Annotated in this window: 107 protein-coding genes, 1 tRNA gene and 1 other RNA gene (2 of these 109 cut by a window edge); 56 read left to right on the top strand and 53 right to left on the bottom strand. The window is 63.0% G+C overall.

The features are described 5' to 3' along the window. Window positions 1-252, top strand: partial view of an MmcQ/YjbR family DNA-binding protein gene (locus tag IV500_RS02025; RefSeq protein WP_196395150.1) — the 3' portion only. The gene continues 162 nt to the left of window position 1, outside the view; 252 of the gene's 414 nt are visible here — the last part of the coding sequence; the start codon falls outside the window, past its left edge; its stop codon occupies window positions 250-252. Further along, the gene (locus IV500_RS02020; protein WP_196395149.1) at window positions 249-893 is read left to right on the top strand and encodes a DUF1990 domain-containing protein; all 645 of its coding nucleotides are present in this window, start codon (window positions 249-251) and stop codon (window positions 891-893) included. Before IV500_RS02025 ends, IV500_RS02020 begins: the two co-directional genes overlap by 4 nt. Window positions 894-984: 91 nt before the next feature. Here the strand turns inward: IV500_RS02020 and purL are convergent, their stop codons facing one another. The 3 genes from purL to purS are packed head-to-tail and all read right to left on the bottom strand — an operon-like array spanning window position 985 to window position 4,360. After that, complete coding sequence (gene purL, locus IV500_RS02015; RefSeq protein WP_196395148.1) at window positions 985-3,306, bottom strand: phosphoribosylformylglycinamidine synthase subunit PurL; 2,322 nt, start codon at window positions 3,304-3,306, stop codon at window positions 985-987. Next, complete coding sequence (gene purQ / locus IV500_RS02010; RefSeq protein ID WP_196395147.1) at window positions 3,303-4,106, bottom strand: phosphoribosylformylglycinamidine synthase subunit PurQ; 804 nt, start codon at window positions 4,104-4,106, stop codon at window positions 3,303-3,305. Before purQ ends, purL begins: the two co-directional genes overlap by 4 nt. A 2-nt stretch (window positions 4,107-4,108) precedes the next feature. After that, window positions 4,109-4,360, bottom strand: coding sequence for a phosphoribosylformylglycinamidine synthase subunit PurS (purS, locus tag IV500_RS02005; RefSeq protein ID WP_196395146.1), 252 nt, complete (start codon window positions 4,358-4,360; stop codon window positions 4,109-4,111). A gap of 211 nt (window positions 4,361-4,571) precedes the next feature. Here purS and IV500_RS02000 point away from each other — a divergent pair, with 211 nt between their 5' ends. Further along, complete coding sequence (locus IV500_RS02000) at window positions 4,572-4,868, top strand: DUF503 domain-containing protein (RefSeq protein WP_196395145.1); 297 nt, start codon at window positions 4,572-4,574, stop codon at window positions 4,866-4,868. A 49-nt stretch (window positions 4,869-4,917) separates the two neighbouring features. Here IV500_RS02000 and IV500_RS01995 read toward each other — a convergent pair whose 3' ends face one another. Then, a complete protein-coding gene (locus tag IV500_RS01995; protein ID WP_230854336.1) occupies window positions 4,918-5,838 on the bottom strand; it encodes a 3-methyladenine DNA glycosylase in 921 nt (306 codons plus the stop codon). Next, window positions 5,835-6,323, bottom strand: coding sequence for a MarR family winged helix-turn-helix transcriptional regulator (locus IV500_RS01990; RefSeq protein WP_196395144.1), 489 nt, complete (start codon window positions 6,321-6,323; stop codon window positions 5,835-5,837). Before IV500_RS01990 ends, IV500_RS01995 begins: the two co-directional genes overlap by 4 nt. Before the next feature lie 85 nt (window positions 6,324-6,408). Here IV500_RS01990 and IV500_RS01985 point away from each other — a divergent pair, with 85 nt between their 5' ends. Both IV500_RS01985 and IV500_RS01980 read left to right on the top strand, forming a co-directional pair. After that, window positions 6,409-6,633: a hypothetical protein gene (locus IV500_RS01985; protein WP_196395143.1), complete on the top strand. Its 225-nt coding sequence runs from the start codon at window positions 6,409-6,411 to the stop codon at window positions 6,631-6,633. Window positions 6,634-6,775: 142 nt separating this feature from the next. Beyond that, the gene (locus tag IV500_RS01980; RefSeq protein ID WP_196395142.1) at window positions 6,776-6,973 is read left to right on the top strand and encodes a hypothetical protein; all 198 of its coding nucleotides are present in this window, start codon (window positions 6,776-6,778) and stop codon (window positions 6,971-6,973) included. A gap of 17 nt (window positions 6,974-6,990) precedes the next feature. Here IV500_RS01980 and IV500_RS01975 read toward each other — a convergent pair whose 3' ends face one another. The 5 genes from IV500_RS01975 to IV500_RS01955 all read right to left on the bottom strand — a co-directional run bounded on the left by IV500_RS01975 (window position 6,991) and on the right by IV500_RS01955 (window position 13,658). Further along, on the bottom strand, window positions 6,991-8,277 hold the full coding sequence (locus IV500_RS01975) for an aspartate kinase (protein WP_196395141.1): 1,287 nt from the start codon (window positions 8,275-8,277) through the stop codon (window positions 6,991-6,993). A 207-nt stretch (window positions 8,278-8,484) separates the two neighbouring features. Next, window positions 8,485-9,084, bottom strand: a complete 600-nt coding sequence (recR, locus tag IV500_RS01970; RefSeq protein WP_196395140.1) for a recombination mediator RecR — start codon at window positions 9,082-9,084, stop codon at window positions 8,485-8,487. A gap of 106 nt (window positions 9,085-9,190) precedes the next feature. Further along, window positions 9,191-11,881 carry a DNA polymerase III subunit gamma and tau gene (locus IV500_RS01965; protein WP_312875788.1) on the bottom strand — a complete coding sequence of 897 codons (2,691 nt, stop codon included), beginning with the start codon at window positions 11,879-11,881 and terminating at the stop codon, window positions 9,191-9,193. Between the two features lie 67 nt (window positions 11,882-11,948). Beyond that, window positions 11,949-12,045, bottom strand: an RNA gene (ffs, locus tag IV500_RS01960) — signal recognition particle sRNA small type. Between the two features lie 56 nt (window positions 12,046-12,101). Continuing rightward, window positions 12,102-13,658, bottom strand: a complete 1,557-nt coding sequence (locus IV500_RS01955; protein WP_196395138.1) for an HNH endonuclease signature motif containing protein — start codon at window positions 13,656-13,658, stop codon at window positions 12,102-12,104. A gap of 94 nt (window positions 13,659-13,752) precedes the next feature. Here IV500_RS01955 and IV500_RS01950 point away from each other — a divergent pair. Continuing rightward, window positions 13,753-13,840, top strand: a tRNA-Ser gene (locus IV500_RS01950). A 94-nt stretch (window positions 13,841-13,934) separates the two neighbouring features. On the opposite strand, the gene IV500_RS01945 is transcribed toward IV500_RS01950, so the two are convergent. The 3 genes from IV500_RS01945 to IV500_RS01935 form a co-directional block, all read right to left on the bottom strand. Beyond that, window positions 13,935-14,846: an oxygenase MpaB family protein gene (locus IV500_RS01945; protein WP_196395137.1), complete on the bottom strand. Its 912-nt coding sequence runs from the start codon at window positions 14,844-14,846 to the stop codon at window positions 13,935-13,937. Window positions 14,847-15,033: 187 nt separating this feature from the next. Then, window positions 15,034-15,897 (bottom strand): hypothetical protein, encoded by an 864-nt coding sequence (locus IV500_RS01940; protein ID WP_196395136.1) that lies wholly within the window; start codon window positions 15,895-15,897, stop codon window positions 15,034-15,036. 66 nt (window positions 15,898-15,963) lie between these two features. Beyond that, window positions 15,964-16,806, bottom strand: a complete 843-nt coding sequence (locus IV500_RS01935; RefSeq protein ID WP_196395214.1) for a Cof-type HAD-IIB family hydrolase — start codon at window positions 16,804-16,806, stop codon at window positions 15,964-15,966. Between the two features lie 154 nt (window positions 16,807-16,960). On the opposite strand from IV500_RS01935, the gene IV500_RS01930 reads away from it, so the two are divergent. Together IV500_RS01930 and IV500_RS01925 are read left to right on the top strand one after the other, a co-directional pair. Next, window positions 16,961-17,260: a type II toxin-antitoxin system VapB family antitoxin gene (locus tag IV500_RS01930; RefSeq protein ID WP_196395135.1), complete on the top strand. Its 300-nt coding sequence runs from the start codon at window positions 16,961-16,963 to the stop codon at window positions 17,258-17,260. Next, window positions 17,253-18,131, top strand: a complete 879-nt coding sequence (locus IV500_RS01925) for a LytR C-terminal domain-containing protein (RefSeq protein ID WP_230854335.1) — start codon at window positions 17,253-17,255, stop codon at window positions 18,129-18,131. The genes IV500_RS01930 and IV500_RS01925 overlap by 8 nt, the downstream gene beginning before the upstream one ends. Here IV500_RS01925 and IV500_RS01920 read toward each other — a convergent pair. The 5 genes from IV500_RS01920 to IV500_RS01900 all read right to left on the bottom strand — a co-directional run bounded on the left by IV500_RS01920 (window position 18,103) and on the right by IV500_RS01900 (window position 23,089). Beyond that, on the bottom strand, window positions 18,103-18,777 hold the full coding sequence (locus IV500_RS01920) for a TetR/AcrR family transcriptional regulator (protein ID WP_196395134.1): 675 nt from the start codon (window positions 18,775-18,777) through the stop codon (window positions 18,103-18,105). The two genes, IV500_RS01925 and IV500_RS01920, sit on opposite strands and share 29 nt — an antisense overlap. A 206-nt stretch (window positions 18,778-18,983) precedes the next feature. Further along, window positions 18,984-19,985, bottom strand: a complete 1,002-nt coding sequence (locus IV500_RS01915; protein ID WP_196395133.1) for a sugar phosphate isomerase/epimerase family protein — start codon at window positions 19,983-19,985, stop codon at window positions 18,984-18,986. 42 nt (window positions 19,986-20,027) lie between these two features. Then, complete coding sequence (locus IV500_RS01910; protein WP_312875787.1) at window positions 20,028-21,200, bottom strand: Gfo/Idh/MocA family protein; 1,173 nt, start codon at window positions 21,198-21,200, stop codon at window positions 20,028-20,030. Further along, window positions 21,197-22,354: a Gfo/Idh/MocA family protein gene (locus IV500_RS01905; protein WP_196395132.1), complete on the bottom strand. Its 1,158-nt coding sequence runs from the start codon at window positions 22,352-22,354 to the stop codon at window positions 21,197-21,199. The genes IV500_RS01910 and IV500_RS01905 overlap by 4 nt, the downstream gene beginning before the upstream one ends. Next, on the bottom strand, window positions 22,355-23,089 hold the full coding sequence (locus IV500_RS01900) for a sugar phosphate isomerase/epimerase family protein (protein WP_196395131.1): 735 nt from the start codon (window positions 23,087-23,089) through the stop codon (window positions 22,355-22,357). Between the two features lie 185 nt (window positions 23,090-23,274). On the opposite strand from IV500_RS01900, the gene IV500_RS01895 reads away from it, so the two are divergent. From IV500_RS01895 to IV500_RS01875, 5 genes are all read left to right on the top strand, one after another. Then, window positions 23,275-24,486, top strand: a complete 1,212-nt coding sequence (locus IV500_RS01895) for an ROK family transcriptional regulator (protein WP_196395130.1) — start codon at window positions 23,275-23,277, stop codon at window positions 24,484-24,486. Between the two features lie 167 nt (window positions 24,487-24,653). After that, window positions 24,654-25,967: an ABC transporter substrate-binding protein gene (locus tag IV500_RS01890; RefSeq protein WP_196395129.1), complete on the top strand. Its 1,314-nt coding sequence runs from the start codon at window positions 24,654-24,656 to the stop codon at window positions 25,965-25,967. A gap of 108 nt (window positions 25,968-26,075) precedes the next feature. Beyond that, window positions 26,076-27,050, top strand: coding sequence for a carbohydrate ABC transporter permease (locus IV500_RS01885; protein ID WP_196395128.1), 975 nt, complete (start codon window positions 26,076-26,078; stop codon window positions 27,048-27,050). After that, on the top strand, window positions 27,043-27,882 hold the full coding sequence (locus IV500_RS01880) for a carbohydrate ABC transporter permease (protein ID WP_196395127.1): 840 nt from the start codon (window positions 27,043-27,045) through the stop codon (window positions 27,880-27,882). The genes IV500_RS01885 and IV500_RS01880 overlap by 8 nt, the downstream gene beginning before the upstream one ends. A 4-nt stretch (window positions 27,883-27,886) precedes the next feature. After that, window positions 27,887-29,803 carry a glycoside hydrolase 5 family protein gene (locus IV500_RS01875; RefSeq protein ID WP_196395126.1) on the top strand — a complete coding sequence of 639 codons (1,917 nt, stop codon included), beginning with the start codon at window positions 27,887-27,889 and terminating at the stop codon, window positions 29,801-29,803. Between the two features lie 79 nt (window positions 29,804-29,882). Here the strand turns inward: IV500_RS01875 and IV500_RS01870 are convergent, their stop codons facing one another. Continuing rightward, window positions 29,883-30,608, bottom strand: a complete 726-nt coding sequence (locus tag IV500_RS01870) for a DsbA family oxidoreductase (RefSeq protein WP_196395125.1) — start codon at window positions 30,606-30,608, stop codon at window positions 29,883-29,885. 209 nt (window positions 30,609-30,817) lie between these two features. On the opposite strand from IV500_RS01870, the gene IV500_RS01865 reads away from it, so the two are divergent. Further along, the gene (locus IV500_RS01865; RefSeq protein WP_196395124.1) at window positions 30,818-31,609 is read left to right on the top strand and encodes a queuosine precursor transporter; all 792 of its coding nucleotides are present in this window, start codon (window positions 30,818-30,820) and stop codon (window positions 31,607-31,609) included. Here IV500_RS01865 and IV500_RS01860 read toward each other — a convergent pair. Beyond that, window positions 31,606-32,448: a hydroxymethylpyrimidine/phosphomethylpyrimidine kinase gene (locus IV500_RS01860; protein ID WP_196395123.1), complete on the bottom strand. Its 843-nt coding sequence runs from the start codon at window positions 32,446-32,448 to the stop codon at window positions 31,606-31,608. The genes IV500_RS01865 and IV500_RS01860 overlap by 4 nt on opposite strands. Window positions 32,449-32,498: 50 nt before the next feature. Continuing rightward, the gene (gene tgt, locus IV500_RS01855) at window positions 32,499-33,782 is read right to left on the bottom strand and encodes a tRNA guanosine(34) transglycosylase Tgt (RefSeq protein ID WP_196395122.1); all 1,284 of its coding nucleotides are present in this window, start codon (window positions 33,780-33,782) and stop codon (window positions 32,499-32,501) included. 120 nt (window positions 33,783-33,902) lie between these two features. Here tgt and IV500_RS01850 point away from each other — a divergent pair, with 120 nt between their 5' ends. After that, a complete protein-coding gene (locus IV500_RS01850; protein ID WP_196395121.1) occupies window positions 33,903-34,277 on the top strand; it encodes a DUF3311 domain-containing protein in 375 nt (124 codons plus the stop codon). Continuing rightward, complete coding sequence (gene mctP, locus IV500_RS01845; protein ID WP_196395120.1) at window positions 34,274-35,923, top strand: monocarboxylate uptake permease MctP; 1,650 nt, start codon at window positions 34,274-34,276, stop codon at window positions 35,921-35,923. Before IV500_RS01850 ends, mctP begins: the two co-directional genes overlap by 4 nt. A gap of 156 nt (window positions 35,924-36,079) precedes the next feature. On the opposite strand, the gene IV500_RS01840 is transcribed toward mctP, so the two are convergent. From IV500_RS01840 to IV500_RS22060, 4 genes are all read right to left on the bottom strand, one after another. Further along, entirely contained in the window at window positions 36,080-36,796 is a 717-nt protein-coding gene (locus IV500_RS01840) for an SRPBCC family protein (RefSeq protein WP_196395119.1), read from the bottom strand. A 263-nt stretch (window positions 36,797-37,059) separates the two neighbouring features. Next, window positions 37,060-37,737 carry a Crp/Fnr family transcriptional regulator gene (locus IV500_RS01835; RefSeq protein ID WP_196395118.1) on the bottom strand — a complete coding sequence of 226 codons (678 nt, stop codon included), beginning with the start codon at window positions 37,735-37,737 and terminating at the stop codon, window positions 37,060-37,062. 134 nt (window positions 37,738-37,871) lie between these two features. Further along, entirely contained in the window at window positions 37,872-38,945 is a 1,074-nt protein-coding gene (locus IV500_RS01830) for a lipid II:glycine glycyltransferase FemX (protein WP_196395117.1), read from the bottom strand. 44 nt (window positions 38,946-38,989) lie between these two features. Beyond that, entirely contained in the window at window positions 38,990-40,033 is a 1,044-nt protein-coding gene (locus tag IV500_RS22060; RefSeq protein ID WP_196395116.1) for a lipid II:glycine glycyltransferase FemX, read from the bottom strand. A 282-nt stretch (window positions 40,034-40,315) separates the two neighbouring features. Between IV500_RS22060 and IV500_RS01820 the strand changes: the two genes are divergently transcribed. After that, window positions 40,316-41,500, top strand: a complete 1,185-nt coding sequence (locus IV500_RS01820; RefSeq protein ID WP_196395115.1) for a MarP family serine protease — start codon at window positions 40,316-40,318, stop codon at window positions 41,498-41,500. A gap of 85 nt (window positions 41,501-41,585) precedes the next feature. Here the strand turns inward: IV500_RS01820 and aroQ are convergent, their stop codons facing one another. The 7 genes from aroQ to acs form a co-directional block, all read right to left on the bottom strand. Next, the gene (gene aroQ, locus IV500_RS01815; RefSeq protein ID WP_196395114.1) at window positions 41,586-42,050 is read right to left on the bottom strand and encodes a type II 3-dehydroquinate dehydratase; all 465 of its coding nucleotides are present in this window, start codon (window positions 42,048-42,050) and stop codon (window positions 41,586-41,588) included. 80 nt (window positions 42,051-42,130) lie between these two features. Next, window positions 42,131-44,383, bottom strand: a complete 2,253-nt coding sequence (locus IV500_RS01810) for an alpha-galactosidase (protein WP_196395211.1) — start codon at window positions 44,381-44,383, stop codon at window positions 42,131-42,133. A gap of 48 nt (window positions 44,384-44,431) precedes the next feature. Beyond that, window positions 44,432-45,220: a DeoR/GlpR family DNA-binding transcription regulator gene (locus IV500_RS01805; protein ID WP_196395113.1), complete on the bottom strand. Its 789-nt coding sequence runs from the start codon at window positions 45,218-45,220 to the stop codon at window positions 44,432-44,434. A gap of 90 nt (window positions 45,221-45,310) precedes the next feature. After that, window positions 45,311-46,225, bottom strand: a complete 915-nt coding sequence (locus IV500_RS01800) for a carbohydrate ABC transporter permease (RefSeq protein ID WP_196395112.1) — start codon at window positions 46,223-46,225, stop codon at window positions 45,311-45,313. Further along, the gene (locus tag IV500_RS01795) at window positions 46,225-47,184 is read right to left on the bottom strand and encodes a carbohydrate ABC transporter permease (RefSeq protein ID WP_230854334.1); all 960 of its coding nucleotides are present in this window, start codon (window positions 47,182-47,184) and stop codon (window positions 46,225-46,227) included. The genes IV500_RS01800 and IV500_RS01795 overlap by 1 nt, the downstream gene beginning before the upstream one ends. Before the next feature lie 97 nt (window positions 47,185-47,281). Next, entirely contained in the window at window positions 47,282-48,604 is a 1,323-nt protein-coding gene (locus tag IV500_RS01790) for an ABC transporter substrate-binding protein (RefSeq protein WP_196395111.1), read from the bottom strand. A gap of 230 nt (window positions 48,605-48,834) precedes the next feature. Continuing rightward, window positions 48,835-50,865, bottom strand: a complete 2,031-nt coding sequence (gene acs / locus IV500_RS01785; RefSeq protein WP_196395110.1) for an acetate--CoA ligase — start codon at window positions 50,863-50,865, stop codon at window positions 48,835-48,837. 274 nt (window positions 50,866-51,139) lie between these two features. Here acs and IV500_RS21855 point away from each other — a divergent pair, with 274 nt between their 5' ends. From IV500_RS21855 to IV500_RS01770, 3 genes are read left to right on the top strand one after another with little or no spacing between them, the layout of a single operon-like run. Then, window positions 51,140-52,585, top strand: a complete 1,446-nt coding sequence (locus IV500_RS21855) for a hypothetical protein (RefSeq protein WP_196395109.1) — start codon at window positions 51,140-51,142, stop codon at window positions 52,583-52,585. A 15-nt stretch (window positions 52,586-52,600) separates the two neighbouring features. Then, a complete protein-coding gene (gene nth / locus IV500_RS01775) occupies window positions 52,601-53,542 on the top strand; it encodes an endonuclease III (RefSeq protein ID WP_196395108.1) in 942 nt (313 codons plus the stop codon). A 59-nt stretch (window positions 53,543-53,601) separates the two neighbouring features. After that, window positions 53,602-54,255, top strand: coding sequence for an NUDIX hydrolase (locus IV500_RS01770; protein ID WP_376770178.1), 654 nt, complete (start codon window positions 53,602-53,604; stop codon window positions 54,253-54,255). 17 nt (window positions 54,256-54,272) lie between these two features. Here IV500_RS01770 and IV500_RS01765 read toward each other — a convergent pair whose 3' ends face one another. Further along, window positions 54,273-56,030 (bottom strand): bifunctional 3'-5' exonuclease/DNA polymerase, encoded by a 1,758-nt coding sequence (locus IV500_RS01765; protein WP_196395107.1) that lies wholly within the window; start codon window positions 56,028-56,030, stop codon window positions 54,273-54,275. Window positions 56,031-56,358: 328 nt separating this feature from the next. Here IV500_RS01765 and ssd point away from each other — a divergent pair, with 328 nt between their 5' ends. The 7 genes from ssd to IV500_RS01730 all read left to right on the top strand — a co-directional run bounded on the left by ssd (window position 56,359) and on the right by IV500_RS01730 (window position 61,541). Then, complete coding sequence (gene ssd / locus IV500_RS01760) at window positions 56,359-57,558, top strand: septum site-determining protein Ssd (protein WP_196395106.1); 1,200 nt, start codon at window positions 56,359-56,361, stop codon at window positions 57,556-57,558. Beyond that, entirely contained in the window at window positions 57,555-58,838 is a 1,284-nt protein-coding gene (locus IV500_RS01755) for a TadA family conjugal transfer-associated ATPase (protein ID WP_196395105.1), read from the top strand. Before ssd ends, IV500_RS01755 begins: the two co-directional genes overlap by 4 nt. Window positions 58,839-59,080: 242 nt before the next feature. Then, window positions 59,081-59,707 carry a type II secretion system F family protein gene (locus IV500_RS01750; protein ID WP_196395104.1) on the top strand — a complete coding sequence of 209 codons (627 nt, stop codon included), beginning with the start codon at window positions 59,081-59,083 and terminating at the stop codon, window positions 59,705-59,707. Window positions 59,708-59,715: 8 nt separating this feature from the next. After that, window positions 59,716-60,273, top strand: a complete 558-nt coding sequence (locus tag IV500_RS01745; protein ID WP_196395103.1) for a type II secretion system F family protein — start codon at window positions 59,716-59,718, stop codon at window positions 60,271-60,273. 190 nt (window positions 60,274-60,463) lie between these two features. Beyond that, window positions 60,464-60,703, top strand: coding sequence for a DUF4244 domain-containing protein (locus IV500_RS22235; RefSeq protein WP_376770177.1), 240 nt, complete (start codon window positions 60,464-60,466; stop codon window positions 60,701-60,703). Between the two features lie 74 nt (window positions 60,704-60,777). Next, window positions 60,778-61,107: a TadE family type IV pilus minor pilin gene (locus tag IV500_RS01735; protein WP_196395101.1), complete on the top strand. Its 330-nt coding sequence runs from the start codon at window positions 60,778-60,780 to the stop codon at window positions 61,105-61,107. After that, entirely contained in the window at window positions 61,104-61,541 is a 438-nt protein-coding gene (locus IV500_RS01730) for an Rv3654c family TadE-like protein (RefSeq protein WP_196395100.1), read from the top strand. The genes IV500_RS01735 and IV500_RS01730 overlap by 4 nt, the downstream gene beginning before the upstream one ends. A gap of 146 nt (window positions 61,542-61,687) precedes the next feature. On the opposite strand, the gene IV500_RS01725 is transcribed toward IV500_RS01730, so the two are convergent. Next, window positions 61,688-64,015 carry a DNA 3'-5' helicase SftH gene (locus tag IV500_RS01725; protein WP_196395099.1) on the bottom strand — a complete coding sequence of 776 codons (2,328 nt, stop codon included), beginning with the start codon at window positions 64,013-64,015 and terminating at the stop codon, window positions 61,688-61,690. A 132-nt stretch (window positions 64,016-64,147) separates the two neighbouring features. On the opposite strand from IV500_RS01725, the gene IV500_RS01720 reads away from it, so the two are divergent. From IV500_RS01720 to IV500_RS01690, 7 genes are all read left to right on the top strand, one after another. Continuing rightward, window positions 64,148-64,618, top strand: a complete 471-nt coding sequence (locus tag IV500_RS01720) for a hypothetical protein (RefSeq protein ID WP_196395098.1) — start codon at window positions 64,148-64,150, stop codon at window positions 64,616-64,618. Between the two features lie 4 nt (window positions 64,619-64,622). Beyond that, window positions 64,623-65,507 (top strand): oxygen-dependent tRNA uridine(34) hydroxylase TrhO, encoded by an 885-nt coding sequence (gene trhO / locus IV500_RS01715; protein WP_196395097.1) that lies wholly within the window; start codon window positions 64,623-64,625, stop codon window positions 65,505-65,507. Window positions 65,508-65,536: 29 nt separating this feature from the next. Then, a complete protein-coding gene (locus tag IV500_RS01710; protein WP_312875785.1) occupies window positions 65,537-67,261 on the top strand; it encodes a DUF7059 domain-containing protein in 1,725 nt (574 codons plus the stop codon). Window positions 67,262-67,408: 147 nt separating this feature from the next. Then, on the top strand, window positions 67,409-70,159 hold the full coding sequence (gene topA, locus IV500_RS01705) for a type I DNA topoisomerase (RefSeq protein ID WP_196395096.1): 2,751 nt from the start codon (window positions 67,409-67,411) through the stop codon (window positions 70,157-70,159). Window positions 70,160-70,260: 101 nt separating this feature from the next. Beyond that, entirely contained in the window at window positions 70,261-71,253 is a 993-nt protein-coding gene (locus IV500_RS01700) for a Ppx/GppA family phosphatase (RefSeq protein WP_196395095.1), read from the top strand. 355 nt (window positions 71,254-71,608) lie between these two features. Next, the gene (gene proC, locus IV500_RS01695) at window positions 71,609-72,445 is read left to right on the top strand and encodes a pyrroline-5-carboxylate reductase (protein ID WP_196395094.1); all 837 of its coding nucleotides are present in this window, start codon (window positions 71,609-71,611) and stop codon (window positions 72,443-72,445) included. 126 nt (window positions 72,446-72,571) lie between these two features. After that, window positions 72,572-73,621, top strand: a complete 1,050-nt coding sequence (locus tag IV500_RS01690; protein ID WP_196395093.1) for a glucose 1-dehydrogenase — start codon at window positions 72,572-72,574, stop codon at window positions 73,619-73,621. Window positions 73,622-73,644: 23 nt separating this feature from the next. On the opposite strand, the gene IV500_RS01685 is transcribed toward IV500_RS01690, so the two are convergent. After that, window positions 73,645-74,277 (bottom strand): potassium channel family protein, encoded by a 633-nt coding sequence (locus tag IV500_RS01685; RefSeq protein ID WP_196395207.1) that lies wholly within the window; start codon window positions 74,275-74,277, stop codon window positions 73,645-73,647. 61 nt (window positions 74,278-74,338) lie between these two features. Next, window positions 74,339-75,745, bottom strand: coding sequence for a TrkH family potassium uptake protein (locus IV500_RS01680; RefSeq protein ID WP_196395092.1), 1,407 nt, complete (start codon window positions 75,743-75,745; stop codon window positions 74,339-74,341). Window positions 75,746-75,910: 165 nt separating this feature from the next. On the opposite strand from IV500_RS01680, the gene IV500_RS01675 reads away from it, so the two are divergent. From IV500_RS01675 to IV500_RS01650, 6 genes are all read left to right on the top strand, one after another. Then, complete coding sequence (locus tag IV500_RS01675) at window positions 75,911-77,122, top strand: acetoin utilization protein AcuC (protein WP_230854332.1); 1,212 nt, start codon at window positions 75,911-75,913, stop codon at window positions 77,120-77,122. A gap of 66 nt (window positions 77,123-77,188) precedes the next feature. Beyond that, complete coding sequence (locus IV500_RS01670; RefSeq protein ID WP_196395091.1) at window positions 77,189-77,704, top strand: ArsR/SmtB family transcription factor; 516 nt, start codon at window positions 77,189-77,191, stop codon at window positions 77,702-77,704. Window positions 77,705-77,888: 184 nt separating this feature from the next. Continuing rightward, on the top strand, window positions 77,889-79,229 hold the full coding sequence (gene gdhA, locus IV500_RS01665; protein WP_196395090.1) for an NADP-specific glutamate dehydrogenase: 1,341 nt from the start codon (window positions 77,889-77,891) through the stop codon (window positions 79,227-79,229). Between the two features lie 234 nt (window positions 79,230-79,463). Then, on the top strand, window positions 79,464-80,645 hold the full coding sequence (locus IV500_RS01660) for a 3-deoxy-7-phosphoheptulonate synthase (RefSeq protein WP_196395089.1): 1,182 nt from the start codon (window positions 79,464-79,466) through the stop codon (window positions 80,643-80,645). A 100-nt stretch (window positions 80,646-80,745) separates the two neighbouring features. Next, complete coding sequence (locus IV500_RS01655; RefSeq protein WP_196395088.1) at window positions 80,746-80,982, top strand: helix-turn-helix domain-containing protein; 237 nt, start codon at window positions 80,746-80,748, stop codon at window positions 80,980-80,982. A gap of 118 nt (window positions 80,983-81,100) precedes the next feature. Then, window positions 81,101-81,199 (top strand): 30S ribosomal protein bS22, encoded by a 99-nt coding sequence (locus IV500_RS01650; protein WP_003792170.1) that lies wholly within the window; start codon window positions 81,101-81,103, stop codon window positions 81,197-81,199. Between the two features lie 57 nt (window positions 81,200-81,256). Here IV500_RS01650 and IV500_RS01645 read toward each other — a convergent pair whose 3' ends face one another. Beyond that, entirely contained in the window at window positions 81,257-82,066 is an 810-nt protein-coding gene (locus tag IV500_RS01645; protein ID WP_196395087.1) for an HAD family hydrolase, read from the bottom strand. A gap of 88 nt (window positions 82,067-82,154) precedes the next feature. Here IV500_RS01645 and IV500_RS01640 point away from each other — a divergent pair, with 88 nt between their 5' ends. Next, on the top strand, window positions 82,155-82,460 hold the full coding sequence (locus tag IV500_RS01640; protein ID WP_196395086.1) for a glutaredoxin family protein: 306 nt from the start codon (window positions 82,155-82,157) through the stop codon (window positions 82,458-82,460). A 108-nt stretch (window positions 82,461-82,568) separates the two neighbouring features. Beyond that, on the top strand, window positions 82,569-83,276 hold the full coding sequence (locus tag IV500_RS01635; protein ID WP_281063959.1) for a redox-sensing transcriptional repressor Rex: 708 nt from the start codon (window positions 82,569-82,571) through the stop codon (window positions 83,274-83,276). Here IV500_RS01635 and IV500_RS01630 read toward each other — a convergent pair. The 3 genes from IV500_RS01630 to IV500_RS01620 all read right to left on the bottom strand — a co-directional run bounded on the left by IV500_RS01630 (window position 83,266) and on the right by IV500_RS01620 (window position 85,483). Further along, a complete protein-coding gene (locus IV500_RS01630) occupies window positions 83,266-83,946 on the bottom strand; it encodes a hypothetical protein (protein ID WP_196395085.1) in 681 nt (226 codons plus the stop codon). The two genes, IV500_RS01635 and IV500_RS01630, sit on opposite strands and share 11 nt — an antisense overlap. A 52-nt stretch (window positions 83,947-83,998) precedes the next feature. After that, entirely contained in the window at window positions 83,999-84,781 is a 783-nt protein-coding gene (locus IV500_RS01625) for a hypothetical protein (RefSeq protein ID WP_196395084.1), read from the bottom strand. A gap of 144 nt (window positions 84,782-84,925) precedes the next feature. Next, window positions 84,926-85,483 (bottom strand): YceI family protein, encoded by a 558-nt coding sequence (locus tag IV500_RS01620; RefSeq protein ID WP_196395083.1) that lies wholly within the window; start codon window positions 85,481-85,483, stop codon window positions 84,926-84,928. Between the two features lie 213 nt (window positions 85,484-85,696). Between IV500_RS01620 and IV500_RS01615 the strand changes: the two genes are divergently transcribed. From IV500_RS01615 to ccsB, 5 genes are all read left to right on the top strand, one after another. Further along, window positions 85,697-86,359 carry a histidine phosphatase family protein gene (locus IV500_RS01615; RefSeq protein ID WP_196395082.1) on the top strand — a complete coding sequence of 221 codons (663 nt, stop codon included), beginning with the start codon at window positions 85,697-85,699 and terminating at the stop codon, window positions 86,357-86,359. Window positions 86,360-86,439: 80 nt separating this feature from the next. Further along, entirely contained in the window at window positions 86,440-87,030 is a 591-nt protein-coding gene (locus IV500_RS01610; RefSeq protein WP_196395204.1) for a TlpA family protein disulfide reductase, read from the top strand. Continuing rightward, window positions 87,027-87,782: a cytochrome c biogenesis CcdA family protein gene (locus IV500_RS01605; protein WP_196395081.1), complete on the top strand. Its 756-nt coding sequence runs from the start codon at window positions 87,027-87,029 to the stop codon at window positions 87,780-87,782. Before IV500_RS01610 ends, IV500_RS01605 begins: the two co-directional genes overlap by 4 nt. Continuing rightward, window positions 87,782-89,620 carry a cytochrome c biogenesis protein ResB gene (gene resB, locus IV500_RS01600; RefSeq protein WP_196395080.1) on the top strand — a complete coding sequence of 613 codons (1,839 nt, stop codon included), beginning with the start codon at window positions 87,782-87,784 and terminating at the stop codon, window positions 89,618-89,620. Before IV500_RS01605 ends, resB begins: the two co-directional genes overlap by 1 nt. Next, a complete protein-coding gene (gene ccsB, locus IV500_RS01595; RefSeq protein ID WP_196395079.1) occupies window positions 89,620-90,735 on the top strand; it encodes a c-type cytochrome biogenesis protein CcsB in 1,116 nt (371 codons plus the stop codon). Before resB ends, ccsB begins: the two co-directional genes overlap by 1 nt. A 95-nt stretch (window positions 90,736-90,830) precedes the next feature. Here the strand turns inward: ccsB and IV500_RS01590 are convergent, their stop codons facing one another. Continuing rightward, window positions 90,831-91,175, bottom strand: a complete 345-nt coding sequence (locus tag IV500_RS01590) for a hypothetical protein (protein WP_196395078.1) — start codon at window positions 91,173-91,175, stop codon at window positions 90,831-90,833. A gap of 129 nt (window positions 91,176-91,304) precedes the next feature. Further along, window positions 91,305-91,712 carry a PLD nuclease N-terminal domain-containing protein gene (locus IV500_RS01585; RefSeq protein WP_230854331.1) on the bottom strand — a complete coding sequence of 136 codons (408 nt, stop codon included), beginning with the start codon at window positions 91,710-91,712 and terminating at the stop codon, window positions 91,305-91,307. A 72-nt stretch (window positions 91,713-91,784) separates the two neighbouring features. On the opposite strand from IV500_RS01585, the gene IV500_RS01580 reads away from it, so the two are divergent. Next, complete coding sequence (locus IV500_RS01580) at window positions 91,785-92,153, top strand: DUF4229 domain-containing protein (RefSeq protein WP_196395077.1); 369 nt, start codon at window positions 91,785-91,787, stop codon at window positions 92,151-92,153. Between the two features lie 93 nt (window positions 92,154-92,246). Here the strand turns inward: IV500_RS01580 and IV500_RS01575 are convergent, their stop codons facing one another. The 3 genes from IV500_RS01575 to IV500_RS01565 are packed head-to-tail and all read right to left on the bottom strand — an operon-like array spanning window position 92,247 to window position 95,334. Beyond that, window positions 92,247-93,128, bottom strand: a complete 882-nt coding sequence (locus IV500_RS01575; protein WP_196395076.1) for a 1,4-dihydroxy-2-naphthoate polyprenyltransferase — start codon at window positions 93,126-93,128, stop codon at window positions 92,247-92,249. Between the two features lie 11 nt (window positions 93,129-93,139). Next, the gene (locus IV500_RS01570; RefSeq protein WP_196395075.1) at window positions 93,140-94,354 is read right to left on the bottom strand and encodes an AMP-binding protein; all 1,215 of its coding nucleotides are present in this window, start codon (window positions 94,352-94,354) and stop codon (window positions 93,140-93,142) included. Between the two features lie 11 nt (window positions 94,355-94,365). After that, a complete protein-coding gene (locus IV500_RS01565; protein WP_196395074.1) occupies window positions 94,366-95,334 on the bottom strand; it encodes a 1,4-dihydroxy-2-naphthoyl-CoA synthase in 969 nt (322 codons plus the stop codon). Window positions 95,335-95,578: 244 nt separating this feature from the next. Here IV500_RS01565 and abc-f point away from each other — a divergent pair, with 244 nt between their 5' ends. From abc-f to IV500_RS01540, 5 genes are all read left to right on the top strand, one after another. Then, window positions 95,579-97,243 (top strand): ribosomal protection-like ABC-F family protein, encoded by a 1,665-nt coding sequence (gene abc-f / locus IV500_RS01560; RefSeq protein ID WP_196395073.1) that lies wholly within the window; start codon window positions 95,579-95,581, stop codon window positions 97,241-97,243. 138 nt (window positions 97,244-97,381) lie between these two features. After that, window positions 97,382-98,584 (top strand): acetyl-CoA C-acyltransferase, encoded by a 1,203-nt coding sequence (locus IV500_RS01555; RefSeq protein WP_196395072.1) that lies wholly within the window; start codon window positions 97,382-97,384, stop codon window positions 98,582-98,584. Window positions 98,585-98,751: 167 nt separating this feature from the next. Further along, window positions 98,752-99,522, top strand: coding sequence for an enoyl-CoA hydratase/isomerase family protein (locus IV500_RS01550; RefSeq protein WP_196395202.1), 771 nt, complete (start codon window positions 98,752-98,754; stop codon window positions 99,520-99,522). After that, window positions 99,519-100,397 (top strand): 3-hydroxyacyl-CoA dehydrogenase family protein, encoded by an 879-nt coding sequence (locus IV500_RS01545; RefSeq protein WP_196395071.1) that lies wholly within the window; start codon window positions 99,519-99,521, stop codon window positions 100,395-100,397. Before IV500_RS01550 ends, IV500_RS01545 begins: the two co-directional genes overlap by 4 nt. 86 nt (window positions 100,398-100,483) lie before the next feature. After that, complete coding sequence (locus IV500_RS01540; RefSeq protein ID WP_196395070.1) at window positions 100,484-101,083, top strand: GNAT family N-acetyltransferase; 600 nt, start codon at window positions 100,484-100,486, stop codon at window positions 101,081-101,083. Window positions 101,084-101,091: 8 nt separating this feature from the next. Here IV500_RS01540 and IV500_RS01535 read toward each other — a convergent pair whose 3' ends face one another. The 3 genes from IV500_RS01535 to pip form a co-directional block, all read right to left on the bottom strand. After that, window positions 101,092-101,586 carry a DUF2269 family protein gene (locus IV500_RS01535; RefSeq protein ID WP_196395069.1) on the bottom strand — a complete coding sequence of 165 codons (495 nt, stop codon included), beginning with the start codon at window positions 101,584-101,586 and terminating at the stop codon, window positions 101,092-101,094. Between the two features lie 158 nt (window positions 101,587-101,744). After that, complete coding sequence (locus IV500_RS01530; protein ID WP_230854358.1) at window positions 101,745-102,101, bottom strand: hotdog fold thioesterase; 357 nt, start codon at window positions 102,099-102,101, stop codon at window positions 101,745-101,747. Window positions 102,102-102,210: 109 nt separating this feature from the next. Next, window positions 102,211-103,224, bottom strand: a complete 1,014-nt coding sequence (gene pip / locus IV500_RS01525) for a prolyl aminopeptidase (RefSeq protein ID WP_196395067.1) — start codon at window positions 103,222-103,224, stop codon at window positions 102,211-102,213. 213 nt (window positions 103,225-103,437) lie between these two features. Here pip and paaZ point away from each other — a divergent pair, with 213 nt between their 5' ends. The 3 genes from paaZ (at window position 103,438) to fabF (ending at window position 108,966) form a co-directional block, all read left to right on the top strand. Beyond that, window positions 103,438-105,549 carry a phenylacetic acid degradation bifunctional protein PaaZ gene (gene paaZ / locus IV500_RS01520; protein WP_196395066.1) on the top strand — a complete coding sequence of 704 codons (2,112 nt, stop codon included), beginning with the start codon at window positions 103,438-103,440 and terminating at the stop codon, window positions 105,547-105,549. A 220-nt stretch (window positions 105,550-105,769) separates the two neighbouring features. Further along, on the top strand, window positions 105,770-107,692 hold the full coding sequence (locus IV500_RS01515) for a class I adenylate-forming enzyme family protein (RefSeq protein WP_230854330.1): 1,923 nt from the start codon (window positions 105,770-105,772) through the stop codon (window positions 107,690-107,692). After that, window positions 107,689-108,966, top strand: a complete 1,278-nt coding sequence (gene fabF / locus IV500_RS01510; RefSeq protein ID WP_196395064.1) for a beta-ketoacyl-ACP synthase II — start codon at window positions 107,689-107,691, stop codon at window positions 108,964-108,966. The genes IV500_RS01515 and fabF overlap by 4 nt, the downstream gene beginning before the upstream one ends. A gap of 42 nt (window positions 108,967-109,008) precedes the next feature. On the opposite strand, the gene IV500_RS01505 is transcribed toward fabF, so the two are convergent. The 5 genes from IV500_RS01505 to IV500_RS01485 all read right to left on the bottom strand — a co-directional run. After that, on the bottom strand, window positions 109,009-109,605 hold the full coding sequence (locus tag IV500_RS01505) for a TetR/AcrR family transcriptional regulator (protein WP_196395201.1): 597 nt from the start codon (window positions 109,603-109,605) through the stop codon (window positions 109,009-109,011). Between the two features lie 56 nt (window positions 109,606-109,661). Next, window positions 109,662-111,014, bottom strand: a complete 1,353-nt coding sequence (paaK, locus tag IV500_RS01500) for a phenylacetate--CoA ligase PaaK (RefSeq protein WP_196395063.1) — start codon at window positions 111,012-111,014, stop codon at window positions 109,662-109,664. Beyond that, on the bottom strand, window positions 111,011-111,541 hold the full coding sequence (gene paaI / locus IV500_RS01495) for a hydroxyphenylacetyl-CoA thioesterase PaaI (RefSeq protein WP_196395062.1): 531 nt from the start codon (window positions 111,539-111,541) through the stop codon (window positions 111,011-111,013). Before paaI ends, paaK begins: the two co-directional genes overlap by 4 nt. Window positions 111,542-111,602: 61 nt before the next feature. After that, on the bottom strand, window positions 111,603-113,804 hold the full coding sequence (locus IV500_RS01490; RefSeq protein WP_196395061.1) for a S9 family peptidase: 2,202 nt from the start codon (window positions 113,802-113,804) through the stop codon (window positions 111,603-111,605). Between the two features lie 90 nt (window positions 113,805-113,894). Next, window positions 113,895-114,027 carry the final stretch of a DUF2254 domain-containing protein gene (locus tag IV500_RS01485; RefSeq protein WP_196395060.1) on the bottom strand. The gene runs 1,355 nt beyond the window's last position, so only the last 133 of its 1,488 coding nucleotides appear in the window; its start codon lies beyond the right edge, outside the window; the stop codon is at window positions 113,895-113,897.

Here is a 114,027-nt window from a genome sequence, read left to right as displayed (position 1 = left end):
CCTTTGTCCATCAGCGTCAAATGCGAACCGGAACTGGCTCTTTCGCTGCGTTGCGTGCATCCGGAAATTACCGGCGCCTACCATCTGAACAAGACCCATTGGAACGGAGTTTGCTGTGACGGTGAGCTGGAGGAGGCGATGATCAAGGACATGATTGAGGATTCCCACGATCTGGTAGTGGCAACCCTGGCCCGGGCGCAGCGCGAGGCCCTTCGCCTGCTGCGGATTATCGACACAGGCGCAACCCAATGAAGCGCCCGGGGCAGGGGGAGCTGACCTACCCGGAGCGTGGGGTGACGCAAATATTTGCGCGCGGGCTGTCCGGGCAGGAACACCGCAGAGGTACGGAACCCGCCGCCCGGGATTCCGTCCCGCCAGCGGGCTACCGCTGGGTGCACAAGAGCATCATCGTCGGGCGCGGGCGCCCTGCGTACGAGCGCCTTGCGGAAGGCATACTCAGCTGGGAAATCCAGCGCGGCGCCGGGCTGGCAGTTCGCGGCCCGGGACGCGCCGTGCCGGGTGTGCGGGTGGTCAGTGGATTTGGGATCGGTGATCTGCGCCTGGCGGTACCGTGCCAGGTGGTCTGGGCACAGGAAACTGACGCCGACGCCGGGACCCAGGAGCAACGAGGGCCGGACCACGGGGACATGGCCGGGTTTGGTTACGGAACCCTGCCCGGACATCCGGCCAGCGGCGAAGAGGCTTTTACCGCCCGCCTTGGCGGGGACGGCACGGTCTGGTTTGATGTGCTCGCGTTCAGCAAACCGGCGGGCCTGATCTTCCGTCTCGCGGCCCCGGTCACCACGCTGTCCCAACGACTGATCACGCGGCGCTATCTGCACGCTGCACGCCGAATCGCCGCGGGCGGACCGCTCTCATCGACGGGGGAGTAGTTGTCCTTTTCGCGAAGATTCTCAAAACGACTGTGCCGCAGCGCTCCGTTTTACGTGTGCATCGGAGCGCTGCGGCACAGTGGATGGGGTTCTAGCCGAAGTAGCGCGGCAGCGTTCCTTCGTGGGCAACGCGCAGTTCAGCCAAAGACAGCTCAAACTGCCCCTGCACATGCAAGGACCCGGATTCTGCATCCACGATGCCAATCCGGACCGCCGGGAAGGCGCGCGCGGTGCACATGTCGGTGAAGCGTATTTCCTCCGACCTCGGAACGGCGACGACGGCGCGCGCCTGCGATTCGGAGAACAGCAGGGTGAAAGCATCCACACCGTCGCGCTCGCAGACTGCCGCAACGCTGACGCGTGCACCGACGTTGAAGCGCAGGCAGGACTCCACCAGTACTGCCGCCAAGCCGCCTTCGGAGAGGTCGTGGGCAGAATCCACCATGCCGTCCCTGGAGCCGTTGATCAGGATCCCGCCCAGCTGACGCTCCAGCGACAGATCCGCCTTAGGCGGCTGACCGCCCAGATGACCGCGCAGATTCGCCCACTCGGAACCATCCAGCTCGTCGGCCGTGGTGCCCAGCAGGTAGATTGCCTGCCCGTCCTCAACCCAGCCCGACGGCGTGCGGCGGGCAACGTCGTCGAACACGCCCAAAACACCGACCACGGGAGTCGGATGGATCGCCACGCCCCCGGTCTGGTTGTACAGCGAAACATTGCCGCCGGTGACCGGGACGCCCAGCTCGCGGCACCCGTCCGAGAGACCGCGGACGGACTCGGCGAACTGCCACATCACCTCGGGATCTTCCGGCGAGCCGAAGTTCAGGCAATCGGTGACCGCGAGCGGACGGGCGCCGGAGGTAGCGACGTTGCGGTAGGACTCCGCCAGCGCCAGCCGCGCGCCCTCATAGGGGTTCAGGTACGAGTAGCGGCCGTTGGCGTCAGTGGAAATGGACACCCCCAGCCCGGTTGACTCGTCAACACGTACCACTCCCGCATCGTCGGGCATCGCCAGCGCCGTGTTGCCCTGCACATAACGGTCGTACTGGTCGGTGACCCAGTCCTTGGAGCACATATTCGGGGACGCCATCAGTTCGAGGACGGCGGCAGCCAGGGCGGCGCCGTCGGCGGGCCGGCCGGCTGCGGCAGGAGAGGAGGTAAACGTATCCGCCTGCACGCCGTCCAGCCATTGCGGACGATGGAACGGCCGGTCGTAGACGGGTCCTTCGTGGGCAACCGTACGCGGGTCCACGTCCACGATCTTCTCGCCGTCCCACTCAATGATCAGCCGCCCGGTGTCCGTGACCTCGCCCAGCCAGGAATATTCCACGGCCCATTTATCCATGATCGACTCAAAGGCTGCGACGTTATCCGGCGTGACCACGGCCATCATGCGTTCCTGCGACTCGGACATCAGGATTTCACCCGGTGTCAGGCTTGGGTCCCGGAGCAGCACTTTGGTCAGTTCGACGTGCATGCCGCCGTCGCCGTTGGACGCCAGCTCGGAGGTGGCACAGGAGATGCCGGCAGCGCCCAGATCCTGGATGCCCTCCACCACGGAGGCCTTGAACAGTTCCAGGCAGCACTCAATAAGAACCTTCTCCGCAAACGGATCGCCCACCTGCACCGCGGGGCGCTTGGACGGTTTGGCCGAATCGAAGGATTCGCTGGCCAGCACCGACGCGCCGCCAATGCCGTCGCCGCCGGTGCGGGCGCCGAAGAGCACTACCTTGTTGCCGACCCCGGAAGCATTGGCCAGCCGGATGTCCTCATGCCGCATCACACCCACGGCCAGCGCATTCACCAGCGGGTTGCCCTGGTACACGGCGTCAAAGACCACTTCGCCACCGATGTTCGGCAGGCCCAGACAGTTCCCGTAGCCACCGATCCCCGAGACGATACCGTGCACCAGGCGCGCCGTATCCGGGTGGTCAATGGCGCCGAAACGCAACGGATCCATCACGGCAACCGGGCGTGCGCCCATCGATATAATGTCACGGACAATGCCGCCGACACCGGTCGCTGCGCCCTGATAGGGCTCCACGAAGGAGGGGTGGTTGTGGGATTCCACCTTGAACGTCACCGCCCAGCCGTCACCGATATCCACCACGCCGGCGTTCTCACCGATGCCCACCAGCAGATGTTCCTTCATCTCGTCCGTGACCTTGTCGCCAAACTGGCGGAGATGGTTTTTGGAGGACTTATAGGAACAATGCTCGCTCCACATCACCGAGTACATGGCCAGTTCCGCGGCGGTAGGACGGCGGCCCAGGATCTTCACGACCTCGTTGTATTCGTTTTCCTTCAGGCCCAGCTCCGCCCACGGAAGTGACGTCTGCGGTGTGTGGGCAGCATGTTCTACTGTGTCGATATTGAACTTCCGGGTCTCCACGGTTTGGCGTTCCCCGCTCATTTTGTGCCTCCAACAAGGTGGTTAAGAACCGAGGTGAAAAATCCCAGGCCATCCGTGCCCGTGCTGCGGCCGCTGGCGGACTCCGGGCCGTAGCCGGCTTCGACGGCGTGCTCCGGGTGCGGCATCAGACCGACGACGTTGCCGGCAGCATTACTGATACCGGCAATGTCACGGCGTGACCCATTCGGATTCGCCCCGACATAGCGGAACACCACGCGACCCTCCGCTTCGAGCGCATCCAGCGTCTTCTCATCGGCAATGTACTGGCCGTCCTGGTTCTTCAGCGGGACCGTAATTTCCTGGCCGGCGGCATACTCGGACGTCCACCATGTGCTGTTGTTTTCCACCCGCAGTTTCTGGTCGCGGCAAATGAACTTCAGGTGATCGTTCTTGAGCATGGAACCGGGCAGCAGGTGCGACTCGGTGAGGATCTGGAAGCCATTGCAGATACCCAGTACCGGCAGCAGGTTGGCCGCAGAATCCGAGCCGGCCGCCCGGACAATTTGCTCCATGAGCGGGGCGAAACGGGAAATAGCACCGGCCCGCAAGTAGTCGCCGTAGGAAAACCCGCCGGGGATGATTACGGCATCCACGCCGCGCAATGCCTCCGGACCGCTCTCGGCGTGCCAGAGTTCGACGGCGGTCCCGCCGGCAATGCGCACCGCGCGGGCTGCGTCGCGGTCATCGAGCGAGCCTGGAAAAGTGACAACGCCGATCCGGGCGCCCGCGAGAGGGGATTCGGCGGCCTGGGCCACGGCCGTGTCAATCAAGGCAGAACCAATGAGAGGAGTTTCGGTCATGGTCAGTCCGCCACAACTTCGACATTGACCACGTCTTCGATCACGGGATTGGAGAGCATCTTCTCCGCCGCCTCGCGGGCCTGCTGCAGAATTTCCGGCGTCACATCGCCGTCGACGGTCAGTTCAAAGCGCTTGCCCTGCCGGACGGAAGCAAAACCGCTAAACCCGAGCCGCGGCAGCGCGGCGGCGATGGCCTTCCCCTGCGGGTCGAGAATCTCGGGCTTGGGCATGACATCGACAACGATCCTGGGCATCCGTCGAACTCCTGAGGTTAAAAAGAGGGGCCGCGGAAGGTGCCGTCTCACGCTGGGGCGGCCGGGTTCCCCGGCCACTAAAGACAGCGCTCCGCGAGCTTGCCTGTCCATTCTACCGGGACGTGGATGGACGCTGCGAACCCAAGCGCCGCCGTCGCACGATCGCCCAATCTTCCTTGCCATAAAGCGCCTGCAGCGGCAGGATGCACTCATGTGGATCGGCTGGATTGAGTTCGACATTCTGCTCGGCGAGACGTATTCGCTCAAGCAAAAACGCTCCGTGCTGCGACCATTGGTGAGCGAGCTGCGCCGCCGTTTTGAGCTCTCTGCGGCCGAAACGGGAAGCCAGGACCTATTGCGCCGGGCACAGATCGGCATTGCCATGGTCACCGCGGACCGGGGCCATCTGGTGGAGGTCCTCGACGCCGCTGAACGCCTGGTCGCGGCACATCCTGAAGTGGAACTGCTCAGCGCGCGGCGGCGGTACGCCAGCGGCCGGGATGAGTGAAGCGTTTCCCGATCGCCTGTGGCCGCGGCCTAAAAGCAGGGGTGCGCGCTTAACCCAGCGGCGCGAGCGCGTCCAGCAGCTTCGTCCGCAGCTGCGCGGAACGGGTGCTGAAATACCGCTGCTGGGCCACATACGCCGATTTTCCCGCCGCTGTTTCAATGCGGATCGGCGGGTAGCCCCAGTCGGCAAGGTCATAGGGTGAGGCCTTCATGTCCATGGCGCGGATCTGCCACGATAATTCGAAGCAGTCCATAACGAGCTCGCTTGGCAGCGCCGGACTAAGCTTGTAAGCCCACTTGTAGAGATCCATATTGGCGTGCAGGCACCCAGGTTGTTCCAGATCCCGCTGGTTCTCCCGCGTCGGCTCCAGCTCATTGAGGGGAGCTGCCTGCGGAGTGTAAAAACGGTACGCATCAAAATGCGTGCAGCGGATCCTGCTCTTCTCCACTACCTCGTCCGTCCCCGCAGGACCCAGCCGCAATGACAGATAGTCGTGTCGCACCTGGTTGCTTTCCTGCTGATAGACCATGGCCCACTCGTGCAGTCCAAAGCAGCCGAACTGGGCCGGGCGGGCGGCAGTGCGCCCCAGAATCATCCGGGTGAAGTCAATTGCCTCCCGACGCCCGCTGCAAAAGGACTCGGCGTCAAAGACCACACCCGGACAACCGCCCGGGAGCCCGGCCGCGTGGCGTTCGACGACGTCGGCGATCCGATAGTGCTTCCACGTCAGCCTGTCCTGGGCCTGCTGACCGGTCAGGACAACCCCGGCCCCAGGATGCCAACGGCGAAGCTGCCCGGGTTTGTGGGAGTAGTAGGTGAAGAGAAAATCTTCCACCGGATGCTTCAAGCCGGCCGAGCGGCGCTGAAGATAGGGGTCCGCATATTGGGCGACCCGCTGCTCGTGGGCCTGCTGCCGTTGCATCCACTGCCCAGGCTGAAGCGCGCGCAGGGCAAGCTGGGGAACCGTCATAACTCCATTGTCTCAGCCGCCGGCCCCCGCTTACCCGGAGCCGCCGCGGACACAGTTGCCAGGATCAATGAAGTCATAGAGCTGTGCAGGGCTTGGACATCGGCCTGGTTCAGCCCGAGCTTGGCGGCCATCGTCCGCGGTATGGAAAGGGCCCGTTGGCGCAGGGCGGCGCCGGCGGGAGTCAGCCGGACGGCGAGAGCACGTTCGTCGTTTTCTGCCCGGCTGCGACTGACGAAACCTGCCGATTCCAGCCGCTTCAACAGTGGTGACAATGTACCCGGTTCCAGCAGTAGGGTCGCGCTGATGTCCTTGACCGTCCGGGGGCTTTTCTCCCATAACGCAAGCATCACCAGATACTGCGGGTGGGTGAGGCCCAACGGCGCCAGCACGGGTTTATAGCTGCTGACCACGCTCCGCGACGCAACACTGAGAGCGAAACAAAGCTGCCTCTCCAATCGAAGCTCGTCACCGGTCTCGTCCATCATCTCTCTCCTGTAACCACTAGTTAGTGCACTAACTATCACGATACTATTAGCTTCTGGACATCCACTGCACGAACGAGGGGACTAGATGCAGGAGAAAAGCTTCGTAGAAAGATTCATGCGGACCACCGGTAAGCTCCGGGTCATTTTTGGCCCCGCTTCCAGCAGTTCGCTGACCCATGAAATGACTGAGGAGAATAAGCAGCTGCTGGAGCGCCAGCAGCTCCAGGCCCAGCAGTGGACGACGGTTCGACGCCCCGACGGCAGCACCTATCTGGTGCCCAAGGATGCGCACGATCAGTCATTGCGCTGAGCAAGCGGGCCACCTGATCCGCCCCCTCCGGTCCTGATCCCGATTCCGGGCCATTTAGCGCCAACCGGCGTAAGCTGGGCACAGTGGGGCATCACCTGAACGGATGAGAGAAGGGGTGTTGGCAATGGCAGACAAGCAACCCATGACAGCCAGATTCATGCGGTTCACCGACCATTTGACGCGAGTCTTCGGGCCTGCGGATCGAGCGGACTCTGATACGCCGGTAGTTCATCGGCACGATGATTTTGAGAAGGCCTCCGAAGAGGACCTGGCCCACTTCGAAGTTGAAACAGACTCCGAGGGTCACCACTACGCAGTGCGTAAAATCCCGCCGGAATAATCCGTCAGCGGGTACGTTCAGCGGCCCGTGCCACCATAGACCGTCACTTCGTCCTGACCGTCGAGATCAAATGCCTGATGGACGGCGCGCACGGCCGTGTCCAGCAGGTCCGCGCGGGTCACCACGGAGATGCGGATCTCCGAGGTCGAAATCAGATCGATATTCACGCCTGCATCAGAGAGGGCTTTGAAGAACCTGTAGGAGACACCGGGATTGGACCGCATGCCCGCGCCGATCAACGAGAGCTTGCCAATCTCATCGTCGTAGATCAGTGAATCAAAGCCGACGGAATCCTGTGCGGCACGCAACGCATCGAGCGCCTCGGCACCTTCCACCATGGGCAGAGTGAAGGAAATATCCGTCCGGCCGGTACCACGGGTCGAGATATTCTGCACAATCATGTCGATGTTGGAATGTGCGCCGGCAATAATGCCGAAGATTTCTGCGGCCTTGCCGGGGATATCGGGCACCCCAACGACGGTGACTTTGCCCTCGGACCGGTCGTGTGCGACGCCGGAGATAATTGGCTGCTCCAAAGCAACTCCCTCTGAGATCTTGATTTTGTCGTCGGGGCTGGGCAGGACCCAAGTTCCCTCATGGTCGCTGAATGAGGATCGCACGTGGATCGGGAGTCCAAACCGCCGCGCATATTCGACACAACGCAGATGTAGAATTTTCGCTCCGGAGGCCGCCATTTCCAGCATTTCCTCACTGGAGATTCGATCGATCTTTCGGGCGCTGCTGACGACGCGTGGATCCGCGGTGTAAACGCCGTCCACATCTGTATAAATTTCACAGACGTCCGCGTCCAGCGCCGCTGCCAGCGCGACGGCCGTGGTGTCCGAACCCCCGCGTCCCATGGTGGTGATTTCGTGCGTCTGCCGGCTCATACCTTGGAAACCCGCCACAATGGCTACGTTTCCCTTGTCCAAAGCGGTCCGAACGCGATGCGGGTCCACGTCGATAATCCGTGCCTTGCCGTGAATCCCATCCGTGATCATGCCGGCCTGGCTGCCGGTAAAGGACTGGGCCACACCGCCTTGATCGTGGATGGCCATGGCCAGCAGCGCCATCGAAATCCGTTCCCCTGCCGTCATCAGCATGTCCAGCTCGCGTGCGGGAGGACGCCCGGCCACTTCGGAGGCCAAATCCAACAGCTCATCGGTGGTGTCACCCATCGCTGAAACGACCACGACGACCTCATTGCCGGCACGCTGGGTTTTAACTACCCGGCGTGCCACACGCTTGATGCCCGCGGCGTCGGCCACAGAAGATCCGCCGTACTTCTGAACTATGAGGCTCATATCTGCCTATTCATCGGCTAACCACTGACAATCTTCTGAAGGACTCTTCTACACGCTGAGTTTCCGCGACACCGCGACTCGCTGGAAACAGGCGGGCATCTACCAGCGCGGGTTTCCATAGATCCGCACGGTATGCGGCTGGCCCCAGTTTATCGCCCATCGCCCTCGCAGCTGAAGTTATGGCAGTAGTAAGTCGCTGGGAAACTCTCATCCGATGGCGCTGCGCCGGCCCTCGAAAGCGCGGCCGAGGGTGATCTCGTCTGCATATTCCAGGTCCCCGCCGACCGGCAGACCCGAGGCCAATCGTGTCACGCGAATGCCGATTGTCTTGAGCATCCTGGCCAGGTACGTTGCCGTCGCCTCACCCTCCAGATTTGGGTCCGTGGCAAGGATAACTTCCTCGATCTGGCTGTCGTTGAGCCGAGTGAGCAGCTCACGGATCCGCAGTTGCTCCGGCCCCACGCCCGCGATCGGATTGATAGCTCCACCCAGGACATGGTACCGGCCTCTAAACGAACGGGTCCGTTCCACCGCCACCACATCCTTGGACTCTTCAACTACACAGACCACTGTCGGGTCGCGCCGGGAGTCGCGGCAGATATTGCATGTGTCCTGTTCAGTCACATTTCCGCAGATGGAACAGAACTTCACCCGCTCCTTCACCGTCACCAGAGCCGTTACCAGGCGCTTGATATCGTCCTGGTCCGCTTCGAGAATGTGAAACGCGAGCCGTTGCGCGGACTTCGGGCCGATCCCGGGCAGACGCCCCAACTCATCGATGAGCTCCTGAACTGCTCCTTCGTACACCCATACCTCGTTCTGTTGTTGCTGGTTGCTGGTTGCTGGTTGCTATTGCTGCCGCTGTCATGGAGTTGTCTCAACTCTCTGCCGACGGCTGCGGAAGGAGTAACCGTCAGGAACCACCCAGACTGCGCTCTTCGATGAGTCTGCCGCCAAGGATCCGTTCGACGGCAGCGCGCCCCACCAGCTGCGAAGTCTCGATGGTCTCATCATCTGCGCTAGGAATATCCTCAACGTAGGGCAAGTCTACTTTGCGCTGTGGTGCGACGACCCGTCCCGCCTGCGCCTCCGGGCTGTTCTTGAGGCGTTCATAGAGGCTCATTTTGGGTTTGACAGCTACAGCGTCTGTGCCCGCCGGGACGCTGGAGACCGGCAGTACGGCGGAAACGGACGGATCTGCCACCCAAACATTGGCAGATCCGGCCGGAGCCCTTCTCGCGGATCTATCTGCGGGTGTGGATGCCGACACTTGTGCTGGTGTGGATGCCGAGACCGGTGTGGATGCCGAGACCGGTGCGGGCACCGACGCCGACACCGTTGCGGGCGTCGCCCAGTCTGGGGCGTCGGCTATTGCCCCCCAGCCGGGGTCCTTCGGCTGGGGGGGCCGCTTACCGGCAGCAGTTGGCTGGCTGGCCGCAGCTGGTCGGCTCGACGCCGCTGCCCGTGATGAAGCCTCAGGACGGGCTGCTTCAGGGGCGCCCCATTCGGGTGCCGGCTCTTCGTCGTGCTGAGGAGGCTCTTCCTGCTCATACCCCCACGACGAGATGACTGAGTTCGACTTGGCGGCATCTCCAGGTGCCTCCTCCGGCCGACGGCTCGAAGCGTCGGAACGTCTTGCTGCGGCACCCGCAGCATCCTCAGTCCCGGCGTTACCCGCAGTTCCCGCAGCCCCTGCGGCTTCCGCGGCGCTCCCAATCTTCCCGGCAGCCGGAGGCAGGCCTGCCGGAACTTCCAGGCTAGTAGGTGCTTTTGGGTCTGGTTCAGCGCTCGAACCCGCAGAAGATGAATCTGCTGCGACCGCATTGATCCGGCAATTCATCCCCAAGGTCTTATGAATGGCAGCGCGAAGGTTATCCGCATGATCACCGCGGCTGAAGGCTCCGGCCAGGCCGGCTGTGCTGAAGGATAACTGTAGGACCTCACCGTCAAAACTTTGGGGGGTCGCGTTAGGCGCGACCAACGCCCAGCTGCTTCGCTTGACCTTGGTCAGGTTGTCCAGGATCTCGGGCCACGCCCGACGGAGTACCTCTACTCCCGTTGCGCCGGTAGCCGTCGGTGCCCGCTGAGCCGCTGGTGCCTGCTGAGCCGGCCGGGGCGAGTCAGCAAGGGATTCTGAACTCGACGGTGCTGAATTCGACGGTGCTGGATTCGACGGTGCTGGATTCGACGGTGCTGGATTCGAGTGCGCTGGACCGGATTGCGCTGGGGTCGATCGTGTTGGGCTCGATGAGGCAGGGACAGAATGCTTATCCTGCGGCGAGGGCTCCGGCGTGGCCTGAGAAGGGTCCCTCCGCTGGGCTGCCGCGCTGTCGGAGGGCGTATCCGCGGAAACTACCGGCCTGCGGGCTGCAGCCGAGATGGCAGGCTTGCCATCCGCCGTCGCACTTTCAGCAGGCGGTAATGCATCCGCGCCGCCATAGCTGAGCCGACGTTCGATCCTGTCCAGGCGTGCCCCCATTCCCCGCTCGGATTGGTCCGCACCGGGCAGCAGCAGGCGGGCACTAAGCAATTCCAGATGCAGCCGCGGTGACGTCGCGCCTGTCATCTCCGTCAGCGCCGTGTTGGTAACGTCCGCCGCGCGGGACAACTCCGCTGCACCTAATTGCGTGGATTGCGTCTGCATCCGGGCAATCTGGTCCTCCGGCATGCCGCGTAGCACGGCATGGGCACTTTCCGGCATGGCCCGGACAATAATGAGGTCGCGAAATCGTTCCAGCAGGTCCTCGACGAACCGCCGCGGGTCATGACCGGTCTGAATCACGCGGTCCACTGCCCTGAAGACCGTACCCGCATCAGATGCCGCCAGAGCGTCGACGACGTCATCCAGGAGCGAGGCGTGCGTATAGCCGAGTAGCGAAACGGCCAGCTCATAGTCCAGACCCGCCGGCCCGGCGCCCGCCATCAGCTGATCCAGCACCGAGAGTGAATCTCGGACAGAGCCGCCACCGGCCCGGATCACCAGGGACAAGACACCCGGCGCCACGGGAACGTTTTCCTGCCGGCAGAGCAGGCCGAGATACTCCATCAGCGGCTCCGGGGGGACCAGCCGGAAAGGGTAATGGTGAGTACGCGAACGAATGGTGCCGATCACCTTGTCCGGCTCCGTGGTCGCAAAGATGAATTTGATGTGTTCCGGCGGCTCTTCAACGATTTTTAGCAGAGCGTTAAAGCCCGCGGAGGTGACCATATGGGCCTCATCAATGATGAAAATCTTGTAGCGGTCCCGGACCGGCGCAAAAGTGGCACGCTCGCGCAGATCCCGCGCGTCATCCACGCCCCCATGACTAGCCGCATCAATCTCGATAACGTCAAGGGAACCGGAGCCGCCCCTCGCCAGTTCGATGCAGCTGTCGCATGTGCCGCAGGGAATGGCCGCAGGTCCCTGCGCGCAGTTGAGGCAGCGGGCCAGAATCCGGGCCGACGTCGTCTTGCCGCAGCCACGCGGTCCGGAGAAGAGGTAGGCGTGATTCACGCGGTTCTTCTGTAGCGCTGCCATTAGCGGCTCGGTTACATGCTCCTGCCCGATAACGTCCGCGAACGAATCGGGACGATAGCGGCGGTACAAAGCGGTGGGAGCGGTCACAGGTGAAACCCTATCTGGTGCAACTGACATTCCGCAGGCAACGTGGGAGACCTGTGGAACCATTTAAAGTAAAGACCCCTCATGCACCCGCCAGAGCCCGTTTACCCTTGCTACCTTCCGGTCCTGGGGGAGTTCAACAGGGTGACGCCACATGAGGGGCCGGGAATCAGCTTACCCGAAATTTGACCCCGGGATTTAACCCCGGTGCGGGCGTGGGTGGTTAGCGGGTGTCTTTGGGGTGGGTGGTGTAGGTCTGGTGGGAGGGTGCTTTCCAGGTGAGGATGCCGTTTCCGGTTTGGCTGACTTTCCAGCCCATTTTGTGTTTGAGTTTGTGGTGGCGTTTGCAGAGACAGGCGAGGTTCTCGATTTGTGAGGGTCCTTTGGGCCAGGGGATGGTGTGGTCGGTGTCTGTGAAGCGGGCTTGCCGGGTGCAGCCGGGGAATCGGCAGGTCCCGTCCCTGATCTGTAACCATTTACGGGTTTTCCGCGGGATTTTGTACAGGTTCCGGTCTTGTTTGGCGGGGATGTTGGTGACGGGGTCGGTGAGCATCCGGTACCAGGCGGGTTGGTCTTTGGCGAGGTCCAGGGCCGTTTCGATGGGCATCGGCCCGTAGCCGGTGAGTTCGGCTGCTTCGTCGGTGATGCCCAGCAGGGAGAACAGCGGGATCATGATCATGATCTGCGCTTTAACTTTCGGGGCCTCGGTCTTTGATGCCCTGCCATCGCCGTTGCGGTGGCCGTTGGCGTTGCGTCCCGGCCTGCTGTGCCCGTCCCCGTCTAAACCATTCCTGCCCGTGTCATCCCCGCTGGTGCCGTCACCGTTCATACCGTCGTTGCTCGCGCGTTCCTCTGCCAGAGCGGTTTTGTTGGTGTGGGGGCAGGTGAGGCCGAGGAGGTAGGTGGCGGCGAGGTCCGCGCGGAGTTGGGTGAGGATTCTGGGTTCGTTGGGTCCTTGGGCTTTTTGGGCTGCTTCGGTGATGGTGTTGTACGCGGCGAGGGCTGTTTCGGCCGGGAGGAACGCTTCGAGGTAGGCCATGCCGTCCTGGGCGGGCCGGAAGGTCAGTGACCTGTCGGCGGCGGCTTTGGTTTTGCGGGTGATGAACGCTTCGGGGTGCAGGGTTTCGCGCAGCCGCCTGGCCCGGGCCGCTAATTGGGGGTTGTTTTGCTCTTTCGCGCGTTGGAGGACGGCTGTTTCGTATTGCGGGAGTGTCTGGAGGGGGATTCCTTCTGCCTGGGTCAGGATGGTGCGGACGCGTTGGTAGTCCAGGTCCCCGCCGGTCAGGGCCGCTAACGTGGCGGGGAAGTTCTCGAGCAAGGTGGTGGAGTCGTTGAGGAGGAATCCGGCGGTCCGTTCGGCCAGGTGCAGGACGCACCCGATTTCGCTGACCGCGGTGGCGTAGGCCAGGGATTGCCCGCTGACGGTGTTGCGGGCCCGGTCGGGCATTTCATCCAGCACGGTTTGCCCGATCCGTACCGTGAGGCGGGCTTTCAGTGCCGCGGCGTAGGACTCTAACCGTGCCGCGTCCGCGAGGGCTGCGACGGCCCCGGGGGTATCAAGGTCATCAACAACAGTGCCGGTCAGTTCCCTCGCGAGGTACGCCATGGGGTGCGCGTTGACCAGGCGCGGGAACAACGAATCCACCGTCAACGCCGCAACCGCAGCCTCCGACACAGCGGCATCCCGGATGGCCGCGTCAGGGACAGCGGCGGAATCAGAGGCAACGTCAGGGCCCGGCATGCGGGTTTCCTCACTGCTGCGGATCTGCTCCTCTTCCATGAACTAAGTCAATCAGCAGGGTCAGACATTATGAGGATTAGGTGCAATGTGAAACGAGCAGGTACTCTGGAACCTGCTCATTGCGAGCAACACTGGAGGATTCGCCTAGCGGCCTATGGCGCACGCCTGGAACGCGTGTTGGGTTAACGCCCTCGGGGGTTCAAATCCCCCATCCTCCGCCAGTGTGAAGCCCCGCTGTCCTGCTTTAGCGCAGATCGGCGGGGCTTTCGTGTTCTCCGGTGCAGAAGCGGGAATATCCGACTTTCTGCAGGCGTCCTAGGGCAGCAGGCCCAGGCGCTTGAGCCGGCTTCGGGCAGCCATTTCGCTGGGCCCCACCTTGCCCAAGGCCAGGTGGATTACCCACAGGACGATCCGGGTGCCGGTAACGGCGGGGAGAGGGATCGGTCCTAAATGGGCTTTTTTCAGGCCGAGCAGCTCGCGGTATTTGGGTTCCAGGGTTGCCACGGCAGCGGCGAAAAGTACCCGGTAACCGACCATTAGGCTCGGGTGCAGGGGAGGGCGGCGGAGGAAATCAACCACTTCTTTCACACGCGCATCAAACTTGAGGTCGCCGTCGTCGTACCATTTGTCCAGCATGCCGCGCATCTCCCGCTCGCTGGCCGGCAAAACCCGGACGCCCATCAGTGTTCCGGCCTGTATCCATTCGCGGACGTACTCGTCGGGGCCACCTGGAATCCGGGCGCCCCAGATTTTGTGCGTGCTGAGGAAGGCATCGGTGAACGCGATGTGAACCCACCGCAGGAGTTCGGGGTCGTCGGCCGAGTAGTTACGTTCCACGCCGTGGCCGTCAACGTAGAGGCCGTTGACCTGTTCATGGATCCGAAGTACCCATCCGGAAGCGGCCTGAGCGGCATACGTGGAGCCGTATGTCACGGTAAAGATCCATCGAATCGTCGAGGCGAGGCGGCCAAGCGGGTCTTCTCTGAAATGTGAGTGGTCATATACCCCTGCCAAGGCTCCGGGGTGCAGGGCCTGCATCAGCAGTGCGCGGATTCCTGCCACGATCGTGGACATGGAGCCGTGCACTGCCCAAGTAGCGGAGCCCGGCAGGAAGTAGCCCGCGTCGTGCCCGTCGGCGAGTAGCGGGACCCATTCCGGGACGGCATCCGCAGATCCGGTGAGGGTCCTTTTGAGCTCGGTTTGCCAGGTTTTCAGGAAGTTGGCCATGGCTCATTATCCGGCACTACACCTGCCAGGCCCGAAGGGTTGCCTCGAGTGCGGCCTGGTACACGGTCTCCCAGCCGGTCCGGCGGCATTGCGCGCCGGCCAAGGCCACAGGGCATGCGCCCGTCGGCCCTGGATCGAACACCGCCAAGCAACGGTTGAGACGTCGCTGAGCTGCTGGGCGCAACGGTCAGTAAAGATCGCTGTCCTCGGTCGCATCTTCGTCTTCGCCATACTGCCACTGCTCGTACTCGGCGGCCTCGGAAATGTTGTCGAGCAGCATCATTATGAGCTGGCGCGACTGCCAGTAGTGCGGATCGCTGCACACTTGCGGATATGAATCCGTGCAGAACATGGCTTCGGCCAGCTCGGCGGCCGCGTCGGCGACTGAGACTTCAATAACTTCCCACAGTGTCGGTTGGTCGTCCGCGCGGGTCTGTAGCTGTATGAGGGCATTGAGCGGGTCGGTCGTCACACCGCCGCCAGTGACTACGATGCCGTCGCTGTATGGTGCTCTTGGAATGGCATCCGGCAGGGTGTGCAGAAGAATGCCGAAGGTGGAATCCGCAGCGCGGAGCGTGAGCAGGAAGCTGCTCCCGTTGTTCACTGCCACACAGAGCTCGATTGCGAAAACGACCTCGGGGTCGAACAGCGAATGGTCGATTTGGCGACCGCTGAGGGCGGCTTCGTCCCGATGATCGCTCGGGAGCTGCCGGCCGGCCTTGAGCAGCTCCAGCCTGGTGTCTCGGTTGTCTTGCAGGCGGGAAAGCGTCAGCAGCATGGTGCCGCTGCCGGGTAGCTGGAGTCGTCGGACCGCTGTGAGAAATTTCTCCAACCGCAGCGGATCGATTCCTGCCCCGCGATCGTGCCGCGCCAACTCGTCATGCAGGGCGGAAGCCACTATCCATGGTTCCGAGGGCTCGAAGCTGACCGAGCTGGTAGGGAAAGAGTTAAACACTGGCGCGTAGCGCCGCACCACCGTGGTCATTTCGCCGGGAGGCTTGGCTGAGATGCTTTTCTTCGCCGGCTTCCGGCGTCGGCTTACCGGGCTCATAGGGGAATCCTGCCACTATGGCCCGCGGCCGGCCGAGCCGTCGCTTTGCCTGTGGATAACCTGCGCCTAGCCGGCCATCATGTCCAGCCACTTGGCCAGGAAAGCCGCCCCGGCGTCGTCGTGAATCACGTCCGGATCCAGTCCCAGGTCAGCGGCGGTGAGGATTTGGTACGGCTTGTCCGGAACGCCGTCTGCGGGACGAACATCGACGTGCTTGACCTCGTGGTCATGGTGGTGCAGCCAGTCGGCCATGGCATAGTCGGTGCGGGAATCGCCGACCGTCCGCCACGCCTGGGGAACGATGTGCGCGGCTGCCAGGAGCTCAACGGCGCGGCTGGCGCCCAGATCCTTGCCGAGCCGGACGGATTCAATGTCCGTGGAAATGATGGTCGGATCCACACGTAGGGCCGTCAGACCGTGCCGGAACATCAGCTCGAGCGCTTGTGCGTCAAAGAGCTCCTGCCCTGCCTTGTAATCCGCAGTGGAGACGTCCAGACGCTGCTCCACCGAGACCATGGCGTGTTTGGTTTCGTCGAAGAACATGTGGCTGGCGTAATCCTGCGCAACCAACGTGCGGATGTCATCGGCAAAAGCCTTCGGCACTGCCAGCGAGCTGTCCACGTGAAGGGCCGTGGCGCCGTCGGCCGTGTAACTGAACCAAACGGCACCCTTTTCACAGATGGCGTGGATTCTCGTCTCCGGTGACATTCCGGCGGCGATCATCGGGCCCATCACCTGCTCCTTGATGAACGTATCGGAGCGGCCAGTGTTGAAGATGACGGGGATGCCGCCGGTCGCGAGCCGCAACAGGTCCCTGATGATGCGGGGCTGGACATCCCGGGTTACGGGGCTGGCAATGGGCCCGTCAACGTCGAGCAGGAGGGCCAGTGGAACGGAAAGTGAAACCATGGTTCCATCGTCGCAGGAGCGGGCCCGGATTGCCCACCGGGCGCGTTCGGGTGGGTCCGCGCATGGCGCTTCGAGCCGTAACCATTTGGCATCGGCCAGCGACACATAGGCATGGCGAGTTCCCACCGTCAGTGCTTTTCCCTAGGCTGGACGAGTGATCTTCAAAGCAGTTGGCGACGGACGCCCCTACCCGGAACACGGCTACGTCTCACCCAAGGACTGGGCCGCGGTAGCCCCTCGGCAGGTCCGGCTGGATGAGCTGGTCACCACGAAAACTACGCTGGATCTGGAAGCGCTGCTGGCGGAGGACTCAACGTTCTTTGGGGATCTTTTCCCGCATGTGGTGCAGTGGCGGAACACGTTGTACCTGGAAGATGGCCTGCACCGGGCCGTGCGCACTGCGCTGCATCAGCGGACGATTCTGCACGCGCGCGTTCTGGTCGTTGATGACTAAAGACCCGGCTGAGCAGGGAGTGCCGCCCAGACCGCAGCTGCCGCCCACGGGCCGTTCGACGCCGGCTGGTTCCGCGCCGGCTGGTTCCGCGCGGTCCGAATCGGTGGGCCCTGATTTGTTGCCGTCGGGCCCGATGCGGTCGGGTACCGGCGCCAGGGAAGCCCGTAAGGCGCGGGCTGCGCAGCGTCAGTCGGAAAAGCGGGTGCTGCGGGCGCACCAGCGCCAGCGGCGGCGTTCGAAGGATGTCACGGTCTTCCACGGTCACCACGTGGTCAGTGGCCCGGACCTGCAGCAGGTTTTTGCTCCCACTCAGGAGCTGGAAAACCCGATACAGTTCCGCCATCGGCTGGTGCACGGCGTGATTTTGACGGCGCTCGCAGCGCTGGTCATCGCCGGCGTGGTTTTAGCCATGCTGCTGGCCCGCGGAGACATTGTCCTACCCTTCGGGCAGAGCCGGACGACGGCGGCCCTTGCCTGTCCGGCGGCGACGTTCGACTATCCTGCCAATAAGGACGTCCTGGTGAATGTGTATAACAGCACGCTGCGGGAAGGACTCGCCACTTCGGTGGCCGCTGAGCTGAAGGACCGCGGCTTCCAGATCGGAGCGATCGCCAATAAATCGACCAACTATTCCGGCCCGGCAGTGATAGTTTCCGGTGCGGCGGGCCAGTCAGCAGCATTCAATCTGCAGCGCAACCTCGCCGGGACGGACTACGTTCAGGACGACCGCACGGACGCCAGCGTGGATGTTTACCTGGCCAGCGGGTTCAGCGAGCTGGTGGCCGCCGAGAAGGTCGACCAGACGCCCGGCCTGCTTTCCTGCCCTCAAATGAGTCCGAGCGCTACTCCGGGCGCGACCAGCCCGCCGTAGGCCAGCGGGCAGCCGGGAAGCTTCTGACCGGGTGTCCGTCGGCGCCGAAGACAACGCCGACGCCGGCTTGGATAAATCGGACAGCGCCGGCTATGTGGGCCGCGTTTTCCACCGCGTCCTGCTCGTTCCCGCGGGAGGCGCTGGCGGCAAGAGAGCCGTGGATCAGGGGTGCCAGGCTCGTCACATCGTCGAGTGGAATGTAGCCCTGCTCCATGCCGTCGCGCAGAATGTCCGCCAGCACGGCGTTGAGCTCGCCGACGTGGACACCAAGTTTGGCAAAGGATCCAGGCGACAGAACGGATCGCATGGCCGGGCCGGGCGGGAGGTGGCGGCGTGCCAGATCCTCCATCTGGACCCGGATGTACAGCGCCAGCCGGTCTACGGGGCTGTCCAGCCGGGCCAGCTCGGTTTTCAGATCACTGACGAACCGGCCGGTTTCATCCAAAGCATAAGCAACGAGAAGCTGCTCCAGATCGGCAAAGTAGTTATAGACGGCGGTTCGACCCACACCTGCCTGCCGGGCGACGTCCGTCATGGTCAGGCCGGGCAGACCATGAGTAAAAAGAAGGGTACCGAAGGCGGCTAAAATTTTGCGCTGGGTCTGCGCGCGCTGTTCTACGTTCGTAGGGGCGGCTATCCGGGGCATATAGACACTTTACCGCGAACTGTCAGTAAAAGTGCGCGGCTGAGGCAGGTGCGACGGCTGCCGCACGGCAGTTATCCCGCGCCTACACGGCCCCTCCCTACACGGCCCCTCCCTATACGGCCCCTCCCTACACGGCCCCTCCCTATACAGCCCGCCCGTATTTAGTCCCGATCTGCTTAGCCGAGGTGTTCTTAGGTTTGGCGTGCTTAATCCTGATTGCTGAAAGCGGAGTCGAAGGACTGCCCGGAGGGAGAAAAGCTGAACTTTTTCAGAGCCGCCAGAGCCTCGGGGGCACCCTCAAGGCGGTCCATTGCCGCGTCTTCCCATTCAATGGAGATGGGTCCGTCGTAGCCGATGGCGGTCAGTGCCCGGAAACTCGATTCCCACGGCACGTCTCCTCGGCCGGCGGAGACGAAGTCCCAGCCCCGGCGCGGATCCCCCCAGGGCAGGTGCGAGCCCAGGACGGTGTTCCGCCCGGTCAGGCGCATTTTCGTGTCCTTGCAGTCGACGTGGTAAATCCGGTCCTTGAAGTCCCAGATGAAGGAAACCGGATCGGTGCCCTGCCACATGAAGTGGCTGGGGTCCCAGTTAATGCCGAAGGCTTCCCGGTGGCCGATGGCCTCCAAAGTGCGGACTGTGGTCCAGTAGTCGTAGGCGATTTCGGAGGGGTGGACCTCGTGGGCAAAGCGGACGCCGCATTCATCAAAGACGTCCAGGATCGGGTTCCATCGGTCGGCAAAGTCCTGATAGCCGGCGTCGATCACGGATTCGGGAACCGGCGGGAACATGGCAACGTACTGCCAGATGGAAGAACCGGTGAAGCCTACGACTGTCTTAACACCGAGTTTTCCGGCTAACCGTGCGGTGTCCTTCATGTCCTCGGCGGCGCGCTGCCGGACTCCCTCCGGGTCGCCGTCGCCCCACACCCTGGTGCCGACGATCCCCTGATGCCGGAAGTCGATTGGGTTATCGCAGACCGCCTGACCCTTGAGGTGGTTGGAGATGGCCCAGACCTTGAGGTTGTATTTCTCCAGTACAGCCAGTTTGCCGGCAACGTAGTCGTCGTCGTCCCATTGCGAGGCGTCCAGATGGTCCCCTGATACAGCGATTTCCAGGCCGTCATAGCCCCAGCCGGACGCGAGCCTGGCAACCTCCTCGAAGGGCAGATCGGCCCATTGGCCGGTAAAGAGTGTATAGGGGCGGGTCATGGCTGGCTCCTTGGAGTTGGCTGCTGCGGAATCGGGTGCTGGTCAGCGTTGGGCTAGTTGGATGAGGGAGCTTTTGGCTGCTGCCGATTCCTCGATGGCGGCCAGTACGCGCTGGACGGCCAGCCCGTCTTCGAACGACGGCGACGGGTCGGTGCCGGAGCCGACGGCCAGCAGGAAGTCCCTGATCTCGTGCGTGAAGCTGTTTTCCCAGCCGAGCACGTGTCCCTGTGGCCACCAGGCAGCTACGTAAGGGTGCTCTGGTTCCGTGACGAGGATGCGGCGGAACCCTTGTTCCTTAATGGGATCCATACCGTCGAAGAAGTACAGCTCGTTGGGGTTCTCCAGATCAAACCGGAGGCTGCCTTTGCTGCCGAAGACCTCGATCTGCAGGGCATTTTTGCGGCCCAGTGCCATCCGGGAGACCTCAACGCTGGCCACCGCGCCGCCGGCGAGGGACAGCGTGGCCCAGGCGGCGTCGTCGACCGTTACCGCTTCCGGGCCGTGTGGACCGGGACGTTCGGTGACAAAGGTGTGCAGCCGGCCGGAGACCTCGGTCACCGAGTCACCGAGCAGGAACTGCACCTGGTCGATGGCATGGCTGGCGATGTCGCCGAGCGCCCCTGAACCGGCAGATTCCCTACGCAGCCGCCAGGTCATGGGGGAACCGTCATCGGTGAGCCAGTCCTGCAGGTAGGCCGCGCGGACGTGGCGGATCACACCGAGTTTTCCGCCGCCAATCAGGCTGCGGGCCAGCGCCAGCGCGGGAACGCGGCGGTAGGTGAACCCGACCATTGACCGGACACCGCGGTCACGGGCCTGCTGCGCCGCGGCAACCATGGCGTTGGCCTCGCCGAGCGAATTAGCCAGTGGTTTCTCCACCAGCACGTGCTTTCCGGCTGCCAGCGCTGCGACGGCAATCTCGGCATGCAGGGCCCCCGGCGCGCAGATGTCCACAATGTCGATGTCATCCCGGGCAATAACTTCGCGCCAGTCGGTGGCCGATTCGGCCCAGCCGTACCGGGCCGCTGCCGCAGCAACCGCAGCCGCATCCCGGCCGACCAAGACCTTTTGCGTAAAGGCTGGCACGTCGAAGAAAGCGCCCGCATTGCGCCAGGCGTTCGAATGCGCCTTGCCCATAAAGGCATAGCCGATTACAGCCACGCCCAGCGGGTGGCCTGAACCGGGCGCGGCCCGATCCGGCTGGGCGATGCTCACGGCGCTTCTTCAAGCGTGGCGGCGGTGGGGTCCCAGTCCTCCGGCAGCGGCTCGGCGGCATCCGCGCTGCTCTGCAAAGAAACGAATTGACCGGTGTCAATGGACTCGGCAATGGAGACCATGGCATCGAGCACGTGATATGCAACGGCTCCCTGAGCTCGGTGCGGACGCCCTGCCCGGAGGGCGCGCGCCATTTCGAGTACGCCGGAGCCGCGGGTGCTGGTGGCGCCCACGGCCGGGATAGTCTCCGGCTCGTCCTGACCGCGGCGGGTCAGAATGATATCGCCGTCGAACATGTTGGGATCCGGGATGGCGATTGTCGCCTCGGTCCCGGTGACTTCGACGAAACCTGCCCGCTTGAGCGGGGAATCGAAGCTGAAGATGCTCTGCGAGGATTCTCCGCCCGCGAACTCTGCAATGGCGCTGACGTGGCTGGGGACCGTGACAGCGAATTCTTCCCCGACCTTGGGCCCCGAGCCGATGATCCGGGTTTCGCGGGATTTGGACCCAAAGGCGGCGACCTTGGTAATGGCGCCAAAGGTCTGCACCAGTGCTGTTAGGTAATACGGGCCGATGTCAAACAGCGGCCCAGCACCTTCCTGGAACAGGAATGCCGGGTTGGGATGCCAGGACTCCGGCCCGGGGGACTGCATGAGCGTCAGCGCCGTCAACGGCACGCCAATGTCCCCTCGGGCAATGATGCGAAGAGCGGTTTGCATTCCGGCGCCCAGAAACGTGTCCGGCGCGCAGCCGAGGCGCAGGCCCGCGGCATCAGCGGCCTTGAGCAGCCCGAGACCGCTGTCCCGGTCCAGCGAGAATGGCTTTTCGCTCCAGACATGTTTGCCGGCATTCAGTGCCGCCGTCGCGACCTCGACGTGCGCGGCGGGAATCGTGAGGTTGACGACGATCTCAACATCCGGGTGATCCAGCGCCGCCTGCACTCCACCGGAGGCGCCGATGCCGAATTCCGCGGCCCGTTCCGCGGCGACCTGCTCGAATATGTCGGCAACTATGTGGACCTTAATGTCCGGGAAGCTGGTCAGATTGGTCAGGTATTCCTTGCTGATAACTCCTGCACCGATTACGGCGACCCCGACGGGACCGGTCCGTTCACCCGCTTGACGGCCGCTGGTCTGGTTCGGTTGCTGGCTCATTTAGTTCCGTCCTGCCTTGAGGTAGTTTAAGCTTTCGGTCACGGCGTCGAAGATATCGCCGTTGAAGTCATCAAGTTCGACGACGCCGATCTCCAGACCGGGCACGGCTGCAATGACATCCCAGATCGGCGCGCTGCCCTGTCCGACGGCCACCTGGTCCTTGTTTTCCTTCGTCAGCGGGCCGTCCTTGATATGGATCAGCTTGACCCTTTCGCCGAGCCGTCCGAGCAGCTTCACCGGATCCTCGCCACCAACGGCGGCCCAGTAGGTATCCACTTCCAGCACCACCGAAGGATCAAGATGCGCGGCCAGGACTTCCAGGCCGGAGCGGCCGCTGATACGCGATTCCAGCTCGAACTCGTGATTGTGGTAACCCACCCGGATGCCGTAGCCGGCGCCCTTCGCAGCCGCGGCGTTCAGCGCCTTGGCGGTGGCCACAATGTCTTCTTCGGTGTTCCAGCGGCTGCTGTCCACGTGCGGATCGATGACCGTTGAGATGCCCAGTTTCTGCGCGGCGGCAAAGATCTGATCCTGGTCTGCGCGCAACAAGGGAGCATGGCCGGAAGGCGCAGTGAGGTTGTTAGCCGTCAGGGCCGCTGCCAACTCATCGGCGGTCGCCACGAAATTATAGGGCTCGACGGCAGTGTATCCGATCTCGGCCACCCGCTTGATGGTCCCCGGAAGATCCGCCTCCAAGGGGCCTCGGACGGTGTAGAGCTGAAGGGAGTAAGTCACGGGTTCTCCTGACGGTAGTGGGGGCGGTGGTTGTGCAGCTATGCAACAACGGCAGTCATCCAACAACGTAGGCCAGCTTTTACCGAGCGTCAAGCAAAAGTACCAAGGGTTTCGACACAAAACGGAATTATGCCCGCTCTAAGTGCGGTCTGCCGTCCGGGCGTGCTATCAATAAAGGCATGTTAATGCCACGTCTGACCGGTGCCGGGCCAGCTGTACCAGCGGCCTCCGGAGCAAGCCTTTCACGCGCCGGTGAGCTCTTTCAGCTGCTCCGCGACGGACACGCGCGAACCCGGGCGGAAATGGCGGAGATCACCGGATTGGCACGGTCCACTGTGGCCAGCAGAATAGACGCCCTGACCGTTTCCGGGTTAATCGGCCCGGCAGGCGAGGCGGTCTCCTCCGGCGGTCGACCGCCGTCACGCCTGGCATTTCAGCCAACAGCGCGCGTCGTTCTCGCCGCGGACATTGGCGCAACCCATATGCTCGTGGCGCTGACGGACCTCAGCGGACGCGTGCTGTGTGAAGCCCGCGCAGCCATTGACATTTCAGCCGGCCCTCGGGCGGTGCTCGATCTTGTGGTGCAGGACTGCCAAAAACTGCTGGCGCAGGCCGGGCGGCATGAACGGGAGCTGGCGGGGGTTGGCATCGGATTGCCAGGGCCGGTGGAGCATTCCACCGGCCGGCCGGCGAATCCGCCGATCATGCCCGGCTGGGACGGTTTCGATGTCCCGGGATACGTACAGCGCTCGCTTGCGACCGAGGTTCTGGTGGACAACGACGTCAATATCATGGCCCTCGGGGAACGGGCCATCTACTGGCCGCACGCGCAGGATTTGTTGTTCGTCAAGGTTGCGACCGGCATCGGCGCGGGGCTGATCAGCGGCGGACTGTTGCAGCGCGGATCCGACGGTACAGCCGGGGATATCGGGCACGTTCGCGTGCCGCGCGGCAGCGATGTGTTGTGCCGCTGCGGGAACTACGGCTGCTTGGAAGCGCTGGCCTCGGGGCCGGCTGTCGCTGCGGCCCTGGCCGCGGACGGAATTCCGGCCGTCACCGGCGAGGATGTCCTGGAGCTCGCACATAGAGGCAACCTGCCCGCCATCGCTGCCATGCGGCAGGCCGGACGGGATGTCGGCGACGTGTTGGCGGGCTGTGTAAACCTGCTCAACCCATCCATCATCGTCATTGGCGGGGGGCTGCTGACGGCCGGAGACTACTTCATGGCCGGCGTGCGTGAGATTGTCTACCAGCGCTCGCTGCCGCTGGCCACCGCCCGGCTGCGGATTGTGCAGTCGATGGCGGCAGACCGGGCAGGCGTCCTGGGTGCCAGCCGAATGGTGATTGACCATGTCCTTGCCCCCGCCAGCGTGGACGCGCTGCTGGCCGGCCAGTAGCTCCGCAGGCCCACCGGTTTTTACTGCTGTATTCCGGCACCAAAAAGAATTTACCGACTATTTACCAACTTTTGATTGACGATCGACAAAAGGTCATCTAGTTTGGTGCCTAGGCCGAATCCCTGGCTTTACAGGCGCACTTTGGATACAGACAAGGAAGTCATTCAGTGAAAATTCGTACCCTTGCCGCAACGGCGGCCATCGCCGCACTGGCGCTGACAACGTCAGCGTGCGGCGGAAGCAACAATGCCTCCGGTTCTTCGGAGAGCTCCGGTGGTGGCGGCAGCATCACGTACTGGGCCAGTAACCAGGGCACCAGCTTGGACAATGACAAGGCCGTCCTGACCCCTGAGCTGCAGAAGTTCCAGGACCAGACCGGGGTCAAAGTGAATCTCGAGGTGATTGGCTGGAACGATCTGCAGACACGTATCCAGACCGCCGTTACCTCCGGGCAGGCTCCCGACGTCGTAAACATCGGTAATACCTGGGCAGCATCACTGCAGTCCACCGAGGCCTTCATGCCGTTCGACAGCAGCGCCATGGATGCCATTGGAGGCAAGGATAAGTTCGTCAAAACCGCGCTGGACACCGGCGGCATGCCGGGCCAGGACCCCACCTCTGTTCCGCTGTACGGCCTGGCGTATGGCCTGTACTACAACAAGGCCATGTTCGCCGACGCGGGCCTCACACCGCCGACGACGTGGGAGGACATGGTCGCAGATGCCAAGAAACTGACGACCGGAGACCAGCACGGCTTCGCCCTGGCGGCCGGGAGCTACACCGAAAACGCCCACTTCGCCTTCATCAACGCCGCCCAGAACGGTGCAGACCTCTTTGACTCCGATGGCAAGCCCACCTTCACCTCCGACGGTGTAGTGGACGGCATCAAGCGTCAGCTTGATCTGATGCAGACGGACAAGGTGGTGGATGTAGCGAACGCGCAGTATGACAACGGCACCAAAGCCGTGAACGACTTCGCGACCGGCAAGGTGGCAATGATCATCAACCAGAACAACGCCGACAGCAGCATTGTTGCCAACGGCATGAAGAGCGATCAGTACGGGGTTGTGGCCTTCCCCGCACCGAAGGGCGGCAAGGACGTTGCCAGCCACGTGGCCGGCATTAATCTTTCCATCTTCAAAAACACCAAGAACAAGGACGCGGCGCTGAAGTTCGTGAAGTTCATGACCAGCCCCGAGACGCAGACAGCGCTGGACAAGCCTTTCGCGGCGCTGCCGGTGCTCAATGGTGCCACTGCGAACTTCACTGATAACCCGGAGGAAGCGAAGATCTTCTCCGACATTTACGCCAACAAGTCAAAGCCGCTTCCGCTGGTGCCCGCAGAGGACCAGTTTGAAAGCACCGTGGGCAAGGCGATGAACCAGATGTACGCCACCATCGCTTCGGGCGGAACGGTCAGCACGGATGACATCCGCAAGGCGATGGAGACTGCACAGCAGCAGGTCGCGGCAGCCGGATAGTCTGCCTTCCGCAGGATGGGCCGGGCGGTCCCGCAGGTTCAGTTTTGCACGGCCGCCCGGCGCGTCCCTTCGCCCGTCCGCACCAGCACAGAAAGGGGAGTCCTCCGGATGTCCGCTGCGACTGCCACTCCAACTTCGGATAAAACCACCAAACCCGCGGACCGCAACCCGCGCCGGCCCCGGCGCTCCGGTTGGTGGCTTCCCTACGCGCTGCTGGCTCCGGCCATTATTTTTGAGCTCGTCATTCACGTAATTCCCATGTTCACCGGAATTTGGATGAGTTTCCTAAAACTCACCAAGGCCTTTATCTCCAATTGGGGCCGCGCTCCGGTTATCGGGGTTAAGAACTATCAGGTGGCCTTGGACTTCAACGGCGCCGTGGGGGCGTCGCTGCTGCAGTCATTTTTGATTACCTGTGGCTTCACCATTTTAGTTGTCGGAATCTCCTGGGGCCTTGGCATGGCCGCAGCCGTCGCTCTGCAGAAGAAGTTCTGGGGACAAGGCTTCTTCCGCACCCTTTTCCTGGTGCCGTATGCGCTGCCCATGTACGCCGGAATCATTGCCTGGAAGTTCATGCTGCAAAAGGACACCGGCGCGCTCAACCACTTCCTGTATGACAACCTTGGGATCTCCGGGGACAAACCGTTCTGGCTGATTGGCGACAACGCTTTTGCCGCCGTCGTTATTGTGGCCATCTGGCGGCTCTGGCCGTTCGCTTTTCTCATGCTGATGGCCGGGTTGCAGTCCATTCCCACGGACGTGTATGAGGCGTCGGCCGTGGATGGAGCCAAGCCGTTCCGGCAGTGGCTTTCGATTACGCTGCCGATGGTGCGGCCAGTGAACATGGTGCTGGTGCTGGTGATGTTCCTGTGGACGTTCAATGACTTCAACACTCCGTTTGTGCTGTTTGGCAATGCGCAGCCTCCCGCCGGTGACCTGATCTCCTTCCACATCTATAACGCCTCCTTCCTGACCTGGAACTTCGGCTCCGGCGCGGCCATGTCGGTGCTGCTGCTGCTCTTCCTGCTGCTGGTCACCGGAATCTACCTACTCGTTTTGAACCGGAGGTCCAAGCGTGCGTGAAACAACTCCAGCAAAAGTCTTTCGGATGGTGGTGATCGCGGTCCTGACGGTTTTCACGGTGGTGCCCGTTTACGTGATGGTCATTTCCGCGCTGAAACCACTGCGTGATGTGCAGGGCGCGTTCACCTGGTGGCCGTCGGAGCTGACCATTACACCTTTTATCGACATGTGGAAGACGGTCCCGCTGGCGAGCTACTTCGTCAACAGCGTGATTGTGGCCGGGGCGGCGACAATCCTCAGCCTGGTGATAGCGGTTTTCGCTGCTTACGCGATCTCGCGCTACAGGTTCCGCGGCCGGTCCATCTTCTCCACGACCGTCCTGTCCACCCAGATGTTCCCCGGCGTACTATTCCTGCTGCCGTTGTTTTTGATTTTCGTGAACATCAATTCCGCGGTGGGAATTCAGCTGGTAGGCACCCGGCTTGGTTTGGTTATTACCTACCTGACGTTTTCGCTGCCCTTCTCCATCTGGATGTTGTCCGGGTATCTGGACGGGATTCCGCGCGAGCTTGACGAGGCCGCAAAGGTGGACGGTTCCGGGCCGATGGGAGCGCTGTTCCGCGTGATCCTGCCGGCTGCCAGACCGGGCCTGATTGCCGTGGCCATCTATAGTTTCATGACGTCCTGGGGCGAGGTCCTGTTCGCGTCCGTGATGACGACGGAGTCCAACCGAACGCTGGCCGTTGGGCTGCAGCTCTATTCGACCCAAACGAACGTGTACTGGAACCAGATTATGGCGGCGTCGCTGGTGGTCAGCGTGCCCGTCGTCGTCGGCTTCCTGCTGCTGCAGCGGAACTTTGTGGCCGGACTGACCGCCGGGGCGGTGAAGTAGCAGCATGGAGCGCAATTTTGGTATGCTGGCAACCAACGGCAGTCCGGCTAATTGGCTCGGTGCCAATTTTTGGTCGCGGACCGGCGGCCCGCTGATGTGGCGCAATTACGACGGCGCCGTAATCCGGGAGGAACTGGACGTCCTGGCCCGCCATGGGCTGAACCTGACGCGCTCCTTCTACTACTGGCCGGATTTCCAGCCGGAACCGCACACGCTGAACGAGGAGGCCTGTGCACATTTCGCGGATTTCCTGGACGCGCACCACAGCGCCGGAATGACCACGGTCCCCACCTTCATCGTGGGGCACATGTCCGGTGAGAACTGGGATCCACGTTGGCGGGCGGGGAGGAACCTCTATACGGATGTCTGGTTTGTGAACCGGCAGGCCTGGTACATCAAGTCCCTGGTGGAGCGATTTGCCGGCCATCCCGCGGTTGCCGGCTGGCTGATCACTAATGAGGTTCCGATTTACGGTGGCGAGGCAACCCGGGCAGAGGTGGCGGCCTGGTCGGAGCTCATGGTCAACGCGGTGCGGGCCGGCGGTGGCCGGCAGCCGGTGTCGATTGGAGACGGGGCCTGGGGGATTGAAACCACCGGTCATGACAACGGCTTTTCCATCCGTGATCTGGCGCCGTTCACCGATTTTGTCGGGCCGCACGTATACCGAATGGAATCGGACGTGCTGCGCCAGCATCTGAAAGCGGCCTTCATCGCCGAAATGTCCGCAGTTACCGGGCAGCCGGTGGTGATGGAGGAATTCGGTCTGTCCAGTGACTTTGTCTCCGCCGAAAATGCCGGACACTATTACCGTCAACTGCTGCACAATACGCTGCTGGCGGGTGCGACGGGTTGGATCGCCTGGAATAACACGGACTATGACGCGATCCTGGACCAGCGGCCCTACAACCACCATCCGTTTGAGCTGCACTTCGGCATAACCGATGCGGACGGTGCGCCCAAACCGGCGCTCCTGGAGCTCAAGGCATTCGCCGATACCCTTAAAGCCATCGACCTGCCCCGGCTCCGGCGTGCACAGGTGTCCGCGGCACTGGTCCTGACCTCCTATCTGGCTGCAGACTACCCCTTCACTGAAGAGGCAGAACGGGAACTGGTGGTCACGACCGCCGAGCAGTCATACGTGGCGGCGCATGAGGCACATCTGCCCGTGGGCGTGGTGCGGGAAGCCGAGGACGGCGGCCTGCCGGAGGGTTATGGTCTGTATCTGCTGCCGTCCATTAAGGCACTGACGGGGCCATCCTGGGTTCAGCTTCCGCGGCTGGCTTCAGCGGGCGCCACCGTTTATGCCTCCTACTGCGTTGGCGAAACGCAGGCGCAGCGCGGGCCGTGGTGGATCTACACCGAGGAGATCTTCGGGGTCGAGCGTCAGTTGGTCTATGGGCTGAACAACCCGATTGACGATGACGTGGTTGAGCTGACCTTTACCGAGGATTTCGGCACACTGGCCAAGGGCGACGTGCTGCGCTTCAAGGCTGCGGGCAACGAGCATTCCCGGGCTTTCCTGCCGGTCCAGGCTACCGACGGAACCGTGGTGGCTGTTGACGGACGCGGCAATCCGGCCCTGATCGTCAAGCAACACGGCGCGGGACGGACCGTCTTGTGCACCTATCCGCTGGAATATCTTGCGGCGGCGCAGGGCCGGATCAATCCGGAAGATACCTACCGGCTTTACGAGGCGCTGGCATCACTTGCCGGTATCCGCGGCCCGGTGCAGCTCGATGATCCGCTGATCTTCGCGGACTCCCTGATTCACGAGGACGGCAGGGAGTTTGTGGTTCTGCTCAGCCAGCACTCCGGGCCGACGGCGGTTGGGCTGGCTTCGGCGGCATTGCGGACGTTGGGCGGGGACGCCATCGAGTCGGCTGACCTTGGCCCTTATGGGGTGGCTGTCCTGCAACGCTGACCGGAGCCAGCCTGCTGGAAGTCAGTGCCAGTAGGAGTCAGCCAGTAGGAGTCAACCAGTAGGAGTCAACCAGTAGGAGTCAGCCGGCGCAGCCGTCCGGCCCGCATACTTCGCCGCTTTCGTTTGTCCCGGAGCCCGCTCCGCCGGGTTGGTTGACCATCACCAATGGGTGCGCCTGCGCCCACGCCTCTTCCAGCGCCTCACTGAAGAGCTCCGCCGGCTGGGCGCCGGAGATACCGTATTTGCGGTCGATAACAAAAAAGGGAACCCCGGTAACGCCGAGGCTGCGGGCCTGAATAATGTCGGCGCGGACATCGTCGGCATACTTGCCGCTCGCCAGAGCCTCGGCAACCTCGGCCGCAGGAATTCCTGCGTCGGTGCCGGTCCGGACCAGGAATTCCCTGCTGCCGATGTCCTCGCCCCGCTCAAAGTGCGCTGACAGCAGCGCCTCTTTAACGTCGTCGGCCTTGCCATGTGCCGCGGCCAGATGCAGCAGCTGGTGCGCCTGGAAGCTGTTCGCGACCACCGCCTTGTCAAAGTCATAACTCAGGCCTTCGCCGGCCGCCTGCTCCTTAACATGGGCGAACATCTGCCGTACGTTCTCCGGGTCCATCCCCTTGCGTTCACTCAAGTAGGCCAGTTCGGTGCCGTCGTAATGCTCGGGGAGGGACGGGTCCAGCTGGTAGCTGCGCCAGTACACCTGGACCTCGGCCTTGTGCTCGAATGCGGCCAGCGCGGTTTCGAATCGGCGCTTGCCAATGTAGCACCAGGGGCACGCGATGTCGGACCAGATTTCAATCTTCATACTGTGTCCAACACCGTGACCGGTCGGTGGCATTCCCGCACCGTGGCCGGCACATTCCGCACGATAGCTCTGGTAGTAGGCCATGCCTCCACGGCATGGCAGAATTGACTCCCATCCGGGTGCAGACGGATCCAGTGCTAATACAGCGCCGTTGTGCGGTCAGGGAACCGCAGGGGCGCAAACCACTTCTTTCAGATATGAGTTCTGCTATGCCATCGCCGGATAAAAAAACCCTGCAGATAAACGCCTCCCGCAGCAACCAAGCACTCGGTGCGCGCAAGACACCGCCCAGCTTTGCCTCGATCGGCAGCCCTTACTTCGGCATCATGCTGGCTTTCATGGCGGTTATCGTCATCCTGTCCAACATCGGCGGCTCCAAAGGGGTGCAGATCGGGCCGATCACCACCGATGGCGGTTTCTTCCTTTTCCCCTTCGCGTACATCCTCGGGGACGTGATCAGCGAGGTCTACGGTTTCAAGGTGGCACGCCGGGCCATCCTCACCACATTCGCACTTTCCATCTTCGCCTCATTGACTTACTGGATCATTATCATTCTGCCCGGCTTCACCGACGACTTCGGCCAGGCCAAACAGGCTGCCATAGAGGGCGCGCTGGGGCCGGTGCCGCAGATTGTCCTGGCCAGTCTGCTGGGATTCCTGGCGGGTCAGACCATCAATTCACTCATCATGGTGCGGCTGAAGGCCCGGCAGGGCGAGCGCCGGCTGTGGGTCCGCCTGATGGGCTCCAGCGGTGTGGGCGAATTCGTGGACACGTTGATTTTCTGCTCCATTGCGGCGCCGATCATCGGGATTACCGGCTTTGGCATGTTCGCCAATTACGTCATCGTCGGATTTGTCTACAAAACCCTGGTGGAGTACCTCTTCGTGCCGTTGACCGCCGTCGTCATCAAGTGGATCAAGAAGCGCGAACCGACCTACGGTTTGGGCACCGGGCAGCTGCCCGGAACCCCGGCGGGAACCCCGGGGGCATCCCTCGTTTAGCGGGCACCGCCCTGCCAGAGGGCGTCAAAGGGGGCATTGGAGGCGACCCGGGCTTTGATGCCCGCTGTGACGAACGCCTTGGCGGTCCGGGCAGCGGCCAACGGCGTAGCTCCCTTGGCAAGTTCGGCGGCAATGGCGGCCGCCAGCGAGCAGCCCGCTCCGCTGACGGCGACCTCGCCGACCTTCGGTGAGCTAAGCACCTCGAGTGTGCCGCCGTCGTAGTAGACGTCGACGGCGTTGGGCCCGGACAGGCGGACGCCGCCCTTGGCCAGCACGGCGGCTCCACTGGCGGCATGAATCCTGCGCGCGGCTTCCTTGAGGTCCTCGACGTCGTTAATGGCGTCCATGCCGGACAGGGACAGCGATTCGAAGTGGTTCGGCGTGACAAATGTGGCCAATGGAAGAATCCGGTTCTTCAAGGCAGTGTCGGTATCCAGAGCGGCACCGGGCTCCTGGCCCTTACAGATCAAGACCGGATCCAGCACAAGGTTCTTCCAGACGCGCCCCCGCAAAGCCTGCGCCACGGTATCGATGGTGGTGGGGGTGCCGAGCATGCCGATCTTCACGGTATCCAGAACATCCGGGTCGTAGGCGGCGAAGGTAGCTTCCAGCTGGTCCGCGATCACCTGCGCATCGACTGGTATGAAGCGGTGATTCCAGTTGTCTTTCGGGTTGAAGGACACGATGCAGGTCAGGGCTGCGATGCCGAAAACCCCGAGCTGTTGAAAGGTTTTTAGATCCGCCTGCGCTCCGGCGCCGCCGGTAGCTTCTGATCCGGCAATGGTCAGGGCAACGGACGGCCGGGGAATGGTTGTGGATTCAGAGCTGTGTGAGGACATTGCTCCATCTTGCACCGGACTCCCGGCTCCGGCCAAGCCAAGAGGCGGTGTCAGCGGGCGGCGTAGTAGCCGGCCAAGGTCCGGGTCTTGAACTCAAAGAAGCTGCCGTCCTCGATGGCGAGCCGGGCGTCGTCGACCATTTTGACCACAAAGCGCTCATTGTGAATGGACACCAGGGTTGCGGACACCATTTCCTTGGCCCTAAAAAGATGGTGGATATAGGCCCGGCTGTAGTTGGTGCAGGCGTAGCAGTCACAGCCCTCCACGAGCGGGCCGAAGTCCCGCTTGAAACGTGCGTTGGAGAGGTTGAACCGGCCCAAGGGCGTGTAGAACGCGGAGGTCCGCGCCACCCGCGTGGGAGACACACAGTCGAAGGTGTCAGCCCCGTTTTCAATAGCGGTGAAAATGTCGTCCGGCTCCGAGATGCCGAGCAGATGCCGCGGCTTATCCTCCGGCAGTTCCTCGCTGCACCACCGGACAATAGTGCCCAGATTCTCCTTCTCCAGTGCCCCGCCGATCCCGAAGCCGTCAAAATTCATCCCGCCCAGGTCCCGGGAGGCCTTGCGGCGCAGATCTTCATACTGGGCGCCCTGAATGACGCCGAACAACGCCTGGTACGGTTTTCCGGTCCGCTCCGCCGTCAGCCGGAAATGCTCGTCAACGCATCTTTCGGCCCAACGCCGCGTCCGCTCCAGCGACATTTCCTGGTAGCCGCGGGAGTTCATCAACGTGGTGAGCTCGTCAAAGGCGAACATGATGTCCGCGCCCAGCTGATGCTGGACCGCCATGCTCACCTCGGGAGTGAAGCGGTGCCGGTCACCGTTCAGATGCGACTTGAACCAGACACCGTCGTCGTCAATGTGTGCCAGCCGCTCCTTGCCGGCTGCAACCCTGTCATCGGCGCCGCCGCCTTCGCCCGGGGAGGCGCCGTCCATATTGATGACCTTCTTGAAGCCCGACCCCAGCGACATCACCTGGAATCCACCGCTGTCGGTGAACGTGGGACCGGCCCAGTTCATGAATTTCCCCAGTCCGCCGGCCTCATCCACCAGTTCCGGGCCGGGCTGCAGATACAGATGGTAGGCGTTGGCCAGCAGCGCCTGCGCGCCAAGTTCCTTCATGGACTCGGGCAGCACTGCCTTCACCGTCGCTTTGGTGCCAACGGCAATAAAGGCCGGCGTCTGAATCGTCCCGTGCGGGGTCACCATGGTGCCGGTGCGGCCCTCGAAGGCGCCCCCATTGACGTCGAGCTGTGCCGCGGTGGGACTGGCGGTATCAGCCAGGCGCTTGTTGACGGTAAAGGAGAACTGGGACTGCTGGGGGGAGGAAGGCACCTCCCTATTTTGCCAGCATCGCGGACCCTCTTTCGACGGTGAAATTTTTTGGTCCCGAGGGGTGGTGGATGGCCCGAGGATAAGTACGCTGGGAACTATCAAAAACGGAAGGACCTGACCATGGCCAGTACGCAGCTCCCGCCGGATATCCCAACGCGCGGACCCGCGAAACCCGGCCCCTACGTCATCAGCGGGCTGCTGCTGGCCATTGCGGTTGTTTTCCCGCTGCTGGTGCCGATGTATGCCAGGAGTACGCCACGGCTGGGCGGCCTGCCTTTCTTCTACTGGTACCAAATGCTCTGGGTTCCCATCGACGCGGCACTGATAGGGGTGTGCTACGCCCTGATGAGCAGGGAGGACAGACGAAGGCGGCAGATCCTGCGGCATCCGGATCCCGGAACGTCCGACGACGGCGGCCCCAGGGACAACGCTGCTGACGACGGTTCTGACAGCGGTTCTGACAGCGGTGCTGCTGAGGGCGGTGAGGCGCGGTGAAGCCCGTCGACGGCGTGGCGCTGACCGTCGTCGTCGTACTTTTCGTACTGGTAGGCGTGTTGGGCTTCTATGCCGCCCGATGGCGTGGTGGTGGAAAAGAAGGGCTGCACACCCTCGACGAATGGGGACTCGGCGGCAGGAAATTCGGTTCCTGGATCACTTGGTTCCTGCTCGGCGGCGATCTCTATACCGCGTACACCTTTGTCGCCGTACCCGCTGCCATGTGGGCAACCGGCGCAGTCAGCGGCTTTTTCGCGGTGCCGTACACCGTCGTACTGTATCCAATCGTGTTTCTGCTGATGAGCAGGCTCTGGTCTGTGTCGCACCGGCACGGCTTCGTTACCACCGCTGATTTTGTCGGCGGCCGGTACGGCAGCAGGACGCTCACGTTAGCCGTTGCGGTCACGGGAATTGTCGCCACCATGCCCTACATCGCGCTGCAGCTGGTGGGCATCAAATCGGTGCTGACGGTCCTGGGCGTGGGCAGCGGGGAGAATTGGCTCCTGAACGATCTGCCCTTGATCATCGCCTTCGTAGTGCTGGCTGCCTACACCTACACCTCAGGGCTGCGTGCGCCGGCCATGATCGCCGTCGTGAAAGATGTGCTGATCTATCTGGCCGTTCTGGTTGCCATTATTTATCTGCCCGGAAAATTCGGTGGGTGGGACCACATCTTCGGGGCCGCGGAGGTAAAACTCGGTGCGGTCAATGCGGCAACCGGCAAACCGGCCGGGTCCGTGATCCCCGGAGCCGCCAGTTTCTCCGCCTACTGGACGTTGGCACTGGGTTCCGCGCTGGCGCTGTTCATGTATCCGCACTCGGTCACTGGCGTGCTGGCTTCCAAGAGCCGCAACACCATCCGTAAGAACGCGGCGCTGCTGCCGTTGTATTCGCTGATGCTCGGTTTTCTGGCATTGCTCGGCTACGTTGCCATTGCCGCTGGAACCAAGCCGAAGGAACTGAACGGGACCATCAACCCGCAGCTGGTGGTTCCGCAGCTGTTCCTGGATAACTTCCCGTCCTGGTTTGCCGGTATTGCACTCGGAGCGATTGCGATCGGGGCACTGGTGCCCGCTGCGATTATGTCCATTGCGGCGGCCAATCTGTTCACACGCAATATTTACCGGGATATCTTCCGGCCCAATGCCAGCCCGCGGCAGGAGGCCAAGGTCTCCAAACTGGTCTCGCTGGCGGTGAAGTTCGGGGCGCTGGTCTTTGTCATTGCGATGGACCAGTCGGCCGCCATCAATATGCAGCTATTGGGTGGCATCTGGATTCTGCAGACTTTTCCCGCCATTGTTGCCGGACTTTACACACGCTGGTTCCACCGGTGGGCGCTGTTTGCCGGCTGGGCAGCGGGCATCATCTACGGCACGGTGGCCGCTTACTCGGTGCTCAATCCAGTGACGAAAGCACACTTCGGCGGCTCCATCGCAGCGATACCCGGCACCAATGTCCAGGTCTATATCGCGATCGTGGCCTTCGCCCTGAACATTGTTGTGGCGGTGCTGCTGACCCTGATCCTGCGTGTGCTGAAGGCTCCAGCGGGCAGAGATCTGACCAGAAACTCGGATTATGGAGCCGACGAAAACGATCCGAAAGTGCGGAAGGTGGCGCAGGACCTGCCTACGGAGCCGATCGCGTGAAGAGGGCTACCGGGTTACGTGGGTTTGCGTGGGGGATCGGGGTTTGCATGGGGGAATCGGGAACCGAATTACCGGTCGGGCAAGGCCGCCGGGGTGCTGGGTGCTGGGCGCCTGGAGTGCTGGGCAACAAGAACTTGACCGAAGTTCCCGCTGCCCTTACCCCTCGGGGAAATGCTGCTCCATGAAGCCGTCCCATTGTTCAGCGATGGACTCAAACGCGGCAGCGCCCAGGTCGTAGGTCGATGCAATTACCTGCGCCCCCTTCGCAGGCCGGATCCCCTTCAGCGGCGCCTGCTCCGCGAGGATCAGCAGACCATCAGCATGTTCGGCGTAACTTTGCACTGTTAGTCCGAGCTGCGTGTCGGAGCGGTACCACACCTTCCCTTCCAGTGAGGCGCCTGTGCTCAGCTGCAGCGAATAATCGCCGCCGGCCTCCGGCAGCCAACCGGTGTCGATGCCAAGTGCTTCCCAGAGCGAGCGTGCAGAAGAGGTCATGCCGTCAGCGAAAATGGTTCTCCGGGTGCCGTGCGGATGCCTTTCCAATGCGAAGCGCAGCTGCTGAATAAACATGGCCCAGCCCGCCGTGATATCGCCATCATAGGGCGCCCACTCACCCGTCGCCTTGCCTCGGGTCATGGTCAGGACCGTGCCATCCGGGACTGGCTTGAGGGTGAAGACATCACCCATAGCCATGTGCAGGCTCAGATGATCCGGGCCCTCAGTGACTCCGGTGTAGTAAATCTGGCTAATCTCATCCGCCAGGCTGTCCGACTCCCAGCCGTGCCATTGGGCGGTCCGCGCCGGCTCGCGGAGCATCCGCCAGACCTGCTCGGCATCGGCATTGATATGCACTGAAAGCTCGTTGTTGCCCATAGCCACGAATGTACCCGAGCGGACGGACAGCGGCTAGGGCTAAGAAAGTACTTCGGCGCAATCCCGGCGTTGGTCGACATTGCGCGGCGAGTTCAACCCCGCAGAATCCCCGGCCCATCAGCGCGGAGTCCCGCGACCTTTCGGCCGGCCGCTGCCGTCGTTAAACGCGCATCATAAATCGCGGTACTTCTTGGCGGGTCCTCCACGCCGTCGGCGATGCGGGGCTATGCGGGCTCTATGCAGGTGCAGACCTTGGTGCGTACTTAGCGGGAGCGCTGGCGCAGCCGGTTGATATCGAGAATGACGACGGCGCGGGCCTCCAGGCGCAGCCAGCCGCGCTGAACGAACTCTGCCAAGGCCTTATTGACGGTTTCGCGGGACGCCCCGACCAGCTGGGCCAGCTCTTCCTGCGTCAGCTCATGGGCCACCAGGACGCCATCCGTAGCGGGACGGCCGAAACGGTCCGCCAAATCCAGCAGTGCCTTTGCCACGCGGCCGGGAACGTCCGAAAAGACCAGATCCGAAAGATTGTCATTGGTGCGGCGGAGCCTGCGGGCGAGGGCCTGCAGTAGCTGCATGGACACCTCCGGACGGTTACGCAGCAGCGCTCTGAGGCTATCGTTCTTCAAGCCAGCAAGTCGCGTCTCAGACACCGCGGTGGCGGTAGTGCTGCGCGGCGCCGGGTCAAAAAGCGCCATCTCGCCGAACAGCTCACCGGGGCCGAGGATGGCTACGAGGGACTCACGGCCATCGGGGGAGGTGCGGCCCAGCTTCACCTTGCCGGAGACAATGAAGTACAGCTGATCGCCCTGGTCGCCTTCGCGGAAGACCGAGGCACCTCGGGAAAGGTCCACCTCGGTCAGCTCATCGGTCAGCAGCCGGAACGCTTCGTCGTCGAGCGTGGCAAAAAGTGGGGCCCGGCGCAGTACCTCGATGTCCATAAATTCTCCTGAGTTCAAGTGTTTCGTCTAAAGCGCTCTTTCGATTGTTTCAGAAGTTTGACAGTTTTGTGACCAACTTGGCATTCGAGGTCATGACTGGCGCCTCTGGTTTAGGGATTTTACGGCAACGCGCCTCAGTAGTAGGGCTGTCTGGTACGGCGCCAATACAGCTTTCGCATCGCCCGTTCCACCAGCTTTGTCCAGACTTTATAGCGCCACGGGCTCAACGGGAGATCGTAAGGGCCGCACCAATCGATGACGTTCTTAGTGAAGCTGGTCTTGAACAGGCCCCTGCCATAGGCCGGATGTGACTCATCCTTGAGCTGGGCGCTCGGCGGCGTTCCGCAGAAATCGTACTCGGCCACGCCCAGGCCCTTGAGCTCATTGATGGCGGTCCACTGCACCAGATGCGAATCGCCGTATTGGGAGCGGGCCGGGATGGAGCCACCATCCTTATAGGTACCCTTGCGCCCGTAATTGAGTACAAAGGCACCCACCGACGGCTTGCCGCCTTCGTACACAAAATACATCCGGCCCTGCCCGGCATCGGAAAAAAGCTGCCAGAATTTTGCGTAGTACTCGAAAGGACGGAGCACCACGTTGGCCTTGCCCTGGCCGACCTGGCCCATCAGGTCGTACATAATGCGGTAGGTTTCGTCGTTTGCCGGAGCCTTGACCACCTCAACATTGGAGCGGATGGCCTTCCGGACGGCATGCCGGCCGCGGCTGCCCAGCTTCCGCAGCAATTCCTGCGGTTCGTCGCTGATGTCCAAAATGGCGGTATTGGTGTTGGTCTGCACGATGGGTGCCTTAACCAGACCAAGCCCGGTGAAGAGCGCGTGCTGTGCAGCGCTCGCACGGATATCAGGTTCGATTTTGATCGCAAAGACATGCAGATTGCTGGCGGCCATGAAGGTTTTGAGGGCCCGCAACATCCCCGTCAGATCCTCGGCAGCAGCGGCATCCGGGCCCTTGATCATGTACCAGAAGCGGCCGAGCACGGGAAACGTCTTTTCCAGTACCAGGTTATAGCTGGAGTAGTCCGGTGTTTCCAGGATCACGAAGCGGGGCTTCCAGCCGGTGTAATCCTTAATGGCGGCGAAGGATTTTGACTGCAGCACATTGCCGCCCTGCGGGTTTGCGGTGACGTGCCCGTCCCAGCCGTCAATTTCGGCGGACGTGGCAAACCGTGCCGTGAACTCTTTCACTGTCGTTTGTCCTGCCGGTAGTAAGGGGCCCGGTAGTAAGGGGCTCAGTAGTAAATACGCTTCAACAGCCGGTGCGACAGTGACTGCGCCGCCCGCTCGCCGAGCTTTGTCCAAAGGCCGTAGGCCCGTTTTTTGATGACCTGGTCCAAGGTGCCAACGTAGGAGGTGATCTCGTTTGAGAAGCTGGTCTTGAATTGTCCCAGCCCGTAACTGGGATGATCCTTGTCGTCGAGCTGATCGGCCGGTGGCGTTGTGTGCAGGTCGTAGCTGAGAACGCCGCGGTCCTTGAGCGCCTTCATGGTCTCCCACTGCAGCAGATGCGCGGCGCCGGTGTTGTCATGGCTGCGCGAGCTGGCGCCGTCCTTGTAGAGGGCTTTGGTGCCGAAGTGCGTCACGAAGATCCCTGCGATCACCTCATCGTCAAGGTAGGCAAAATGCAGGGAACCGTAGCCGCGCGCCGCGGCCTCCCGCCAGAAATTCTGATAGTAATCTGCCGCCCGCAGGTAAAAACCGGCCCGCTCCGACGTCTCCTTGTACAGCGCATACATAAGGGCTGTCGTCGCGGGCTCGACAGGCACTTCGCGCACCGTCACCGCGTTCTTCTCCGCCTTGCGGACTGAGCGCCGCCCGCGCTGGCGGAACGATGCAAAGACCGTCTCTTCCTCCGGTGCCAGGTCGATGATCACGGTGTGCATGTTCGGCTGAACCGCGTGGACAGGTAATAACGACGGCGGCAGGGCGGCTCCGGCGGACAACTCGGGTTCGAGCTTGAAGAGAAAAATGCCGGGATGTTCCTGCGCGTATGCTTCATTGGCGCTGACGACGGCGGCCAGTGCGTCCGCGGTACTGACACCGGGTCCCTTGGGGGAATACCACAACTCGCCGATCAGCGGTACTTTCTTCACCAGATAAAGCGCGTAGATACGGTCCGGGCCGCCGTCGTAGACCATATAGCGCGGCACCCACCCGTTGGCCCGCTTCTGTTCCGCGAAGAACGTGCTCTGCAGCAATTCCCCACGGTCCGGATTAGTCAGGACCAGGGCGTCCCAGCCGGCGAACTCCTCAGTCGTAGCGTCACGGAGCCTCACAGGGGCAGCCCGTAGATCGTCGCAGTTGCAAACTTCTTCATGGTTCCATCCTAAGCGGCCTGCCAGTAGTGCCGTCCGTTGCCTCCGCAGCTGACCAGCGCCCTTCCGGTGCCTGCGCCGCTGTCCGGGCCGCCGTGGCCCCCGCCCTGCGCGCTTCGGCACCCTCGCGGCACTCTCCCTGCACCCTCCCTGCGCGCTTCGGCGCCAACCGAGAACGAGTTGTCAGACTAAGCCGGTAAACTCGACAGTCCGGGCCGGTCGTGGTCCGGAGCGAGGACGGGCATGTTCGGATTCACTTGGCTGGACCTGGCGTTGCTGATTTGGCTCGTCGCGCAGGCCGTCTATGGCCTGCGGGTAGGCCTGCTGGTAAGCCTGGCCGGCATTCTCGGTTTCGTTGCCGGCGCTGTGGCGGCGTTCTTCGCCGTGCCCTTTGTCAGCTCGCTGGCAGCAGACAGTGGCTGGCGGACGGCGCTGGTGATCCTGGCCGTGCTGGTGCTCGTGGGGCTCGGCCACACCCTCGGACTCAGGATCGGCATGCTGATCGGCCGGCGGGTGAAGTTCCGTCCAGTGCGCTCAATGGACCGGCTGCTGGGCGGAGTCTTGAATCTCGCCGTCGGAGCGCTGATGATTTCCGTCCTTGCCTTTAGCGTATCCAACCTCGGAATACCGTTCGTCTCGACCCAGCTGGGCCAATCCAGGGTGATCGGCACCATCGATTCCCTCACGCCGACGCCGGTGAGATCCTCTGTGGCGCAACTTCGCTCAATCGTCCTGAACGAGGGCATCCCGAGGCTGTTCGATCAGCTCGGTCCGGTGACTCCCATGGATCCGCCCAACACCAGTACGGACACGCCGGCGCTGAACACGGCGGCCCAATCCGTGCTGAAGATCACCGGAACGGCATTCCAATGCGGCCAGAACCAGACCGGCTCCGGCTTCGTGGTCGCTCCCGGCAGGGTGGTGACCAACGCCCACGTGGTGGCCGGTGTGGCGCGTCCGGTGGTGGAGCTTCCCTCCGGCGGGTCGCTCCCGGGCCGGGTCGTTTCTTTTGACCCGCAGCAGGACCTGGCCGTACTCGCCGTCGACGGGCTCCAGGCCCGGGCGCTCCAGCTCGGCCAGCAGCTGCACGCGGGCCAGCCGGCCGCATTTGCGGGCTATCCGCATGGTGGCCCATTCCAATCGAAACCAGCAACGGTGCAGCGGGTCTCCACCGTCCTGGTGCCGGATATCTATGGCCAGAACCCTTCCAGCGAAGAGGTCTACCAGCTTTCCGCCGACGTGCAGCCGGGGAACTCGGGCGGGCCGTTGCTGGACGAAGCGGGTCAGGTAGTCGGCGCCGTCTTCGCCAGATCGACGGACACGACACAGATCGGCTACGCCTTTACACTGACGGAATTGGCTCCGGTAGCCCAAGCCGCGCCAGAGTTGAATCAGCAGGTTCCATCGGGGCAGTGCACTACAAAATGAGCGGTTTAATGAAATGCGGCACCGCAGGGAACGGCGCCGGAGAAAGCGTAACCGGCACCGGAGCGTAGCCTTCTCCTTAGCAGCGCTATTGCGGGAGCGTTCGTCCCAGGTAACGGATGGCCAGCTCGTATCCATGCACCCCTGCGCCCACTATGACCGCATCCGCTACCGCGGATAGGTAGGAATAGTGCCGGAACTCTTCGCGCTGGTGCACATTCGAGATGTGTACTTCCACCGTCGGCAGACCGACAGCGGCCAGCGCGTCCCTGATCGCCACGGAGGTATGCGTGTACGCTCCGGCGTTGATCACGATGCCCACCGCGGAGTTCTGTGCCCCGTGGATGGCGTCCACCAGATCACCTTCGTGGTTGGACTGGATGAAATGGGTGCCAAAGCCCAACGAATGAGCCGTCTGAGTGGCCAGTTCCTGCACGTCGGCCAGGGTTGTGTTGCCATAGACGCCTGGTTCGCGCGTTCCCAGCAGATTCAGGTTGGGCCCGTTCAGCACCAGGACGGTGCCCCGGTTGGCGGAGAGCGCAGCAGAAGTCATTTCCCCACTATCCCATCCGGAGTGCGCACGATGGGACTAAACCGCCGAAACAGCGCCAACGCGGGCACTGCAGATGCGCATTAGGCGGCGCTGATGTGCAGCAGGATGGCGTGTTCCGGGTTCAGAATGGGCATCGGGAGGCCAGACTCTGACAGGAACTGACCGGAGGCCACGACTCCGCCGGCCAGCCACGCCGGCGCGGACGTCTGCACATAGGGACCGGCATCGCGACCGGTGAGGCCGGCTTCTTCATGGACAGAGGCGGGGGCAGGATCCTGCGCGGACGGGTAGATCACCTTGACGCAGTAGCTGCGCTCGGGCGCCAGCCCGGGAATGGCGACGCGGCCCGGCTGCTCCGAGAACGACGTCGACACCGCCACAAGCGCGAACAGCGCCTCGGACCCGTCCCCGGCGACTACACCGTGCAGCAGCAGTGATGGATCGTGCAGGTCGGCACGGACCATTTGGCCGGTGTGGAGCAGTGTGCGGTGCTTTTTGTACAGTTCGATGGCACTGCGTAGTTCATCGTGTTCGGAAACGGACAGGGAGCGGATATCCCATTCCAGCCCGAAGTGCCCGAACAATGCAGTGATGGCACGAAACGACAGCGCATGCGTGCGTCCGGTGGTATGTGAGGTGGGCGGTCCGACGTGCGCACCGACGAGTTCCGGGGGGACGACCATCGACGTCCAGCGTTGGATGGTCTGCCGTTCCAGCGCATCGTTACAGTCCGAGGCCCAGATCCGGTCCGTCCGTTCCAGGATCCCCAGGTCAACCCGGGCGCCTCCGGAGGAGCAGCTTTCGATTTCCACGTCCGGGTGAGCAGCACGCAGGGCATCGAGGAGCCGGTAGGTGGCCAAAGTCTGCTCATGCGCGGACGGGCCGCCCGCGTGCCCCATTTCGGTCAGATCCCTGTTCTGGTCCCATTTGAGGTAGGAAATGCGATATTCGCTCAACAGGGCGTCCAACCGGTCATAAATATATTGCCAGGCCTCTATGTTCACCAGGTCCAGCACCTGCTGATGGCGCCATTGAAGCGGGAGGCGGGAACCGGGCCCGGAGATCCAGTCCGGATGTGCCCGCGCCGCGTCCGAATCCGGGTTGATCATTTCCGGTTCCACCCACAGCCCGAATTCCATTCCCCGGTCCGTGACGGCGTCAATGAGCGGATGCAGGCCCTCGGGCCACACCGTTGGGTCAACGTACCAGTCGCCCAGACCGGCGTGATCGTCGCGGCGGTGGCGGAACCAGCCGTCGTCGAGCACGAAGCGCTCCACTCCCAGATCCGCGGCCGAGTCGGCAAGCGCGGTGAGTACCGTCAGGTCATGGTTGAAATAGACCGCTTCCCAGGTGTTGAGGACCACCGGTCTCGGCGTGGAGGGGTGCTTCGCCCTGCCCCGAAACCACGAATAAAACGCCGCGGAAATCCCGTCCAGTCCGCTGCTGGAGTAGGCGGCAAACAGTGCCGGAGTGACGTAGCTTCTGCCCGGTGCCAGCACAATCCCGCCGGACCCTAATACCTCGCTGGCACCCAGAACCCTGCGGCCATCGGCCACCGCATCCAGATAGGATTCATGGTCCCCGCTCCAGGCAAAGTGCGTGGCCCAGACCTTTCCCTGCCGGTTGCCGAACCCCAGGGAGCCGGCAGCCATCAATAGCGAGGAATCATGGCCGGTGCGGCCGTGCCGGGCGCTGCGCAGCCAGGTTCCCTGCTGAACACCATGGCGCTGCGGGTGGCGCTCGCGGCACCAGCGCCCGGTCAGGTCGAGTATCTCGGTGGCTTCCGGGCCAACCGGCAGGACGGCCGCGAGTTCCTCCAGCGCATAGTCAGTGCTGCCGTCGTTGGTGAGACGATGGCGGAGCTCCAGCAGCCCGCCGTCGTGCAGTGTCACTTCGGTGACCACAGTCAGGCCAAGTTGTGCATCGGCGGTGGTGATGCTGGCCGAGCGTTCGGTAGCGTGGCTCCCGGTCAGCCGTAACCGGGCGGAGAAGCCGCGGCGGGCTCCGTCACGGGTTTCGTTGTCGCCACCACGGTCGGTTCCTCCGCCGCCGTCGCCAACGTCGCCAACACGGCCGTCGCCATTGCTAACCGCCAGCCGGTGTCCGCGCAGCCCGGGCCGCCCCCGCCAACCCGAGGATGCCTGCGGCAGGAGGCCCAGGACAACCGGAACATCCAGGGCCGAGTGCGGAACCGGTCCGGACGTTACTCCGGCCAGGGACAGATCCGGCAGCGTACTGCCCAGGTCTGCGCCCCAATGCAGCACTGACGGCTCGCCGGAACTCAGGTCAATCAGCAGGCTCACCCCGGCAGCGCGCAGGTGGATCGGGTTCATTGGGTTCGGTTCCATCGGGTACCTCTGCGTCTTTAGCGGATGAGTCTATTAGGCAGTTTGTCGTTGCGGGACGGGGACCAGCCGCAGCCGACCCACCCGCTGCCGCAGCACCCGCTGGGCCTCCGAGCCCAGCCCGGCATCGCTGATCACCTCGTCGACGTCCTCCAGCGCGGCGATTGTGCTGATGCCCTGCATGCCCCATTTGCTGTGATCCGCCAGCACCACCACCTTGCGGGAAGCGGTAATCAGGGCCCTGTCCATCTCCGCTTCGAGCAGATTCGGGGTGGTAAAACCGGCTTGTGCATCAACGCCGTGCACCCCCAGGAACAACAGGTCCAGGTGCAGCTGCCGCACCGAAGACGTGGCAATCGGACCCACCAGGGCATCGGAGGGAGTCCTTTCGCCGCCGGTGAGAATGACGGAAAGCTTGGCCTGGGCTGCGTGGAATACATCTGCCACACGCACCGAATTTGTCACTATGGTCAGTCCGCTCATCTGGCAGAGCAGCTTGGCCAGGGCAAAGGTGGTGGTCCCCGCGCTGAGGCCGATCGCCATGCCCTCTTGCGCGATTGAGGCAGCCTCCGCCGCGATCGCTTCCTTTTCGTCCAAAGCCTGCGTCGATTTGAGCTCAAACCCGGGTTCGTGCGTACTGGCGCCCCCGGGGATCTTCGCACCGCCGTGGATTTTTTCCAGTAGGCCCGCTTCGTCCAGTACATCTATGTCCCGGCGCACCGTCATTAGGGAGACGCTGAACATGCCGGCCAGATCCGCCACCCGCACCACGCCCTCGCGGGCAACAGTGGCGGTTATCGCGGAGCGTCGGGCGTCGGCGAGCATCTTAGCTTCCTCACTGTTGTTGATTCAAGGCTGGTGGTCAAAAGGCGGATGACGACGGCGGCTCCGGTTGCTGCGCTCGCATTGCCCGGACTATCCCTTGCTTGAGCCGAGGGTCAAGCCGGCCACGAAGTGGCGCTGCAGCAGCAGGTACACGATCAACGTGGGGATCACGGTGATCGTTGCTCCGGCGGCCAGCAGGTTGTAGTCGGAGAGAAAGGTGCCCTGCAGGTTGTTAATGGCGGTAGTGACCGGAAGCCGGTCGCCGCTTTGAATGAAGAGCAGTGGCCAGAAGAAGTCATTGTAGATAAAAATCAGTTCCAGCGTTGCCAGCGCGGCGATGGCCGGCCTGCAGAGCGGCAGAATAATGTTCCAGTACTGGCGCCAGATGCCCGCACCGTCCACCAGTGCGGCCTCGGTCAGGTCCGCGGAGAGAGCCTTCATGTAGTTGGAGAGCACGAAGGTGCAAAAGCCGGTCTGGAAGGCGGTGTTGACGAGGATGACGCTGAAGTAGGTGTTGAGCAGGTTGCCCGAGTCGCTGATGGCGTAGGGCAGGTTGAAGTGCTTGAACATGCTGAACAGTGGTGCCGCAAGGACCTGCGGCGGCAGAAGGTTTCCGGCGGTGAACATGATCAGCAGTGTGATGTTGAACTTCCAGGTCACCCGGCTGACCGCGAAAGCCATCATCGAGGAGAACAGCAGAACCAGAATGATCGTCGGAACGGTAATAATCAGCGAGTTCATAAAGTACTTTGGGAATCCGCCCTGCGTCCAGGCTTGGACAAAGTTGTCAAAGTTAAATGCCCCGCCGAGGCTGAAGTAACCGTATTTGTCCGTGTCCGCCTTGGGGCGCAAGGCGGTGAAGAGTGACCAAAGCAGCGGAATCAACCACATGACGGCCATCACGATGAGGAAGATGTGGGTACCGTAGTGGCGCTTTTTATGTCTCCGAGGCTTCTGTACGTCCTGGGCGGATGGGCGGGTTCGGGATGCGACTGCTGAGCTCATTAGACTTTTTCCTTCCCGAAGGCGCGGGACAAGTAGAAGACGATCGGGACGAGGGAAATGACCAGCAAAATTACTGCCAGTGCGGAACCGACGCCTATCACTTGCCCTTCACCGACCAGATTCTGGATGACGAGCGCACTGATCAGCTCCAGTCCGTTGGTGCCGCGGTTGATCACGTAGACAATATCGAACGCACGCAGGGATTCGATGATCGTGATCACCACGATGACTATGTTGATAGGACGCATGGCGGGGAAGACGATTCGGAAGAAAGTCTGGTACGCGTTCGCGCCATCCAGGGATGCCGCTTCCTTCAGCGAGGCGTCCACGCCCTTGAGGCCGGCCAAATACAGAATCATCACGTATCCGGCATGTCGCCAGGTCGCTGCGATCAGGGCGGCCCAGATGTTCACATCCGAGTCGCCGAACCAGTCCACGGCCTGCGGGGTGCCGGCGGTACCGAGCAGGAAGTTCAGTAAGCCGTTGTCCTTCTGGTAAAACAGCTGCCAGATAATCCCGATCAAGGCCAGCGAAAGCATCACGGGAATGAAGAAGATGCTCTGATAGATCTTTGAACCGCGGATGTTCTGGTCCAGCAGTACCGCCAGCAGCAGCCCCAACGGGGTCGCTATAACGGCCAGGAAAACCAGCCAGAGCACATTGTGCTGCACCGCCGGCCAGAACGGCGGATAGTCCTTGAAGACGTAGCTGTAATTGGATACACCGGCAGCTTTGATGTCTGAGAGGTCCAAGCCGTTCCAGCGGACGAAGGACAGCCCGATCGAGAGCACCGTTGGGATCCAGATCAGTACCAGCTGGATCAGGGTGGGTATCCCGACCATGACACTGAGCACGATCTTGTCGGTGCGGGAGAGGAGCCGTATTCGGCGCCTTTTGCGGGGACGGGCATCCCCTTTTGCGCCGGTAATGCCGATCGGTGATTCCATTCCGGTGGTCATGACAAACTCTTTTTCTGATCGAACGTCGGGGCAGACCCTGGTGAGCCTGCCCCGACTGATATGGACCAACGAGGTCCGGGGCGGAGCCGCGCGGCAGTTATTGCGCGGCGTACAGCGTCTTCGCCTGGGCCTCGAGGTTTTTAACGTCGATCGAGCCGTCCTTAATGAATCCCTGCAGTGCCGGCAACATCACGTTGTTCGCCATGGCGGGGAGCGCATCCCGGTCAAAGAACTGGCTGATGCTCTTAGCGCCGGCAATCACATCCGCACACTTTTTATTCAGCGGACTGAAGTTGGACTGGTCAGCGCCCTTTGCAGTGGCGATGTTCGATGGGTCCTTGGAGGCGTACGCGTCCTGTCCTTCGGCTGTGCCCATGAAGGCCAGGAAGTCGTGGGCTGCCTGATTCTGGCCGCCCTTCTTCGATAGCAGCAAGCCATCAATCGGTGCCTCTACGGCGTCCATTCCTTCCATGGCAATTTCAGGGAACGGGAAGAAATCAATGTCCGCCAGCAGCGCCGGATCGGTGAACTGCTGGGTGACGAACGAGCCGAGCAGATACATCCCGGATTTCTTGTCCCCCAAGGACTTCGCCGAGTCCTGCCAGGTCATTCCCAGCGCGCCCGGGTTCTGATATGGCAGCAGTGCCTTCCAGGTATCGAAGACATCGCTGACTTTCTTCTGGTCCCAGGACTCCTTGTGGGCGGTGAGGTCCATGTGGAACTGGTAGCCGTTGAGGCGCATATTGATGTAGTCGAAAGTGCCGAACGCCGGCCAACCGTCCTTGTCTGCAAACTCGATCGGGATGATGCCGTCGGTTTGCATCTTGGCGCTGAGGGACGTGAGGGCGTCAAACGTGGTCGGAACTTCGTAGCCCTTCTCGGCCCAAAAGCTCTTGCGGTAGAAGAAGCCCCAAGGGTAGTTGTAGTTCGGCACAAAGTATTTCTTGCCGTCGGGTCCCGTGGAGGCCTTCTTCATAGCGTCGGAGAAGTTCGGGCCGATCTTTTCCCAAACATCGTCCACGGGGGTGAGTAGTCCTTTTCCGGCGTAGTACTGCATCCGATAGCCGGCGAACCAGGTGAATGCGTCGTCCGGGCTGCCCTGCAGGTAGGTGTTGATTTTGTTCTGGAAATCGTTGTGCGGAACCACGTTGGTGTTGACCGTGATGCCTGACTTCTTGGTGAAGGCATCCGTAACCGCCTTATACCCGGCCTTGGGGACTTCATCGGAGGAGCCGGAACCGAAGCTCAGTGATTTCGAGGCGGTGGCGGAGGCACCGGGTGCGCTGCCTCCGGTGCATGCGGAGAGCAGGGGAATGCCGGCCAGCCCAACGGCGCCCACTCCCAAGGTCTTGAGCAGCGTACGGCGGTCCAGACCGGGCCGGTTGGCGCCGGCAGCGAACCGCTCTTCAATCGATGACATGGTTTCTCCCTTTGAAAGACTGGCTTTGGCACAACATGCGGCTATGAAACGCATCACATGCACCAAGCATAAACGATAAAAATCGAACGTCAATGCTCAAAAGAGATAAATTTCGATCATTTTGTCACGTTTGGATTACGCTTTAAGTAGCTAAGGTGCACGCGATGGGATGATCGTCGGAACGACCCCATCGCGCGCACCTCACACCGCCCCGCGTTTCCGGTGGCGCTCTACTTTTTCAGTGACTCTGCGATCTGTTGCATTACCGAGTTGTCAGCCAGCGTGGAGGCGTCACCGACGTCGCGGCCCTCGGCGACGTCCTTGAGCAGGCGCCGCATGATCTTCCCGGACCGCGTCTTGGGCAGCTCAGGCACCACCAGGATCGTCTTGGGCTTAGCGATCGGGCCGATTTCCTTGCCCACGTGGTTGCGCAGTGTGGTCACAATATCGGCGTCATCCACAGCACTCCCGCGCAGAATCACAAACGCCACCACGGTCTGCCCTGTGGTCTCGTCCGCAGCCCCCACCACGGCCGCTTCAGCGACTGAGGGGTGGCTGACCAGCGCGGACTCAATCTCCGTGGTGGAGAGGCGGTGTCCGGAGACGTTCATCACATCGTCGACCCGCCCCAGCAGCCAGACGTCGCCGTCGTCGTCGAACTTGGCACCGTCACCGGCAAAGTACATCGAGTCGAAACGGGACCAGTAGGTGTCCTTGTAACGCTGCTCGTCTCCCCAAATGCCGCGCAGCATAGCCGGCCACGGTTCTCGGATCACCAGGTAACCGCCGGAACCGTTGGGTACCGACTCGCCCATCTCATCCACCACGTCCACTGCAATGCCCGGCAGCGGCGTCTGGGCCGAGCCCGGCTTCGTGGCGGTGACGCCGGGCAGCGGCGCAATCATCTGCGCGCCCGTCTCGGTCTGCCACCAGGTGTCTACGATCGGTGCCGGGTCATCCTTCTTCTCGCCGTTCTTCCCCGCATTCGCGCCGATTACGTCCCGGTACCACATCCAGGCCTCCGGGTTGATCGGCTCACCCACAGAACCGAGCACCCGGATGGAGCTCAGATCGTACCTGCCCGGGATCTCTCGACCCCACTTCATGCAGGTCCGGATCGCGGTGGGCGCGGTGTAGAGGATGGAAACCTTGTATTTTTCGATCAGTTCCCACCAGCGGCCCTGATGCGGGGAATCCGGCGTGCCCTCGTAGATCAGCTGCGTAGCGCCGTTGATGAGCGGCGCGTAGGCGACATATGTGTGACCGGTGACCCAGCCGACGTCGGCCGTGCACCAGTAAACATCGGTTTCCGGATGCAGGTCAAAAACGGCCTTGTGCGTGTACGCGGCCTGCGTCAGGTAGCCACCGGTGGTGTGCAGGATACCCTTGGGCCTGCCGGTGGTACCGGAGGTGTAGAGGATAAACAGCGGGTGCTCGGCATCATGGCCGACGGCGGTGTGCTCGGCGGCTGCACCGCCGACGGCGTCGTCCCACCAGAGATCGCGGCCCTCGGTCCAGTCAACGTTCTCACCGTTGCGCTTGACGACGACGACGTGCCCGACTGTGTGCCCGGGTGCGGTGAGCGCGGCGTCCACGGCGGGCTTGAGGGCGCTGGGCTTGCCGCGGCGGTAAGTGCCGTCCGCGGTGACCACCAGTTTGGCTTCGGCATCGTCAATGCGCGAACGCAGCGCATCCGCGGAGAACCCGCCGAAAACCACCGAATGTACGGCACCGATCCGTGCGCAGGCCAGCAGCGTAATCACTGCCTCCGGGATCATCGGCAGGTAGACGGCCACGCGGTCGCCCTTGGCTACGCCCAGGGACTCAAAGGCATTGGCGGCCTTCTTTACCTCCTCGGTCAGCTGCGCATAGGTGTAGCTGCGCGTGTCTCCCGGTTCGCCCTCAAAGTAGATGGCAACGCGCTCGCCGAGCCCGTTTTCGACGTGCCGGTCCAGCGCGTTGTAGGCGGCGTTCAGCTGGCCGTCACCGAACCACTTGGCAAACGGCGGGTTGGACCAATCGAGTGTCTCGGTGAAGTCCTTATGCCAGGAAAGCAGTCCGCGCGCCTGCTTGGCCCAGAATGCCGGGGCATCAGCTGCCGCTTCGGCGTATTCGGACGCTTTCACGACGGAATCCGCAGCGAATCCGGCGCTGGGTGGGAACTTGCGGTTTTCCTGCAGCAGGTTTTCCAGCGCGTCACCGGTGCTGCCGGCACCGGTATTACCGGTTGCGGGTGAGACCGCAATTGGGTCCTGGGACATCTCTAACCTCTCAATTCAGCTAAGACTGATTCCGGATTCAACCTTAGCGCGCCGCATTGTCCGCACGTGTCTTCGGTCACAGCTCCTGCGGCGAGTGGACCTGTATCTGCGACCAGCAGCGACTGGCGTATTCGCCTGCTAGTGATGTCAGGGTTGTGTCATTAGGCTGTAATAGGATCGTGACTTTCCAGAAGAGCGACGCGGGCCGCCTTAGGCGAGTCCGTGCCAGACATACCGGTGGGCTACAGGATGGCCGTCCGGCAAGGAGCACCAGATGACAGAGCAGCAATTCGGCGCCGACAAAGGCTTAGGAAGCCGCAGCGACAACGGTGCGGAGCCAGCCGTTGGCAGCACTTCCTTGGGCGCTCCCGGGCGTTCCCAGACGAGCCAGGCACTGCTGGGTCCGCTGACCCTGCGCGACGTGGTGGCCTTGGGGTCCGTCGTCGTGATCTTTATTGGTTCCGTGCTGCCACTGTTTCGCACCGATTACTACCTGAACTTGTGGAACGGATTTTCCCTGTTCTTCCTGGGCATTGGGGTAGTGCTGCCGTTGCTCACCGGCGTCCTGTTCCTGACCCGGCGGTTCTCTGCCGGCGTCAAGACGAGGATCGGCTCGCTTTCTGTTGACCAGTTCGGTTCCGTGGTTGCGTCTTTTGCCACCGCATTTTTCTTCCTTTACACGGTCTCTGATTTCCGTTGGGCTTTCCTGATCGGGCTGATAGGTTCCCTCGGTTTGCTGGCATCCACCGTCGTCGCGCCTTGGCTTGCGTTCTTCGCAGCCGACTTTGCACATCGTCCGGAAACGCCTGCGCATCCGGTGGCCCGCGATGTTGTTCCCGCGGTGGCCAAACCTGCAGTTGCCAAGCCGGTAGCAGCCAAGCCTGCGGTTGCCGAGCCTGCGGTTGCCGTGCCTGCTGCGAAGTCTATTGGTGCTTCGACGGACGCTGCCCAGACGGACGCTGCCCAGTCGGACGCTGCCCAGTCGGATGCTGCTAAGCCGGACGCTGCCAAGTCGGATGCTGCGAAGCCGGTGGTTGCCCAGTCGGCGGTTGCTGCGAAGACGGACGCTACCCAGACGGCTGCTGCGAAGCCAGTGGTTGTTACGCCCGGCGCTGCCAAGCCCGGCGCTGCCAAGCCCGACGCTGCCAAGCCCGACGCTGCCAAGCCGGCGGCTGCGAAGCTCGACGGTGCCAAGCCGGACGCTGATCGGTCCGCTTCCGGCAAGTCCGCTCCGACGCCTGACACGTCCGGTCAGGCGCTACCCGGTGTCTCGCATCCTGCCGGTTCCAACGCATTGCCCTCCAACGCCGCCGGCCAGAACGGCGCAGCACAGAGTGCACTAGCTCAGCACACGGCCGAAACCGCCGCTGCTGCCCCGCGAACGGCGCACAACCCGACGGTCGACACGCATACACACGCCAGGCCGGAAAGCATTGGCGCTACCGTCGATCCCGGATCACGCCACGATCCGGACCACAGCCACGATGCGGGGAATCGGCAGGGCGAGAAAGCCGTCTATGACGCATTCTGGTTTGCCGTTGACCGTAAGCGTCCGGTGTTCGACGAAAAGACCGGGGCGTTCCTTTACAATGTGGAACCAGGCAATTGGATTCTGGCCCTGAAGGATCGCGGTCACGACTTCCTGGTGCAGAACACCGAAGGCCGCGCGGGAGTGTTGCGTGATTTGCGCAATATCGAGCGGGCGCCAGAGAGCGAGTAATTCTTGGTCCGGACAATGCCGCCTAAAAGTGCGTCGGCTAAGACCGGGGCGGCGGATTCGGTGCCCCGCGGCACCGGTGAATCTCTGCTTGCGCTCAAGCGCAGGGCGGGAAAGATCAACCGGCAGCTGGCGAAGGCCTACCCGTATGCCCACGCGGAACTGGACTTCCGCAATCCGTTCGAACTCGTTGTGGCCACCGTGCTCTCCGCCCAAACCACCGACGTGCGGGTCAATCAGACCACGCCGGCACTGTTTGCCAGATACCCTGACGCCCGCGCACTCGCGGAGGCCAATGTGGCAGAGCTGGAAACCATGATCCAGTCGACCGGTTTTTTCCGTGCCAAGTCCCGGAGCCTGATTTCGCTGGCAACCCGAATTGTTGACGAGTATGACGGCGTAGTGCCAGGACGGCTGGACGATTTGGTAACGCTCGCCGGCGTCGGGCGCAAAACGGCCAATGTTGTGCTCGGCAACGCGTTTGGAATCCCCGGGATCACTGTGGATACCCATTTCATTCGGCTTGCGCGGCGCTTCGGCTGGACTGAGTCCAAAGATCCGGTCCAGATTGAATCAGATGTTGGCGCTTTAGTCGCTAAGGCTGAGTGGACGATGCTCTCGCATCGGGTGGTGTTCCACGGGCGTCGGGTCTGCCATGCACGTAAACCGGCGTGCGGTGCCTGCCCGGTCGCCACCTTGTGTCCCTCCTACGGAGAGGGCGAGACGGATCCGGTAAAAGCGAAGAAGCTGCTCAAATACGAGCTGGCACCGGGCAATGAGGAACTGCTGGCACGGATGCTAGGTGATGTTTCCCGTGCGGCCGAGTACCGCCAGGAAGCACAGTTACTGGCACGGCAGCAGTCGTCCGGCCCGACGACGGGATCTGCGGCTGGAGCGGGGATGGGACCGGCGGCGCCGGTATCCGGACGTTCGACGACGCGGGTCGCGGACAGCCTGTGACCCGGAAACCTGCAGTGGCCGGCGCGCGGACGGCCAGTGTTTATGCTCAGCTGGTGGCCATCGCGCAGAAAGCCGCTTCGGGTGGCCTCGATGCCGCCCGGGATGATCATTGGCCGCGCCCGTTGGATCCACGCACGGCGCGGCAGGCTGCGGTATTGCTGCTTTTTGGTGCCCTGGATGACGTTCCCGCCGCCTCCGGCAAGCCGTTGGCTCCCGCCGGGCTGGATGTGCTGCTGATAGAGCGGGCTGCCACGCTGACGGATCATCCCGGGCAGGTCGCTTTCCCCGGCGGTGGGGTCGACGCGGGGGACGCATCTGTGGACGCGACTGCATTGCGGGAGGCCGTGGAAGAAACCGGGCTGGACCCGGCCGGAGTCCAGATCCTGGGCCGGCTGCCGGAGGTTGCCCTCCCGGTCAGTAATTTCATGGTGACTCCGGTGCTGGCCTGGTGGACTGCTCCGTCCGCTGTCGCTGTGGTGGACTACGGCGAGTCCGCCCAGGTTTTTCGTGTCCCGGTCCGCGATCTGCTGGATCCGGACAACCGGTATACGGCAACACTGAACCGTGGCCCACGGACCTTCAGCAGCCCTGCCTTTTTGGTAAACGGGGTTCTGGTGTGGGGTTTCACCGCCGGAATCCTGAGCCGCTTGTTCGAACATCTTCACTGGTCGGTTCCTTGGGATGCCGACCGCATTATCGCCGCGCCGCTCTGACCGCTGTGCGGGTGCGGCTACTTGGCATCGGCGTAGGAGTCGACAACGGTGATGTTCACCGGAAAAGCGATCGGTATGTTCCCGAACAACAACCTGGTAGCAGCCCGCGAGGATTCCTCCAGCACCTGCACGACGCTGTCCAGCAGCTCATCCGGGGCATGGACCATGACCTCGTCGTGCAGGAAAAAGACCAGCTCCGGGCCTTTCCGGTGTGCAGGCGTTGCGTCCGCGGTGCCGGCCGCGGACGGCACCGCGAGTTCGGCCGTCAAGGCGCCCAGCCGCCGTCGTACTTCGGCCAGCCAGCAGGCAGCCCAGTCCGCCGCTGACCCCTGCACCACGAAATTCCGGGTAAAACGCCCCCGCGAACGTGCGGCGCTCTCCGCCCGCCGTTGCTCCTCCGCCGTGCTGCTGCGCTGCGTAGCCAACCATTGATCCGACGGCGCAGGACAGCTGCGTCCCAATCTGGAGGTCACCACCTCGCCACGCTCGCCGGCCCGCGCAGCTGCTTCCACGAAACCAACCGCGGCGGGATAGCTCTTGGCCAGCTGGCCCATCAGCCGACCGGACTCGCCCGTCGTCGCACCATACATGGCACCCAGCAGCGCCGCCTTTGCCTTGGCCCTGTCGCCGCCGAATCCCTGCGCGGCAATCCCGGCATAGAGGTCCTTGTCCCGGGCGGCTTCGGCCATTGTGCTGTCCTTGGCCAAGGCAGCCAGCACCCTCGGCTCCAGTTGCGCGGCGTCGGCAACGATCAGCTTCCAGCCCGGATCTGCATGCGCTGCAGCTCGTATTTGCCTGGGAATCTGCAGCGCGCCGCCACCGCGCGATGCCCAGCGCCCGGAGACCACGCCGCCGACCACATACTCGGGACGGAAGCGTCCCCCGGCCACCCACTGGTCCAGCCAGGCCCAGCCGTTCGCCGTGTGCAACCGGCTGATTTTTTTGTAGGCCAGCAAAAGCTCAATGGCCGGGTGGGAGATTTGTTCCAGCTCCCACGACCGGGTGGTTTTCGTCTCAATGCCGGCCCGGTGCAGAGCACGAACGAGCTCCTGCGCGGAATCCGGGTTAAGTGAGGGAGCTTTGAGCTCCTCGCGGAGCCGGCCGGCCAGGAACTCCAGTTTCTCCGGGCGCTGGGCACCGGTTGGACGCGGGCCAAGATGCCTGAGGAGGATCTGCTCGTGCAGATCGGCGCGCCAGGGCAGGCCGGTGTGCCGCATCTCGGCGGCTATCAGCGCACCCGCTGACTCAGCTGCCAGGAGCAGGGTAAGTCGTGCGGGCTGGGTGGACTCCCGGACCGACTGCAGCTGAGCGGTGAATTCCTGCCGTAGCTCAGCCATCTCCGGGCCGTCGCTGCGCGGGTGTTGGTCAAGTTCTTCGAAGAGGCTGACTTGATCTGCCATGACAGGTCGTGGCTCAGGGCGATCGTCCAAGGGAAGGGGAGCCGTGGTCAGGGCATAGTCCGTGCCGGCGGTGAAGGTGGAGTGGACCAGTATATTCCGGCACAGGGCGACGTCGTGGCAGCGGTCAACGCGCACGCCCGCTGCCAGCAGGTCCGGGTACCAGCCCTGCGCTTTGTACCAGACCCAGCGGGGCCGACGTCCCTGGCCCAGCTCCCCTTCCAGCTCCCGTTCCAGCTCCCGGACCGCCAGCGGAAGATCGGTACGCAAGAGCGTGCGGGTGGCGACGGCTGCTCCGGAGGCATCGAGGCGAAGAATATCCACAGCCGGTTCCGTGCCCGCGGCGCCGCGTGGAGAAGGTGCCAGTAGGAGATACATAGCTTTATTGTCTCTCGCGCCGGGCCGCGCCGGGCCGCGCGGGGTTTCGCGGGGTCTCGCGGGGTTTCGCGGGGTTTCGCGGGGTTTCGCGGGGACTGCCCGGGTTTTCGCGGGGTCGCGCCGGGTCGCGCGGGGTTTCGCAGGGTTTCGCGGGGACCGCCCGGGTTTTCGCGGGGACAGAGCAGGGGCAGAGCAGGGACAGCTCCGGGACACAAGAGCCTCCGGCTTCGCCCTGTGTCGCCCCTCCACATGGTTGCCCGCTGTGCCCTGGACCAACAATTGCCCGCGGGGCTCCCTGCCAGGCAATTGTGAGGCGAAGAATAAGATCATGGAGGAACATTCGATCGCGAGGGACCGCAGGACGGGCCATCTGCCCATGCGTCGGCCCCTGGCGGGCGTGCCGGACAGTCGGGCAGTGGCTGAGACCGCCGCCGTTGGCGTTCCGGCCTGGCTGCCGTCGCGCGGTGGCAGCGTACTCTTAGTGACCCAGTCGGTTGCCCTGCAGGACGAAATCGGGCGCGTCGCTGCCGCAGCAGCCGTCGCGCTGACGGTGATTCCCATGATGGAAGCGGCTGGGCCCCAGTGGGAGGCCGCAGCAGCAGTATTGATCGGTATTGATTCGCTTGGCGCCGATGCGGCTGGCGGCCCGCGTCGTCGGCAAGGCCCGACGCTGTTGGTCGGATTTTCCAGCGAACGTGAGCAGCTGTGGCGGCAGGCGGCGCTTTCCGGTGCGGATCGGGTTGCCGCCGTGCCGGAAGCCTCGGAGTGGCTCGCCGAGTTCCTCAGCCAGCTCCGCGACCCCGCAGCCGAGGGGTTCGTGCTGGGCGTACTGGGCGGTTCCGGCGGTTCCGGTGCATCAACGCTTGCGGTACTGCTCGCAGCTTTTGCGGCCAAGGACGGGGTCCGGACGCTGCTGGTCGACGGCGATGAGTGGGGCGGCGGCCTGGATATCGCGGTCTGCGCTGATGAGCCGGCCGGGCTACAGTGGCCGGATTTGCTCGCTGCGTCCGGCACTATCAATCCGGATCAGCTGGCGGCCGCGCTGCCCGTGGTTGCCGGCTTTTCGCTTCTCTCGTGGGGGCGGCACGGGCCCGTTCGGGGGGCTGGTGGTGAACGCGCTTCCACTGGCGCTGGCGCTCAGGTTCTCCGGTCAGCCCGCCGCGGCTATGAACTCACGGTGGTTGATCTGGGTCGGAACCGTGACTCGCTGGTAACGCTGGGCTGTCATTGCGATCAGCTGCTCGCGGTGGTTCCGGCCCAGTTGCGGCAGGCGGTGGCCACAGCCCGGATAGTGCGCGACTTGCCCGCTGTGCCGGTCGCATTGGTGGTGCGGGGCCCGCTGCGCGAGGGGATGGATGCTGAACTGATCGCGGATGCCGTGGGCTGCGCTGTCATGGCCGTCATGCCAGTGCTTCGGACGGCTGCCGCTGCTACCGAACGTGGCCAGCTGGCAGAGATTGCCGGTTCGCGCCCTGCTAAAAAGCTCGCAGCGGGCATCCTGTCCGCGCTGCGCGGTGGACCGCGATGATCCGCCGTACCGCACGCCAGGGACTGCGGGCGCTTGATGAAACCCTGCTGGATACCGTCCGCCGCACGGTGCTTTCCGAGGCAGGACCGGTCACACCGCTACGCGTTGCGACTGCTGTGCGGGACAGCGGCCGGCTGTTGGGAACGGCGGGCTCGTTGGCCGCGGTGGAGAGCATTAACGCCGAACTTAGCGGGCTTGGTCCGCTGCAGCCGCTCCTGAAAGACCTCGAAGTAACTGACATTTTTGTCAACGGTCCGCAGTCCGTTTGGGTGGATCGGGGATCAGGTGCTGAGCTGGTCGATGTCTTTTTCACGGGGGAAAATCAGCTCAGGGCCCTGGCCGTACGGCTGATAGCGGCCGGGGGGCGGCGGCTCGATGACGCCTCGCCGTGCGTGGACGTCAGGCTCGACGGCGGCTACCGGGTACACGCTGTCCTGCCGCCGATTTCCGCCCAAGGTGTGATTCTGTCTATCCGCATCAGGCGTGCGGAGGTTTTCACGCTGGAGGAGCTCGTGACGAACGGATTTGCCGGACCCGCAATTGCCGCGATTTTGCGTGCCGTGATTGCCCAACGTCTGAGTTTCCTGATCAGCGGTGCGACCGGAACGGGTAAGACCACGCTGCTTTCAACCCTGCTGAGTCTGTGCGACGCCAAGGAGCGGCTGGTGCTAATAGAGGATGCCGCAGAACTGGAGCCGGACCATCCGCACGTGCTCACGCTGGAGGCCCGCCATGCCAATGCGGAGGGCGGCGGAGCGGTGGACCTGGTCGAACTGGTTCGCCAGGCATTAAGGATGAGTCCGACCCGGCTGATCGTGGGCGAGTGCCGTGGAGCCGAGGTTCGGGAGCTTTTTTCCGCCCTCAACACCGGTCACCGCGGCGGTGGAGGGACGATACATGCCAACGGGGCCACTGACGTACCCGCAAGATTGGCAGCTCTTGGCGCCCTTGCCGGGCTCAGTGCAGAAGCTGTCGCCATCCAGGCCGTCAGCGCGCTGGACGTGGTTGTTCATTTGGAGCGTGGGCCTTCCGGACGTCGGGTGGCGGAGATCGGGGTTGTGCTCCTGACCGAAGACGGGCTGGAGGTCGCCCCGGCGCTGAGTTTTGGGAACGAACCCGGCCCAGTTGCGGCCAGCGGGCGCAGATCGGCTGAACATGTGGACGTTCCGCGATCACAGAACGCGGACAGGCGGCTTGTCTATGGAGCTGGCTGGGAACAACTGCTGGCCCGGCTCGGAGGAACGATCCCGGGCACAGGACCGGCCAGCGGAACCAGATGATGCCCATGGTGGTTTTCCTGTTGCTCGTCCTCGCTTGTGTGGTTTTCTGGCTCCCTGGCGTTCGATGGCAGCATGCTCCGTACCAGGTGGCTGAGCGGTGGATCGTCCTGCAGGGAACGGCGTCATCCGAGCGGCCGGATCTGCCTACCTCGGCACAAGTTCAAGGTCGAAAAGGTCAGCCTCCAGGTCGCGGGTATTCGCGATTTCGAACGCGACGGACGGGAGCGACGGAAACGGCAGAAATGGCGCAGCTGGTCCGAAAGCTGTCCGCTCTGCTGACAGCTGGTCGTTCCGGGCACTATATCTGGGCGGATTTGTTGGCTGCACGGTCCGCTGCCGGGACCCAAGGCGGTCAGACAGTCTCGGATCTAGCACAGCCGCTACCGGATGTGAGTGGCCAAAACGACTTGAATACCGAGCTCCTGCACTGCGCAGGTCGGGCGGCAGCACTGGGACTGAGTGTCAGTTCGGCTATCCGCAGCGGTTGTGCCGTTGTTGACGGAGTCCGCAGCCTACGAACACCATGTCTCTACTGGCGTCACCTCGCAGCCTGCCTCGACGTCGCGGAGGCCAGCGGGTCGCCGCTGGCCTCCGTACTGGCGCGCTACGCCTTATGGCTGGAGACGGAGCTGGACGCAATTGCGATCAGGGAAACGGCGCTGGCTGGTCCGAAGGCCACCGTACGGTTACTGAGCTGGCTGCCGGTGCTGGGTCTCGTGCTCGGCATGATCATGGGTGTCAACCCCTTGGCAGCGCTCCTCAGCGGTCCGATCGGCTGGGCCGCACTCCTCCTGGGCGTCGCGCTGATGGTCATTAGTCGTTGCTGGTCCGGAGCGCTGATTCGGGCAGCAGCCCGTGATGCGCCGTGAGAGGTTGGATGTGGCTGATTTTTGTCCTGCTGAGCAGCGCCTGCGCGCTCTGGCTCTCCGTTGGGACACGTGAGCGCTGGCTGAGTCTGAGGCGGACGAAGAGCTCTGCTGCTGACACCGAAGTTCAGGACCACGGTGTCCACGATGTGCCGCTGATTCTTGAATTGCTGGCGACCTGCCTGGACGCGGGTCTGCCGATGCACCGTGCATTGGAATTGCTTGCGGAAGTGGCCGAAACGCAGACGCGCAAAGGTCTGCTCACCGTAGTTGCAGGTTTGAGTATCGGGGCTTCGTGGCAGACATCCTGGCAGCCAGTGAAGAATCAGCGGGTGCTTGGCCGCCTATACGACGCGCTGACCTTCGCAGCTGTCACCGGCGCTCCCGCCGCCTCGTTGCTCCATGCCGAAGCGGCACAGCTACGAAGATCAGCACAGCGGGATTCAGAGCGTCGCGCGGCCGCCCTGGGGGTCCGCTTGGTCATACCGCTGGGGTTATGTTCCCTTCCGGCGTTTGTCTGCCTGGGAGTGGCACCGGTGGTGATCGCGATGCTGCCCTCCTTTCGCTGACTGGATAAAGGCCCTCCACAGCTTGGGTTGCAGGCGGCGCCGTCCACTTTGTTCCATGTTCGCTTTCGCAGGGTACCCGCAACGCGAAAAGTTAAGACCACCCGCCGGACAGGCGGTCAGCTTCGATCAGGAGGGCCACATGGCCAGGCTAACCCTAGTACCAGAGGACACGTCGGGAAAGGAACGGTCTTTGGAGACTGCCCGCTCGAACATCACGGAGATTTACCCCGGCGCCGCCAGCGGATATTCCCTGACAGGACCGGGCCATGGCAGGCAGAGCGACCGGGACCTTGGGATGGCAACTGCGGAATATGCTATTTGCACGCTCGCAGCGGTCGGCTTTGCAGGGTTGCTTGTTGTGATCTTAAAAAGCGATGAGGTCCGGGGTTTTCTGCTCGCAATCATCCACAGCGCACTGAGCCTGCAATGACCCTGGCATCCCGGCGACGCGCTGGCGCTAGCATCGGATCACAGCCGAGACAGCGGGGATCGGTAACGGCTGAGGTGGCTGTTGCACTCCCGTCGCTGACCGCACTGTTGGCAGTGCTCATGCTCGCAGCGCTGGTCGGCGTCACGCAACTGAGGCTGGAAGAATCTGCCCGCTCCGCGGCGCGTTCTCTGGCCCGCGGAGATTCGGTCGCGAGCGCAGTTTCCGCTGCACATCAGATCGCAGGTAGCGGAGTTGCGGTAACTATTACGGAGGCTGGCGGATACGTTCGAGCCGAGGTAAGTGTGCGGATTTCGGGGCCGTTGTCGGGATTGGTCAACTGGCCACTGACAGCGGTGGCAGTGGCTAAGGCCGAGCAGGGACCGTTGGAAGGGCCCGCACCATGAGCGGCAGCAGGGACGCAGCTGTCATCGGGGCAGGATCTGCCGGGACAGCTGCCGTCGGGGAGCCGTCTGCGCGGGCAGGGGCAGGCGGCGGGACGGAGTGGGGCGCAGGGACAGTACTCATGGCAGGGCTGGCAGCGGTGCTGCTCATATTCCTGGCGGCCGTGTTGCTCATAGTCCAGGCGGCGGTAGGGGCCAGCCGGGCTGCGACAGCTGCAGATTTGGCAGCTCTGGCTGGAGCCGACGCGGCGCGGGAACTTATCCCTGGGCAGCCTTGCAGCGTGGCGGCGGACGTTGCAATCCGCCACCACTGCGTATTGGTCGGCTGCCTCATTGAGGGGAAGGACCAGGACATTGTCGAGATCAAGACGAGCATCGATCTTCCGGGTCCTTGGGGTAATGCCGAAGGGCACTCGCGTGCCGGTCCTCCGCCGTAGAAGGTTCGCCCTGTCGTTACCCGGCCCCCGACAACCGGTGGTCTGTCGTCACGCTGACAACCGGTGGTCTGTCGTCACGCTGACAACCGGTGGTCTGTCGTCACGCTGACAACCGGTGGTCTGTCGTCACCCCGGCAACCGGTGGTTTATCCGGCGCCCGCCAAAAGGATGTCGATCAAGAGGATTGCTCCCGCCTTGTCCAGCGGATTGTTCTTGTTGCCGCACTTGGGCGATTGGACGCACGATGGGCAGCCTGCCTCGCACTCGCATGCGGCGATGGCGTCCCGGGTTGCCCTGAGCCAAATCCTGGCAGCCTCAAATCCCCGCTCGGCAAAACCGGCGCCGCCAGGATGCCCATCGTAGACAAAGATCGTTGGCTGGCCGGTATCGGCATGGATCGCAGTGGAAACTCCGCCCACGTCCCAGCGGTCGCTGGAGGCGACGAGTGGTAACAGACCGATGGCGGCGTGCTCTGCCGCATGCAGGGCGCCGGGGAACTGCGGTTCCACCAACCCGCCGGCCAGCAAGGTTGCGTTATCCACGGTGAACCAGACCGCCTTAGTGAAGAGATCGTTTGCGCCCAACTCCAGCGGTTCTTCGCCCAACACCTCATTGGAAACAAACGCCTTACGCTGAAAGGAGACTACCTGTGTGGTGACTTGAACAGCACCGAAATGGACCTGCACGGGCCCCCAGGACTCATGGCGCAAAGACTCCAGGACCTCGATCTGGGTGACATCGCGTGCCGTCGTGTAGTAATCCGGATTCCCTCGCCGGACCATGGCACAGTGGTCCTGTTCATTGAGCTCCTCGACCACAAATGTCTCTCCCTGATGGACATAGACGGCACCCCGATGAGCCTGGTAATGGGACTGCGGCGAATCCATCGTGCCCAGCAACGAGCCCGTGTCAACGTCAACGATGCTGATCGGACCGCCGCCGTCGGCTCGAAGATTGACCATACCCGCGGCGCTTTGCGGGTGGGTCCAGAACCAGCCGGCGGGGCGCCGGCGTAAATAGCCGTCCGACACCAGAGTGGCCAGGAGATTTGGCGTGGAAGGACCGAAGAGCTCAACGTCAGCAGGCCCCAGCGGAAGCTCGGCAGCGGCGGCACAAAGATGCGGGCCCAGGACATACGGGTTGGACGGATCGAAGACAGTCGCTTCCACTGCAACATCGAAAATGGCCTCGGGGTGGTGGACCAAATAGGTGTCGAGCGGGTCGTCACTGGCCACGAACGCAGCGATGGAGTCCTGCCCGGCGCGCCCGGCACGGCCGATCTGCTGGAATAGCGAAGCCCTGGTCCCGGGCCAGCCAGCCACCAGCACGGCATCCAAACCGGAAATATCGATGCCCAGTTCCAGTGCCGAGGTGCTGGAGACACCGAGCAGCTCCCCGGAACGCAGTGCCTTCTCCAAGGCCCGGCGTTCCTCCGGCAGATAACCGGACCGGTACGCGGCCACCCGCTGCGGGAGACTGCGATCCACCTCTTCCAATAACCGTTTGGTGATCGCGGCGATGGTCTCAGCACCGCGTCGGGATTTGATAAAGGCGATGGTGCGCACTCTGGACGAGACCAGATTGGCCATCAGGTCTGCGGTTTCAGCGATGGCTGTGCGCCTCGCCGGTGCCCCGTTTTCTCCCTTAAGCTCCATCAGCGCCGGTTCCCAAAATGCCACCGTCGTGGCTCCGTGCGGCGAGCAGTCCTCCGTCACGGCGGATACCGGAGCACCGATCAGCCTGCCAAAGGAGACTTCCGGGTCGGAGGACGTGGCCGAGGCTGCGATGAAGACTGGGTCGGCGCCGTAATACATGCAGATTCGACGCAGCCTGCGCATCAGATTGGCCACGTGTGAGCCGAAGACGCCGCGGTAGCTGTGGGCCTCGTCGACGATGACGTATTTGAGGCGACGGAAGTATCTGGCCCACCACGTGTGGTTGGGCAGGACGCCAAAATGCAGCATATCCGGGTTGCAGAGGACAAAATTGGCGTGGTCACGGATCCAGCGGCGCTCGGTGGTGTCGGTGTCGCCGTCATAGGTGGCAGCCCGAATGGTTGGCAGTTTAAGCGACCGGATGGCGGCATACTGGTCTGCAGCCAACGCCTTGGTCGGGGAGAGGTACAGCGCCACGGCTCCGTCCGGGTCGATTCTTCCCGGCTGCGTCAGCACCGAAAGTTGCGCCCGGTGGACGGCGTCCACGGCGGGGAGCTGGTAGGCCAGGGACTTTCCGGACGCCGTGCCGGTCGCGATGACAACGTGGCGGCCGCCGTGTGCCAATTCAGCACCCTGGATTTGATGTCGCCAAGGCTCATGCACACCCACGGCAGCGTAAGCGTTAATGACATCGGGATGGACCCAGCCCGGCCATGGGGCGGTCACCGCTGTGCGCGCCGGAATTGTCCGCACATGCTGCAGCTGCTCCGGGGCAGCACCACGGCCCAGCAGCGGGATCAGCGAATTATCCAGGGCCACCTGATGTATTCTGCCACCCGCCGGGCAGAGCAGGACGCGGCAGCCGCCGGAGCCGCGCTCGCTGCAGGGCCGGGGCGACACCAATCCGTTGACTGCTTCGTCACGTTTGGTCCCGCTTGGTTCAATAGACAGATGAAGACTCCTCAGATGGACCGGACCTCCGAGCCGTTCGCCGTCCCCGGACGCTATCTGCTGGTCCTGACCGGTTCCATCGCCGCTTTGCAGCTGTGCGCGCAGTTTCTGCGGGACAACACCGTGCTGCTGATCGTCGTTTTCTGTGCCGTCACGGGGGCAGCGCTACTGACCGCAAAGCTGCTGGCGGGCGCCGGGCCGTTTCCCCGGATGTGGCCCACTGCCAATTCGGTGCCGGGCATCAAACGTGACGGTTTGGGCCTGCTGCTGGCCATGGTGGTGTTCTTTCTGATTCCACCAGCGGTGATTGCATTCCTGGCACCGGTCCTGTCCGCGCTTTCGCTGCCGATGCTGCTGCAGGCGGTACTGCTCTGGCTGGTCCTGGTCGCTGCCCTGGCCATGATCTATCGCGGCATAGAGGCCTTTTTCAACCGCCGCATGCGGCGCTTTGCCCGCGCGGCGTACGCTTAATTGTGTGGCTTTGAACCGAATTGTCCTTTTTTACGCGTTTACTCCCGTCGTGGACCCGGCGGCCGTCCGGCTCTGGCAGCGCGCCCTCTGCGAGAAGCTGGGTCTGCGCGGCCGCATTCTGATTTCGCCTGATGGCATTAACGCCACCGTCGGCGGGGATATCAAGGCCGTCAAGGCGTATCTCAAGACCACCCGCGAATATTCGGGCTTCAAAGATATCGACGTTAAGTGGTCGGACGGTTCGGCGGAGGACTTCCCGCGGCTGAGCGTGAAAGTCCGCGACGAGATCGTCAGCTTTGGTGCGCCCGGGGAACTGACGGTGGATCAGGGCGGCGTTGTTGGTGGTGGAACGCATCTCCTGCCCGAGGAACTGCATGACCTTGTCGAAGCCAAGGGTGACGATGTGGTCTTCTTCGACGGCCGCAATGCCTTTGAGGCGCAGATCGGCAAGTTCAAAAATGCCGTGGTCCCGGACGTTTCGACCACTCACGACTTCATTAAAGAACTGGACTCGGGCAAATATGATGCCCTTAAGGATAAGCCCGTGGTGACCTACTGCACGGGCGGTATTCGCTGCGAAGTGCTCAGCTCTCTGATGGTCAGCCGCGGTTTCAACGAGGTCTACCAGCTCGAGGGCGGCATTGTCCGCTATGGCGAAACTTTCAAGGATGAGGGGCTCTGGGAGGGTTCACTCTACGTCTTCGACAAGCGCATGCACCTGGAATTCAGTGAAAAATCCGCAACCATCGGGGCGTGCGTACGGTGCGCCGCTCCGACCAGCAAGTTTGAAAATTGCTCCAATCCGGGCTGCCGGAACCTGGCGCTCTACTGCGCTGCCTGCGCGGAGGATCCGGCCACGCTGCTCTGTCCGCAAGGCTGCGCTGACTAGCTACAGCAGCGGCCCATAAACTGGTTGGCGTGAGCGATTTTTCCAATATTCCAGCTGCCCCCGCCAGCGATGATCTTCGGCTTCTGGCCGCGCTGGCACGGGACCTGGCGGCACTGAAGTACACGGTAGACGGCGTCGAAGCGCTGCTGGGGGCGGAAGCCTACGCGGCGTTTGCCCGGGATCAGCCCGTGCCGGCGCTGCTGAAAACCCGGGACGACGACGGCGCATTGGCTGCCGTCGTCAGACTCTGGCTGCTGGCGGAGCCTCTCACCCGGGCATCTCTGAATGCGGCGCTGCCCGAAACCGGCGTGGACGCGCTGCTGGCGCTGCGCTTGGTCGAACCAGCCGGGCCCGGCGCTGGCGGCGCAACGGTGCAGGCCGCCGTCGACCTTCGTCCCTACGGGTGGCCGGCCCCAGCCAACGAGCGGAACGGGGGGAGCGGCGGGAACGGCAGCAACGGCACCGACCTGTGGGTGGCCAGCGACCTTGCGGCGCACCAGAGCCCGGGCGTGCTGCGCCGCGATCACGTGCTTGGGATAGGGCAGGCCTCCCTGACGCTGGCGCAGAGCATCGTCCGCAGACCGGTGAACACCGCACTGGACCTGGGGACCGGATGCGGGATTCAGACGTTTCATCTGCTGGAGCACGCACAGCATGTGGTGGCTACGGACATTTCCGCACGGGCGTTGGCATTCACGCGCTTCAACGTCCTGCTCAATGCCGCGCAGCTGAAAATCGATCCGGAAAATCTGCAGGCACGGGTCGATTTGCGGCAGGGGAGCCTGCTGGAACCGGTGGCAGGGGAAACTTTCGAGCTGGTGGTCTCCAACCCGCCGTTTGTGATTACGCCCCGGAGCAGTGCCGAGAATGCCGCAGACAGGTTCACCTACCGGGATGGCGGCTTGGCCGGGGATGAGCTGGTTGCCGCGCTGGTCCGCGGATTGCCGGCCGTGCTGGCCGCGGGCGGTACAGCGCAGTTGCTGGGAAACTGGGAGATTCGCGGCGCCGCGTCCTGGAGTGCGGCGCCGGAGTCTTGGGTCGGGGACAGCACCGAAGCTTGGGTCATCCAGCGCGAACAAGTGAGCCCCGGTCACTACGCGGAAACCTGGCTTCAGGATGCTTCGCAGAACCGCGACAGGGCGCTGTACGGGCAGTCCTATGCGGCGTATCTGGCCGACTTCGCTTCCCGTGAGGTGAGCGGGATCGGTTTCGGGCTGATCTGGCTGCGCCATCCGGCCCCAGTGGACGGTCCGCGGGGCGGGGAACGGATCAGGCGGTTCGAGGAAATCCTGTACCCGATCGAACAGCCCATCGGCCCGCACCTGGGTGCCGCCGTCGACCGCGCGGACTGGCTGGCCGGGCTGGCACCGGACGCCCTGCCGCAGACCCGTCTGATCGTAGCCCCGGACGTCACCGAGGAGCGTCATCAGCGGCCCGGGGCGGAGCACCCCGGGGTGATCCTGCTGCGCCAGGGGGCTGGCCTGCGCCGGACCAATCTGCTCAGCACCGAGCTGGCAGGTTTCGTCTCGGTTTGCGATGGAGATCTCACCGTGGGGCAGATCATCGCGGCACTGGCGACGTTGCTGGACTGGCAGGACAACGAAAGTGCAGATAACGAAAGTGTGGAAGATGGCGGTGCGGCGGATGGCGGAGCGGAAAAGCGCAACGAAATGGACCAATTTGTGAACGGATTGCTCCAAGACACACGCAACTTAGTCCTGGATGGCTTTCTCCTGCCCCACCTTCCCAACTAGGTAGCAGCAGGTGCACTCAAAACGCGATTTGAGTGCACCTGCTGCTACTCAGTTGGGAGGGCGAATGAGCGTTGCGTGAGAAAATATGGTGAACTAGGCTCTCGGGGGCTGAGTCTGCCCACCTAATCTGTCCCATGTAGGAGTACCGTGCCCAGCAAGGCAACAGCTGCCAAGGCGAAAACCGGCAAGAAGCTTGTCATCGTCGAGTCACCGGCCAAAAGCAAGACCATTGGCAAATACCTTGGCGAGGGGTTTGTGGTGGAGGCATCGATCGGTCATATCCGTGACCTGCCCCAGCCCTCAGACCTGCCCGCGGAGCTGAAAAAGACGTCCATCGGCAAGTTCGCCGTCGATCTGGAAAACAATTTCAAGCCCTATTACGTCGTCTCCCCGGACAAGAAGAAAAAGGTCGCAGAGCTCAAGGCGGCGCTCAAAGACGCCGATGAACTCTACCTCGCAACCGACGGTGACCGCGAAGGTGAAGCCATTGCCTGGCACCTGCTCGAGGTGCTCAAACCCAAGGTCCCCGTCTACCGGATGACGTTCGCGGAAATCACCAAAGAATCCCTGCAGCGTGCACTTGGCAATTTGCGCGAACTGGACACGGACCTGGTGGATGCGCAGGAGACCCGGCGCGTGCTCGACCGGCTCTACGGCTACGAAATTTCCCCTGTGCTTTGGCGCAAGGTCTCACGCGGGCTCTCTGCTGGACGGGTGCAGTCGGTGGTCACCCGGATGGTAGTGGTGCGCGAGCGCGAGCGGATGGCCTTCCGGTCCGCCTCCTACTGGGATCTGGCGGGTTCCTTCACACCCTTGGACTCCAATGAGGCATTTAAGGCCAAGCTGGCGGCGTTGGATGGCAAGCGCGTTGCTTCCGGCCGGGATTTCAATGACGCCGGTGAGCTGACCGGTAAAAATGTGGCCCACCTGAAGGAAGAATCGGCTAAAGCCATAGCGGCGGCGCTGGAGAGTGCCGATTTCACCGTCCGTTCGATGGAACACAAGCCCTACACCCGCCGCCCGGCCGCACCCTTTACGACGTCGACCCTGCAGCAGGAGGCGGGACGCAAGCTGCGCTTCTCATCCAAGAGCACCATGCAGGTGGCGCAGCGGTTGTATGAAAACGGCTACATCACGTACATGCGTACGGATTCCTCCGCGCTCAGCGACGAGGCCGTAAATGCCGCCCGCCGGCAGGCCTCGGAACTGTACGGCGCCGAATTCATTCCGGCGGCCAAGCGTGTCTACGCGAACAAGAGCGCCAACGCACAGGAGGCGCACGAGGCGGTTCGTCCCGCGGGCGATTCCTTCCGTACGCCGGCGCAGGTTGCCGGCGCGCTCAAGGGCGACGAATTCAAGCTCTACGAGCTGATCTGGAAGCGCACCGTTGCTTCCCAAATGGCTGATGCCAAAGGCTCGACGGCGACCATCCGTTTGGGCGCCGCGTTCACCGGCCCGTCCGGGAACCAGGACGCGGAATTCTCCGCGTCCGGAACCGTCATCACCTTCCGCGGTTTCCTTGCCGCGTATGAAGAGGGCCGGGACGAGGTACGCGGCGCTGAGGAGTCCGATGCCGACCGCCGATTGCCAAACGTCAAGGAAAACGATGCCTTGCGGGCTGCTGATGTGGCAGCGCTGGGGCATGAGACCTCTGCGCCTCCTCGCTACACCGAGGCCTCGCTGACCAAGGAAATGGAGGAGCGGGGTATCGGCCGCCCGTCCACCTACGCCTCGACACTGTCCACCATCATGGACCGGGGTTATGTGCGTAAGCAGGGCTCGGCGCTGGTGCCGAGTTGGGTGGCCTTCTCCGTGGTGCGGTTATTGGAGCAGCACTTCACGGACTACGTGGATTACAAATTCACCGCGGGTATGGAAACCGGGCTGGACCGTATTGCAAAGGGAGATGAAGTTGGCGCTAATTGGCTCAAACATTTCTACTTCGGCGACGACCACGATGCGGGCCTGCTGAACATCGTCAACAACTTGGGCGAAATTGACGCCCGGAAAATCAACTCCATTCCGATTACCGATGAGATCACCTTGCGGGTAGGTAAATTTGGTCCGTATCTGGAAAGCTCCGTCCCTACCTTGGACGAAAAAACCGGGGAGATCATCGAAGCCGCCCGGGCAAACGTTCCGGAGGACCTTGCCCCGGATGAGCTGACGGCCCAGAAGGCCGTCGAGCTGATGAACACCGCCGCGCCGGAGGAACGTGTGCTCGGTATTGAACCGGAGTCCGGGCGTTCGGTGGTGGCCAAGAACGGCCGCTATGGCGCGTACGTCACTGAAATCATCCCGGAGCCGACTGCCGAGGAGCTGGCGAATGCTCCGGTGGAGTACTACAAGAATGGCAAGCCGAAGCCGCCGAAGAAGCCCGTGAAGGCTAAGCCGAGGACTGGATCATTATTCAAATCGATGACGGTTGAAACGGTCAGCCTGGATGAGGCGCTGGCATTGATGAGCCTGCCGCGGGTGCTCGGCGCGGATGCGGATGGGAATGAAATTACGGTGCAGAACGGCAGGTTTGGCCCGTATCTGAAAAAGGGTACCGACTCACGGTCGATTGGCACCGAAGAGGAGATTTTCACAATCACCCTCGAGGACGCGCTCACGATCTACGCCCAGCCCAAACAGCGCGGTACGCGTGCGGCAGTGGCCCCGCTGGCGGAATTCGGCGAAGATCCCGTTTCCGGCAAGGCGATTGTCGTCAAGGAGGGCCGTTTCGGTCCTTATATTACCGACGGCGTCACGAATATTACAGTGCCCCGGGATACATCCATGGAAGAGCTGACCCGCGAACGTGCCGTGGAGCTTTTGGCGGACAAGCGGGAGCGGGGACCGGTCAAACGGACCGTCAAGGCACCCGCCAAACGTAAGGTCGGGGCCAGGAAATAGGGCCCCCGACCCGAGGTGGTCGACTAGGCTGCGCTCACGAAGCCGGACGAAGCCCACGGCGGCGTTAACCTGAGGACGCCGGAACGCGCAATAATTGGCATATGCGTCTTGGCGTTCTCGATATTGGTTCCAACACCGTCCATTTGCTGCTGGTGGACGCGCACCCGGGCGCGCGTCCGATGCCTTTTGCTTCACATAAACGCTCGCTCTCCTTGGTGCGGTACCTGGATCCAGACGGAAATATCAGCGATGCCGGCCAGTTTGAACTGATCGAATTCATGCTTGAGGCGTGGGAGTTCGCCGCCAAGCACAAGGCGCAGGATGTACTCGCCTTCTGCACCTCGGCCATCCGGGAAGCAACCAACGGTGCCGAGGTCCTTGCCAGGGTGCAGCGTGAGACCACGATTACTCTGGAAGAGCTCACTGGCGAAGAAGAAGCCGAGATGACGTTCTTCGCCGTCCGGCGCTGGTATGGCTGGGGTGCGGGCACGATTGTGAACCTGGACATCGGCGGCGGATCCTTTGAAATCGCCATGGGCCAGGACGAGCTGCCGGCTATCGCCAACTCGGTGGCGCTGGGTGCCGGGCGGCTGACTTTGGACTGGCTGCCGGAGGACCCGCCCTCCGCCAAGAGCGTGAAGGACCTGCGCAAGCATATCCGTGCCACGCTAAAGACTCCGGTGGCTCAAACCCTTCAGCTCGGTACCCCGAACCTCGTCACCGGGTCCTCGAAGACATTCCGCGCCCTGGCCCGTATTACCGGTGCAGCGCCGAGCTCAATGGGACCGTACGTAAGACGCGATCTGCAGTTGTCCGATCTGGGTCTGTGGTGCCAACGGCTAACCGCGATGTCTGCCGCGGACAGACTTCATCTTCCTGGGGTCTCCACCGCCCGCGCTCATCAGGTGTTGGCCGGGGCCCTCGTGGCGGAAGCTGCGCTGCAGCTATTCAAGGTTGACAGCGTGCAGATTTGCCCGTGGGCACTGCGGGAAGGGTTGATCCTACGCCGACTGGACCAGCTGATTTACGCCGGTCCGCTGGAGCCCCCGATGCAGCTTCTCCATCCGCACAGCAGCTTCGCTGAAGCAGGCTAGGCTTTCGCCGCCGAGCCAAGCCGGGCCGAGCCAAGGATGGAGCGGGTAACTCCGCGGGCTGTCCGCGCCCATCGGGTGTGCCGCCTTCGCCATAGTGCATACGCGTTAAAAGCGAAAGCGCCGGGGAGCCGTCGGCCAATGATTGGGGGGAAACATTGGCCCAACTCCCCGACGCGCTGATTGGGGCCGGACCAGCCGGATCCAATCGGTATCACTCGCACCTTTATGAGGCATTTATGACTCTAGCGCGCGATTCTGGGTAGTACCTGTCCGAAGACTGGGAAATGACCGGCAGCAGTTTTCGCGGAAAAGCCTAGGTCTGCCCAAGCATTCGCCGGCATGAAAAGATGGCAGCATGATCAAAAGAATTGCATTTCTCGGTTGCGGGTCCATGGGTGAAGCCATTCTGGCCGGACTGCTCGGTTCGGAGCTTTCGCCGTCGGCCGTGGTGTCCACCGTTCGACGGGTTGAACGGGCGGAGGAACTTGCGCACCGCTATGGTATTACTGCCTTGGCAGGGGCGGAGGAACCGGACGCGAACTCATTGGCGGTGCAAGGTGCCGATGTGGTAATTCTTGGCGTCAAGCCGATCGGCATTGCCGGGCTGTGCCGCGAAATTTCCCCGACGCTCGATGCCAGGACCGTGGTGGTGAGTGTGGCCGCCGCGGTGTCCCTGAGCCAGCTGTCCTCCGCTCTGCCGCCGGGACAGCCGGTGGTCCGTGCGATGCCCAATACACCGCTGAAGGTGCGCCGCGGCGTCGTCGCCCTTTCTGCCGGTCCAACGACGACGGCGCAGCAGCAGGCGCTGGCACATGAGGTTTTCGTTTCCTCCGGTGTCGTGCTTGACGTGCCCGAAGATGCGCAGAACGCCGTTTCAGCCATTAGCGGTTCGGGGCCTGCTTACGTCTTCTATTTCGCCGAAGCACTTGCGGCGGCCGCTGAGGAGTTTGGTCTGGACGAAGACACGGCCAGGATCCTGGCCCGTGAAACTGTGGCAGGCGGAGGTCTGATGCTTACCCAGCCGGGGGCCGATCCCGCGGTCCTGCGCCGCGGGGTCAGCAGCCCCGGCGGAACCACTGAAGCAGCCATCGCGGCGTTTCAGGCGCAGGGGCTGGCCGGCATTATCGCAGCGGGTGCCCAGGCTGCCGCTGCGCGCGCCGCGGCCATCACCGAAGAACTGTCGGCCGGTTAGCTCCAAAGCGCCAGCCGGGAGCAGGCACCGGCGGATGGGGACCTGTCAGGGTTGGTAAGTATGCTGAAGATGGTACCGGACGCATCCGGCAATATTTCCCAATGCCCCGCAAGAAGGAGAAACACCGTGCAAGCACTGACTATTGTCCCTGGCAAGAAGGAATCACTGGAGCTTCGCGACATAGCCGCCCCAGCCGACGATGAAGGATCGGTGCTGGTGGAAGGCCTGGCCGTGGGGCTGTGCGGCACAGACGTGGAAATCATCGATGCACAGTACGGCGAGGCTCCGGAGGGCTCGTCGTTTCTGGTGCTGGGCCATGAAAACATTGGCCGTGTACTCGAAGCACCGAGCGGGTCAGACCTGTCTGCCGGGGACCTGGTGGTCGGTATCGTCCGCAGGCCTGACCCGGTACCGTGCAAAGCCTGCGCGGCAGGGGAGTGGGATATGTGCCGCAATGGCGGATATACCGAGCACGGGATTAAAGGACTGCACGGGTTTGCCCGTGAGCAGTGGCGTGCGGATCCCGAGGCCTTGGTCAGGCTGGATCAATCCTTGGCAGATGTAGGGGTGCTGCTGGAGCCGACCACGATCGTGGCAAAGGCCTGGGAACAGATTGACCGGATCGGTGCGCGGGCGTTCTTCGATCCACAGGTTGCCGTCGTGACGGGAGCGGGACCCGTCGGGTTGCTGGCCGCGCTGCTTGGGGTCCAGCGTGGTCTGGAAGTTCATGTTTTCGACCGCGTGACCGACGGACCCAAGCCGGGTCTGGTCCGCGATCTCGGCGCTATTTACCATACGGATACGCTCACCGACTCAGGTGTCAAGGCCGACGTGCTGCTGGAATGCACGGGAGTGGCATCGGTTGTGATCGAAGTGATGACATGCGGGGCCACCGACGCGATCGCATGTTTGACGGGCGTTTCCAGCACGGGAAAGACAACCTCCGTCGACGTCGGTGCCATGAACCGCCAGGCGGTTCTTGGCAATCAGGTGGTCTTCGGCAGCGTAAATGCAAACCGGCGCCATTACGAAGCCGCAGTCAAGGCCCTGGGTAAGGCCGATGCCTCATGGTTGGGACGATTGATCACCCGACGGGTTCCGCTGGCGCAGTTCGGCGATGCTTTCAAGCGCGATGCCGGGGATGTGAAGGTGGTGCTGCAAATCAAGACGCCGTAGGTTCCGGTGGTCCGCTGCGGTGCTCAGGGCCGGGCGGCGAAGCGCTCCAAGAGGTCCACATGCCCGGAGACAATCAGCATGTCCCGGCCGGAGACTTTTGTTTCCGGCTGGGCATAGGTGAAGTCCTCGCCCGGGGATTTAACGCCCACTACAGTAATGCCGTACTTGCTCCGGACCTTGGATTCGGCCAGCGTGAATCCCTGAGTTTCCTTCGGCGGGTACATTTTCACGATCGCGAAATCATCATCGAATTCAATGAAGTCGAGCATCCGCCCGGAGACCAGGTGCGCCGCCCGGACGCCGGCATCGGCTTCCGGATAGATCACATGATTGGCGCCGATCCGGGTCAGGATCTTTCCGTGCGACTGGGTGATTGCCTTGACCCACAGATGCTCGATGCCCAGATCGACCAGATTGACGGTGATCAGCACACTGGATTCTATTGATGTACCCACGCCGACGACGGCCGAAGAAAAGTCCTGCGCGCCCAGTTGGCGCAGCGCGTCGATGTTGGTGGCATCCGCCTCAACCACGTGGGTCAGGGTGCCTGCCCACTTCTGTACTAGGACAGAATCCCGCTCGATTGCCAGGACCTCTCTGCCCTGCTTCACCAATTGTTCCGCCGTCGAGGCGCCGAATCGGCCCAAGCCGATCACCAGGACGGGCGCGTTATGCGAGGGGCGGTTGTTGGAGCTGGTCCTGCTGGAGCTGGATTTTTCAGCCAATTATCGGTCTTTCTTCCGGGTAATGGAACAGTTGACGACGTTGCCGCAGCGCCAGCGCCGAGGCCAGCGTAATACTTCCTACTCGGCCGGCAAACATGAGGATGGACAGGACATAGACCCCGGCCGGCGGCAGCTGTGCGCTTAGCCCTGTGCTCAGTCCCACCGTGGCGAACGCGGAAATGGCTTCGAAAAGCACCCGGTCCAGGCTCTGCCCGCTGATGGCCAGCAGCGCACCGGTGGCTACCATGACAAGCGTCGCGCCCATCATTATGACCGAGATCGCTACCCGGAGCGTGCCCTGCGGAACGGTACGGCCGTAGATCTTCACGTCATTATCGCCGCGGGCCTCCGCCACGATGGCCAGGAACATCACGGCCAAGGTCGTAACTTTTATGCCACCGGCTGTGGACGCTGAGCCGCCGCCGGCGAACATCAGCGCATCGGAGAGCAGCATGGTGGAGGAATTCACTGAGTTCATATCCACGACGTTGAACCCGAGGGACCTGGTCATCACGGACGCGAAGATTGAGTGCGTGATCTTATCCCCCGTTGCCATGGGGCCGATGGTCGCCGGGTTGGACCATTCCATGAATCCCCAGATAATGGCACCGGCTACCAGCAGAATGAGCGAAACCTGGACTGTGAGTTTCGTGTGCAGGTTCCAGCGTTTGACGCGGAAACCGGTGCTGAGCAGGACCATGAGCACTGGAAAACCGAGGCTGCCGATGAACCCACCCAGCATGAGTGGGATCAATACCCAGAGATCATTTTCGTAAGGGACAACGCCGTCGGAGTGCGGGGTGAAGCCGGCATTATTGAAGGCTGAGATTGAATAGAAGATGGCATGCCACAGTGCCATCGGGAAACTTTCGCCGAGCAGCATGAACCGAGGTGCCAGCATCAGCGCCAGCGCGATTTCGATGCAGACGGACGTGGTGATGACTATTCGCAGCAGCGTTCCCACTTCGCCCAGCCGGCTGGCGTTCATGGCCTCCTGAGCAATCAGCTTCCCGCGGACGCCGAGCCGTTTGCTGACCGTGAGCGCCATTAGCGACGCCAGCGTGAGAATACCGAGCCCACCGACGAAGATGGCGATCAGGATGACCAGCTGGCCAAAAAACGTCCAGTGCAGGGCGGTGGAAACGGTGGTGAGCCCGGTGACACACACGGCGGAAACAGCGGTAAAAAGTGCGTCGTGAAACGGCGTAACTTTGCCGTCAGAGGCGGAGATGGGCAATGACAATAGGGCCGTGAACAGCAAAATAACCAGGGCAAAAACGATCAGCGTAAGCCGCGCGGGGGAACTGTTGGCAACCCGGTCCACGAAATCGCGGATGGCCGTGAAACCGGACCGGGTAGGATCCTTGGGCGGGTGCCAGACATTTCGGTTTGTCGTCATCGAAGATCCCGTCCCTCCCCGCATCGTTGTGCTGCACCGCAAGAAAAAACGGTCCCCACCGGGAAACGCTCTGTTGAGTAGTTAACCATCTTTTCTTACCCGCCGTCGGCGTTGCGGTTTCGAGGCGGGCAGCGCGCTGCGCTTGAATTGGGTAACCTGTGAGGGATGTCATCGATTGCCAGCACCGCTCCATCGGCCGTCCCGACCAGCATAGTCTGGAGCGAGGCGATGACCGCCTATAACTTCGGCACGGGTCACCCGATGGCACCTGACCGGCTGGCGCTGACCGCTCGGCTGGCAAATTGCCTGGGCCTGCTTGACCGTTCCGCAGTGGTGCTGCTGGAGCCGCCGGTGGCCTCAGTCAGCCAGCTCGAGACAGTGCACAGCCGGGATTACATTGCGGCTGTCCGGCGCATCAGTGACAACCCGGAGAGTCCGGATCCTGCCCATGGGCTGGGCACGGGGGATGATCCCGCCTTTGCCGGCATGCACGAGGCAAGCGCACGGTTGGCGGGTGGATCATGGATCGCTGCCGAGGCTGTCCTGGCCGGGAAAACCACGCGGGCAGTGAATTTTGCCGGCGGCATGCATCATGCGGACCGGGACAAAGCCAGCGGCTTTTGTATCTATAACGACGTCGCCCTGGCGGTCCAGCGCTTGCTCGACGGCGGGGTGAAGCGTGTGGCGTACATCGACATCGATGCTCATCACGGCGACGGTACCCAAAATATTTTCTTCAACGACCCCCGCGTGCTCACCATCTCGCTGCATGAAAGCGGCCTGACCCTCTTTCCCGGGACTGGGTTCGCCAATGAATCCGGCGGCCCCGAGGCACCGGGATCGGCCGTCAATATTGCTCTGCCCCCACGGACCGGGGATGCCGGCTGGCTGCGTGCCTTCCACGCCGTTGTCCCGCAGCTGGTGACGGCTTTCAAGCCGGAAGTGATCGTCAGCCAGCACGGCTGCGACTCCCACAAGGACGATCCGCTGACGCATCTGAATACCAGCGTGGACGCTCAGCGCGAGGCGGCGCTGGCGATTTCCCGTCTGGCCGAACGGTTATGTGAGAACCGCTGGATCGCCACCGGAGGTGGCGGCTACAACGTGACCAGTGTGGTGCCGCGTGTCTGGAGCCATTTGATCGCGATCTCCACCGGCGTCCCCCTGCCGCTGAAAACCGCTGTGCCCCAGCCATGGCGGGACCACGTGTTCGACCGTTACGGCCACGCGGCCCCGGAAATAATGGGCGACGACGTCGATCTCTGGTGGCGTTCGTGGGAGGTTGGCTATAACCCCAATGACGCCGTGGACCGCACGGTAATGGCCACCCGGAAGGAGATTTTCCCGCTCTATGGTCTGGATCCGTGGTTTGACTGAGTACGGATGGACCGGACGGGAGCGGACACGGATGCCCTCGGGCGCATATATCGCTAGGGTTGGGGCATGGTGAATGACGATGTTTTCGCGGTCATCGCGGAGGTGACCCGGCGCGACATCCTGGATTCGCTCAAAGCGGGGGATAAAGCGGTAGGCCAGTTGGTTGACGAACTCGGTGCGAGCCAGCCGACCATATCCAAGCACCTGCGCGTGCTGCGGGAGGCCTCCCTGGTGACCATGCGAGCCGAGGGACAGAAGCGTTTCTACGCGCTCAACCCCATGGGACTGCAACTCGTGAGCGGATGGCTCGCCGGTTTCAACGGCGCGGTTCCGGCTTCCCCGCTCGACGGCGTTTCCCCCGACGCGTCCGGACTGCAGGCGGTGCATGCACCGGATAGTGGGCACATTCTTCCGGCGGCCGTGACCGAGGCCCCCGCCATCCTCCCCGCTGCGGGCCCGTCCATGACGGCGCAGGGCGATGGATCAATGCCGCAGCAACTGGGCCGGAGTGTGGGGCGCGCCGCGTACAAGGCCGCCGATCTATTCGCGAATCTGCCCAAATTCGGCCGCCGCAGGGACTGACCGCGCATGAATGTGCAGCAATGTGACGCGTCCGGGGCCGCGGCCGCTACGCATTTTCGCCCTGTCGGGTGGCCCATAATTGACACGTAGGACCTCCGGGCTGGAACGATAGAGTAGAAACAGTGCCGACTTTTTGCGCATCTGTACGCTGCGATGCGCATGACTTGTAGAGGGGACTTTACCCATGGACACGAGACTGGAAGCCATCCGGAATCAGGTATTAGCACGCAACCCGGGGGAGGACGAGTTCCACCAGGCCGTTATCGAGGTCTTTGAAAGCCTCGGACCGGTGTTGGACAAGCACCCGGAATTTCTGGACGCCGCAGTGCTCGAGCGCCTCTGTGAGCCCGAACGGCAGATCATTTTCCGGGTACCGTGGATGGATGATGCGGGCCAGGTCCGGATCAACCGGGGCTTCCGGGTGGAATTCAACTCGGCGCTGGGCCCGTTCAAGGGCGGTCTGCGTTTCCACCCTTCGGTGTATCTGGGCATAGTGAAGTTCCTCGGTTTCGAGCAGATCTTCAAGAACGCGCTCACCGGCATGCCGATCGGCGGCGGCAAGGGCGGCTCGGACTTTGACCCGCGCGGAAAATCCGACGCCGAGGTAATGCGGTTCTGCCAGTCCTTTATGACCGAGCTGTACCGGCACATTGGCGAGTACACCGATGTCCCAGCCGGAGACATCGGCGTCGGCGGTCGTGAGATCGGCTACCTTTTCGGCCAGTACAAGCGGATCACTAACCGGTTTGAATCAGGCGTCCTGACCGGCAAGGGCATGTCCTGGGGCGGTTCACTGGTCCGGCCGGAAGCGACCGGTTACGGTACCGTGCTCTTCACCGAGGAGATGCTCAAGACGCGGGGATTGTCCATGGACGGCCAGCGTGTGGTGGTATCGGGTTCCGGAAACGTCGCCATCTACGCCATCGCCAAGGCCCGGCAGCTTGGCGCGAACGTGGTCTCCTGCTCGGATTCCGCCGGCTATGTGGTGGATGAACAGGGCCTGGATCTGGACCTGCTGCAGCAGATTAAGGAAGTGGAGCGCGGTCGTCTCAGCGACTATGCCGCCCGCCGCGGGTCCTCCGTGAGCTATGTGGAGGGCGGATCCGTCTGGGACGTGCCGGCCGCGGTCGCCTTACCCTGTGCAACGCAGAACGAACTCGACGGCGACGCCGCCGGTCGGCTGCTGAACAACGGCGTGCTCGCCGTGGCCGAAGGTGCCAACATGCCGTGCACCAGCGGGGCCGTGGCGCTGTTCCAGGACGCGGGGATCCTCTTTGGGCCCGGGAAGGCCGCCAACGCCGGCGGCGTAGCGACGTCTGCGCTGGAAATGCAGCAGAACGCGAGCCGGGATTCCTGGAGCTTTGAGCATACCGAGGCACGCCTGACGGAGATCATGGTGGGTATTCACGACCGCTGTGCGGAAACCGCAGAAACCTATGGGGCCCCGGGCAACTACGTGGTGGGCGCCAATATCGGCGGCTTCGTGAAGGTGGCGGACGCCATGCTTGCCCAGGGCCTGATCTAATCCAGGGGAGCTGAGGGCTGGCGTTGTCCGCAGTTTGCGGGCGGCCAGTGTCAAGGCTAGGGTGTGGCTATGACAAACCGTTGGTATGCGTATTTTTCGTTGGCTCTGGAGGAGCCTGCGTCTAACTGACACGCAGCCAACCTTCAGAGCCAACAGGACAGAGATTATTCTCTGTCCTTCGCCATTTCCGGCGGGTTCTGTCCAGGGCCCGCTTCCAGCTAAGGAGCAGGACCCATGAACAGCAGCGCACCAGCCCAGCGGGCGGCCGAGGTGCCGGCCACCTCTAACCTTCGCGTCAGCCGGTTCACCGCGCTCCCGTCGCCCTCCGCGCTGGCCGAGGAGCTGCCGTTGTCCGCTCAGGTGAGCGCCGCCGTCGCCCGTGGACGTGACCAGGTGCGGGCCATCATGGACGGGGTGGATGACCGCCTGTTGGTGATTGTCGGCCCGTGCTCCATCCACGACATGACGGCCGGCCTGGAGTACGCGCGCCGGCTGGTCTCGCTGGCCGAGCGCCACAAGGAAGACCTGCTGATTGTGATGCGGACATACTTCGAGAAGCCGCGCACGACGGTGGGCTGGAAGGGGCTGATCAATGATCCCGGGTTGGACGGCGGCCATGACATCAGTGCCGGGCTCCGCATGGCGCGCGCATTCCTGCTCAAGGTCGGCCAGCTGGGCATGCCCGTCGGGACCGAATTTCTGGAGCCGATAAGCCCGCAGTACACCGCCGACTTGGTGTCGTGGGGTGCAATAGGGGCACGCACCACCGAGAGTCAGATCCATCGGCAGCTGGTCTCCGGACTGTCCATGCCGGTGGGTTTCAAGAACGGGACCGACGGCGATCTGCAAGTGGCGTTGGATGCATGCTCTGCCGCTTCTGCCGCGCAGTCCTTCCTCGGGATCGACGTCCAAGGACGTGCGGCGCTGGTGGCGACTGCGGGCAACCAGGATACTCACTTGATCCTGCGTGGCGGCCGGCAGGGGCCAAACTACGGGACCGTCAACGTGGGCGCTGCCTCGGCGCGGCTTGCCCGCGCTGCGTTGAATCCGCGGCTGATCATTGACGCCAGCCATGCGAACAGCGGCAAGAGCCACCATCGCCAGGCGGAGGTGGCATTGGAGATCGGCGCTCAGCTGGAGGCCGGCGGAGCGGCTTCGCAGGCAGTTGCCGGTGTCATGCTGGAGAGCTTCCTGGTCGGTGGGGCCCAGAAACTGGACGTCTGCGCCGTAGCCAACGGGACCGCCGGGTTGACCTACGGGCAGAGCGTGACTGACGCCTGCATGGCGTGGGACGTCACAGTTGAAGTGCTGGACCATTTAGCCGGAAGTTCACGCACCCGCCGCAGCACCGGCGTGCTCGAACACCTTGTCGCAGCCCATCGAAAAGGTCATAATGCCAGAAGACTTTCACAATAGCCACTTCTACCCCTAAAGTTGTTTTGACACGGATAATTGGTGGATCAGGCGTCCTTGAGTGCCGTCACCGATGGACGCCAGTGAAGGAATGCGAAAAATTATGGCGCAGGAAAAGACCTTTTCGAACGCGAGCTTCCTGACGGTCTCCGAGGTCGCTGACGTGATGCGCGTATCGAAGATGACCGTATACCGTTTGGTACATTCCGGGGAGCTTCCGGCTGTAAGGTTCGGCCGGTCCTACCGCATCCCTGAGTCTGCGGTGGCCGGCCTTGTGGAGTCAGCATTTGTCGAAGGCGCGGCGGATCGCGGGGCGGCTGGTTCGGCGCACACGGCTTAGAAGCGGTACCCTGTTAAAGATCCATTTTCGGCTGTGACCGATACCTTGTGATCGGTCAGCTAATTCCTTGACAACCGCCCGCAAGGACGTTGTCGCTCAACAGTTTGTGAGGACTTTCGTGGGTTCAGTTATCAAGAAGCGCCGCAAGCGTATGGCCAAGAAGAAGCATCGCAAGCTGCTTCGCAAGACCCGTCACCAGCGCCGCAACAAGAAGTAGAGATATTTCACAGCGCGTGAAAGAACCCGTTACCGGTCCCGGTGACGGGTTCTTTTTTCAGCGGTGGAAGCGGCTGAAGCCTTTCCACCCGCCATAAATGATCCCGGCGCCGGTTGCCGCGCGCAGCCCCCAGGTCGCGGCGCGGCGGCCGGAGCGGAAATCATAGACCGGCCAGTTATTGTCCCGTGCATGCCGGCGCAGGCGGGCGTCCGGGTTAATGGCCACCGGGTGCCCGACGGCGCTCAGCAGGGGGACGTCATTGAACGAGTCGCTGTAGGCCCAGCAACGGGACAGATCCAGCTGTTCGCGCTCGGCCAATTCACGCACAGCCACCCCTTTAGCCGGCCCGTGCAGAATATCTCCCACCAGCTTGCCCGTATAAGCTCCGTCTTTGATCTCGCAAACGGTGCCTAAGGCGCCGCTGAGGCCCAGCCGGGATGCGATCACGCTGGCTACTTCAATGGGTGTGGCGGTCATCAGCCATACAGGACGGCCACTGCCCAGGTGCTGTTGGGCCAGCGCGAGAGTACCGGGCCAGATCTTCGACTCGATCATCTCGTCGAAGACTTCTTCACCCATGGTCTGGACCATTTCAACTGGAATGCCGGCGGCGAGAACCAACGCCGAATCCCGGACGGAATGGACATCTTCGAGAGTCTCACCGCGGAGCACAAATTTTGCCTGCTTCCAGGCGAATCCGGCAGCATCACGAAGGGTGAAGGCTTTCTTCTGGTACATTTTGCGCGCCACGTGAAAGAGGCTGGCGCCCTTCATCATCGTATTGTCCACGTCGAAAAAAGCGGCTTCGCCCTCGTGGTCCGAGCTAGCCGAGTCTTCCCCGGCTGTAACTATGTTCACTTCGGGCATGGGTTGAGTCTAGTCAATCGGAATGCCCAATACCTGAATCCGCGTCTTAGCGCCCGTGCGGCCTTTCCCTGGAGGCTAGATTTGTACCATGCACACACCCGAGCGCGCCGGCCGTTCCTCCGGGCCGTCAGCGGCGCAGCCGGAACTCGTCTTGGTGACCAGGACCGGCTGCCACCTGTGCGCGGATGCCCGCGCGGTGGTGGCTGCCGTGGCTGCGGAGCTCGGGCTGACCTGGCAGGAACGCTCACTGGACGACGACGCAGCGCTGGCCGGGCGCTTCGCAGAGGAAGTTCCGGTGGTGCTGGTCAACGGCGTGCAGCGGGATTTCTGGACCATCGATCCGCGGCGGCTGCGCCGCACTCTGCTGGCGATTATGGAGCCACCTGCCGGCTAAGCGCCGCCTTCACGGCTTGGCCGGCCCGGCTTGGCGTTCTACAGTGGAGTTCTACCGCCGTGGAATTCCGCCGTGGATTGCACTGGAAGAGTTTGGGGAGCAACGTCTTTGACCACATCTGAGATTCGGCCGTCCTCCCCTGCGGCGCTGCCGGCAATGACGCGCCAGCTGCCTTCCGCGACCGTGGCGAGGCTGACCGTTTATTTGCGCTCCTTGTCGGCCATGCTGGCCGACGGCGTCGAGCGGGTTTCGTCGGAGGCGCTGGCGGAAACCGCGGGTGTAAGTTCCTCCAACGTCCGCAAGGACTTGTCCTACCTCGGTTCGCACGGCACACGCGGCGTCGGGTATGAAGTCCAGCGTTTGAGCGGCAACATTGCGGCCACCCTGGGGCTGACGCACGATTGGCGGGTCGCCATCGTCGGTGCCGGGAATCTGGGCCGTGCCTTGGCCCGCTACACCGGCTTCGAATCCCGAGGTTTCGACGTCGTTGCGCTTTTTGACGCGGATCAGCTGATAGTCGGCAACGAGGTCGGCTGGCTCAGGGTCAGCGATGTGCGGGACCTGGAAGTGGTATTGGCACGCACACGGGCAACCATGGTCGTCCTGGCGCTGCCGGGCACTGTCGCCCAGCAGGTGTGCGATCGGGTCGTCGCTGCCGGCGTACACAGCATCCTGAGCTTTGCCCCGGTGGTCCTGCAGGTCCCCGACTCCGTCAATCTTCGCAAGGTGGATATGGCCACCGAGCTGCAGATTCTGGCTTATCACGCCCAGCGCATCCACGAACCCGGCGACGGCCCGGGACGCCCTAGTGCCTGAAATAACTCCGGACGGACGGCAAAAACACCAAAATGATGGCGACGACGCCCAGGACCATTTGGACTGCTGTGATCAGGTCCGGCTGGAGCAAGGACAGCAAGGACACCGCAGCCAGGACGGCTCCGGTAATCCTGGCCCAATTACGGCCCCTGCGGATCTGGTAAGCGAGAAGAACATAGATGCCGACGGAAACAGCGCTGATGACCAACGCCGTAATGAGCAGCGGCTGCAGCATACTTTCGTCGGTGAGCCCGGCGTTGCGGAGCATTTGCCCCGCCGTGGATTGTCCGGCCGGAGTGAACAGCGCGAAGGCGCCCAGGATTACGAGCAAGGCCTCGATGACAGCGGCTGCGAGGATGAGCCAGAACGCAACCTCAACCTGGCGCGGTGCGGTGCGCTGGGTGCTTCCCGGCAGCGGTGCAGCAGACGGCACGGGCTCCGCGGCCGGTGACTGTAATCCTGGCGGTGCATACTGCCCATAGCGGGGGACACCCGGAGCTATCTCCCCATAGTGGCCGGGCCCTGGCGGCTGTTCACCAGTCGCGGGCTCTTCCTCGGGGGTGCTCATGGGAATCCAATCGATCAGTGGCTGATGGCTCTGTGCTGTAACGTCGCCGGCAGGATCTGTGCCATAGGTTGCGCCAAAAACGCCGGCCGCGGTGGGGTTCATCAACCCTACCGCGGCCGGCGTATCGCAGTTGCTTTTTCGTCTCTCCGATTGGTTACCGCAGGGGCCCCTGTGGCCTCCGGGCTGCGAAGTATGCCTGCGACCGTGGAAGCAGCAGCATGATGCCGCCGATGATGGAGGCGACGTAGGCCAAGACGTTGATGAAGCCAATGATGCTGGCGAACATTCCGATGAGCGAGACAAGGGCACCGATGATGCTCAGGGCTGCCAATACGATCATGACGATGCGGGCCCAGCCAACTCCTTCCTTCGTGAGGAGGGCGAACCAGATGAAGACGGCTGCAAAGATGACAGCGAAGACAAACCCGACAATTCCGGCTGCGACGAAAAGGCCTCCTCGGCTCCCGGCCGCAAAAATTTCAATCAGGGATGCCAGCACGTTCAGTAGGGCGCCGGCAACAAAGAGCAGGTAAGCATTTTTTACTTCGCGCGGAATTAAGCTGAGGTCTTGAAGCCGTTGTGGAAAATTTCTGAAATTGGCGGCCGGCGATTTCGGCCGTTGCTGGTATCCGTTCTGGGATCCACCGGCGGCGTGCTGGTAAGCCGGCGGTTGCTGGTAGCCGGGTCCCTGGTAGGCCGGCGGTTGCTGGTAGCCGGGTCCCTGGTAGGCCGGCGGTTGCTGGTAGCCGGGTCCTTGGTAGGCCGGCGGTTGCTGGTAGGCCGGCGGTTGATTACCGGTTGGGGATGTGTAACCCGGCGGAACCTGTTGTGGCCGGGCTCCCGTTGCCGGGTCGCTCGCCGGCCCGGGGCCCGGGTATCCGGTCGGGGGCTGCGTGCCGGGCTGCTCGGACCGGGGATTCTCAGACGGTGTGCTCATGGTCAAACTTTAGCCCGGGCCCAACGCCTTGCATAGGGAACGCGGAGTCTGTAGGACCCAGTGGAAAAGCAAAAGCGGCCACCCGTCGTGCGCGCGGCATCCCCCGCGCGCACCAGGTGGCCGCTCCCTGCGGCGCTGTGGAAATTATGCTCTGACGAAAGCCACTTCAAGGGTAATGGTGACCTTATCTCCGACGAGCACTCCGCCGGCTTCCAGGGCCGCATTCCAGGTCAGGCCAAAGTCCTTGCGGCTGATGCTGGTTTTTCCGGAGAATCCGGCGCGGGTGGCGCCAAAGGGGTCCACGGCTACGCCGTTGAACTCGGTCTCAAAAGTGACCGGCTTGGTGATACCGCGGATGGTCAGATCGCCGGAGAGCTCGTAGTCGTCCCCGGAACCGGCGATCGAAGTGGATGCAAAGCTCAGTTCCGGGAATTGCTCCACATCGAAGAAGTCGGCGCCGCGGACGTGGCCGTCGCGGTTGGCGTCGCCGGAGTCAAAGCTGGCTGCCTGGATGGTCGCCGTCACGGACGAGTCGGCGGCTGTCTCGCCCACGGTCGCCGTCGCGACGATGTCAGTAAACTTTCCGCGCACCTTGCTGATGCCGGCGTGCCGGACGGTGAATCCCACCTCGCTGTGGGAGGGGTCGAGGTTCCAAACGCCTTGGGTCAGGCCGGTCGAGGTGAGCTGGGGTGAAGTAGACATTGGTTCTCCTTGTGGAAATGCTTGCCGGGCAATGGTCTGGTGTGGAAGTGGCCGAGTGACGGTTTCCCGTCCATCGACAGGTATAAGTATGCAAACGCATCTATTATTCCGCCGTTCTCAAATTCTTTTCCGTGCAGCTGTGAACTGTTGCCGCCCCAAGCTGGGAATCAGCTGATTTAGCGATTGCCCGGCACCTTTGAGAAACTTAGTGACATGCCTGAAATCACTGTCCATCTGCTGCGCCACGGCGAGGTCTTCAATCCCGATGGTGTCCTGTACGGCAGGCTGCCGGAGTTTCATCTGTCCGAACGAGGCCATGCAATGGCTGCCTTGGTGGCTGAGCATCTGCAAAAACGCTCGGACGACGGCGCCAAGCTGGTCCATCTGGTCGCCTCACCGCTGACTCGTGCTCAGGAAACGGCCCAACCGACCGCCGAGGCGTTGGGACTGAGTATCGTGACGGATCCAAGAATCATCGAGGCGGAGAACCATTTCGAGGGGTCAAAGGTGTCCCGGCACGAAATCCTCAAACCCCGGCACTGGCCGTATTTCTGGAACCCGCTGAGGCCCTCCTGGGGAGAGCCATATAAACAGCAGGCCAATCGTGTCATGGAAGCCGTCCAGGAAGCTCGACGCCGTGCGTTGGAACTAGGCGGCGATGGTGCCGAAGCAGTGCTCGTCAGCCACCAGCTTCCCATCTGGGTGACCCGGCGGACGGCGGAAAATAAGCCATTGTGGCACGACCCGCGGCACCGCGAATGCACTCTGGCATCGCTGACATCCCTGGTGTTCGCCGGCGACGCCGTGACAGCAGTGCGGTACAGCGAACCCGCCGCCGCGCTGCTGCCCGGTGCGGCAACAACGCCGGGGGCGTGAGGAAGTGCCCGGTGGTGAGGAAAGGCTTACTTTTCGACGCGTTGTAGAATTTGGATGTGGATAATTCCGTGAGCACGAAAATGAGCCGTCGCTCACTGCTGGCTGCCTCCGGCGCCGTCCTCACTCTTGCCCTGTCCGCGTGTACAGCCAAGGACCCGCTGGCGCAGCAGGCGAATGCAGGGGACAACAAGAACTACATAGCCGGCGACGGCTCCGTGACTGAATACGGGGCAGCCGAACGCAAACCCGCGGTCCGCTTTTCCGGGAGGCTCTTTGACGGAACGGTAGTCTCCTCGGACTCGTTTGCCGGTAAAGTCACGGTGCTGAACTTCTGGTACGCCGCCTGCGCACCCTGCCGGGCTGAGGCACCGGATCTGCAGAGTTTGTATCAAACGTTTAATCCGGAAGGTGCCATTTTCTATGGAGTCAATATCCGGGATGAAGCGCCCACCGCCGACGCTTTTACCCGGACCTTCTCGCTCGGTTACCCGAGTTTCAATGATAAGGACGGCGGCCTGCTGCTGGCACTAACGGAGTTCGTTCCACCGGCAGCCGTTCCCACCACATTGGTGCTGGACAAAAAGGGCAGAGTCTCGGCTCGGATTCTGGGCTTGGCGGACAAGAGTACGTTGAAAACGCTCATCACCGCTGCGCTGGCCGAAAGCCCGTGAACAATCCGTTCGCCGAGACGGTGCTTAGCGGCTCGATGCTGCTCGCCATGCCCGTAGCCCTCCTGGCCGGACTTGTCTCCTTCCTTTCTCCGTGCGTGCTGCCGCTGGTCCCGGGCTATCTCGGATACGTCAGCGGGCTCACCGGTGTCGATCTGCAAAAGCAGCGCCGCGGCCGGATGGTTGCCGGCATCGGGTTGTTTGTACTGGGATTTTCCGTCGTCTTTATGCTGATCGGCGCCGTCTTTGGTCAGCTGGGCGCATGGCTTAAAGGGCCAAGCGCGGCGTGGGTGACCCAGCTACTGGGCGTGGTGGTGATAGTGCTCGGAGTGATTTTCCTGGGCGGGCTGAACTGGTTCCAAGGGGAAGCAAAAATCCACAGCCGGACTCCAGCCGGCTTATGGGGTGCGCCGGTACTGGGAATCACCTTCGGGCTTGGCTGGGCTCCTTGCACCGGTCCGACCCTCGGCGCAGTACAGGCGCTGGCCTTTTCCGATGGTTCAAGCGCGGCCAAGGGCGCCGTGCTGACTTTTGTCTACTGTGTTGGGCTTGGCGTGCCGTTTCTGTTGATCGCCTTGGGGGTGCGTCGCGGGCTTGGTGCACTGGCCTTCTTCCGCACCCACCGCCGGGCCCTGCAATGGTTTGGCGGCGGGATGCTGATTGTTTTGGGCGTGCTGATGGTGACCGGGTTGTGGGGCACCTGGATCAACCAATTGCAGTTCTGGTTTGCCAATGAAGTAAGGCTGCCGATCTGATGAGCGAAACCGATCCGTATAACAACACCGATTCTTTGAAAGATGCCGTGACTAAGAGACAGAATTCCACCGCTGGTGATGCTTTGGACAACGCCCGACCGGGAAGTCCAGGGCCGGAGACGTCAGGGTCGGCAACTCCGGGACCGGAAACCGCGGCGGTCGTATTGCCGCGGCTGGGATTTATCGGCAGTCTGCGCTGGGGCTGGCGGCAGCTGACCAGTATGCGGACCGCGCTTTTCCTGCTGCTGCTGTTGGCCGTCGGCGCGGTTCCCGGCTCGCTCTTTCCGCAGCGTCCGGCCAGTCCCGAGGTGGTCACGAAGTATCTGCAGGACCATCCTGATACCGGGCCGGTGCTTGACTGGTTTAAGCTCTTCGATGTTTATTCCTCGCCATGGTTCTCGGCCATTTATCTGCTGCTATTTGTTTCGCTGATCGGCTGCGTCATTCCGCGTGCGATTGCGCATTACAAGGCGATGCGATCGCAGCCCCCGAGGACGCCGCGACGGCTGTCAAGGCTGCCGGAATACGGGACTCTGGAAATTCCGCCGGACCGCGGAATCAGCGCGGGGCGGGCGATTCAGGATGCTGCGGCGACGCTCAAATCCCGAGGCTACCGGGTAGAGGTCCGCGATGCGCAGAGTGTGCGGCCCTCTGTGGGGGCCGAGCGTGGCTTCAGCAAGGAAGTGGGGAACCTTCTGTTTCATACGGCCCTGATCGGAGTCCTGGTTTCCGTTGCGCTCGGTGGCCTGTTCGGCTACAGCGGACAGCGGGTGCTGGTGGAGGGAGAGACGTTTGTGAACACCCTGGTCGGTTATGACACTTTTACACCGGGCAGCAATTTCAGCGCTTCGCAGTTGGAGCCGTATTCGGTTCAGCTGGATAAATTCAGTGTGACGTTTGACCGCGAATCGAAGGCGCACTACGGGCAGCCGTTGGACTTTAAGGCCAGCCTGACCACCAAGTCCTCGCCGTCGTCGCCCGCTCAGCAGCAGGATCTGAAGGTCAACGCGCCGGTCAGCCTCGGCGGCACCAGTATTTATCTCGTGGGGAACGGTTACGCGCCCGTAGTCACGGTCAAGGATGGGAATGGCAAGGTCGCGTTTCAGGGACCTGTGGTCTCCGTTCCCAGCGATGGTGCCTACACCTCGCTGCTGGTCATCAAGGCGCCCGACGCCAAGCCCAGCCAGCTGGGGTTTGTTGGTTTTTTCCTGCCAACGGCGCTGATCAATGACAAGGGTGTTGCGGTTGCGTCAGACCCGGACCCGTTCAACCCGCAGCTGAATCTGAACGCGTACTACGGAAACCTGGGGCTGGATGGAGGCCAGCCGAAGAATGTCTTCACCCTCGACACCTCCAAACTGACGCAGCTCAATGGCAGGGATCTGGCGGCCGGTGGCATTGTCCTGAGCCCGGGGGCCTCCTACACGCTTCCCGAGGGCAAGGGAAGCATCAGCTTCGACGGCCTGAAGCGGTACGTCGCCCTGGATATTCACCACAACCCCGCGCAGTTGTGGACCCTGATTTTCGGCGTGACGGGTCTGCTCGGCCTGGTTGGTTCATTGTTCCTTAATCGGCGCCGGGTCTGGATCAGGACCGGAAACCATCCGGACGGACGGACAATGGTGGAGTACGGATTACTGGCCCGCGGCGAGGACCACCGGCTGGCACCGGAGGCTGCGACCATCCGCGGTCTGCTGGAAAAGCGCTGGTTGGCACCGGCGGCTGATCGGGCGGAAGATAGCAACGGGGTTCAAACATTAACGGCGTCATCTGCATCGACGCAATCATCAACACAGCCGGCGGGCACCGGCTCTGCGACCGTAGGTAAGGACCAGTAATGCCACATATCAATGAGACATTCGCCCTGTACAGCGAGCGATTTATGCTGCTGGCGGCTATCGCCTATGCGATCGCGTTCATCGCGTTCGCCTGGGACTTGGTGCAGAACAGCCGCACCACGAAGGCTGTGCTGGAACAGAGCCAGCAGGCTGCCACTGCCGCATCAAAGAAGCGTGTGGGGGCGATGTCCGGTGCCGGTTCCGGGAGCACGCCGGAGGACCCATACCAGGAAACGGTATTGGAAGGCCCGGAAGGCCGCGTCCAACGGCCCACTTTCCACGCGGCAGTCCCCGCCGGTGGCGCTGATGGCACCGCAGCAACCGCTGATGATTCGATGCGCTATGGAACTACCCGCCGCGCAACGGCACGGGTCGCCGTGGCATTGACGCTGATTGCGGCCATTGTTCACGGCGCTGGGGTGCTGACTCGGGGCCTTGCCGCCGGACGGGTGCCGTGGGGGAACATGTACGAGTTCTGCACTACCGGCGGTTTCGTGGTCGCGGCAGTCTTCCTGATTGTGCTCACCCGCCGGGACCTGCGCTTCCTGGGAACGTTCGTCATTGGTCTGGTGCTGGTGATGATGACTGCCGCATCCGTGGCATTCTGGACGCCGGCCGGTCACTTGCCTCCGGCACTGCAGAGCTACTGGCTGATCATTCATGTCTCTATTGCGGTGATGTCCTCGGCACTGTTCACCCTGACTTTCGCCATGTCCGTGCTGCAGCTGGTGCAGTCCCGCCGCGAGACCGCCCTGACCGGCGGCGCGGCGGACAAGCTGCCATTCATGCGGCTGGTCCCGCCGGCTCTGAGCCTGGAGAATATGGCCTACCGGATCAACGCCATTGCGTTCGTGGGCTGGACCCTGACGCTGATGTTCGGTTCCATCTGGGCGGAAGCGGCCTGGGGGCGCTTCTGGGGCTGGGATACCAAGGAAGTCTGGACGTTCGTCATCTGGGTCGTTTACGCAGGATACCTGCACGCCCGGGCTACCCGGGGCTGGACCGGGACACGTGCGGCGTGGTTGTCCATCGTCGGCTACCTCTGCGTGGTCTTTAATTTCAGCATCGTCAATGTCTACTTCGCCGGGCTGCACTCCTACGCAGGGATCAGTTGACCGTTCGCCGGGGCGGCCAATGTCCCGGCGGCGCTGCGACTCACTGATGTGATGACCTCCGTCGTATTGCAGTGCAATCTTGTATTTTTCATACATCATGTCCGGTCGGGCCGGGCCATGGCCGCAAGGTCGCACCACGTTCGCTCCGGGGTAACCACGGCCTTCCGCCCGCGGACAACGTCGGATTCCAGCGGAAGCCAGAAGCCCCACACAACTGCGGCCGTGATATGACTGATCGCACCATCCGGAACCGCGAGCTGATAGGCCACAGCGCGTTCCAGGAGTTCAGCTGCCAGGGAAGAGTGGAGCCGGACTCCACGGGTCGGACGAATCAAGTCCGCGCCAAGCAGCCGCCGAAGTGTCAAATCTGCTGCGGTACCCTGACCCAGCGTGAAAGCACGGGTGTTAAAGAGCTTCGGCAGCTCGGAAGCAGGACGCATTTCTCCAGTGTGATCCGAAAAACCGGCAAGCGAATCGGTTTTCCACAGGTGTGGACTTGCCGAGACGTCGTTAAGTGCTGACTAAAGGGGGTTGATGGCGGCATTTAGTGACGTTTCGGGGAAAATACGTCAGGAGGCCGAACCCGGCTTGTCCTGGCGGTTCGTGCCGTCCCTTGCGCCGTCGTCGTCCGGTTTTTCCTCCCGAAGCTTCGCCTCGCGGGCCTCGAGGTCGGCTTGGAGTTTACGCAGCCGCTCGTCCTCGGTCCGGTGCCGGCGCGCTGTCTCCAGATTGCGCAGGAAGTCGGGGTCATCATCCGGCGCGACGGGCTGCTTCGGATAAGCGTTGGACTGCGGAGCATAATCGGGACGCCCAAAGATGAGCCAGAGGGCAACACCAACCAGCGGCAGCACAATGATGATCAGGACCCAAGCGGTCTTGGGCAGGCTGCGGACGTCAGCGGCGTCGCTCCGCAGAGCGTCGATCAGCCCGTAAATGAGGAAGGCCAGTGGAAGAATGACCATAAGAAGGCGGATCATGCTTCATTCTAACGTGTACGCGTGGGCAAAGCTCCCGGCAGAGTCCCCAGCTTCAGCGGCTAAACTCTAGACGTGGCCTTCTTTAAGTATTTTCTGATCCGTGCCGGCGTCTTTGTGCCGTTGTTGGTGTTGTTCCTGCTGCTGGGGATGGCGCCCATCCTGGCGGGAATCTTCGCTGTGCTAATCGCATTCTGCGTCAGCTATCTCTTCTTCCGGCCGCAGCGGGAGGCGGCGGCAGAGCAACTGCGCAATCGCTTTTCCGCTAATGCCAAGCCGATCCGGAGCGCGACGGAGTTGTTGGATGCAGACGCCGAGGACACCATGACGGATGCCCACCCGGACGTCACCGTGGACGCGGATCGGCGCAGGAATCCGCCCGCGGCGCCGGCGGCTAAAAGCAATCCCATGATGCCGGACGGAATTCCGCGGGAATTCCTCTGATCCGGATCTGCGGACCGGCAGTAACTGTCGGCACCGGCGGCAGGAGTAACTGTCAGCACCGGCGGCAGGAGTAACTGTCAGCACCGGCGCCGGCTACCACGCCTTGGATAAGACCAGACCAGCGGCGAACAGGATGCTGTAGCCCAGATTAATCAGACCGGTCTGTTTGAGTACCGGAATCAGACTCTTGCGTTTCTTGCCTTTGAGCATCAGCCAACTGGGCATCAGGCAGGCGGGTATCAGCAGCAGCACCAGGAGAATCCAGGGTTTCTGCGGCGCGATGACCAGCACCAGCAGCAGGGCTACTGCCAGCATTGCCACGTAGCTTAGCCGGGCATTGCGGTCCCCGAGCCGAACGGCAAGGGTCCGCTTCCCGACCTCGGTGTCGGTTGGGATATCCCTGACGTTATTAGCCATCAGCAGTGCGACGGCGATCAAGCCTGTCCCGACGGCTCCAACAATGGCCGCGGCGCTGAGTTCCTCAGCCTGTGTATACGTGGTGCCTAGGGTGGCGACCAGGCCGAAGAAGACGAAGACGAACACGTCTCCCAGGCCCAGATAGCCGTATGGATTTTTCCCTCCCGTGTAACCCCATGCCGCGAGCACACACCCGGCACCGATCAGCAGCAGCCACCAGGTCTGCGAAAGGATCACCAGCACCAGTCCGGCCAGCATGGCGAGCCCGAAGGCGGCAAAGGCAGCCATCTTCACGTGCCGTGGCGTCGCTGCGCCGGAACCGACGAGCCGCAGCGGGCCTACCCGGACATCGTCCGTTCCCCGGACGCCGTCGGAATAGTCATTGGCATAGTTGACGCCGATCTGCAGCAATAAAGCCACCAGCGCCGCAAGTACAGCGTTCACGGGCCGGAAAGCGCTCAGATCGTATGCGGCAGCAGTGCCGATAATAACCGGCGCAATGGCCATCGGCAGCGTGCGCAGCCGGGCTCCTTCGATCCATTGACCGGCAGTGGCCACGAGGTTACTCCTTATTCTTCGATGAACGTTGGTTCCGCTGCCGCGAGGGCCTTCAGCAGTGCCTGCCGGTCCGGCTTCCCCGTGGCCAGCATGGGCAGTTCGGTCATGAACAACACCGTTTTGGGGACCGCGTAGGGCTCGCTCACCGGGTCGGCGGCGGCACGCAGTTCTTCCACCGTACAGCTCCCGACGACGGCGGCGCAGACCCGTTGCCCCCACTGCTGGTCGGGGAGGCCGGCTACAAAGACGTCCTGGACGCCGGGCGCGAGCCGAAGCCGGTCCGCCACGAGCTTAGCGGAGACCTTGATGCCTCCTGTGTTGATCACATCGTCCACCCGCCCGAGGACCGTCAACTTTCCATCCGTGCTCAGCTCGCCCTGGTCCTCGGTACGGTACCAACGCGTCGGGGTGCTTCCCGTGCGGCCGCCGTTCGTGCGGCGGGCGGAATCGGTGCCGGCTTGAGCCTGAGACTCGGGGAGACCCGGATAGAAGCTCTCCGCCGTCCTTTCGGGTGCGTGAAGATACCCGGACGCAACGACGTCCCCGCCCAGCCAGATCCGGCCGCCCCGGATGGCGACCTGCACGCCGTCCAGCGGGACCCCGTCGTACACACAGCCTCCACAGGTCTCACTCATGCCGTAGGTGGTGACCACGTTGATTCCGGCACCGCGGGCGGTCTCCAGCAGCCCGGGCGCCGCCGGCGAGCCGCCGAGCAGAACCGCATTGAAGCGCTGCAGAGCGGCGAGCGTGTCCGGCACCGGGTCGGTCAGCAGGCGTTGCAGTTGGGTCGGCACCAGGGACGTGTATCGAATCCGATCGGTCATTTCCGTGGCGGCGGCGGTAAAGGCGGCGGCGGTGAAGCCGCCGGAGAGATCCATCACCCACGGCCTGGTCCCGGCGAACAATGAACGCACGAGCACCTGGATCCCGGCAACATAATGGCCCGGCAGCGCCAGCAGCCACTGCCCCTCGCCCCCGAGTGCGATCGCCGTCGCCATCGAAGAAGCGGCCAGTGCGTCAACGCTCAGAAGCGTCCGCTTGGGTACGCCGGTGGAACCGGAGGTGGAAACGACGACGGCGATTTCACTCCCGCCCTCTGATCCGGTCTCTGGAAGGAGCGTGACACCAGGTGCTGCATGGGGCGAGGAAGCGGGCTCCAGCTGGACTGCCGGCCCATCGCCGGAAAGTGCCGCGGCTAAGGCGCTGAGCACGGGGTCGATATCCATCCTGCGGCTCCTTAGAAGTAGTAGGGGAAACGGGACCAGTCCGGGTCGCGCTTTTCCAGGAAGGCATCCTTGCCCTCCACCGCCTCGTCCGTCATGTAGGCCAGCCGGGTCGCCTCACCGGCGAAGACCTGCTGCCCGGCCAGCCCGTCGTCGGCCAGATTGAAGGCGAATTTGAGCATTCGGATAGCCTGCGGGGACTGCCGGGCGATGTCAGCGGCGTATTCCAACGCCACTTCCTCCAGGTTTTCATGGTCCACAACCTCGTTGACGGCACCCATCCGGTACATGTCTTCTGCGGAATATTCACGCGCCAGGAAGAAGATTTCCCGTGCCGCTTTCTGGCCGATCTGCCGGGCCAGCAGTGCCGAACCGTAGCCGGCGTCGAAGCTGCCGACGGTGGCGTCCGTCTGTTTGAACCTGCCGTGTTGCCGGGACGCAATGGATAGGTCCGCCACCACATGCAACGAATGACCCCCTCCGGCCGCCCATCCGTTGACGACGGCGATGATCACCTTGGGCATGGTCCGCATCAGGCGCTGGACTTCCAGAATGTGGAGCCTGCCGGCCCGCGCCGGATCGATGGTTTCCTGGGACTGGCCGTCGGTGTTTTCTGCGGGGTATCTGTAGCCGTCACGGCCGCGGATGCGCTGATCCCCGCCGGAGCAGAAGGCGTGGCCGCCGTCCTTGGTCGAAGGGCCATTGCCTGTCAGGAGGACCGTCGCCACGTCCGGCGTCATCCGGGCGTGGTCCAGCACGCGGTACAGCTCATCGACGGTGCCCGGGCGGAAGGCATTGCGCACTTCGGGGCGGCTGAACGCGATCCGCACGGTGGGCAGATCGCGGTTCGCCGCGCGATCCACCTGGCGGTGATAGGTTACATCGCTCAGGTCTTCGAAACCGCTGACAGCCCGCCAGCGCTGCGGATCGAAGACATCCGATACTTTGGCGGGCAATTCCTGGGCGCGATCAGCTGTAGTCACGCATCGAGTTTATGCGTTTTTCCCCGGTCCTCCCCATCCGGACAGCACCACCGGCCGCGGGCGAGGACGCATTAAACCCACCGGTGCTCTCCGAAGGGGATCAGCAGGGCCCGTTATTGACGTGCGGCTATTCGTTGCCGCAGGCTTGAAGATGAAGAAGTAACGCGATTTCGAGCCCGTGCCGGACACAGCGGCGAGCGGTCTTCAGCGGCAAACTTTATTGGCGAAACCGCAAGGACTTCACATGACACCACCCATTGACCAGCTGCCCGGGGCCATAACCCTGTGGGATGTTTCGCACGGCTACGGCGCCAAGCTCCTGCTGGACCATGTTGATTTGGCCATCGATGCCGGCGAGCACGTAGGGGTAGTCGGCGAGAACGGTGCCGGGAAATCTACGCTGCTACGGCTGATTGCCGGGGTGGAGGCGCCCGACGGCGGCCGGGTCACCGTCGGTGCGGACGTCGGCTATCTGGCGCAGACCATGCAGGGATTTCCAGGCTCCACCGTGGCAGAAGCCATTGACAGGGCACTTTTCGATCTTCGGGCATTGGAGTTGCGGATCCGAGGCCTCGAGCAGACTATGGCCAGCGCCTCGGAGGAGGAACTAGAGAACTACGGTGCGTTGCTCGGCGAATTTGAGCTGCGCGGCGGATACCAGGCGGATGCCCGGGTCGACTCCGCCATGAACCACCTGGGTCTGGCAGAGATTAGGCGTGAACGGATGCTGGCATCCCTGTCCGGGGGCGAACAGGAACGATTAGCGCTGGCCTGCCTGCTGGCGGATCCGCCGCCCATTCTGTTGCTCGATGAGCCCACCAATCATCTGGATATCGGCGCCGTCGAATGGCTGGAGGCGCAGCTGAGTGGACAGCGGGGGACCGTAGTCGCCATTTCCCACGACCGGACGTTCCTGGAGCGAATTGCCTCTGCCGTTATTGAGGTCGACGCCGACCGGCGAGAGGTACGCCGGTACGGTAATGGTTACGTGGGCTATCTGGCCGAGAAGGCTGCCGAACGGCGGCGCTGGGAACAGCAATACCAGCAGTGGCTGGACGCCATGGCGGCCGAAAGACACCAGGCGCAGACCGTGGCTCAAAAGTTGGGCTACGGACGGCGGCGCGACGGCGACAAAATGGCCTTTGGTTTCAAGGCTGAAACTTGGGAGCAGGCGGCGGCCAGCAGAATCCGCAACGCCCAGGAGCGGCTGCGTCGGCTGGAGGATAATCCGGTGGCCCGCCCGCCGGAGCCGTTGAAGCTGGCTGCGGACCTTGGTGCGGGGAAACACCACGGCGAAGTTCTGGCCGCCGACGCCATTGCCGTCGCGGGACGACTGAAGGTGCCGCGTCTTAGCGTCCAAGCGGGGGAAAAGCTGCTTATTACCGGTCCCAACGGGGCGGGCAAGACTACGTTGCTTGATGTGTTGGCCGGCGCCCGGGAACCGGACAGCGGCTCTGTCGTCAGATACGGCGCGCTCGGTTACCTGCCGCAGGAACTGGCACCTGCGCAAAATCCCCAGCGCCGGCTCCTTCCGGCGTTCGCGGCGGGTCGGGGCGGAAATATCGACGAGCATGCAGACCGGCTGCTGCGGCTGGGTCTGTTCCGGACCGAGGACTTTTACATTCCGGTCGGCTCGCTGTCCGTGGGGCAGTACCGGCGGCTGGCGCTGGCCCGGCTGCTGGTGGGCAGCTACGACGTCATTGTCTTTGATGAACCGACCAACCACTTGGCGCCAGTCCTGGTGGCGGAGCTTGAAGAGGTTTTCACCACTTATCCCGGAACACTGATCATGGTCAGCCACGACCGGTCACTAAAGCAATGGTTCAAAGCGGTCGACGGCGGAACTGTGCTGCGAATGGACGGCGGCGCGTTCAGCGGCGGGCACTGTGCATCTGATCGTCCGGTTTAAGCGGATCGAAAGATCGCCGGTTGACCGGGCGTCGTCGTCGTGCTTTATTTATAGAACGAGCGGTCGGTAATCCTTGCCCGGACGTCGGCAGCGGTGAACGCCAGGCGACCTGACCCCCTATGCGCGAAGGAAGTTCTGATGACGCACGCCACTAACGGACCTCAGGCTTTTCTGGTCGGCGGAGTACGGACCCCGGTGGGGCGGTACGGCGGAGCGCTGGCGGATGTTCGGCCGGATGACCTTGCCGCGCTGACCATTAGCGAAGCACTCTCACGGACCGGGATGGATCCCGCAGGGATCGACGAGGTGATCATTGGCTGTGCCAATCAGGCCGGGGAGGATAACCGGAATGTGGCGCGAATGGCAACGCTGCTGGCGGGCCTGCCGGACGAAATTCCAGGGATAACCGTGAACAGACTTTGCGCGTCGGGACTTTCCGCGATCATTATGGCCGCACAGATGATCAAGTCCGGTGCCGCAGATGTGGTGATTGCCGGGGGTGTGGAATCGATGACCCGCGCGCCGTGGGTGCTGGCGAAACCGGAGAAGGCCTTCGCTAAACCCGGCGAGCTCGCCGATACTTCGATCGGCTGGCGTTTCGCCAACAAGGCTTTCAAAGCGCGGGACAAGGCGATATATTCGATGCCTCAGACCGCGGAGGAAGTCGCCGAACTCGACGGCATCAGCCGCGAGGATGCCGACGCCTTTGCCCTCGCCTCACACCACAAGGCGATCGCTGCCATCGATGCCGGACGTTTTGCGGCGGAAATTGTTCCAGTGCAGACGGCCAAAGGTCTGGTGGATACGGACGAGGGGCCGCGCCGCGAGACCACTGCCGAAGCGCTCGGAAAGCTGCGCTCTATTGTGAAACCCGGCGGGATTGTCACGGCCGGCAATTCGTCGTCGGTCAACGACGGCGCTTCGGCGATCATTGTGGCCAGCGAAGCCGGGCTGCGGCGGTTCGGCCTGACACCGCGCGGCCGGGTTGTGGACGGCGTCAGCGCCGGCGTGGCCCCGGAAATTATGGGGCTGGGGCCCGTTCCGGCGACGCAGAAGCTGCTGGCTCGTACGAGTACCGACCTGTCCGCGATCGGCGCCGTGGAACTCAACGAGGCGTTCGCCATCCAATCTTTGGCCTGCATCCGCCGGCTGGGCCTGGATGCGGAGATCGTTAATCGGGATGGCGGCGCAATTGCCTTGGGCCACCCCCTGGGTTCGTCGGGTTCCCGGATCGCCATCACCTTGCTGGGCCGGATGGAACGCGAAGGGGTGCAGACCGGTCTCGCGACGATGTGCGTAGGTGTTGGACAGGGCACGGCCATGATGGTGGCGGCCCTGTGATTCCGGAAAACCGTGTGACGTCGGAAAACCGTGTGACGTCGGAAAACCGTGTGACGTCGGAAAACCGTGTGACGTCGGAAAACCCCGTGACGTCGGAAAACCCCGTGGCGCCGGACAGCGCTGTTGGGACGTACCAAACCCTGCTGGTTCAGGAGCAGGCGGACCGGATGCTGGTCCGGCTGAACCGGCTCGAGGCGCGTAATGCGATCAACCAACAGATGGTGGATGAGCTGCACGACGTCTGCGCCCGGTTGGAGGCGACGCCGAAAATTCTGATTCTCTCCGGCGGCTACCCCACCCCCGGCGCGAAAGGCACGCCTGTCTTCGCCTCTGGTGCGGATATTGCCGAGCTGCGTGAACGCCGACGCGCCGACGCGCTGCAGGGCATCAACATTAGGCTTTTTATTCGGATTTCCGCCCTGAAGATGCCCGTTATCGCTGCGCTGGATGGCTACACCCTAGGCGGAGGTGCAGAGCTCGCCTATGCAGCTGATTTCCGGATCGGGACGCCGTCCTTGAAAATCGGCAATCCGGAAACCGGGCTCGGGATCATGGCGGCGGCGGGAGCCAGCTGGCGGCTCCGTGAGCTTGTTGGCGAGCCGGTGGCCAAGGAAATCCTGCTGGCCGGGCGCGTTTTGGACGCGCAGGAGGCGCTGGCACTGCACCTGGTGACGGAGCTGCACGAGCCGGATGCTCTGCTGGACGCGGCGAACGCACTTGCGGACCAAATCGCCAAGCAGGATTCCCTGGCCGTGCAGTTCACCAAGGCAGTTTTCCATCTGCCCCGGACGATGCATCCGCAGGCAGATATGGACGCTCAGGCTGTGCTCTTTGAATCCCCTGCCAAATTCGAGCGCATGCAGGCCTTTTTGGACAAAAACAAGAACAAGAAGGACAAAAAGCCGGACACCAGCGAGGACAACGGGGACAAAAAATGACTGATTCCACCGTCTCTGAGGAACGTGCCGTTCCCGCGTTCGTAGGGGTGCTCGGTGGCGGCCGGATGGGAGCCGGTATTGCGCATGCCTTTGCCGCGGCCGGCGCCGTCGTCGTCGTCGTGGAGCGCGACGACGACGCTGCCGCCGCGGCGCTTGATCGCGTCACCGCAGCGCTGGCCAAAAGCGTGGAGCGCGGGACTTCAACGGAGCCATTGGCTGCTCTGGCTTCGCGGGTCAGCGTGGCCACCGATTTCGCCGTCTTTGCCGCTTGCACCTTAGTGGTGGAAGCGGTCCCGGAGGATTTTGAGCTTAAAAGTACCGCGCTGAAGGCTGTGGAGGAGCAGTTGAAGCACGATGCCTGGCTGGCCACTAATACTTCATCCCTGTCCATCCGCTCCTTGGCGAAGCAGCTGCAACGGCCCGAGCGTTTCTGCGGACTGCACTTCTTTAACCCGGTGCCGGCGTCGCTGCTGGTGGAAATAGTACTGGCCGAGCAGACCTCGGCTGAGTTGGAATCGCGGGCCCGCGGCTGGGTGGAGACATTGGGTAAAACGCCCGTGGTGGTCAAGGATGCACCGGGCTTTGCCTCCTCGCGTCTGGGGGTGGCTATAGCACTGGAAGCCATGCGGATGGTGGAAGACGGCGTTGCTTCGGCTGCGGATATTGATGCGGCCATGGTGCTGGGCTACAAGCACCCTGTGGGGCCGCTAAGGACCACGGATATCGTCGGACTGGATGTCAGGCTGGGGATTGCGGAGTATCTTCACTCGACCTTGGGGGAGAGGTTCGCGCCACCGCAGATACTGCGCGATAAGGTGGCACGCGGGGAACTGGGGCGCAAGTCCGGCAGCGGCTTCTTTGACTGGAAGGATTAGCCACCCGGGCTAACCGCCGACACCGGGACTTATGACACAGCTTCCGGGTCTGCTTCCTGCGGCGGATGCCCCGCTATACTCGGCCAATGATGCCGATACAACCGCTCACTCTTGCCGGAGAGCTGGTCACTCTGGAGCCGCTGACCACAGACCATCACGACGGCCTCGTGGCCGCGGTCCAAGACGGCGAACTATGGAACCTTTGGTATACCTCCGTACCACGTCCGGAGGAAATGGGCGCGGAAATTGAGCGGCGGCTGGAGCTGCAGGAGCTGGGCCTGATGATTGCGTTCACGGCCCGCCGGAACGCGGACGGGAGGATTATCGGCATGACCACGTACATGAACATCGATGCGGCCAACAGACGCCTGGAGATCGGCTCCACCTGGAATGCCGCTGGTGTGCAGGGGACCGGCACCAACGCGGAGTCCAAGCTGCTGCTGCTCTCCCATGCCTTCGATGTCCAGGGCTGCATCGCCGTGGAATTCCGCACGCACTGGATGAACCAGCAGTCGAGGGCAGCCATCGCCCGGCTCGGCGCCAAGCAGGACGGTGTGCTGCGCAATCATAGTCGGCTCGCCGACGGGTCACTGCGGGACACTGTGGTGTTTTCCATCATCGATACCGAATGGCCCACGGTGCGCAACGGCCTGGTCCACAGACTCAAATTCGGCAGCAGTGCGTGAGCCTGCGGCTACGGCTTCCAGACCATGAGCACGACGACGAGCACCAGCAGCAATGTGACGACCCCCGATGAGATCGCGATCTGCGGGTATCCCGTGCGTGCCTGGACGGGTGCGGTTTCCCCGCCATCCGGTGCAAATTCGTTGCCCGCGGATACATTACCGGCGGCAACGACCTGGAGGCTGTCGGCCGCCTTGCGCATAGCGGGCACTACGACGAAAAGGTTTAGTGCCAGCGCCACGACGTAGGCGATGATCGAGATCAGGACCCATCCGGTGGTGACGGACAGATGATACTTCGGATCACTCATCCCGAGTACGCCGAAACCGAAGACGACTACCAGCAGGGACAGCAGCGTGAAGATATTCGTCGATTTTGCCAGCGAAGCAACTTCACTTTTGCGGCCGTTGCGGAGCATTCGCATGGCGGACATCGGCAGAATCGCCATCGGGCCGATCAGAAAAACGGCGGTGACAACATGCAGTACGTTCAGCAAAGTTTCCATATTTTTCAGTTTAGTCTGCCCGGTTTTCGTATCCATCAACCTTTTGATTGATAGGGCAATCTGCCGCCTGGCCGAGGGGCGCTGAGCCTCGTTGCCGCTGGGGCGCCGTCAGGCAGTCGGCCGGTTCAGGGATTCGCGCCGTCAAGGAATCGGGCGGTTCAGGGATTCGGGCGGTCCAAAATGAGATTCGTGATCCGCAGCGTGCACAGGCGCCGCTCCTGCTCGTCGTAAAGGATCACTTCATGGCTGGTCGTGGTCCGGCCCAGATGGATTGCTGTAGCGACGCCGGTGACCAGGCCGCTGCGGGCAGACCGGTGGTGCGTGGCCGAAACATCGACGCCGACGGCGGTCCGGCCGGTGGCGCTGGCATGGATGACGGCGGCCCAGGAGCCGATGGCCTCACCGAACGCCAGCGAGGCGCCGCCGTGCAGCATGCCGAAGGACTGTCTGTTTCCCTCCACCGGCATCGTTGCGACGACCCGCTGCGCGGATTGTTCCAGGATGACGACACCCATCCTCTGGTCCAGCTCGCCGAGCACGATCTGCCACAGTTGGTCCGTGTCCGGTACGGCGGATCCGGCTTCGGACGCGCCGGTGGCCCTGCTGGGGGATGTGGTCTCGTTGTCAGTCATTCGTCAGCTCCTGCTGGGTTCTGGTTGGTGGCCGCCGGCCACTTATCTTGGGTTGTTGTCTACGGAAGCCGTCGAGCGCGGCCGTGATCCGCTGGGCAAAGGAGCCGCCGCCGTGGCCGGCATCATCGAGCAGCTCCAAGCGGCTGCCGGGCCATAGCCGGTGCAGCCGCCACGCGACATCGGCCGGTCCGGAGACATCGTAGCGCCCGTGGATCAATACAGCGGGAATGCCGGCCAAAAGCGGCATCCCGGCCACCACCTGGCCGTCGATCAGAAAGCAGCCATGGCTCCAGTAATGGGTAACTAAGCGGGCGAAAACGCTTTGGAAGGAAGGGTCCGCGTAGCGAGGGTTCGGTTGCCACCCGGGCATCAGGGAGACGTGCGTATCTTCCCAAGCGCACCAGGCCTTGGCCGCCGCCGTCCGGACTGCAGGGTCCGGATCGGCCAAAAGCCTGGCATAGGCGGCGCTGAGATCGCCGTTGCGCTCGACCGCCGGCACCGCATCGGTGAAAGCCTGCCACTCGCGGGGGAACACGCGGCCAATGTCGCGGGTGATCCAGTCCGTTTCCCGCCGGCTGCCGGACGTCACGGCACCGAGCACCATGGCGAGGACCCGTTCCGGGTGGGCCTGCGCATAGACCAGCCCCAAGGTCACGCCCCACGAGACGCCGTAGACTACCCAGCGGTCGATCCCCAGGTGCTTGCGCAGGGCCTCGATGTCGTCGACCAGGGCGGTGGTCGTGTTGGTTGTGAGATCCACATCGGGGTTCCCGGCCTGTGGACGGCTGCGCCCACAGCCACGTTGGTCGAATAGGACAATACGGTAAGCCCGCGGATCGAAGTACCGGCGCGCACCGGCCGAGCTGCCGCCGCCCGGTCCGCCGTGCAGATATACGGCCGGCAGGCCGTCCGGGTTTCCGGATGTCTCCCAATAGAGCGTGTTTGCATCGCCGACTTCCAGAAAGCCCGAGCCATAGGGCTCCAGAGCTGGATAGCGATCGGTCATGACACCAGTATCCTACGCAGGCCCGTGATCGGCTTTGCGGGGGCTCCGTTCCGCCGGAGCCGGGGTCTGTCATGTAGTCTGGGCACATTACTGAACGCCCGGTCGGTATATCGGTGCCGCGAGTGGTTTGGACCGATCGCGAGTGCACCCCTAAGGCAGGTTGATCCGGGAGTGTATGCCGCCGCGAGTACATATCGAAAGGAACTGTCGACGATGACAACCACCGCCCCTGATTTCACCGGATACGCCGTGGAAACGGTCCCCAGTTACGTTCTGGACGCTTGGTGGACACCGGACAGTGCTGATGGTCCGGGTACCGCGATCCGTGACGCGAGCACCGGTGATCCGGTGGCCGCGGTGAGCGCCGACGGGCTGGACCTGGCCGCCGTCGTCGCCCATGGCCGGAGAGTTGGACAGCGTGAGTTGGGACGGCTGACCTTCCACCAACGTGCGTTGAAACTGAAGGAACTGGCACAGTACCTCAACGGCCACCGGGACGAGCTTTACGCGGTTTCCGCCCGCAGCGGGGCCACCGTGAATGATTGCAAGGTGGACATTGACGGCGGCATCGGCGTCCTTTTCACCTTCGGTTCCAAGGGCCGGCGTGACCTGCCCAACGCCCAGGTAGTCATCGACGGGCCTGCCGAAGCGCTGTCCCGTGACGGCTCGTTCATCGGTGAGCACATCTACACGCGTATCCCGGGCGTGGCCGTGCAGATCAACGCGTTCAACTTTCCCGTCTGGGGCATGCTCGAGAAGCTCGCGCCGGCGTTCCTTGCCGGCGTGCCCAGCATCGTCAAACCCGCCACGCCCACCGGCTATGTGGCCGCGGCGATGGTGCGGCTGATCGTTGGTTCCAAGATTTTGCCCCCGGGCTCCCTGCAATTGATCTCCGGCTCGGCGCGGAATCTCCTTGATGAACTCGACTACCGCGATCTGGTGGCGTTCACCGGGTCGGCCGGGACCGCCAGGATGCTCAAGAGCCACCCCAACGTCGTGTCCGCAGGAGTGCGCTTCACTTCCGAAACGGATTCGCTCAACGCTGCCATCCTGGGACCCGATGCGGTTCCGGGAACGCCGGAGTTTGCTGCGTTTGTTGACTCCGTAGTCACCGAAATGACGTCCAAGACCGGGCAGAAATGCACCAGCATCCGGCGCGTGATCGTGCCGGAGGAATGGCGCACAGAGGTAGTACATGCCATCGGCTCCGCGCTCCGGGAGCGTGTCGTCGTTGGCGATCCGCGGGCCGACGGCGTCACCATGGGTCCGCTCGCATCCCTGGACCAGCTCGCTGAAGTCCGCTCCGCCGTTCGGAGCCTACAGACCGCCGGTGGCACGCTGGCCTTCGGCAGCCTGTCCGCACCCGAGGTCACCGGCGCCGACGGCAGTGTTGGCCCGTCCGGGGACGGCGCGTTCATGTCTCCGGTACTGCTGGACTGGGACAACCCGCGGACGCCGGAACTGCATTCCGTGGAGGCATTCGGCCCGGTGGCTTCCGTGCTCGGCTATCCGACGACGGACGGGGATGTCAGTGAAGCCGTGCGGTTGGCGGCCCTCGGCGGCGGCTCGCTGGTGGCTACCGTCTGCACCAACGACCCCGCTGTTGCGCAGCAGGTGATCACCGGGATCGCGGCCCATCACGGACGCGTGCTGGTGCTGAACCGGGAGGACGCCCGCAGTTCCACCGGGCACGGCTCACCGGTGCCGCACCTGGTGCACGGCGGACCTGGCCGGGCCGGCGGCGGCGAGGAGCTAGGCGGTATCCGCTCCGTCCACCACCACATGCAGCGCACCGCGGTGCAGGGCTCTCCCAACATGCTCACGGCCATCACCGGCGTCTGGCACACCGGAGCGGACCGGAGATTTGGCGCCGGGGACGGCCATCCGTTCCGCAAGTCACTGGCGGAGCTGCGGATCGGCGATGCCTTCGCCTCGGGGCTCCGGCAGGTGTCCCTCAAGGACGTCAGCGCCTTCGCGACCAGCACCGGCGACACCTTCTACGCCCACACAAACCACGAGGCGGCCGCCGCCAACCCGTTTTTCCCCGGCATCGTGGCGCACGGCTACCTGCTTCTCTCCTGGGCCGCGGGCCTGTTCGTGGATCCCGAACCGGGACCCGTGCTGGCGAACTACGGACTGGACAACCTGCGGTTCATCACCCCGGTGGCGGCGGGGGATTCCTTCCGTGTCACACTGACCGCCAAGCAGATCACCCCCCGCGAAACGGATGCGTATGGCGAGGTCCGGTGGGATGCGATCCTGCACAACCAGAACGATGAGGTTGTGGCGACGTACGACGTACTGACCCTGGTGGCGAAGGAATAGCCCCGGGAGCCTGACGAGCCGCAGGGGTGGTAGCGCGTGGGACCGGCCACCTTGACGGCATCCGGGCAGATCACCACGCCGATGTTTTGTCGGCGAACCCCCTGCCGGACTCTCAAAAGTCCGGACCAAATTGCAGAGTCGAGGGACAAACGAGCAAGCGTGACGAACGACGCTCAAGCACCGCTCGAGCTGACAGACGGCCATGCCGGAGACACCCTGCATGCGGCTTCATACGGGCGCTGCCGGGGCCGCAATGTTTGTGCCGTTGGCGTCACCGGTGCAACAATCACAGACAAGTGCAGGTGCTGCTGGCATTGCTCGTCAGGCCGCAGCGCGTTCAGCCGATGTGGAGGGGCAAATGAGCTACGACGCCAGCCGATTCAGGGAATACTTCGAGCATGCTTTCACTTACGAGGCCGGGTTTCGCCGGAATGTGAGCCGGTACAGTGCTCAGCTGGCCATCCTGGATCCGGAAACGGACCGGTCCTGGACTTATCGGGAGCTCGACGGCGATGTAGCCCGGGCCGCTTCGGCGCTCGCGGAGCTCGGTGTGGGGCGCGGGGACCGGGTGGTTTACCAGCTGACCAACTGCCCCGAGTTCGCCATTTTGTATCTGGCCACCCAGCGCTTGGGTGCCGTGGGCGTGCCGATCAACTTTCGCCTGGCGCCGGGCGAGACGGCACGTATTCTCAGCGACAGTGAACCTGCGGTCTTCATTTTCGGCGCGTCGGAGGAATCCGGCGCGCGGCAGGCGGTGCAGGTTTCCGGCTTGTCCCCTGCGCTGCTGGCCGTCGGTCCGGACGACGGCGGCAGCGCCCGTTCCGACGGGGCCGCCCCGACCGGCAACGATGTGACCGGCGGCGATGCGCCGACCACCGTCGTCGCCCGCTCCTTTGCCGCCGCGCTGGCGGCCGCCCCGGAACAGGCTCTGCATATTCCGGAGGACTTCTCGATCTACGAGGAGACCACGAGGTTGTACACCTCCGGCACCACCGGAATGCCCAAGGGAGTGCCGCTGCCGTCACTGGTAGAGGTGATGAGCGCACACGACGTGATCATGCATTTCCCGCTGACGCCGTATGACCGCACGCTCAATATGACGCCCTGGTTCCACCGCGGTGGTCTCTACTCGGGCGGACCCAACCCGGTGTTTTACGTCGGTGGCTCGGTGGTCCCGCTTCGGGCCTTCAACGCAGCAACAGTGCTGGACTGGGTGGAGAAATACGGGATCACTTTCCTGATCGGCGCGCCCGTCACGCTCGGCATGCTCGCCGATGAGCAGGACCGCAGCCCGCGGGACCTTTCCGGGTTGCGCGGGATCGTCACCATGGGAGCTCCGCTGAGCCGGACGGCTGCTCTGCGCTATCAGCAGGTCCTGACAGCACGCATCTTCAATGGCTATGGCACGACGGAGGCGTTCTGGAACACCTTTCTGCGCCCGGAGGACCTTCCCGCGCACGCCGGGACGGCAGGGCGCGCGTGCACGGATGATGACGTCGCCGTCGTCCGGCTTTACGAGCACCGTGCGGCAAACCCGGACGAGCTCGCCGCCCGGGACGGCCAGGAGGTGGGTGAGATCATTATGCGCTCACCAAAATCCGGCTTTTCCTACTTCAACCTGCCTCAGAAGGAAGAAGAAAAATTCCACCAAGGTTGGCTGTATCCGGGGGATCTGGCCAGCTGGGATGAGGACGGGTTTGTGACTATTGTGGGCCGCAAGGACGACATGATCATTTCCGGTGGGGAGAATATTCATCCGGTTCAGGTGGAGGAGGTGCTCGGCGAGTACCCCGGTGTCAGCGACGCCGTGGTCGTCGGACTTCCCGATCCGCACTGGGGCCAGAAGGTGGTGGCATATGTGATTACGCACGGCGACGTGTCCGTCGATGAGCTGGACCGGCACTGCTTTGAACATCCGCTGCTGTCCAATTTCAAGCGGCCGCGGGCGTACCGTTTTGTGCCGGACCTGCCGCTGACGGCCACCGGAAAAAAGATGCATTTCAAAGTTGCCGAGCAGGCTATCGCGGACGACGGCGCCGGACTACTGGTCTCGCCTACGGCCGGGGGCAGCCCCGGCGACGGAGCCGCGGAGCCAGGCAGGGCTCCCGAGCCGGCGGTCGCCGGCGATGGAGCCGCCAAATGAGTCCGGCCGGTACCTTGGCCGGGGAATCAGCTCAGGACCCGGACCGGGACAGGATAGTTATCACCGGTCTGGGCGCCGTTACCCCGGTCGGTAAGACGGCGGGGCAGACGTGGGACGCGTTGATCGAGGGCAGAAGCGGGGTGGGGCCCATTACCCTCTTTGACGCTGCGGACTTTCCTACCCGGATAGCCGGGGAGGTCAAGGACTTCGAACCTACCGGGCAGATGTCGTTCAAAGCCCGTAAACGCTCCTCCCGGACCTCACAGATGGCGGTGACGGCTGCTCACGAGGCCGTCGCCGATGCCGGGCTGCCGTCCGATCTTTCCGAACTGGAAGCGGCAGTATTCATAAACTGTGCGGTTTCCGGCTTCACGGAGATCGAGGACGCCACCAAGATCCAGTCCGAACAGGGGCTGCGCCGGATCAGTGCGAACTTCGTGGCCGCATCGCTAACGAACATGCCGGCCTGCGAGGTCGCCATTAGCCTGAGCGTGCATGGTCCCGTCAATGCCAGCGCACTGGCCTGCGCAAGCGGCGCCTATGCGCTGCTCGAAGCCCGGCGTTCGCTGCTGGCCGGCGACGCTGACTATGTCATTGCCGGCGGGGCCGATGCCGCGATCACGCCGGTGATGTTTGGCGGTCTCAGCGCCATGCGCGCCCTTTCGACACACAATGACAACCCCGCCGAGGCGTCCCGTCCCTTTGACGCGGACCGGGACGGGTTTGTCTTTGGCGAGGGAGCCGTGGTCTTTGTGCTCGAACGGCTCCCGACGGCGCGCGCCCGTGGAGCCCGTGTCTATGCGGAGGTCAGGGGCGGCGCACTGACCTCCGATGCCTTTCACACGGTGGCACCGGAACCCAGCGGGAAGTACGCGGCCGAGGCGATCCGCCGCGGGTTGCGCAACGCCGGGCTGGAGCCGGCGGACATTGACTATATTTGTGCCCATGGCACGTCCACGAAGGCCAACGACCGGACCGAAACGGCCGCCATCCGGCAGGTTTTTGGCCCCGCTGCGGACACCGTGGCCGTGTCAGCGCCAAAGTCCATGACCGGTCATCTGATCGGAGCCGCCGGTGCGCTGGCGGGGCTGGTCTGCGCCAGGGTGTTGACTGACGGCGTGATCCCTCCGACGATCAACTACCGCACGCCGGATCCCGAGTGCGATCTGGACTATGTGCCCAATGCGGCCCGGACGGTTCCCGTGCAGACGGCTATGACGAATGCTTTTGGGTTCGGCGGCCAAAACGCCGTTGTGGTGTTCGGCAAGGTCTGAGCGATGCATCCTTCCCGGCCGGGCACTGCAGCTGCAGCTGCCTCAGCGGTGCAGGCCGCCGAACACCATGGCGATGACGTCGTTGGCCAGGCGTTCTGTGGTCAGTGAACCGCCCGGTTTGTACCATTCCACAATGGAATTGATGGTGCCAAAGAGCAGCCGGGTAATGGTCCGCGGATCGATGTCCCGGCGCAGTGCGCCGTCCCGCTGGGCATCGGCGATCAGGCCGGCCACCCGCCGGTCGAATTCGCGGCGACGGCCCAGCGCGTCGCGTTCCATCTCCGTGTTGCCGCGCAGACGCAGCAGCAGGGTGACAAACGGCAGCTTGTCTGTCAGGACTGCGACAGTGCGGCGCAGCACGAACTCGAGCCGGGCATCTGCCGCTCCGCCTGCGGCTCCGGGCTCAGCCAGAATTCCTTCCAACGCGCCCAATGCTTCGTCCAGCGCCAGCCGGAGCAAATCTTCTTTGGACGGAACGTGATGATAAATCGCCGACTTGGAGATCCCCAGGTTCTCCGCCAGCACGCCCATCGACGTCGCATCATAGCCATGCTTATTGAAAACCTCTACGCAGATGCGCAGCACTGACTGTTGGTCGTAGCCTGGGCGGCCGCGTTTGGTCAGCGACACGGCGGGCAGGGTAGCGGCGATCCGCTGTGACTCGATGGTCGTAATCCTTTCGTCTTTCACGATCGCTAGAACGTTTTTGGCCGCAGATCGTAGATCCGGCGGAGCTTCCCGTTGGAACGTTCCAACTCGCCGGGCTCCACCAGGATGATCCGGGCCGAGGAGCCGATGTGAATCTTGATCTGTTCCTGGAGCTTGACGGCCGCCGCGGTTCGTTCCTGCTGCGTTGTCCCCTCACGGGGTTCGATCCGGATGGCCAGCTCATCCATCCGGCGCCCCTGCGGCCGGGACAGCTCCATCTGGAAATGCGGGCTCAGTGCCGGGATGCGCAGCGCAATTTCCTCGACCTGGGAGGGGAACATGTTCACCCCGCGCAGGATGATCATGTCATCGCTACGTCCGGTGATCCGTCCCATCCGGCGCATTGACGGCCGGGCAGTACCGGGCAGCAGACGGGTGAGGTCCTTTGTCCGGTATCGGATGATCGGCAGGGCCTCCTTGGTCAGCGAGGTAAAAACGAGCTCCCCGTGCTGGCCGTCGCTGAGCACGGCGTCTTTGCCAAGGCGGGGGTCGAACGGGTCGATGATTTCCGGGCGGAAATGATCCTCCCAGATGTGGCAGCCGTCCTTGGTTTCCACCGACTCGCCGGCAACGCCGGGCCCCATCACCTCGGAGAGACCATAAATGTCGCAGGCATCCAGGTCCATGCCTGTTTCGAGTTCATGGCGCATCTCATCCGTCCACGGCTCCGCCCCGCAAACGGCGGTTTTCAGCGACGACTTGCGTGGATCCAGGCCCTGCTGGCGCATCGCATCCATGATGGTCAGCAGATAGGTCGGTGTACACATAATCACGTCCGGCTCAAAGTCGGTGATGAGCTGGACCTGCTTCTCCGTCTGGCCACCGGACATCGGGATGACAGTGGTGCCCAAGGCTTCGGCACCGTAATGGGCACCCAAACCGCCGGTAAAGAGTCCATAACCGTAGGCAATGTGGACCTTGTTGCCGGGGCGCACGCCGGAGGCGCGCATGGAGCGGGCTACCAGGGAGGCCCACATATCCAAATCGTTCTGCGTGTAACCGACGACGGTAGGCCTGCCGGTGGTTCCCGAGCTGGCGTGGATTCGGACTATCTTGTTTTGCGGGACGGCGAACATGCCGAACGGGTACTCGGAGCGCAGGTCTTCCTTGGTGGTGTACGGGAAATTCGCCAGGTCGGACAGCTCGCGCAGATCATCGGGGCGCACTCCCACCTCGTCAAACTTGCGCTTATACAGGGGAACCCGCTCATAGGCGTATGCCAGCGTCTGCTGCAGACGGCGCAGCTGCAGCACCTCGAGCTCATCCCGGCTCATGGTTTCCGCCGGGTCCAGTGCTCCCGGGTCGTGGTGGGTCACTGACGGTACTACGGTGTCTGTCATCGTTGACCGACCTCTCTGCTGCTTGGGTCTGATGTGGCGGTGGTGGTGACGGGGACTGTCTTCGCCGCCGCCGTGGTTGAGGCTACTGTGGTCGCCGCTGCCTTATTAAGCACCGTCCGGCTCCGGCCGCGGAACTCGGCGATTACGTCGCGGTCCTCGGGCGATCCGGCGAAGATCCTCACGTCGTAAATGCCGCTGCGCCCCTGGCTGCTCCGCCGTTTGGCCGCGGCGGTGATCCGCTGCCCTTCCCGGCTGGGCTTGAGGAAATTGACGTCGACGCCGGAGCCCACCGTTATGGTGCTGCCGTCGCCGTCGGCGGGATTGCAGGCCAGCGCGAAGGCGGAGTCCGCGAACGCGAAAATCATCCCGCCGTGCGTCACACCGAAGCCGTTCATCATCTCCTTGCGCAGCGTCATCGCGATGGTTGCGTGCCCGTCCCCCAGCTCGAGGACCTCGATGCCCAGCCACGCCGAGGCGTGGTCGTTGGCCAGCATGGGGTGGCTCAGACTGGTACTGCTGCCGACCATGTGATTCCTCTCACCTGACTTACCGAATGTTCATTAGGTAATACCCTTGCGGCGCTCCGTGTCAAGCGGGCACGGGTCCGGTCAGCTCGGTGGCGCCCAACGCATCCGCAAGGAAGGCGTAATCCCAGGCGCGCGCTTTCCAGCCTTCATACCGGCCGGACGCACCACCATGGCCCCCGTCCATTTCAATTTTCAGCACGATCGGTTCGCTGCCGGCGCTGACATCCCGCAGGGCCTGCACCCATTTGGCCGGTTCTACATAGAGCACGCGTGTGTCGTTGAAACTGGTCACTGCGGCGATCCGCGGATAAGCAACCGGGCGGATATTCTCGTACGGCGTGTAGCCCTTCATGTAGTGGTAGACCTCGGCGTCCGTAATCGGATTTCCCCATTCCTCCCACTCCAGCGCGGACAGCGGCAGGTCCGGGTCCAGAATGGTGGTCAGCGCATCCACGAAAGGAACCTGGGCGACGACGGCGGCATACTTTTCCGGGGCCAGGTTGGCTACCGCTCCCATCAGCAGGCCGCCGGCGGATCCGCCCAGGGCGGCAATCCGTGTCCGGTCAACCCAGCCCGAAGCGGCCAGCCAGTCCGTCGCGGCAATGAAATCCGTAAAAGTGTTTTTCTTCGCGGTCTTTTTGCCCTGCTCATACCAGTGCCGTCCCATTTCTCCGCCGCCGCGGATGTGGGCAACCACAAAGACAATTCCGCGGTCCAGCAGCGAGAGCCGGGCAATCGAAAACCCGGGGTCCATGCTGACTTCATAGGAACCGTAACCGTAGACCACGCCCGCCTGCGAGCCGTCCCTGGCCAGGTCCGCGCGGCGGATCACAGATAGCGGAACCTGCGTGCCGTCCGTTGCCTGGGCCCATTCCCGCTCGGCGACATAGGCGCTGGCGCTGTAGCCGCCCAGCACGGGGGATTCCTTGCGCAGCAAGAGCTCGCCGGAGCGGCCGGCGGTGCCGGCCGCGGTCAGCGGCAGCACGAAATCGTACATTCGTGGCGGGGTCAAATACGAGGTGTAGCCAAGACGGATGACCGGAGCTTCGTAATCGGATCCGCTCATGCTGGTGGTGTACAGCTCCTCGTCGAAGGCCGGCTCCACCGCGTCCGCCTGGCCAGCGGTGCCCAGACCGGGCAGTTCAATCACCTGCACCCGTTCGATCGTGTCTGACCGGATGGACAGGACCAGATGCGTGGCGGTGACCGTCGCGCCGTTAACCTTGACGCCGTCGTCGTGCCCCAGCACCGTTGCCCACCGCTGATCCGCTACGGGGCTGCCCAGCTGCACCGTATCCAGCAGCGAAATCATCGAATTCACCGCGTCTTTATTGTGCGTGAGCAGGATCTTTTCCACGCCGTCCAGCAGGAAAGGCTCTGCGTCATAGAGGATCTTTTCCGTCCGCGGAATCACCATCTGCAGACCTTTTTCGGGAGCGGCCAGCTGGAGGTAGCGGGTCTCGCTGAACTCCGAGCAGCCGATGCTGATGACCAGTGAGCGGTGGTCGGCGGAGAGCTCAAAGCCCGTCCACATGGCCACATCATCCTCCTGATAGAGGACTTCATCGGTGGAGGTGGGCGTGCCCAGCACATGGGATTTCACCTGATAGGGGCGCCAGGATTCGTCGGCGAGCATGTAGAAAAGCCTGCTGCCATCGGGGGCGAAGACCAGCCCGTAGAAGACATTCTCGATCACGTCATCAAGGAGCGTGTCATTATGCAGATCCTTGACCCGCACCGTGAACAGCTCATCCCCGGAGTTGTCCTGGCCGTACGCGTAGAGCCTGCCGTCCTTGGTGACGGTGGCACCGCCGAGTGAAAAGAAGGGCTTTCCCTCCGCTTCCGCGTTGCTGTCCAGCAGAATCTGCTCACCCGGCACCGCTTGGCCCGCCTCAATCAGCGGCGGCGTCCAGTCCTGAACACTGTTCCCCGTGTCCGCAGCCTGCACGCGGCAGTGCACACCGTAGGCCTTGCCCTCTTCGGTGCGGGTGTAGTACCACCAGCCGTCCTTACGGGTGGGCACGGAGAGGTCGGTTTCCTGCGTGCGGTTCTTGATTTCTTTGAAAATGGCCTGCCGCAGTGGCTCCTGGCCCGCGGTGACCTCATCGGTGTACGCCTGCTCCGCTTCCAGATGAGCCCTAACCGCTGGATCTTCCTTCTCGCGGAGCCACTCGTAGTTGTCGGTGAAAGCGTCCCCATGATGAGTCCGGGTGGTAGGCACCTTTTTGGCGACGGGCGGGGTAGGGGCGGTTGTTTTCATCATGGATGCCACTCTAGCGAGGTGGGCCGACAGTTCTCGTTGCGGACAGATCGACCCGGTCCAGTACCGGGCCGCTGGGCAACCGGCTGCTGGTCACCGGGGCTGCTGGTCGCGCGTAAACGCCTCCTCCAACCACACACCCTGCAGCGCAGCACGCACGCCCCCGCCCAAGGACTGCAGGTGATCCCGGTCTGCAGGAACATATGTCTGTTCCTGCATCTGTTGT

It is taken from the genome of Arthrobacter terrae, assembly GCF_015708085.1.
GTDB classification, from domain to species: Bacteria; Actinomycetota; Actinomycetes; order Actinomycetales; family Micrococcaceae; genus Arthrobacter_M; species Arthrobacter_M terrae.
Note: the sequence above shows the minus strand (reverse complement) of the source record. Positions and strands in the feature narration are given on the sequence as shown.

Excerpts from the sequence above, each read along its gene's own strand:
- ssd (WP_196395106.1), top strand. The coding sequence starts at position 56,359 with ATGGAGGAACATTCGATCGCGAGGGACCGCAGGACGGGCCATCTGCCC.
- IV500_RS01655 (WP_196395088.1), top strand. The coding sequence starts at position 80,746 with ATGGCGCAGGAAAAGACCTTTTCGAACGCGAGCTTCCTGACGGTCTCC.
- aroQ (WP_196395114.1), bottom strand. The coding sequence starts at position 42,050 with ATGACTTCTGCTGCGCTCTCCGCCAACCGGGGCACCGTCCTGGTGCTG.
- IV500_RS01940 (WP_196395136.1), bottom strand. The coding sequence starts at position 15,897 with ATGAGCCCGGTAAGCCGACGCCGGAAGCCGGCGAAGAAAAGCATCTCA.
- IV500_RS01750 (WP_196395104.1), top strand. The coding sequence starts at position 59,081 with ATGGCGCAGCTGGTCCGAAAGCTGTCCGCTCTGCTGACAGCTGGTCGT.
- IV500_RS01555 (WP_196395072.1), top strand. The coding sequence starts at position 97,382 with ATGACGCACGCCACTAACGGACCTCAGGCTTTTCTGGTCGGCGGAGTA.
- IV500_RS01955 (WP_196395138.1), bottom strand. The coding sequence starts at position 13,658 with ATGGAAGAGGAGCAGATCCGCAGCAGTGAGGAAACCCGCATGCCGGGC.
- IV500_RS01945 (WP_196395137.1), bottom strand. The coding sequence starts at position 14,846 with ATGGCCAACTTCCTGAAAACCTGGCAAACCGAGCTCAAAAGGACCCTC.
- IV500_RS01980 (WP_196395142.1), top strand. The coding sequence starts at position 6,776 with ATGACAGCCAGATTCATGCGGTTCACCGACCATTTGACGCGAGTCTTC.
- IV500_RS01675 (WP_230854332.1), top strand. The coding sequence starts at position 75,911 with ATGTCATCGATTGCCAGCACCGCTCCATCGGCCGTCCCGACCAGCATA.
- IV500_RS01570 (WP_196395075.1), bottom strand. The coding sequence starts at position 94,354 with ATGGATATCGACCCCGTGCTCAGCGCCTTAGCCGCGGCACTTTCCGGC.
- fabF (WP_196395064.1), top strand. The coding sequence starts at position 107,689 with ATGAGTCCGGCCGGTACCTTGGCCGGGGAATCAGCTCAGGACCCGGAC.
- IV500_RS01660 (WP_196395089.1), top strand. The coding sequence starts at position 79,464 with ATGAACAGCAGCGCACCAGCCCAGCGGGCGGCCGAGGTGCCGGCCACC.
- IV500_RS01810 (WP_196395211.1), bottom strand. The coding sequence starts at position 44,383 with ATGAACCCGATCCACCTGCGCGCTGCCGGGGTGAGCCTGCTGATTGAC.
- IV500_RS01990 (WP_196395144.1), bottom strand. The coding sequence starts at position 6,323 with ATGATGGACGAGACCGGTGACGAGCTTCGATTGGAGAGGCAGCTTTGT.
- IV500_RS01730 (WP_196395100.1), top strand. The coding sequence starts at position 61,104 with ATGAGCGGCAGCAGGGACGCAGCTGTCATCGGGGCAGGATCTGCCGGG.
- paaK (WP_196395063.1), bottom strand. The coding sequence starts at position 111,014 with ATGACAGACACCGTAGTACCGTCAGTGACCCACCACGACCCGGGAGCA.
- IV500_RS01620 (WP_196395083.1), bottom strand. The coding sequence starts at position 85,483 with ATGTCTACTTCACCCCAGCTCACCTCGACCGGCCTGACCCAAGGCGTT.
- IV500_RS01835 (WP_196395118.1), bottom strand. The coding sequence starts at position 37,737 with ATGGACATCGAGGTACTGCGCCGGGCCCCACTTTTTGCCACGCTCGAC.
- IV500_RS01615 (WP_196395082.1), top strand. The coding sequence starts at position 85,697 with ATGCCTGAAATCACTGTCCATCTGCTGCGCCACGGCGAGGTCTTCAAT.
- IV500_RS01490 (WP_196395061.1), bottom strand. The coding sequence starts at position 113,804 with ATGATGAAAACAACCGCCCCTACCCCGCCCGTCGCCAAAAAGGTGCCT.
- IV500_RS01585 (WP_230854331.1), bottom strand. The coding sequence starts at position 91,712 with ATGATCCGCCTTCTTATGGTCATTCTTCCACTGGCCTTCCTCATTTAC.
- IV500_RS01540 (WP_196395070.1), top strand. The coding sequence starts at position 100,484 with ATGATGCCGATACAACCGCTCACTCTTGCCGGAGAGCTGGTCACTCTG.
- IV500_RS01975 (WP_196395141.1), bottom strand. The coding sequence starts at position 8,277 with ATGAGCCTCATAGTTCAGAAGTACGGCGGATCTTCTGTGGCCGACGCC.
- resB (WP_196395080.1), top strand. The coding sequence starts at position 87,782 with ATGAGCGAAACCGATCCGTATAACAACACCGATTCTTTGAAAGATGCC.
- abc-f (WP_196395073.1), top strand. The coding sequence starts at position 95,579 with ATGACACCACCCATTGACCAGCTGCCCGGGGCCATAACCCTGTGGGAT.
- IV500_RS01535 (WP_196395069.1), bottom strand. The coding sequence starts at position 101,586 with ATGGAAACTTTGCTGAACGTACTGCATGTTGTCACCGCCGTTTTTCTG.
- IV500_RS01755 (WP_196395105.1), top strand. The coding sequence starts at position 57,555 with ATGATCCGCCGTACCGCACGCCAGGGACTGCGGGCGCTTGATGAAACC.
- IV500_RS01590 (WP_196395078.1), bottom strand. The coding sequence starts at position 91,175 with ATGCGTCCTGCTTCCGAGCTGCCGAAGCTCTTTAACACCCGTGCTTTC.
- acs (WP_196395110.1), bottom strand. The coding sequence starts at position 50,865 with ATGTCCCAGGACCCAATTGCGGTCTCACCCGCAACCGGTAATACCGGT.
- IV500_RS01640 (WP_196395086.1), top strand. The coding sequence starts at position 82,155 with ATGCACACACCCGAGCGCGCCGGCCGTTCCTCCGGGCCGTCAGCGGCG.
- IV500_RS01550 (WP_196395202.1), top strand. The coding sequence starts at position 98,752 with ATGCTGGTCCGGCTGAACCGGCTCGAGGCGCGTAATGCGATCAACCAA.
- IV500_RS01800 (WP_196395112.1), bottom strand. The coding sequence starts at position 46,225 with ATGAGCTCAGCAGTCGCATCCCGAACCCGCCCATCCGCCCAGGACGTA.
- IV500_RS02000 (WP_196395145.1), top strand. The coding sequence starts at position 4,572 with ATGTGGATCGGCTGGATTGAGTTCGACATTCTGCTCGGCGAGACGTAT.
- purS (WP_196395146.1), bottom strand. The coding sequence starts at position 4,360 with ATGCCCAGGATCGTTGTCGATGTCATGCCCAAGCCCGAGATTCTCGAC.
- IV500_RS01680 (WP_196395092.1), bottom strand. The coding sequence starts at position 75,745 with ATGACGACAAACCGAAATGTCTGGCACCCGCCCAAGGATCCTACCCGG.
- IV500_RS01995 (WP_230854336.1), bottom strand. The coding sequence starts at position 5,838 with ATGACGGTTCCCCAGCTTGCCCTGCGCGCGCTTCAGCCTGGGCAGTGG.
- IV500_RS01745 (WP_196395103.1), top strand. The coding sequence starts at position 59,716 with ATGTGGCTGATTTTTGTCCTGCTGAGCAGCGCCTGCGCGCTCTGGCTC.
- IV500_RS01885 (WP_196395128.1), top strand. The coding sequence starts at position 26,076 with ATGTCCGCTGCGACTGCCACTCCAACTTCGGATAAAACCACCAAACCC.
- purL (WP_196395148.1), bottom strand. The coding sequence starts at position 3,306 with ATGAGCGGGGAACGCCAAACCGTGGAGACCCGGAAGTTCAATATCGAC.
- IV500_RS01645 (WP_196395087.1), bottom strand. The coding sequence starts at position 82,066 with ATGCCCGAAGTGAACATAGTTACAGCCGGGGAAGACTCGGCTAGCTCG.
- IV500_RS01840 (WP_196395119.1), bottom strand. The coding sequence starts at position 36,796 with ATGGGCAACAACGAGCTTTCAGTGCATATCAATGCCGATGCCGAGCAG.
- nth (WP_196395108.1), top strand. The coding sequence starts at position 52,601 with ATGCCGCCTAAAAGTGCGTCGGCTAAGACCGGGGCGGCGGATTCGGTG.
- IV500_RS01865 (WP_196395124.1), top strand. The coding sequence starts at position 30,818 with ATGCCATCGCCGGATAAAAAAACCCTGCAGATAAACGCCTCCCGCAGC.
- IV500_RS01700 (WP_196395095.1), top strand. The coding sequence starts at position 70,261 with ATGCGTCTTGGCGTTCTCGATATTGGTTCCAACACCGTCCATTTGCTG.
- IV500_RS01935 (WP_196395214.1), bottom strand. The coding sequence starts at position 16,806 with ATGGTTTCACTTTCCGTTCCACTGGCCCTCCTGCTCGACGTTGACGGG.
- ccsB (WP_196395079.1), top strand. The coding sequence starts at position 89,620 with ATGCCACATATCAATGAGACATTCGCCCTGTACAGCGAGCGATTTATG.
- IV500_RS01625 (WP_196395084.1), bottom strand. The coding sequence starts at position 84,781 with ATGAGCACACCGTCTGAGAATCCCCGGTCCGAGCAGCCCGGCACGCAG.
- IV500_RS01720 (WP_196395098.1), top strand. The coding sequence starts at position 64,148 with ATGAAGACTCCTCAGATGGACCGGACCTCCGAGCCGTTCGCCGTCCCC.
- proC (WP_196395094.1), top strand. The coding sequence starts at position 71,609 with ATGATCAAAAGAATTGCATTTCTCGGTTGCGGGTCCATGGGTGAAGCC.
- gdhA (WP_196395090.1), top strand. The coding sequence starts at position 77,889 with ATGGACACGAGACTGGAAGCCATCCGGAATCAGGTATTAGCACGCAAC.
- IV500_RS01545 (WP_196395071.1), top strand. The coding sequence starts at position 99,519 with ATGACTGATTCCACCGTCTCTGAGGAACGTGCCGTTCCCGCGTTCGTA.
- IV500_RS01795 (WP_230854334.1), bottom strand. The coding sequence starts at position 47,184 with ATGACCACCGGAATGGAATCACCGATCGGCATTACCGGCGCAAAAGGG.
- IV500_RS01820 (WP_196395115.1), top strand. The coding sequence starts at position 40,316 with ATGTTCGGATTCACTTGGCTGGACCTGGCGTTGCTGATTTGGCTCGTC.
- IV500_RS01915 (WP_196395133.1), bottom strand. The coding sequence starts at position 19,985 with ATGACCCGCCCCTATACACTCTTTACCGGCCAATGGGCCGATCTGCCC.
- IV500_RS01920 (WP_196395134.1), bottom strand. The coding sequence starts at position 18,777 with ATGCCCCGGATAGCCGCCCCTACGAACGTAGAACAGCGCGCGCAGACC.
- IV500_RS01765 (WP_196395107.1), bottom strand. The coding sequence starts at position 56,030 with ATGTATCTCCTACTGGCACCTTCTCCACGCGGCGCCGCGGGCACGGAA.
- IV500_RS01610 (WP_196395204.1), top strand. The coding sequence starts at position 86,440 with ATGAGCCGTCGCTCACTGCTGGCTGCCTCCGGCGCCGTCCTCACTCTT.
- IV500_RS01790 (WP_196395111.1), bottom strand. The coding sequence starts at position 48,604 with ATGTCATCGATTGAAGAGCGGTTCGCTGCCGGCGCCAACCGGCCCGGT.
- IV500_RS01515 (WP_230854330.1), top strand. The coding sequence starts at position 105,770 with ATGCGGCTTCATACGGGCGCTGCCGGGGCCGCAATGTTTGTGCCGTTG.
- IV500_RS01895 (WP_196395130.1), top strand. The coding sequence starts at position 23,275 with ATGCCACGTCTGACCGGTGCCGGGCCAGCTGTACCAGCGGCCTCCGGA.
- purQ (WP_196395147.1), bottom strand. The coding sequence starts at position 4,106 with ATGACCGAAACTCCTCTCATTGGTTCTGCCTTGATTGACACGGCCGTG.
- IV500_RS01985 (WP_196395143.1), top strand. The coding sequence starts at position 6,409 with ATGCAGGAGAAAAGCTTCGTAGAAAGATTCATGCGGACCACCGGTAAG.
- paaZ (WP_196395066.1), top strand. The coding sequence starts at position 103,438 with ATGACAACCACCGCCCCTGATTTCACCGGATACGCCGTGGAAACGGTC.
- IV500_RS01530 (WP_230854358.1), bottom strand. The coding sequence starts at position 102,101 with ATGGGTGTCGTCATCCTGGAACAATCCGCGCAGCGGGTCGTCGCAACG.
- IV500_RS01875 (WP_196395126.1), top strand. The coding sequence starts at position 27,887 with ATGGAGCGCAATTTTGGTATGCTGGCAACCAACGGCAGTCCGGCTAAT.
- paaI (WP_196395062.1), bottom strand. The coding sequence starts at position 111,541 with ATGGTCGGCAGCAGTACCAGTCTGAGCCACCCCATGCTGGCCAACGAC.
- IV500_RS01805 (WP_196395113.1), bottom strand. The coding sequence starts at position 45,220 with ATGCTCGCCGACGCCCGACGCTCCGCGATAACCGCCACTGTTGCCCGC.
- IV500_RS01905 (WP_196395132.1), bottom strand. The coding sequence starts at position 22,354 with ATGAGCCAGCAACCGAACCAGACCAGCGGCCGTCAAGCGGGTGAACGG.
- IV500_RS21855 (WP_196395109.1), top strand. The coding sequence starts at position 51,140 with ATGACAGAGCAGCAATTCGGCGCCGACAAAGGCTTAGGAAGCCGCAGC.
- IV500_RS02020 (WP_196395149.1), top strand. The coding sequence starts at position 249 with ATGAAGCGCCCGGGGCAGGGGGAGCTGACCTACCCGGAGCGTGGGGTG.
- IV500_RS01850 (WP_196395121.1), top strand. The coding sequence starts at position 33,903 with ATGGCCAGTACGCAGCTCCCGCCGGATATCCCAACGCGCGGACCCGCG.
- IV500_RS01670 (WP_196395091.1), top strand. The coding sequence starts at position 77,189 with ATGGTGAATGACGATGTTTTCGCGGTCATCGCGGAGGTGACCCGGCGC.
- IV500_RS01925 (WP_230854335.1), top strand. The coding sequence starts at position 17,253 with ATGACTAAAGACCCGGCTGAGCAGGGAGTGCCGCCCAGACCGCAGCTG.
- IV500_RS01870 (WP_196395125.1), bottom strand. The coding sequence starts at position 30,608 with ATGAAGATTGAAATCTGGTCCGACATCGCGTGCCCCTGGTGCTACATT.
- IV500_RS01630 (WP_196395085.1), bottom strand. The coding sequence starts at position 83,946 with ATGAACCCCACCGCGGCCGGCGTTTTTGGCGCAACCTATGGCACAGAT.
- IV500_RS01860 (WP_196395123.1), bottom strand. The coding sequence starts at position 32,448 with ATGTCCTCACACAGCTCTGAATCCACAACCATTCCCCGGCCGTCCGTT.
- pip (WP_196395067.1), bottom strand. The coding sequence starts at position 103,224 with ATGACCGATCGCTATCCAGCTCTGGAGCCCTATGGCTCGGGCTTTCTG.